The following is a 115,343-nucleotide window of genomic DNA, read 5'->3' as shown; positions in this document are numbered from 1 at the left end:
CACGCGGCGCGGCTGCTCGGGCAGCGCCCGGGCCAGCGACTCCTGCTCGTCGGGCGCGGGCCCGCGGTCCACCGCGAGCATCGGCGCGCGCTCGGGCGCACCGGGCCGCGGCGAGTAGACCAGCCCGATCTCGTAAAGGGCGACATCGTGGAAGCCGCGGCCCACATTGCGCACCAGGGTCTTGAGCATCCCCGGCAGCAGCGTCGTCCGCAGCAGCGGCTCGTCCTCGCTGAGCGGGTTGGACAGCCGCAGCGCGCTGCGGCGGTGGTCCTCGGCATCGATCTGCAGGCCGTCGAGGTCGCGCTCACCCATGAACGGGTAGCTCAGCACCTCGGCGAAGCCGGTGGCGGCCAGCCGCCGGCCGACCGAGCGCCGCAGCCGCTGGCTCGGCGTCAGCCCCCGCCCCGCCGGCGCGCGCGGCGGGATGGAGGGGATGCCGTCGTAGCCCTCGATGCGGATGACCTCTTCGGCGAGGTCGTTGGGGTCGGTCAGGTCGGGCCGCCACGTCGGCGGGGTGACGCGCAGCTCGGCCTCGCCGCCCGCCTCCTGCTCGACCGTGCAACCGACCCGCTCCAACGCGGCGACGACGCGCCCTCGCCCGTAGGCGACCCCGGCGACGCGGTCGGGACGGTCGGCGGCGATCACGATCGGCCGCGGCTCGACAGCCGCCTCGTCGGCGATGTGGGTGTATCCCTCGTCGATCGTCCCCCCGCCCAACTCGGCCAGCAGGCGCACCGCGCGCGTGGCGGCGGCCGGCTGCAGCGCCGAGTCGACGCCGCGCTCGAAGCGGCGGGAGGACTCGGAGGAGAGCTGGTGACGGCGCGAGGCGCGGGCGATGTGGGTCTCGGCGAAGTGCGCGGCCTCGACCAGCACGTCGGTCGAGGAGAGGCCGATCTCGGTGGTGGCCCCGCCCATCACCCCGGCCAGGTTGATCGGGCCGGACTCGTCGGTGATGAGGATGTCGTCGGGGTCGAGGGCGCGCGTGACGTGGTCGAGGGTCTCCAGCTTCTCGCCCGAGCGCGCCAGGCGCACCTCGATGGGGCCGCTCAGCGTGGCGCGGTCCCAGGCGTGCAGCGGTTGACCCACCTCCAGCATCACGTAGTTGGTCACGTCCACCGCCAAGGAGATGGAGCGCACGCCCGCGAGCGCGAGGCGATGCTTCATCCACATCGGGGTGGGTGCCTCGGGGTCGAACCCGGTGACGCCGTGCAGCACGTAGCGCGAGCAGATCGCCGGATCGGCGACGGAGGCCGGGTATCCCTTGCCCGGGGCGCCGGCCGCCTGAACGTCGGCCGGGTCGCGGAAGGGGGTTCCGTAGGCGGTGGCCGCCTCGCGGGCCACGCCGCGGATCGACAGCGCGTAGCCGCGGTCGGGCGTCACGGCGATGTCGAGCACGTCCTCGCGCAGGCCCAGCAGCCCGTAGGCGTCGTCGCCGGGCTCGGCGCCGCCGGCGGGCAGCACGATGATGCCGGTGTGGTCCTCCCACAGGTTCAGCTCCGACGCCGAGCAGATCATGCCCTCGGAGACCTTGCCGTAGGTCTTGCGGGCGCTGATGGCGAAACCGCCGGGAAGCTCGGCTCCGGGCAGGGCGGCCACGACGAGGTCGCCCTCGCTGAAGTTGCGGGCGCCGCAGACGATGTTCTGCGGCTCGCCGCTGCCGTTGGCGGTACCGACGTCGACCCGGCAGTAGCGGATGGGCTTCTTGAAACCCGTCAGCTCCTCGACGTCCAGCACCCGCCCCACGACGATCGGGCCGGTGATGTCGGCGCCGACGCGGTCGACGGTCTCGACCTCCAGACCCAGGCCGATGAGCTTCTCGGCCAGCTCCCGGCCGGTGGTGCCTTCCGGCAGGTCGGTGTACTCGGTGAGCCAGGAAACGGGGACGCGCATCAGATCTCCATCCCGAATGCCGAGGTGAACCGCACGTCGCCCTCGACCATGTCTCGCATGTCCTCCACTCCGCGGGCGAACATCAGGGTCCGTTCCACGCCCAGGCCGAAGGCCCAGCCGCTGTAGCGGTCGGTGTCCACACCCGCCGCCGTCAGCACCCGCGGGTTGACCACGCCGCAGCCGCCGACCTCGATCCAGCCCTCCGAGGAGCAGGTGCGGCAGGGGTTGGCGGGGTCGCCCACCGAGGCGCCCCGGCACACGAAGCACTCCATGTCGACCTCGGCGGAGGGCTCGGTGAAGGGGAAGTAGGAGGGCCGGAAGCGCGTGGCCAGCCCGCTGCCGAACATGCCGTGGACGAACTCGTCGATGGCGCCCTTCAGGTGGCCCATGGTGATGCCCTCGTCCACGACCAGCCCTTCGAGCTGGTGGAAGACGGGGGTGTGGGTGGCGTCCAGTTCGTCGGTGCGGAAGGTCTTGCCGGGCGCGACGACGTAGACCGGCAGGTCGCGCTCCAGCAGCGCGCGCACCTGCACCGGCGAGGTGTGGGTGCGCAGCACCAGGCCGGACTCCCCGCCGGAGGGCGACTCCACGAAGAAGGTGTCCTGCATCGTGCGGGCGGGGTGGTCGGGCAGGAAGTTGAGCGCGTCGAAGTTGTACCACTCCGCCTCGACCTCGGGGCCTTCGACGACCTCGAAGCCCATGCCGACGAAGATGTCGGCCATGCGCTCGGCGACGGTGGTCACCGGGTGCCGCCCGCCCTGGGGCAGCCGACCGGTGGGCAGCGTGACGTCGACGGCCTCCTCGACGAGGACGCGGGCGTCGCGCTCCTCCTCCAGTTCGGCCTGGCGCTGCTTGAGCGCCTCGCCGACCTCGCGGCGGGCGCCGCCCACCCGCTTGCCGGCGTCGGCGCGGGCCGACGGCGGCAGCGCGCCGATCTCGCGGTTGGCCAGGGCCAGCGGCGAGCGGTCGCCGGCGTGGGCCAGGCGCACCTGCTTGAGCTCCTCGAGCGTGCTCGCCGCCGCGATGGCCGCGAGGGCCTCGTGGCGCATCCGGGCGACCTCGTCAGGATGCAGAGGGGTCACTTCGACCGGATCGTACTGATTGTTGGGTGCAGACATGGATGTTCGCCTCGCCGCCCGCGCCCGCGTGGGCGGGGCGGCCGTCACGGCCCAGCGCTGTGCGTGGGCTCAAGCCGACAGGGACCTGGGAAGAAACCGCCCGCCGCGGCCGCTCCCGGATGCGCTCACGCGAACTCGGGGGCGCCGGCGGGCACGGTAAATCGGAACTCGGCGCCGCCGCTGGGGGCACGCCCGACCGTGATCTCGCCGCCGTGGGCCTCGATCAGCCCTTTGACTATGAACAGTCCCAGGCCGGTGCCGCCGCGGCGCCGGGTGCGCCAGAACCGCCGGAAGACACGCGGAACGGCGTCGGGCGCGATGCCCTTGCCTTCGTCGCGTACCGACACAACGGCCCCATCCTCGTACGGCTCGATCACAATGGTGACAGTACCAGCGCCGTGCCGTACCCCGTTTTCCAGCAGGTTGGCCATGATCTGGCCGATCTTGTCGGCGTCCAGCCAGAGCTCGGGCAGCGGGCCGCGGACGTCCAGGCGGAAGCGGCCGGCGGGCTCTCCCGCGGCCACCCGGCCGGCGATGAGCGTGCGCGCCAGCTCGGGGAGGTCGACGACCTGCTTGCGGATCTCCACGCGGCCCGACTCGATGCGCGAGACGCTTAGCAGCTCGGTGATCAGCCGTGTGACGCGGTCGGCGTCGGCGTTGACCGTCTCGAGCATGAACATCTTCTGCTTGTCGGTGAGCCGGTCCCATTTGCCGAGCAGAGTCGCGGTGAAGCCCTTGACGCTGGTCAGCGGCGACCGCAGTTCGTGGGCGACGGTGGAGACCAGGTCGGCGCGGCTGCGTTCGCCGCGGGCGCGGTGTGAGGCGTCGCGCAGGGTGATGACCAGCTGGGTCAGCTCGCGGCTGGAGGCGTCGCGAACATAGCGCGCGGCCACGAGGATCTCGCGGCCGTCGGCGAGGAACAGCGCGCGCTCGGGCTGGCGTGTGCGGGTGCGCAGGCCGCCGTAGGGGTCGCTGCACTTCCACCAGTCGCGGCCGTCGGCGTCGTGCAGCGGCAGCACGTCGCGGAAGTCGTAGCCCAACGCGGCTTCGGGCGCCATGCGGGCGAGCCGCTGGGCCATGCGGTTGAACGTGACGATGCGGCCCTCGTGATCGGCGACGACGAGGCCGTCGGGGAGGTCCTCGGCCGAAAGCAGGGGTACCGTGCGTACCGGCTCCGCGGCGCTGTGCTCCCCTGGTTGGTCGCCGACCACGACCGCCTCCCCACGCCCTGATATGACTGCCCCGCCGGGGATCATTACCCGCAGTCCTCGCCGGTTACGCTCCGGGGCTCCCGCTCCGAGGGCCGTGGAGCGGTCCCGCCGCGCTGCGCCGGCGACCCGTAGATGAGGGCTTGAGCGTATCGGCAACACCGGGGATGCGGGCAACCCGCAGAACGGGGAAAACCTGGGCATAGGCCGGGAAGAGCGACCCCGGGGACGTCTCACCAGGGACCTTGGGCCCTGTGGGCGGCGCTACCCGCGTCGCGGGTCGCTACTCCCCTGCCGCATAGCTGCGGCCCGCGCCCGAGGCACCGGCTTTGCCGCGCTGCTGGCGCGCGGTGGTGTACAGGCACACGGCGGCGGCAGTGGCGAGATTGAGGCTTTCGGCGCCGCCGTAAATGGGCACGGCGACAGCGCCGTCGGTCAGGGCGACGGTCTCCTCGGGCAGGCCCCAGGCCTCGTTTCCGAAGACCCAGCCCACCGGTCCGTCGAGTTCGCCGAGGTCGGCGGCGGCGTGCAGATCGTGGTTCCCCCCGCCGTCGGCCGCGAAGACGCGTGCGCCGGCGCCGCGCAGATGGCGCACCGCCTCGGCGACGGGGACGCCGACGACGACGGGCAGGTGGAACAGGCTCCCCGCCGACGCGCGCACGCACTTGCCGTTGTAGGGGTCGACCGAGGCGTCGGTGAAGACCACCGCGTCGGCGCCGGCGGCGTCGGCGGTACGCACCACGGTGCCGGCGTTGCCGGGATCGCGCACGTGGGAGAGGACGGCCACCAGCCGAGCGGGGCCGATGCCGCTCAACTCGACGTCGACGAAGTCGCACACGGCCAGCAGCCCTTGCGGGGTGACCGTCTGCGCCAGCTCGGTCATCACCTCGAGGGTGACCCGGTGGACGGCGGCGCCGTGCGCGTCGGCCGCCTCGATCAGGTCGGCGTGGCGCTGTGCGGCCTCGGCGGTGGCGAACAGTTCGTGCACCCGCCCGGGTGCGGCGAGCGCCTCGCGTACCGCCTGCGGCCCTTCGGCCAGAAACCGGCGCTCACGCCGCCGGAAAGCGCGTTTGGCGAGCCGACGAGCCCCCTTGATGCGGGGGGACCTGGCGCTTGTGAACTCGTGGCTCGCCATCGCGTCGTGCTGTCTGTCGGGGCGCTCAGGCCGCGGACTGCTGCTGCGTGGGCAGCGCGTTCTTCGCGGTCTCGACGAGGGAGACGAAGGCCGCCTCGTCGTTGACGGCCATCTCGGCGAGCATCCGGCGGTCGACGTCGATGCCGGCGAGCTTGAGGCCCTGCATGAACCGGTTGTAGGTCAGGCCGTTGGCGCGGGCGCCGGCGTTGATGCGCTGGATCCACAGCTTGCGGAACTGCCCCTTGCGATCCCTACGGTCCCGGTAGGAGTAGGTCATCGAGTGGAGCCACTGCTCCTTGGCCTTGCGGTACAGCCGCGAACGCTGACCTTCGTAGCCCTTGGCGCTCTCGAGGATTTCCCGGCGCTTCTTCTTGGCGTTGAGAGCCCGCTTCACGCGTGCCACTGTGACTCCCTTATGGGTTGGCGTCGGCATCCGCCGCGATCCCGATCAGCTCGGGCGCGCGGCGCCCTAAGCCGGAGGGATCCGGCCGGACGGATCGGACGGAATGGAACTCAGCCTCTAGCCGAGCAGCTTCTTCATGTTCTTGGCATCGGGGCGGGCGAGCTCGACCTCGCCGCTGAGACGGCGGGTGCGCTTGCTCGACTTGTGCTCCAGCAGGTGGTTCTTGTTCGCACGGCGGCGCATGACCTTGCCCGAGCCGGTCACACGGAAGCGCTTGCTGGCTCCACTGTGGGATTTGTTCTTCGGCATAGTCGCCGTCGTCTCCTACTCAGTTCTCAATCCAGTGCCGCCGGTCCTCCCGGCGGCACGACTGGTCTGCGCACAGCACATCGGCATACTGCGGCGCACCTCCGCCTCCCCCGTGGGGCGGGCGGCGGTACACCGCGCTGCATCAACGTCCTAGGGCGCTGCGCGCCCGGCCTGATCCGCCGGCGCTCAGGTCCCCTGGCCGGCCTGCTCCTGCTGAGGCTGCTCGCGCCGCGACTTCCCGCCGCTGCCGCGAGCCTCGGCCTTGTTCTCGGAGCGACGCTTGTGCGGTCCGAGCACCATGACCATATTGCGGCCGTCCTGCTTGGGCTGCGACTCGACCGCCCCGAGGTCCGAGACGTCCTCGGCCAACCGCCCCAGCAGCCGGCGCCCCAGCTCGGGCCGGGACTGCTCGCGGCCGCGGAACATGATCGTCACCTTGACCTTGTCCCCGCCTTTGAGGAACCGCACGACGTGACCCTTCTTGGTCTCGTAGTCGTGCGGGTCGATCTTCGGGCGGAGCTTGATCTCCTTGATGATCGTGTTCGACTGGTTCTTGCGCGACTCGCGCGCCTTGACCGCGGACTCGTACTTGTACTTGCCGTAGTCCATCAGCTTCGCGACCGGCGGGCGTGCCGTGGGCGCGACCTCGACGAGGTCGAGCTGGGCCTCTTCGGCGAGACGCAGCGCGTCCTGCACAGGCACGATACCGACCTGTTCGCCGTTGGGACCGACGAGTCGAACCTCGGCCACCCTGATGCGGTCATTGATGCGGGGCTGCTCAGCGCTGATGGGACCCCTCCCTAGCATTGTCGAAAATCTTGTGGGGGGTCACCCGGGCCCTGAACGGAACCGAAAAGCGAAAACCCCGCCGGCGGTGTGCAAGCGGGGTGATCCACCGAGACGCGCCGCTTGCGACGAGGCGGTCATTCCGCCCCTGCGACGCGCCGCCACCGAAACCGGTGGCGCCGAACAGCGCACCGTGTGCGCCGCCGACCGGAACCCGGACGGGGATTACCCCGGCGGGTGGGAGGATCCGCCTCCGCTTACGCGTGTCCGATGCGTGATGCACCGGATCAGGTCAGGCCACCATACTACCAGCAGTCGGTCTGCGTTCCGCCATCAAGCGCCGGGTGACACCTGCAGTCTGAATAATCCAACATCGGGGCGTGGGGGGCTATTCCCTCCCGTCACCCCCCACCACCCAAACGGAGACGCTCCGCGCCACACCACACCCCGTCCGTCACCCCCCACCACCCAAACGGAGACGCTCCGCGCCACACCACACCCCATCCGCCCAGGGGGAGGGCCGCGCCGCGCGTCACGCGGCGCGGCGGTCCAGCTCAGCGAGGCCGGCGGCGCGCATCGCCTCCACCGGTGCAGGTCGGAGGCCGGTCATCAGCTCCACCTGGCGCGCCGCCTGATGCAGCAGCATCACGAAGCCGCTGACGACGGTGCGCCCGGCCGCATGGGAAGCCGCCGCCAACGCGGTCGGCCACGGGGTGTAAACCGCGTCGAACACGGCCGCACCGCAGTCGGCGACCGCGTCGGCGTAGGCGTCCGCGGCGCCGCCGGGCAGTGTCGAGATCACCACGTCGGCGTCGAGGAAGCCGCCGATCCGAGCCAGCGGCGCGGTCGTGACACGCATCCCCATGCGCTCGGCCGCGGCCACCACCCCCGCTGCGCGCGCGGGCTCGCGTGCCAGGACGGCGATCCCGCCGTCCTGGACGGCACCCAGCCCGCGCAGCGCGGCCACAGCGGAGGCCGCTGTGGCACCGCCGCCCAGCACCGTCGCCGAGGAGACGCGCTGCACCCCGGCCTCACGCAGTGCGGCGGCGATGCCGTGGACGTCGGTGTTGAACGCCCGGCGCCGCCCGCCGCCGAAGACGAGGGTGTTGGCGCCGCCGACCTCGCGGGCGACGGGCTCGGCCTCGTCCGCGAGCCGCAGCGCCTCGCGCTTGAGCGGCATGGTCAGGCTCAGCCCCGCCCAGCCGTCGTCGCAGCCCTTGACGAAGCCGGCCAGTCCTTCTTCGGCGCACTCGAAGCGCCCGTAGGACCACTCCCCCGCCAGTCCGAGCGCGGAGTAGGCGGCGGTGTGCAGCACCGGGGACAGCGAGTGGCCCACTGGCGACCCCAGCACCGCCGCCCGCATCACGCGTCCCCCCGGTTCCGCTCGAACTCCTGTTTGAGCTGCACGAACTCGTCGTAGGTCTCGGCGAACTTCGTGACCCCGTTCTCCGGGTCCGTGGCCACGAAGAACCGCCAGTCGCCCTCGGCCGGATCCAGCGAGGCCTCGATGGCGTCGCGGCCGGGGCTGACGATGGGCCCGGCGGGCAGGCCCTTGCGGCCGTAGGTGGCGTACTCGCTGCCGCTTTCCTTGCACCTTTCGACCTGGGCGCTGGTCAGAGCGATCCCGTACTCGTCGAGCACGTAGAAGCAGGTGCTGTCCATTCCCAACTCCATGCCCGCTTGCAGCCGGTTGTAGACGACGCGGGCGACCTTGGGCATGTCCTCGGCCGACCCGGACTCCGCCTGGACCACGGCCGCCACCGCCATGGCCTCGTTGGGTGTCAGGTTGAGCTCCTCGGCCCGCTTCTGCAGCGACACGTCCTCGGCCACCTCGTGGTACCGGTCGACCATGCGCTTGAGCAGCGCGACCGCGCCCGCGTCGGGCGGCATGTCGTAGGTGTCCGGGAAGAGGTACCCCTCGGCGCCCTGCTCGGCGTAGTCGGGCAGCCCCAGCTTCTCGCCGTCTTCCAGGGCGGCGCGCAGGTTCTTCATGGGGATGCCGGTCTTTTCGGAGAGCAGCGTGAGCATCTCCTCGGAGCGCAGGCCCTCCTTGAAGGTGATGTGCGCCTGAACGCGGGCGGAGGGGTCCATGAGCATGGCCACGGCTGCCTCGCCGCTCATCCGCTCGTGCATCCGGTACGTACCGGGGGCGAGGCTGCCGCCATCGGCATAGAGCGCGTTGAGGAACGCCCGAGGGCTGGCGACGACTCCCTTGTCGGCCAGCTTCTGGGCGACGGCGCTGCCGCTGGAGCCCTCGGCGACGATGACCTCGACGTTGCCGCTGCCCTGGCCGTCGTAGTCGGGCGGGAACACGTAGATGCGGCCGAGGTAGCCGCCCCCGGTCAGTAGGGCGACCAGCGCCAGGCAGATCAGCACGATCGGGAGCCTTCTGCGGCGCGTGCGCTTCTTCGCGGGCCGCGCTTGGCGGCCCCGTCCGCGGCCGCCGGGGTCTCCGCGCCGGCGAGAGCGTTCCTCGGCCGGTCCGCTGTCGTCGTCCTCGGTGCCGTCCTCGTTGTGGAAGGCGTACCCGGGGGCGTCGCTCTCCGGCTCCGCGGCGGGGGCGCGCCGGTTCCGCCGCCGACCACGCCCCGTGTCGGCCGGGGCCGGGCGGGAGCGGCGCCGGGGGGCGCCCTCGGGTTCCGCCTGCTCCCACGGCTCCGCGGCAGGCGGGCCGTAGCGCTCCCCCGTGTCCTCGACGTCGTCGGAGCGGTCGTGCTCTTGGCGCCGCGAGCGCCGACGCCGCGGCGCGGGCTCCTGCTCGTCTTCGGGCGTGCGGGGCGGCACCGCGCCGAACGCGCCGGTGTCGGCGGCGTCTCCACGACGGCGCCTGCGGCCCCCGCGGGGCTCCTCCCCGCTGTGCGGCTCGGTCTCGGGGACGTCCGCCGCCGCGAAGCCGCCCGACTCGGGTCCGCGGCGCCTGTCGTCGGCCCCGCCGAGCGCGGGGCCCTGTTCGGGGACGGTGGGAAACGCGCCGGTATCGCCGGAGCGCCTGCGCCTGCCGCCGCGCGGCTCGTCCCCGGTGTCCTCACCGCGCGAGCGCTTGCGCCGCACCGGTACGGCGTCGAAGTCCAGCGCTCGCGGCTGCACGGGCCGGAAGTCGTCGTCCCCGTCGGCGGGATCGCTCCGGCTCCAGGCCAGATGGTCCTCGGCGTCCTCCTCGGAGCGGGCCCTACGGCGGTGGGCGCGCTGACCGGAGGACTCGGAGGACGCCTGGGGCTGCGGCCCGGTGGCCGGACCGGGCTCGGCTGCGTCCGAGCCGCGGTGCCGGCGCCCGCGGGGCCGGGCGGCCGGGCCGCCGTCCCAGGGGGGAGGCCCCTGCTCGCCGCCGGAGTCGTAGGAGCCCGGGGCCTCGGCTCGGCGCCAGGGGTCGGTCAGCGGGTCGCCGCTCCGTCCGTCCTGCGCCGCGCGCCACGGATCCGTTCTCGGGTCGGCGTAGGGGTCGGTGTAGTGGTTCGCGCCGGAGGAGCGGCGGGGGCGGGCGCCGCCACCGTCGTCGAGGGGGTCGGGGTCGGAAGCGCGGCGCCGCCCACGCCGCCCGTTGTCCCCGCCGTCGTAGGGATTGCGGTCGCTCATGCGCCGCTCCCGACGGTCTCGCCGGGCGGGCGACCGCTCTGGCGCTCGGCGTCCAGGGCGCTCTGCAGGAGCACGACGGCAGCGGCCTGGTCGACGACCGAGCGCCGTGCCTTGCCGCCGCGGGCGCCGCGCCGACCGTAGGAGGCACCGGAGCGCAGCTGCTCCTCAGCGGTGATCGTGGTCATCCGTTCGTCGACCAGACGCACCGGCACGGGCGCCAGCCTGCGCGCCAGCGTCTCGGCGAAGGACCGCGCCCGGCGCGCCGCGGGCCCCGCCTCGCCCGAGAGCGAAGCGGGGTAGCCGACGACGATCTCGCGGGCCTCGTGTTCGAGTACGAGTTCGGCGATCCGGTCGAGATCGCCGTCACCGCGGCGGACGGTCTCCACGGGCGTGGCGAGCATGCCGCTGGGATCGCTCAGCGCGATCCCGATCCTGGTGCTACCGGGATCCACCGCGATTCGAACGCCGCGCCTCAAGAATCGGACTCCCCCGTACGGAGGCAAGGCAGTACGCGCGACAGCACGCCGGGGGGTTCGCTGGTCAACTCGAGGTGTCCTTTCTGCCCGTGGGGGCGGGTCAGGAGGTCTGGGCGACGCGCTGCTCGACGGCGCTCAGTGCGCTGTCGACGGCCGAGGCGTCGGTCCCGCCCCCCTGAGCCAAGTCGGGCTTGCCGCCGCCTCCGCCGCCGAGGGCGCGGGCCGCCAGGCCGACCAGGTCTCCGGCCTTGAGTCCGCCGGCCTGGCCCTGCTTGTTGACCGCCACGACGACGACGGGGCGGTCCTCGGGCACCGCTGCGACGGCGACCACGACGGGGTCGTCGTCGCCCAGGCGCTGGCGCACGTCGGCGGCCAGCCGACGCAGGTCGTCGGCGGTGGTGCCGTCAGGTGCCCGGTGGGTGGCCAGCAGCGCCGACCCGTGCCGGCGGGCGTTCTGAGCCACCTCCCCGGCGGCTTGCAGCACCTGGGCGGCGCGCATCCTCTCGATCTCCTTCTCGGCGCCGCGAAGCCGCGACACGAGGGAGTCGATGCGCTCGGGAAGCTCCTCGCGCGGGGTCTTGAGCTGTTCGGAGAGCTGGCCGACCAGCAGTGACTCGCGCGAGAGCCGCCGGAAGGCGTCGATGCCCACGGCAGCCTCGACGCGGCGCACGCCCGAGCCGACCGAGGACTCCCCCAGCAGCTTGACGACGCCGAGCTGGCCGGTGGCGGCGACATGGGTGCCGCCGCACAGCTCGCGCGAGTAGTCGCTCATCTCGACGACGCGGACCCGGTCCCCGTACTTCTCGCCGAACATCGCCAACGCGCCCATCGACAGCGCCTCGTCCATGGACGTGGTGAAGTCGCGCACCTGGATGTCGCCGGAGAGGACGGTGTTGACCTCGTCCTCGATCTCGGAGAGTTCCGAGGTGGCCAGGGGGTTGCTCGCGGTGAAGTCGAAGCGCAGCCGACCGGGCTGGTTCTCCGAGCCGGCCTGTCCGGTGGAGGGGCCCAGCGCGTTGCGCAGCGCGGAGTGGATGAGGTGGGTGGCCGAGTGCGAGCGGGAGACCGAGGCGCGGCGGTCGGAGTCGATGACGGCTTCGATCCGGTCGTCCAGGGCGATGGTGCCCTCGCGCACGGTGCCGCGGTGCACGAACAGGCCGGGGACCGGCTTCTGCACGTCCTCGACGTCGACGGTGCCGCGGCCGGGGGCGGAGACGGTGCCCTTGTCGGCGAGCTGGCCACCGCTTTCGGCGTAGAAGGGGGTGCGGTCCAGCACCAGTTCGACCTGGTCGCCCGCTGAGGCGGCGCCGACCGACTCCCCTCCGACGACCAGGCCCAGCACGCGCGACTCGGTCCCGTGGTCGGTGTAGCCGAGGAAGTCGGTGGAGCCGGCGCTCTCCAGCAGCCGGCCGTAGACGCTGACGTCGGCGTTGCCGAGCTTCTTGGCCTTGGCGTCGCGCTTGGCGGTCTCGCGCTGCTCGGCCATGAGCGTGCGGAAGGTGTCCTCGTCGACGCCTAGGCCCTGCTCGGCGGCCATCTCCAGCGTGAGGTCGATGGGGAAGCCGTAGGTGTCGTGCAGCTGGAACGCGTCGGCGCCGGAGATCCGGTCGGCCCCGGTGCTGCGGGTGCGCTCGGCGGCGCGGCCGAACAGCGCGGTGCCCGAGCGCAGGGTGTCGGAGAAGTTCTTCTCCTCGGTCTCGATGACCTCGTGGATGCGGTCGGCGTCGTGGCGCAGTTCGGGGTAGATGCCCTGCATGGCCCCGATGGTGGTCTCGGTGAGCCCGTGCAGGTAGGAGGCGTCGGTCCCGGAAAGCAACCGCAGATTGCGGATGGACCGGCGCAGGACGCGGCGCAGCACGTAGCCGGCCTTCTCGTTGCCGGGCCGGACGCCGTCGGAGACGAGCATGGTCGCGCTGCGCACGTGGTCGGCGACCACCCGCAGCATGACGTCGGAGCGCTCGTCGTCGCCGTAGGCCACGCCGGTGCGCTCGGAGGCGTCGCGCAGGATGCGCCCGAGGGTGTCGGTCTCGTAGATGTTGTCGACGCCTTGCAGCAGGGTCGCCAGGCGCTCCAGGCCCATGCCGGTGTCGATGTTCTTGCGGGGCAGGTCGCCGAGGATCGGGAAGTCCTTCTTGGCGCCGCCTTCGCCCCGCTCGTACTGCATGAAGACGAGGTTCCACACCTCGACGTAGCGGTCCTCGTCGGCGGCCGGGCCGCCCTCGGCGCCGTACTCGGGGCCGCGGTCGTAGAAGATCTCGGAGCAGGGGCCGCAGGGGCCGGGGACCCCCATGGACCAGTAGTTCTCCTCGACGCCGAAGCGCTGGATGCGCTCGGCGGGGACCCCGACCTTCTCGCGCCAGATGGTCTCGGCCTCGTCGTCGTCGAGGTAGACGGTCACCCACAGCCGCTCGGGGTCGACGCCGTAGCCGCCCTGGGCGACCGGGGAGGTCAGCAGCTCCCACGCCAGCGGGATGGCCCTCTCCTTGAAGTAGTCGCCGAAGGAGAAGTTGCCGAGCATCTGGAAGAACGTCGCGTGCCGCGAGGTCTTGCCGACCTCCTCGATGTCGATGGTGCGGATGCACTTCTGCACGCTGGCGGCACGGTCGTAGGGGGCTGTGCGCTCGCCCAGGAAGTACGGTTTGAACGGCACCATGCCGGCCGCGACGAACAGCAGGGTGGGGTCGTCGGCGACCAGGCTGGCCGACGGCGCCACGGTGTGTCCGTTCTTCTCGAAGAATGAGAGGAAGCGGCTGGCGATCTCTGCCGTCTCCATCAGCGGCCGTCCTTCATGTCGGGGGCGTCGATAGCGCCGCGGGGTCGGGTGACTCGGCCCGGAGTGTGGACGGGCAGGGCGGGGCGCTCGCCGCCGCCGTCGTAGCGGCCCTGCAGTTCGGCCTCGCGCTGCCGCATCGCGTCGTGGATGTCCTCGTTGAACTCGCGGAGGACGGCGCGGTAATCGGCGACCTGGTCCTCGACGCGGCCGGCGATTCCCGCCGGGCTCCACGCACGGGCCGTGCGGTTGAGCTTGTGAACAACATACCCGCCGAGCGCGGCACCTGCGACAAGATAAGCCAGTCGGCGGATCATCGGCGCTCCTTCCTGCGGCGGTTGCGCACCAGGGCCAGAGCACGGCGCTGGCCGAGCACCTTGCGCACGCCGTAGGAGAACGACGCCGCCTTGACCAGCGGACCCGCCACCGCCGAACGCGTCAGCGCGGTGACGGTCGAGACGTCCTCGGTCGCTGTCGCGACGTTGGCGGTGATCTCCTCGACCCGGTCGAGGGAGGCTCCGGTGCGCTCGACCGTGGTCGCGACGTCGTCGAGCATGGGCCGGGTGCGCTCGCCGAACTCCGCGACGACCTTCGTGGTCTCCGACAGCAGCCTGGTGAGCTTGACGAGGGCCACGCACATGAACGCGACCAGCACCGTCCAGACCACCGCCGCGATGAGCGCTGCTACGTCTCCTGCGGTCAGCATGCGGGCTCCGTTGGCGAATCGAGGTGGCGGCATCTCCATCGGCGGCATTCAGGGGGCTCGCCCGATCCGTCCACGGTGGAAGAGGCCTCATCGGCACCACCGGTCGGGACGGGGCCGACGGAATGCGGAGATCCGAATACGGCCGACCCTACCGTGTCCGGAAACGATACGCCCGTGTGAGGCCGGTGTGTGGCGCCCGGCACTTCGCGGCCGGTGTCCGCCGATCCGACGTCGACGAAAATCCTGAGATGTCGCAGAATCATGGCATCGAATTTTCGCCATGCGATCTGCTGGCGCAGTTGGCACAACCCCCCGTGCAGACAGGATGCCCATGAGCCGCCCCGCCGAGCGCGAGATCTCTGTTCTGGTACCGCCGCACCTCGCCCCGCTGGCCCCCGGAGACCCGGGGTCGGTCGGGCCCTATGTGCTCATCGGCCGCCTCGGCGCCGGCGGGACCGGCACCGTCTTCGCCGCGGTCGATCCGGCCGACGCGAGCGCAGAGCTCGTCGTGGTCAAGGTGGTGCACCCGTGGCCGGTCGAGGAGCCGGAGAACCGCGAGCGCCTGCGGGCCCGGCTCGAAGCGCTGGCCGGAGTGGACGGGCGCTGCTACGTGCCGCCGACGGCCTTCGACGCCGCGGCCGAGCACCCGTGGCTGGCCATGCCCTACGTCGCGGGCCTGCCGCTGGACGGCTTCGTGCGCGAGCACGGGCCGCTGGGGCGGGGCCGGCTCATCGCGCTCGTGGCGACGCTGGGCGAAGCCCTGTCGGCCCTGCACAGCCACGATGTGCCGCACGGAGACCTCACGCCCGACAACGTGCTGCTGAGCAGCCGCGGCCCGCGTCTGCTGGACTGCGCCCTGCCGGGCGACGGAGAGCTGCTGCGCCGCACCGCGACACCGTGGACGGCACCGGAGCGGCTGGAGGGCGGCGAGCCCTCGGCTGCGGCCGACGTCTTCTCGTGGGCGGCGATCGCGGTGTTCGCCGCCAGCGGCCGGCCGCCGATCGACGACGAGGGCGCTCCGGCCTCGGTGACCCCGTGGCTGCAGGGAGTGCCGGGCGAGATGCGCCCGATCGTGCGCCGCGCGCTCTCCGAGGACCCCCGCGACCGGCCCACGGTGCGCGAGGTGCTGGGCGCCACGATCGCGGCCTGGGAGGCCATCAGCGGCTCGGACGCCCCGCAGGTGCAGGGCACCGCCGTCACACAGGTGCTCTCGCGCGAGTGGCGGGGCATCGTGGAGCCGGACCGGTTGCCGCGGCTCGTGCGGCTGGGCACGAACCGGCGCCGCGGAGCCGGGCGGGCCGTGCTGGTCGCCGGCGGGTCGGTGGTGGCGCTTGCGCTGATCGGCGGCGGAGGCTACGCCGCCTATGCGGCGCTGAACGGGGGCGGCACCGAGCAGGCGGCTCCCCCGCCCGCGCCGTCGCCCTCGGCCTCGTCCGATGCCCGGCAGGGGCCGCCGATCGTGCGGTTCGACCCGGCCGATCAGGAGAACCCGGCCGAGGGGCCGTGGGTGTACACACGGGTGGAGCGCCGCCCGTCGGCGCCGGAGACCCCCGCGGCCACCCTCGCGCCCGACGCCTGGAGCGAGCAGTGGCAGCCGGTGGGAGAGGACGCCGTCCAGGAGGCGGTCATCACCGAGGACACCGAGGTGCTCTGCGCCCGGTTCTGCGTACCGGGCCCGGGCTACGTCGAGGACGACCGCGGCACGTTCCCGATGAACGGCCGGGAGTTCATCGACTACCTCGCGTGGGGGCAGCCGGTGATCGCGGAGGTGGAGTTCGCGGAGGAGGGCGGCGACGGGCCGCGTGAGATCTCCCGCATCGTCGAGGTCTATCCGACGCCGCCGGACTAGTCAGCCGCCTCGGCACGGTCGCTCGAAGGCCCCCGGGAACCGCCCAGGCCATCACCCCGGAAGGCTGCGGCCCCGGGGGGCGGCCGTGGCGCGGAAGGACCTCCCACCCCCTGGGGCGAGCGTGGCACGGAGAGGCTTCCCACTCCTCGGGTGGCGGTCGGCGATGTGCTCTCAGCGGTCGGCGGGCGGCGCGTCCTGGCTTCCGCCGGACTCTCCGCGCAGCACGCCCTTGATGCGCTGCAGGACCTCGCCGAAGCGGCGCTCGGTGCCGTGGGTGGTGGGGACGTAGTACTCGCGGCCCACCAGGGCGTCCGGAGCGTACTGCTGGGCGACCACCCCGCCGGGGTGGTCGTGGGCGTAGGCGTAGCCCGAGCCGTGCCCGAGCTCGCGGGCGCCCTTGTAGTGGGCGTCACGCAGGTGGGAGGGCACCGGTCCGGCGCGGCCCTGGCGCACGTCGGACATCGCGGCGTCGATGGCCGAGATCACGGCATTGGACTTGGGCGCCAGGGCGATGTGCACGACGGCCTGAGCGAGGTTGATGCGCGCCTCGGGCAGGCCGATGAACTCCACCGCCTGGGCCGCGGCGACCGCGGCCTGCAGCGCGGTGGGGTCGGCCATGCCCACGTCCTCACTGGCGTGTACGACGATGCGGCGGGCGATGAAGCGGGGGTCCTCCCCCGCTTCGATCATCCGGGCCAGGTAGTGCAGCGCGGCGTCGGGGTCGCTGCCGCGCATGCTCTTGACGAAGGCGCTGATGACGTCGTAGTGCTGATCGCCGGTGCGGTCGTAGCTCACCGCCTGGCGGTCCACGGCGCGCTCGACGTCGGCGACGGTGATCTCGGTGCGCTCGCCGGCCACCAGGGCGGCGGCCTCCAGGTAGGTCAGAGAGCGGCGGGCGTCGCCGCCGGCGAGGCGGATCAGCTGCTCGGCGGCGTCCTCGGCGAGGGTGTGGCGGCCGCCGAGGCCGCGTTCGTCGCGCAGTCCGGCGTCGACGACGCCGCGGATGTCGTCGTCGGTGAGGCTGTCCAGCGTCAGCAGCAGTGAGCGCGACAGCAGCGGACTGATCACGGAGAAGAAGGGGTTCTCGGTGGTGGCGCCGATGAAGCTGACCCAGCGGTTCTCCACGGCGGGCAGCAGGGCGTCCTGCTGGGTCTTGCTGAAGCGGTGGACCTCGTCGACGAACAGCAGCGTGCGGGTGCCGCGCATGCCCATCTGGCGGCGGGCGTCCTCGATGACCGCGCGGACGTCCTTGACTCCGGCGCTGACCGCCGACAGCTCCACGAAGCGGCGCCGGGTGACGCGGCTGACCACGGTGGCCAGGGTGGTCTTGCCGGTGCCGGGCGGGCCCCACAGGAACAGCGACATGGGCGCGTCGTCCTCGACCAGGCGGCGCAGCGGGCTGCCCTCGCCCAGCAGGTGCTGCTGGCCCACGACCTCGTCGAGGGTGCGCGGGCGCATGCGCACGGCAAGCGGTTCCTGGCCGCGCTGGGCTTCGGCGCCGGCGTCGTCGAACAGTGTTTCGGACACGCATCCAGCCTAAGCGAGCGTGTCGGGGTGCCGCACAGAGAGCGCGGGGGCGGCGCTCAGTCGGATCCGTTCATGCGGACGATGAGTAGGGCGATGTCGTCGCCGCGTCCGGCCGGGGTGAGGCCGATGAGCGAGGAGGCGGCCGCCTCGACGTGGGTCGCCAGTCCGCGCAGGTCCTCTCCGACGGTGCGCAGTCCTTCGTCCATGGGCATCTGCGCGCTCTCCACGAGTCCGTCGGAGCACATCAGCAGCGTGTCGCCGACGCGCAGCCGGCGCGTGGTCACCGGGTACTTGCTGTCGCCGTCGACCCCTACCGGCGGCCCGGTTTCGGGCTCCCACAGGTCGTAGGAGTCGGGGGTGGCGATGACGGCGGGCGGCTGCCCGGCCCAGGCGGCCTGCATCTCGCCGCTGTCGAGGTCGACCACGAGGTAGCCGCAGGTGGCGAAGACGATCTCGCCGGTCTCGGTGAGCAGGCGGTTGGTCTCGGCCACCACCGCGCCGGGGTCGACCTGGTTGCTGGCGTATGCGCGGAAGGCCACGCGGATCTGGCCCATCGCCGCCGCGGCCTCGACCCCGTGGCCCTGGACGTCGCCCACGACGAGGCCGACGCGGCGCCCGGGCAGGCGGATGACGTCGTAGAAGTCGCCGCAGACCCGCCAGCCGGCGCGGGAGGGCAGGTAGCGCACGGCGATGCTCAGCTCGGCGAACCTGGCGATCTGGGGAGGCAGCATGCGGCGCTGGATGGCGTCGGCGAGCTGCAGCTCCTCCTGCTGGCGGCGCACCCGCTGCAGCGCCTGTCCCGCCAGCCCGGCGAGGGTGAGCATGAGCGCGCGCTCGTCGGGGGTGGCGTGGTGCGGCTCGCCCCAGGCGACCTGCCAGACGCCCAGCGTTACCCGGCGATCGCCGAAGATGGGGATGGTCGCCCAGGATTGGGCGGTGGTGCGGTGCAGGAACTCCGAGACTCCGGGGAAGCGCTCGACGATCTCGGCGCGGCTCTCGAAGAAGCGGGGCTGGCGGTCCTGGATGACCGCGCCGATGGGGTGGGCGACGTCGGAGGCGGCATCGTCGTCGAGCAGGCCCATGGGGCCCGGGGACTCCTCCGGCGGGGCGGGCGAGGAGCGCAGGCTGCCCTCCTCGACGAGCATGACGGAGGCGCCGACGCCGCCGAAGATGGGCGCGAACTCCTCGGTGAGCAGGCCGGTGACCTCTTCGACGGTGGTCGCGGAGACGAGCTTGGCGGCGAGGTCGGTGACCTGGCGGCCCTGAGCGGCCTCGATGCGGCGGCGGTCGGCCAGGCGGCGGATGAGCTGGACGTGCTCGGTGACGTCGTCGATTATCCCCACGAGCCGGGGGTGGTCGCCGCCGACGTAGCGCGCGCGGGCGTGCAGCGACCGCTCGTCGCCGAAGTGGTCGAACATGCGGAAGCGCTGCTCGTAGTCGCGGCCCTGCTGGGAGGCCTCGATGGCGTCGCGGACGCGGGCGATGTCGTCGCGGTGGACGCGGGCGAGGACGTCGTCGAGCCCGCGGGCGCCTCCTGCCAGCAGCCGGCCCAGAGGCGAGGGGCCGAACAGTTCGTGCAGCCGTCCGGTGCGCAGGTCCAGGGTCCACAGCGCGGTGTCGGCGTTCTCGGTGCGCAACTCGCTGATGACGCGGAGGGTCTCCTCCTCGCGCAGCGGTTCGCGGAACACCACGACGACGCCGGCGGGTTCGCTCTCGGCGCCGGTGCCGGGCAGGGCTTGGGCCTCGGCGACGACGCGGTGCGGTGCACCGCCGTACTCCGCGGTGACGAGGGCGCGGTGGTGCACCGGCGCGCCGCCGAGGGCGGCCCGGTGCAGCTCCCAGGCCGAGTCCGCGTCGGCGTCGGCGAGCACCTCGGGCCAGTAACGGCCGACCACGTCTTCCTGCGACCGCCCCGTGTACTCGGTGAACGCGCGGTTGGCCAGGGTGACACAGGCCGCGCCGTCGGCCACGACCATGGCCACGGGGGCCGCGCCGAAGGCGGTGCCGGCCCGGTGGCCCTGTTCGCCTCCGGACGCCGCCGAGGCACCGGCGAAGCCCTCAGTAGAGCCGGTTGCACCGTTCACGAATAGATCATCCCTATATCGTTACAGACGTCCTTTTCGCGCAATCGCGCGCTCCTCCCGGGGACATCCGATTCGGCTCAGTCTAGCCAGATCACCGCCCGTCCGTGCAGGTGGAGGATGCCTGACCCAGACCCCTGCCGGGGCTCTTTCACCCTCTTGGGTTCCGGCACACCATTCGACACACAAGAACACGAAAAGCATCCTGAATAACAGGAAAAACCCCGAAACGCGCGGCCCCACCACACGGCAATCGCGGAATCGTTACACACGCGTGACCACCACCGCATATCTGCGCAAAGTCCGCGTAGAGCCTGAGCCACACATCCGCCGCCGCTCGGAGCCGCGGGCCCGCGGAAAAAGTCCGGCCTAAAATTCAGTCATGCGTGAACCAATGATCGTCACGGGCTCCGCCCTCAGGGACGCGCTCATCCTCCGCACCTGGACTTGCCGCCTCTGCTCCTACAGCAATCCCGACAGCGAAGACATCTGCTGCCAACGCTGCGGCGCAGCGAAGAAGTAGCCGCAACCGCATGCGCCGGCGAGCGCGTTCCCGACGTCCGTCCTGCCACCGGGCTCGTCCGTGCCGGCCTCCTCGACGCGGACCCCCGCCGGTGCGGCGAACGACGTGCTCGGCGTCCACCGCACCGCGTGCCGGGCTCCGACCGCGCGGGATCAGCCCTCGTCGGCCTCGGGCACGTAGTCGATGCCCGCCTCGGTGCGCTGGTCGGGGGTGATCTCGGTGGGGGCGCCGGTGAGCGGGTCGCCTCCGGAGGCGGTCTTGGGGAACGCGATCACGTCGCGAATGGACTCCGAGGCGGTCAGGTGCGCGATGATCCGGTCCCAGCCGAAGGCGATGCCCCCGTGCGGCGGAGGCCCGTACTGGAAGGCGTCCAGCAGGAACCCGAACTTCGACTCCGCGGCCTCCTTGGTGATGCCGATGGTGTCGAAGACACGCTGCTGCATCTCACCGCGGTGGATACGGACCGATCCGCCGCCGATCTCACTGCCGTTGCAGACCATGTCGTAGGCGTAGGCCAGGGCGTTGGCCGGGTCCTGCTCGAAGGAGTCGGCCCACTCGGGCTTGGGTGCTGTGAAGGGATGGTGCGCAGGGGTCCAGCCGCCGGATCCGTCCTCTTCGAACATGGGCGCGTCCACGACCCACAGCAACGACCACTTCGTCGTGTCGATGAGGTCCAGCCGGGTGCCGATCTCCAAGCGGGCGGCGCCGAGAAGCTCCTGCGACGCCCGCCGCGGACCGGCGGCGAAGAACACGGCGTCACCGGGGCGCGCGCCGGCCGCCTCGGCGAGTCCCGCGCGTTCGGCCTCGGAGATGTTCTTGGCGACCGGCCCGCCCAGCGACCCGTCCTCTTGGACGAGTACGTAGGCGAGGCCCTTGGCGCCGCGCGACTTGGCCCAGTCCTGCCAGGAGTCCAGCTCCTTGCGGGTCTGCGAGGCTCCCCCGGGCATGACCACCGCGCCGACGTAGGGCGCTTGGAACACCCGGAACGGGGTGTCGGCGAAGAACCCGGTCAGCTCCGTCAACTCCTGGCCGAAGCGCAGGTCGGGCTTGTCGGAACCGAAGCGGGCCATCGCCTCGAAGAACGGCATGCGCGGCAGCGGCGTGGAGATCTCGTATCCCAGGACGTCCCGCCACAGGCGCGCCACGAGGTCCTCGGCCACGGCGATGACGTCGTCCTGGTCGACGAAGCTCATCTCCAGGTCGATCTGTGTGAACTCGGGCTGCCGGTCGGCCCGGAAGTCCTCGTCCCGGAAGCACCGGGCGATCTGGTAATAGCGCTCCAGCCCTCCGACCATCAGGAGTTGCTTGAACAGCTGGGGCGACTGCGGCAGCGCGTACCAGTGGCCGGGCTGCAGGCGTACCGGGACCAGGAAGTCGCGCGCGCCCTCGGGCGTGGACCGGGTGAGGTAGGGCGTCTCCACGTTGAGGAATCCGTGGTCGCGCATCACGTCGTGCACGACGTAGCCCGCCTGGGACCGCACCCGCAGCGCCGAGGCCGTCTCCGGCCGGCGCATGTCGAGGTAGCGGTAGCGCAGGCGCGTCTCCTCCGCGACGTCCTGGGAGCCGTCGAGCGGGAACGGCAGCGGGGCCGACTCGCTGAGGACCTCGATCTCGTCGGCGACGACCTCGACGCCGCCGGTGGGGATCTCGGGGTTCTCGTTGCCCTCGGGCCGAACGCGGACCGTGCCGGTCACCTTGATGCAGTATTCGGCGCGCAGGTCGTGGGCCAGATCGTCCTCTCGGACGACGACCTGGACGACACCCGAGGCTTCGCGAAGGTCGAGGAAGACGACGCCGCCGTGGTCGCGGCGGCGGGCGACCCACCCGGCCAGGACGACGGTCGCGTCAGCATGCTCGGCGCGCAGGGCGCCGGCGTCATGCGTGCGGATCAACGGAGTTCTCCTTCGGTGTCTTTCGTACCTGCTCATCTTGCCCGACCTGCGCGCGTGTGCGGTCCCGTGCCGGGGACCGCCTGCGCCCGCCGCCGTGGGCGGGTACCTCGGGCCGCGGTGGTCGGGTGGGGCAGGCGGGGCTGTGGTCGGCGCGGCCGCCGTCGTCCGGCCCTGGTGTGCGGGGCCGCTGACCCCGCGCGCCGCGTCGGGCCCTCGGTGCGGCGCGCGTCGGTTCCGGAGCGGGTCAGCGCCCCGGGATATCCGCGAGGAAGGGATTGGTCGCGCGCTCGCGGCCGACGGTGGTCTGCGGGCCGTGGCCGGGGCGGACGTCGGTGCCGTCGGGCCAGTCGCGGCAGACGCGCTCCAGGCTGCGCAGGATCTCGCCGTGGTCGCCGCCGGGGAAGTCGGTGCGGCCGATGGAGCCCGCGAAGAGCAGGTCGCCGGTGAACAGCACCGGGTCGCCGCCGTCGCCGGCCAGGCCGTAGCACACCGATCCGGGGGTGTGTCCGGGCACGTGCTCCACGGTCAGCTCCAACCCGGCCAGCTCGAGGGATTCGCCGCCGGCGAGCTCGCGCACGTCGGCGGGCTCCTCCAGAGCCGCCTCGCCCAGCAGCGCCGACAGCTGGACCGCCAGGGCGGGATCGAGCCCCTTGGCGGGGTCGCTCAGCAGCGGCCGGTCGGCGCCGTGCACGTAGACGCCGATGCCGTGTTCCCGTGCGATGTCGGCAGCCGACCAGACGTGGTCGAAGTGGCCGTGGGTGAGCAGCACCGCCGCGGGCTCCAGCCCATGCTCGTCCAGGCGGGCGGAGAGCTGCTCGCCGGCGTCCTGCCCGGGGTCGACGATCACGCACTCCGCCGCCCGATCGGCCGCAGCCACCAGGTAGCAGTTCGCAGCGAGCGGCCCGGCGGGGAAAGCGGAGATGAACACGGTGAGCGCTGACTTCCTCTCGAACTCTGTCGGACTCGGGGCGGCACTGCCGAGCGGGAGCGGATGCGGCCGCCGACCGCGCCCGCAGTCCGAGCCTACCGAGGCGCGGACGGGGCGGCGACCGGGTTGTACGGGACCGCGGCGCGCGTGCCGTTCACGTGCACATCACCATTCGATCACCGCCGTACTCACGACTCTTTGCCAAACGCCCCGACAGTGTCATATTGGTCGCGTCGTACGCGTCCGGTGCGTCCGGACGGCATGCCTCGATACGGCTTGCGCCGTTGATGTGCGACGACGCTGACAGGAGGCGGACGGTATCCGGTGAGGTGTGCGGATATCGTGCTTAGTCACGGCGGTTCACACCGGCTCCTGTTGGAGCCCGCCGCCGGACCACCCGGACCTGGCCCGCGGGCCAGGCTCATGACTATGGAGGACACGGTGACCACGGACCCCTGGGGCCGCGTTGACGACGACGGCACGGTCTACGTCCGCACGAGCGAAGGCGAGCGCGTCGTCGGATCGTGGCAGGCGGGCGCGCCCGAGGAGGCCCTCGCGTTCTTCCGCCGCAAGTACGACGCCCTGGTGACCGAGGTCGATCTGCTGGAGAAGCGGCTGCGCACCACGGACCTGTCCGCGTCGCAAGCACTGGCGAGCGTGGAGAAGCTGCGCACCGCAGTGCGCGACGCCAACGCCGTGGGCGATCTCGATGCGCTTTCCCAGCGCCTGGACGTTCTGACCGAACAGGCCGAGAAGCGCAGGGTCGAGCAGAAGCAGGCCCAGGAGCAGGCGCGCACCGAGGCCCGCGAGGTCAAGGAGCGCATCGTCGCCGAGGCCGAGCGCGTCGCCGCCGAAACCACGCACTGGAAGTCCGGCGGCGAGCGGATGCGCGAGCTGATCGACGAGTGGAAAGCGGCTCCGCGCACCGACCGGCCGACCGAGCAGGCGCTGTGGAAGCGGATGTCGGCGGCGCGCAACTCCTTCTCCAAGCGCCGCAAGGCCTACTTCGCCGGACTGGACCAGCAGCGCGAGCAGGTGCGCCAGGAGAAGGAGCGCCTCGTCGCCGAGGCCGAGTCGCTTGCCGACTCCACCGACTGGGGCGCCACCGCGGCCCGTTACCGCGACCTGATGCAGCAGTGGAAGGGCAGCGGCCGCGCCGACCGCACCAGCGAAGACAAGCTGTGGTCGCGGTTCAAGGCCGCCCAGGACCGGTTCTTCCAGGCCCGCAACGCGGTTTTCGCCGAGCGCGACGCCGAGCTTCGGGGCAACGCCGAGGCCAAGGAGCGCCTGCTGGAGGACGCTCGCACCGAATTGTCGGAGATCACCGATCCGCGTGCGGCCCGTGCCCGGCTGCGCGACTTCCAGGAGGCGTGGGAGGAGGCGGGCCCGCTGCCGCGCGATCAGCGCGACCGGCTGGAGGGCGCCTTCCGCAAGCTCGAGGACGAGGTGCGCCGGGCCGAGGACCACGAGTGGCAGCGCACCAACCCCGAGGCTCGGGCGCGGGCCGAGGCCACCGCCGACCGGCTGCGCAACTCGATCTCCCAGCTGGAGAACGACCTCGAGAACGCCAAGCAGCGCGGCAACGACCGCAAGGTCCGCGAGGCCGAGGAGGCGCTGACCGCCCGCCGGTCCTGGCTGGAGGAGGCCGAGAGGGCGCTCGACGAGATGAGCTGAGCGGACGCCGGCCCCGGGGCACGGCCCTGCGAGGCCGCCGGGAAGGGCCGGCGTCCGTAGGCGTCAGCCCTTTTTCGCGACCGTGAGCACGATCGCGGAGTCCTCCAGCGCCTCCAGGGAGTGGCTCTTCTCCGGCACGACGAGCAGGTCGTTGGCTCGGCCCTCCCAGCTGTCGCCACCGGCGTCCAGACGGACCCGGCCGCGCAGGACCAGAACGGTCGCCTCGCCGGGATTGGGGTGTTCGGAGAGGCCGTTGCCCCGGATGAGGGCGATGAGGGTCTGACGGAGGGTGTGCTCGTGGCCCCCGAAGAAGGTCTCGGAGCTGCGTCCGGCCGAGGCGGCCGCCGCCGTCTCCAGGTGTTTGCGGGCCAAGGCGTCCAGCGACAACTTGTTCATACCGGCAGTCTGACCGCTGCGCGGCGGCTCACACGCCGCGAAACGCCGCGCTATCGGCCGCGGCGGCCCGCCCGGCGCTGAGCACGGGAATCAGCTCTTCATGCGGTAGACGTCGTAGACGCCGTCGACCCCCCGCACGGCCTTGAGGACGTGGCCGAGGTGCGTGGGGTCGGCCATCTCGAAGGTGAACCTGCTCAGCGCGACCCGGTCGCGGCTGGTCTGCACGGTCGCCGAGAGGATGTTGACGTGCTGGTCGGAGAGCACACGGGTGATGTCCGACAGCAGCCGCGAGCGGTCCAGCGCCTCGACCTGCAAGGCCACCAGGAACATGGAGTCCTCGGTCGGCTGCCAGTCCACCTCGACCATGCGCTCGCGGTCCAGGGCGCGGGTGTTGACGCAGTCGCTGCGGTGTACCGAGACCCCGTTGCCGCGCGTGACGAACCCGATGATGTCGTCGCCGGGCACCGGCGTACAGCATTTGGACAACCGCACCCACACGTCGGAGTCGCCTTCGACGACCACGCCGGGGTTGCCGGCCGGCCGCGGCCGCGGCCGGGGCCGCGTGGGCAGGGAGGACTCGGCGATGTCCTCCTCGGCGCTGTCGATGCCCCCCAGGGAGTCGACGAGCTTCTGCACGACGTTCTGCGATCCGATCCGGCCCTCGCCGACTGCGGCGTACAGCGAGTCGACGTCGCCGTAGCGCAGGTCGCGTGCCAGGGCGATCAGGGCTTCGCCGCTGAACAGCCGCTTTATCGGCAGCTCCTGCTTGCGCATGACCCGCGCGATGGCGTCCTTGCCCTGCTCGATGGCCTGCTCGCGACGCTCCTTGGTGAACCACTGGCGGATCTTGCTGCGCGCGCGGGCGCTCTTGACGAACTGCAGCCAGTCGCGGCTGGGCCCGGCGTCGCTCGCCTTGGAGGTGAGGATCTCCACGGTCTCGCCGTTGTGCAGCTCGCTCTCCAAGGAGACGAGCCGACCGTTGACCCGGGCGCCCACGGTGCGGTGGCCGACCTCGGTGTGCACCGCGTAGGCGAAGTCGATGGGGGTGGCCCCTTGCGGCAGGGCGATGGCGTCGCCCTGCGGGGTGAATACGAAAACCTCCTGCACCGACAGGTCGAAGCGCAGCGACTCCAGGAACTCGCCGGGGTCCTTGGTCTCCTGCTGCCAGTCGACGAGCTGGCGCAGCCAGGCCATGTCGGCGGTGCCCTTGGACTTGCCGCTGTCCTTGGCGGCCGGCCGCTCCTCCTTGTACTTCCAGTGCGCGGCGATCCCGTACTCGGCCCGCCGGTGCATCGCGCGGGTGCGGATCTGCAGCTCCACCGGGTTGCCCGACGGTCCTATCACCGTGGTGTGCAGCGACTGGTACATGTTGAACTTGGGCATCGCGATGTAGTCCTTGAACCGTCCGGGGACGGGGTTCCACCGCGCGTGGATGGTGCCCAGGGCCGCGTAGCAGTCGCGGACGCTGTCGACGAGCACCCGCACGGCCACGAGGTCGTAGATCTCGTCGAAGCCGCAGTTGCGGGCGATCATCTTCTGATAGATCGAGTAGTAGTGCTTGGGCCTGCCGCGCACCGTCGCCTTGATCTTGGCTTCGCGCAGGTCGGCCGAAACCGCCTCGATGACGTCCTGCAGGTAGACGTCGCGGCGCGGAGCCCGCTCGGAGACCAGCCGGGCGATCTCGTCGAACCGCTTGGGATACAGCGTGGCGAAGGCGAGGTCCTCAAGCTCCCACTTGATGGTGTTCATACCCAGCCGGTGGGCCAGCGGCGCGAAGATCTCAAGAGTCTCGCGGGCCTTCTTCTCTCGTTTGGCCTCGGGCAGGTAGCGCAGCGTGCGCATGTTGTGCAGCCGGTCGCACAGCTTGATGACCAGCACCTTGATGTCGCGGGACATCGCCACGACCATCTTGCGCACGGTCTCGGCCTCGGTGGCCTCGCCGTACTTGACCTTGTCGAGCTTGGTGACACCGTCGACGAGCTCGGCGATCTCGTCGCCGAAGTCCTTGCGCAACTGGTCGAGGGGATAGCTGGTGTCCTCGACGGTGTCGTGCAGCAGCGCCGCGGCGAGCGTGGGTTCCTGCATGCCCAGTTCGGCGAGGATGGTGGCCACCGCAAGAGGGTGGGTGATGTAGGGGTCGCCGCTCTTGCGCTTCTGATCGCGGTGGTAGTACGCCGCGACGTCGTAGGCACGCTCGATGAGCCGGACGTCGACCTTCGGGTGGGTCGCCCGGACGGTCTTGATGAGTGGTTCGAGGACCGGGTTCATGGATACCCCCCGCTGTGCACCGAGTCGTGCGAGTCTGCGCCGTACCCGCACACCGGACGACGGGTTGGAGCGGGCCGGGGTCGGATCCCGGTCGCCGGCTCCGCTGTCTGGACCGGGTTTTTCGGACGGGGCGCCGGAATCGACGGGCTCGGCGGCGTGTGCCGCGGGCGCCGCGGGGGTATGCGCGCTCCCGGAACGGTCCTGCCCGCTCGGGGAGTCCCCGCGCAGCGCGGCAGCCGCCTCGGCCGATACCGCTTCGCCTGCCATGGACATCCCTCCCGCGGGTTTTCCCGGGGGCCGGGTCCGCTCCGCCTCGCTGCGGGAGGGTGACCGGGCCGCGGCGGTGGTCGCCGCCGCTCGGCCCGCCGGGTCGACGTCTGCGTCGTGAACGTCAGGTGTCACCTGTACCAACGCGTCGCCGCAGCCCTGTTATGCCCGCGAGTCTACTGCCGGACGGCAGCGATGTTCGCATGTCAGCGGATCCGGGGCCCAGCGCCCGGGCTCAGGCCGCTAGAGAACGGCCAATGCGTGCGGCTCCACGTCGGTCAGTTTCCGCCGGCCCTGGAGGAACCCCAGCTCGACCAGGACCGAGAATCCCACGACCGTACCACCCGCTTTGTCCACCAGCTCCACCGCGGCCCGAGCTGTGCCGCCGGTGGCGAGGACGTCGTCGACGATCAGGACGCGGCTTCCCGGGCTGACGGCGTCGGCGTGCATCTCGACGGTCTCCGAGCCGTACTCCAGATCGTAGGACGCCCGGTGGGTCTCGCGCGGGAGTTTCCCGGCTTTGCGTACCGGCACGAAGCCGGCACCCAGCTCCAGCGCGACCGGGGCGGCGAGGATGAAGCCGCGCGCCTCCAGCCCGAGCACGACGTCGACCGAGTCCTGGGCGTAGCGGCCGGCGATCCCCTCGACCACGGCCCGCAGGGAGGCGGGGTCGGCCAGCAGCGGGGTGATGTCCTTGAAGACGACTCCCTCCTTGGGGAAGTCGGGGACGTCACGCAGGCCGGAGGTGATCAGGGCGCTCAGGTCGGCGGGGGCGCCGGAGTCAGCGGGCATGGCGGAGGGGATCTCCTCGTCTCGGTGGAGCGGGCGCAGGGCCGGGGGCGGGGATGCGGCGGCGCGCCCGGCGGCCTGGGCCGCCGGGGCGGAGGCGTTCGGGCTCGCCGACCGGGCGCGGGCACGCGAAACGGGACCCGCGGCGGGGTCCGGGCTGTCGCGCTGATTCCTAGCGCGAGCCGTCGTTCTTGTCGTCGTTGCCCGGGAAGTCGGGGCGGTCCTCGACCGGGGTGTCGTCGCTCACGCCGTCACTGGGCTTGACGACGTCGCCGACGCCCGCCTTGAGCATGCGGATCCGCGTACCCGGGGAGATCTCCAGCTCGATCTCGTTGTCGCGAATCTCCACGACGGTGGCGAAAAAGCCTGCCTTGGTCAGCACCTCGACGCCGGGCTGCAGTTCGCTCTGCATCTTGGTCTCCTGCTGCTTGCGCTTCTGCTGCGGGCGCAGAATCAGCAGCCAGAAGACCAGTGCGATGAGGACGAACGGCAGGATCATCCCGAGGAGCCCACCGGTGTCCTGGGCGCCCTCGGCCAAAATTGTCTGGGCCAGCACGGGGTGTCCTTCCATAGATTGTTCCGACCTTCGCGGCCGCGCCGCCGCTACGGTCGCGGGGCCGCGTTCGCGGCACCACGCCGCCGCAGGTCAACGCGCGGGCGGCGCCGCGTGTTCCCCTCGGCCGCGATCCGTGTCCATCGTTGCCGATTCGCAAGGTCCACGCCACAGTTTACCCACCGGCCCGCCGGTCGGGCCGCGCACCCGCGGCGGTGTCGCAGCCTCAGGCCGCGCCCTCGGCCCCGGGAACCTCGGCGGCGCGCGGAGCGGCGGCACTGTCGGCGGCCGCCGCGGCTCCGAACGCGGCGTCGGCAGGAGGCGTGATTCCCAGGTGCCCCCAGGCGTCGGGGGTGGCCACGCGCCCCCGCGGAGTGCGGGCGATGAAGCCGGAGCGGACCAGGAACGGCTCGGCGACCACTTCGACGGTCTCGGGCTCCTCCCCCACCGCCACGGCCAGAGTCGACAGCCCTACGGGGCCGCCGCGGAACTTCCCGCACAGGGCCTCGAGCACGCCGCGGTCCAGCCGGTCCAGCCCGTGGTGGTCGACTTCGAACAGGGTCAGCGCGGCGCAGGCGGTCTCGCGGGTGAGGTGGCCGTCGCCGTGGACCTCGGCGTAGTCGCGGACCCGCCGCAGCAGCCGGTTGGCGATGCGTGGGGTGCCGCGTGAACGACCGGCGATCTCGGCGGCGGCGTCGCCGTCGACCTCGACGCCCAGCAGGCCGGCCGAGCGGTGCAGGATCCGCTCCAGGTCGACGGCCTCGTAGAAGTCCATGTGCGCGGTGAAGCCGAAGCGGTCGCGCAGCGGGGCGGGCAGCAGCCCTGAACGCGTGGTGGCGCCGACCAGGGTGAAGGGGGCGATGTCCAACGGGATGGCGGTCGCGCCGGGGCCCTTGCCGACCATCACGTCGACGCGGAAGTCCTCCATGGCGACGTAGAGCATCTCCTCGGCGGGGCGCGCCATGCGATGGATCTCGTCGAGGAACAGCACCTCGCCTTCGTGCAGGGTGGACAGCACGGCAGCGAGGTCCCCGGAGCGCTCGATGGCGGGCCCGGAGCTGATGCGCAGCGGCGCGCCCAACTCGGCCGCGATGATCATGGCCAGGGTGGTCTTGCCCAGGCCGGGCCCGCCGGAGAGCAGCACATGGTCGGGAGCGCGTCCGCGCCGCTGGGCGCCCCGCAGGACCAGCGACAGCTGCTGGCGGACCCGCTCCTGACCTACGAAGTCGTCCAGGCTGCGCGGGCGCAGCGCTCCCTCCAGGGCGCGCTCGTCGGAGTCGGCGTCAGCCGAGACGGCCTCACGCTCGTAGTCACTCATCGTGTGTGCTCCTAAGACCTGCTGAGCCTGCGCAATGCGCTGCGCAGCAGCACGGCCACGTCGGGGGCGTCGGCGGCCTCGGGTGCTACGGCGTCGGCCGCGGCTTCGGCGTCCTTGGCCGACCATCCCAGGTTGACCAGGCCCGAGACCACCTGCGGCCGCCACGGCGACTCGGCGCCGGGTGCGGCGCCGTGCTCGGTGAGGGCGGGGTCGGCGGCCGGGGGCGGGCCGAGCTTGTCGCGCAGTTCCAGGGCGATGCGCTGGGCGCCCTTGGGCCCGATTCCGGGTACGCGGGTCAGAGCGGCGGTGTCCTCGGAGGCGACGGCCGCCCGCAGCGCATCGGGGGTGTGCACCGCCAGAATGCCCAGTGCCAGGCGCGGCCCCACGCCGCTCGCCTGCTGGAGGCGCTCGAAGACCGTGCGTTCGTCGTCGTCGGCGAATCCGTAAAGGGTCAGCGAGTCTTCGCGGACCACCAGCGAGGTGGCGACCGTGGCCTGCTCGCCCACCCGCAGGCCCGCCAGGGTCGTCGGTGTGCAGTGCACGGTCATACCGACGCCGCCGACCTCGATCACGGCGGACCCTCCCGTGCGGGCGGCCACCCGGCCGCTGAGGAACGCGATCACGGCGGGGTCACCTTCCCTGGGGGTCGGGGGTCCGGCGGGAGCGGCGCGCCAGTTCGACCTTGCGGGCGAGGTCCTGCTGGGCCTGGGCGATGCGGTCCTGGGCACCGCCGCGCCAGATATGGCAGATGGCCAGTGCGACGGCGTCGGCGGCGTCGGCCGGCTTGGGCGCGGCCTGCAGCCCGAGCAGCCGGGCGACCATGGTCTGCACCTGGGCCTTGTCGGCACGGCCGCTGCCGGTGATGGCGGCCTTGGCCTCGCTGGGGGTGTGCAGCGCGACGGGAAGTCCGCGGCGGGCGGCGCACGTGATCGCGATGGCGCTGGCCTGGGCCGTGCCCATGACGGTGCTCACGTTGTGCTGGGCGAAGACGCGCTCGACGGCGACGGCGGCGGGCTCGTACTCGTCGAGCCACGCCTCGATGCCGCGTTCGATGCCCAGGAGCCGCTCGGGCAGGGCTGCGTCGGCGCCGGTGCGCACGACCCCGGCGCCGGCCAGGGTGAGGGACCGCCCGATCGCCCCGTCGACCAGTCCCACCCCGCACCGGGTCAGCCCCGGATCGACCCCCATGACTCGCACGCCGCTCCCCTCCGGCCCTTCTCGAACGTCCGTTCGCAGAGCCTACCGCGCGGGGGAGCCGCCGCGCGTGGGGGACACGGCGCCCCGCCGGGCCGCCGGTCGCTCACATGCCGTTGCGGGAGCGGATCGCGGTGAGGTCTTCGCTGATGCGGAACAGCACGATCAGCACCTCCAGGCCCACGCGGGTGAGCAGCACCCCGACGGCTCCCCCGACCAGGGCCCCCAGCAGGGTCAGCAGCCCGGTCAGCGGGCTGACGGCCATCAGGCTGAAGGAGCTGACCACACCGCTGAGGGTGAAGATGCCGATCAGCACGAGCCACAGGATGAACAGCACCGTGATGAGCTGGGTGGTGACGAAACCGCGGAACTGGAAGTCGAACAGCGCCGCGAAGAACCCGGGGCCGGCCGCGGGCGGCGGGGCCGCCGGTCCGGGCCCGGGCGCGCCGCCGCCGGGACCGCCCGCGCCGCCGTAGGGCGGCTGGGGCGGCTGCTGCCAACCCTGCTGCGGGCCGGAGACGCCGGGTTGGCCGGGATAGCCGGACTGGGGAGGCTGACCGCCATAGCCCGCGGGGTTGGAGTAGCCGGACGGGTCCTGCCCGGGCTGCCCGCTGTAGTCGGGCCGACCGGGCTCGTAGGGGTTCTCGCCAGGGGGATTCATGGGAGTCCTCGCTCACGCGTCTCGGCGGACTGCTTCGGCGAGTGGAAACCCTACCGCGCGCAGTCACGCAGCGCGTCGGGAGCGCACGGATCCCCGGCTCGCGCCGTAGGAAACGCCGCACGCCCCGCTCCGGAACCGGAGTGCGGGGCGTGCGGCGAAGGTGTGCGCGAAGCGCGCGTGCCGACGTGCCGCTAGCCGATCTTGGCCATGACGTCGTCGGGGATGTCGGCGTTGGTGTACACGTTCTGCACGTCGTCGGAGTCCTCCAGGGCGTCGACGACGCGCATGACCTTCTTGGCGTCGTTCTCGTCCACCTGGACCTCGACGCTGGGCAGGAAGGACACTTCGGCCGAGTCGTACTCGATGCCGGCCTCCTGCAGGGCCGTGCGGACGTTGACGATCTCGTTGGGCTCGCTGACGATCTCGAAGGACTCGCCCAGGTCGTTGACGTCTTCGCCGCCGGCTTCGACCACCGCGAGGGTGACCTCGTCCTCGCTGGCGCTGTCCTTGGAAACGATCACGACGCCCTTGCGCGTGAACAGGTAGGACACCGATCCGGCGTCGCCCATCGAGCCGCCGTTGCGGGTGACCGCCATACGCACCTCGGAGGTGGCGCGGTTGCGGTTGTCGGTGAGGCACTCCACGAGCAGCGCGACTCCGCCGGGGGCATAGCCCTCGTACCAGACGGTCTGCCACTCGGCGCCGCCGGCTTCCTCACCGGAGCCGCGCTTGCGGGCACGCTCGATGTTGTCCAGCGGAACCGAGCTCTTCTTGGCTTTCTGGATGGCGTCGTACAGGGTCGGATTGCCATCCGGGTCCCCGCCGCCCGTACGGGCGGCCACCTCGACGTTCTTCACCAGCTTGGCGAAGAGCTTGCCGCGCTTGGCATCGATGGCGGCTTTCTTGTGCTTGGTGGTGGCCCACTTGGAGTGGCCGCTCATGCCTGTCCTTTCACCATGTCAACAAAGAGCCGGTGTATCCGCGGGTCACCGGTGAGTTCGGGATGGAAAGAGGTAGCCAGCAGGCCGCCCTGTCGCACCGCGACGATCCTACCGGCCCGCTCACCGTAGGGGGTCTGGCCGAGAACACGCACGCGCTCGCCCACGGACTCGACCCAGGGCGCGCGGATGAAGACCGCCTCGAAGGGGGCGCCGTCGACGCCTTCGATGTCGATGCCCGCCTCGAAGGACTCGCTCTGGCGGCCGAAGGCGTTGCGCCGCACCGTCATGTCGAGGCCGCCGACGGTCTCCTGGTCCGCGGCGCCGTCGAGGATGCGGTCGGCGAGCAGGATCATGCCCGCGCAGGTGCCGTAGGCGGGCATGCCCTCGCCGATGTGCTTGCGCAGCGGCTCAAGGAGGTCGTAGCGCACGGCGAGCTTGGACATCGTGGTGGACTCCCCGCCGGGCAGGATCAGCCCGTCGACCCGGTCGAGGTCCTCGGGGCGGAGGACCGGTTCGGCCGGGACGCCGAGGTCGCCGAGCACACGCAGGTGCTCGGCGGTGTCGCCCTGCAGGGCGAGAACGCCGACGGTGGGTGTCGCGGTCACGGGCTCCCTCTCGCTTCGGTGACTTCGGTGCCGGTATGGACGCCGACGTACCGGTGCGCCGACGCGGTCGGGGCCGCACCGACCTCCACGCGGCGGCGCTACCAGCCGCGTCCGGCGTAGCGCTCGGACTCCTCCAGGTCGTCCACGTTGATGCCGACCATGGCGTCGCCCAGGCCGCGCGAGACCTTGGCGATGACCTCGGGATCGCGGTAGTGCAGGGTCGCCTGGACGATGGCGTCGGCGCGCTTGGCCGGGTCGCCGGACTTGAAGATGCCCGAACCCACGAAGACGCTCTCGGCGCCGAGCTGGCGCATCAGCGCGGCGTCGGCCGGGCTGGCCACACCGCCGGCGGAGAACAGCGGCACCGGGAGCTTGCCGAGGCGGGCGACCTCCTTGACGACCTCGTAGGGCGCCTGGATCTCCTTGGCGGCGCCGAACAGCTCGGCCTCGTCGAGGGTGCCCAGCCGGGCGATCTCGGTGCGGATGGCGCGCATGTGGCGGGTGGCCTCGACGACGTTGCCGGTGCCGGCCTCGCCCTTGGAGCGGATCATGGCCGCGCCCTCGGCGATGCGGCGCAGTGCCTCGCCGATGCTGGTGGCGCCGCAGACGAACGGGACGGTGAACGCCCACTTGTCGATGTGGTGGGCCTCGTCGGCGGGAGTGAGCACCTCGGACTCGTCGACGAAGTCGACGCCGAGGGACTCCAGCACCTGCGCCTCGACGAAGTGGCCGATGCGGGCCTTGGCCATGACGGGGATGGAGACGGCCTCGATGATGCCGTCGATCATGTCGGGGTCGGACATGCGGGCCACACCGCCGTGCTGGCGGATGTCGGCGGGAACACGCTCCAGGGCCATGACCGCTACGGCCCCGGCGTCCTCGGCGATGCGGGCCTGCTCAGGGGTGACCACGTCCATGATCACGCCGTTCTTGAGCTGCTCTGCCATCCCGCGCTTGACGCGGGTGGTGCCGACGGCGCTGCCGGCGGTGTCGACGGTGTTGGTCACGGTGGCGGACTCCCAAAAGGTCGGGCGGACCGGGGTGCGGGGCCCGGTGCGCGTCGGATGGTCAACATGGCACGTCAGCGGCGTGCGGCCGGTGCTGTCCCGGGTTCCATGGTAGTTCACCGGTTCGTCCGGCTCTGTGGGGACAACATCACGTGCCCGCCCGCTGTTCCAGGCACGCGGCCGACGCGGGGCCCGGGCCCCTACACCGGCGGCTTCTCACATGGGGGCCGTGGCGGGCGGTTCGTCGTCCATCTCGAAGAACTCCGGCATGGGAGCGCTGCCGGCCAGGCGCAGCAGCCGCACCAGCCGGCTGGACCGGGCTTCCCGGATGCCGGCCACGGCGTTGTTGTAGAAGCGCCGGGCCAGCATCACCCGCTTGGCGGAGGCCTCGACATCGGCGACGACGTCTTCGGTCGCGCCCTCGGGCACGGTCATCTCCTCGGCGAAACCGGGCTCGCTCAGCACCGCGCGCAGGGCCCGCGAGAGGTTGCTCTCGGCCAGTTCGCGCGCCGCGCGCCCCTCGCCGTGGGCGCGGCGCGCGCGGGCGGCGGCGTCGCCCAGCAGCACCGCCGAGGCCGGCTCCAGCGCCGGGGAGGAGGCAAGCTCCAGGACCACGGCCCCGCGCCGCAGCAGGGCGGCGTCCAGTGCCGCATAGGCGGTCTCGACGCGTGTGTGCAGCCGGTCGAGCCGCCCCGCCCGCCAGGACACGTAGGCCGACAGCAGCACCACCGCCGCGACGGCCAGAGCCAGGGTGGAGATCCATTCGGACATCGGCGGCTACCTGCGTTCCCGGTACGTCATACGGGTTCCTGGCGTCCGGCGGTCACCGGTCCCTGCCTGCGCTCCAGCGGCAGGACCGTCTCGTAGACGCGCACGACGTCGGCGGCCACCGTGCGCCAGTCGTAGGCGCGTACCGCCGCGCGGGCGGCGTGCGAGAGCGCCTCGCGGCGCTCACCGGAGTCGAGCAGCTCGGCGGCGCCGCGCGCCAGGTCGGCCGGGTCGCCGGTGGTGAACAGGTGCCCGGCCTCGCCCTCGCGCAGCACGTGCGAGAAGGCGGGAATGTCGCTGGCCAGGATCGGAGCGCCTGCCGACATCGCCTCGGCGAGCACGATCCCGAAGCTCTCCCCGCCGAGGTTGGGGGCGCAGAACACGTCTACCGAGTGGTAGGCGCGCACCTTGTCGACCTCGTCGACCCGGCCCAGGCACACGACCCGGTCGCGCAGCTCGGGCGCGACCCGCTCGCGGACCTCGGCGGTGTCGCCGGGGCCGGCGATCAGCAGCCGCAGTCCGGTGCGCTCGCGGCCGAGGATGTCGAAGGCGTCAAGCAGCACGCCCAAGCCCTTGCGGGACTCGTCGAGGCGGCCCAGGAAACCGATGGCGCCGCCCTCGCCGGGCCACCCGTCGAGGGGGCGGGCCTCGGTGTAGCGGTCCACCGCGACCCCGTTGGGCACGAGCACGGCGTCGCCGCCCAGGTGCTCCACGAGCGTCTTGCGCGCGGCGTCGGAGACGGCGATGCGGCCGTTGATCTTCTCCAGCGCGGGCTGGAGCGCACCCGCCGAGGCCGCCAGAGCACGCGAGCGGGGCGTGGAGGCGTGGAAGGTGGCCACGATCGGGCCCTCGGCCACCCAGCAGGCAAGCAGGGACAGGCTGGGTGCGGCGGGTTCGTGCACGTGGAGCACGTCGAAGGCGCCTTCGCGGATCCAGCGGCGCACCCGCCCGGCTGCCCGGAACCCGAAGGACAGCCGCGCGACCGACCCGTTGTAGGGCACGGGCACGGCGCGCCCGGCGGAGACCAGGTAGGGGGGAAGCTCGGTCTCGGAGTCACAGGGCGCGAGGACCGACACTTCGTGGCCCAGGTGCAGCAGCGCTTCGGCCAGGTCGCCGACGTGCTGCTGCACGCCGCCGGGGACCTCCCAGGTATAGGGGCAGACCAGCCCGATCCTCATCGCCTTGTTCGCTTCCGGATCGCGGTGCGGCCGCGCCGCGGTGCGGGGGCCGTCGGCGCGGCTGGGGACGCCCTTACGCTACCGTCGCGGTCGCCTTGATCGCCGGAGTCCAGATCGGCGGCGAAGACGCGCTGGAGCATGTGCCAGTCCTGAGGGTGTCGGGTGATGGCGCCTTCGAAGACCCGCGCCAGCTGCGCGGTCATGGCCTGCACCCGCTCGGGCCGCCCTGCGTTCGCGGGCACCGGGATCTCCTCGCGGATGTCCACGCGCATGCGTCCGTCCTCGTACCACATCGCCACGGGAATCAGCGCGGCGCCGGTGCGTTCGGCCAGTGCCGCGGGTCCGGCGGGCATGCGCGCCGACTCGCCGAAGAACGCGACCTCCACCCCGGAAGCGGTGAGGTCGCGGTCGGCGAGCAGGCAGACGAGGCGGCCCTGCCGAAGCCGGCGGGCGAGCACCCCCGCGCTGTGGGCGGGACCGCCGGTCAGCGGCAGCACCTCCATGCCCAGCCCTTCCCGGAAGGCGACGAAGCGCTCGAACAGCGGCTCGGGTTTCAGCCGCTCGGCCACGGTGGTCAGCGGGATGCCGTAGCGGGTGACCCATGCGCCGGCGAGGTCCCAGTTGCCCATGTGCGGCAGCGCCGCTACGACACCGCGCCCGGAGGCGAGGACGCCCTGCAGGTACTCGATGCCGGTGCAGTCCACGCGCGCCCGCAGGTCCTCGTCGCTGTAGGCCTCCAGCATGAACATCTCGTAGAAGTAGCGCAGGTACGAGCGCATCCCGGCCCGCGAGAGGGCGCGGATGCCGTCGTCGCCGACCTCGGGCCCGGCGACGCGGCGCAGGTTGGCCTCCAGCCGCCGCACGCCCGCGCCGCGGCGCAGCCATGCGGCGTCGGCGACCGCGCGGAAGGCGGCGCGCCCGGCGCGTTCGGGGACGCGCCGCAGCAGCGACCAGCCCAGGGTGTACAGCGCCGTCGTGGCGCGCTCGGACATGCCCGCTCCCCTTTCTAGACGGCGCCGGTGTCGCCGGCGGTGCGGCGCGGACGGGTGAGCCGGTTGCGTGTCTCGATCAGCCGCTGCACGACGGTGATCCCGCTGAGGGCGGCCAGGACCCACAGGCCGACGGGCAGCACGTAGGGGACGTCGAGTCCGCCCAGGCCCACGGCCACCAGCAGGATCACCAGCCGCTCGGAGCGCTCGGCGATACCGACGTCGCAGTTGGCGCCCAGGCCTTCGGCGCGGGCCTTGATGTAGGAGATCCCGAACCCGCTGACGAGGCAGAACAGGCTGACACAGCCCAGTACGGGATCGCCTCCTCCGCCGAAGAACCACAGCACCAGGCTGCTGAGGATGGCCGCGTCGGAGAGGCGGTCCAGCGTGGAGTCGAGGAAGGCGCCCCACCGGGTGGTGCTGTCGGAGGCGCGGGCCACGGCGCCGTCGAGCATGTCCAGCAGCACGAAGGCGGTGATCACCACCGAGCCGACGAAGAGCTCGCCGCGGGGATAGAAGGCCAGGGAAGCGGCGACGACGCCGAGGGCACCGACGAGGGTGACCATGCTCGGGGTGACGCCGAGCCTGGCCAGAAGCCGACCGAGGGGCAGCAGCACTCGGCTGAATACGGGACGCAGATATCTCAGCATGATCTCTCAGGATCGTATTGCGCAGGCGAGGGGGCGGCCATGCGGCGCTCCGGCGTACGCGGGCGGGACGGGGGGCGGTCGCGGAGCCCACCCGTCACCCGGTACGGCCCGGACGTCACCCGCCACCACCCTCACCGGAGGCGCTTCTCGCCGCACCGTCACCGACACGTCGGCCGTCACCGATCTCGCACGCCGGTGCCCCTCCGGGCATCAGGTGCCGGTTGCGCGACACCCAGTGGTAGGCGGCACCGCCCAGAGCGCGCAGGGGCGCGCGGCGCAGCAGCCAGCCGACCAGCGGCCACAGCGGGCGCCGACTGGCCAGCATGAGCACGGCGATCGCGTCGATACCGCCCCACAGCCGCTTCCCGGGAGCGTCCAGCAGCAGGACCTCCTCCTGGGCGCGTGCGCGCGCGGCCGGGGACAGATCGCTCGTCTGCCAGGGCACGGCGCACAGGCGCGGTTCGACGAAGCGGCGGGCCAGCCGGACGCTGCTGGTGCAGAAACCGCAATCGCCGTCGAATACCAGCACGGGTGCGGGGTGCTGCGTGGCGATGGGACTCACCTCTTCCGCGGCTGTCACTCCTCGGGCCAGGCCTGGACGAGGGCCTCGCGGGCCTGCTCGAGGAGTTCGGGCAGGACCTTGGTGCGGCCGATGACGGGCATGAAGTTGGTGTCGCCCTCCCAGCGGGGAACGATGTGCTGATGCAGATGGGCGGCGATCCCGGCGCCGGCGGGCTCGCCGAGGTTCATACCGACGTTGAACCCCTGCGGTCCGTAGGCGCGGCGCAGCGCGGTGATCCCGGCCTGGGTCAGGGCGGCGACCTCCGCGGCCTCGGCACCGTCGAGCGCGGTGTAGTCGGCGACGTGCCGGTAGGGGCAGATCAGCAGGTGCCCGCTGTTGTAGGGGTAGAGGTTGAGCACCGCGTATCCGGTCTTGCCACGGGCGACCACGAGCCCTTCCGCGTCGGGCAGGCCGGGGGCGCGGCAGAAGGGGCAACCGTCGCCGGAAGCGCGGCCGGTGGGCTTGTTCTCGCCCTTGATGTAGGCCATGCGGTGCGGCGTCCACAGGCGTTCGAAGCCGTCGGGGTCACCGAAGGAGGCGTCCCGTTCGGCCTCGCTCATCGTGTGCTCACCCCCACCGCGTCTCGATCCCGCCCCGGCGGCGCGGATCGGTCCGCGGCGCCGTGCTGCTACCAGGATAGGCTGCCCGGCGCCGCGGGTCCGAACCCCCGGCCGCCCGGCGGATCAGTCCGCCTTCTCGGCGGCCGGCCCGGAGTCCTGGCTTTCGGCGCCCTCCTCGGAGTAGCGGCTGCTCAGCTTCACCGGGGCGCCCCGGGCGCGCCGGCGCAGCAGGTTGAGGGTCTCCACGAACAGCGAGAAGCCCATCGCGGCGTAGATGTAGCCCTTGGGCACGTGGAAGCCCAGTCCGTCGGCGACCAGGGTCATGCCGATGAGCAGCAGGAAGGCCAGGGCCAGCATCTTGACCGTGGGGTGGTCGTTGACGAACCGGCTCAGCGGTCCGGCGAGTACGAGCATGACGATCACGGCGATCACCACGGCGGCGACCATCACCCAGATCCCGTCGGGACCGATCATGCCGATCGCCGTGATCACCGAGTCCAGGGAGAAGACGAGGTCCAGGGCGACGATCTGCAGCAGCACCGCGCCCATCGCGGCGCGCACCTTCGATCCGGCGTGGTCCTCCTCGCCTTCGAGGCTCTCGTGGATCTCGTAGGTGGCCTTGGCGATGAGGAAGAGCCCGCCGACGAGCAGGATGAGGGCCTGACCGCTGAACTCGAACTCGCCGATCGCGAACAGCGGGGTTGTGAGCCGCATGATCAGCGTGATGGAACCGAGCAGTGCCAAGCGCCCGACCAGGGCCAGAGCGATCCCGATCTGGCGCGCGCGGTGGCGCTGGTGCTCGGGCAGCTTGTTCGCCAGGATCGAGATGAAGACGAGGTTGTCGATGCCGAGGACGATCTCCAGCGCTGTCAGCGTGAAGAATCCGACGATCAGGTCCGTGGTCATGGCGAGGTCGTACTCCGGTATCAGCGGTCGGGGGACGTGGGGGGCGTGAGGATTCTAGGCCATCGCGCTGTGTGGCCTCGCTAAAATCCACCGGAGCGCGGCGGCGTCATCAGGCCGATCACACGCCCAGCAGGGTGCGCAGGTGGCGCGGCGCCGGCGAACCGTGAGCCAGGACGCTGTCGTGCAGCTCGCGGCGCGAGGCGCCGGGCCGGGCCGCGGCCAGGTCGCGCACGATCGAGGAGACCTCCTGGTGGCCGACGTAGTAGGTCGACAGCTGGGCGCTGCTGAGCTGGGCGCGCCGCCACTTGCCGGCGGCCTCGCCCTCCTCCTGGTGACCGCGTTCGACCAGCAGGGTCATGGCTTCGGACTCGGTCATGCCGTGGGCGTGGACGCGCACGTCGAGGATGGCGTTGATGATCATGCGCAGCCGCGTCTTGAGTTGCACGAGCCGCTGCCGCCGGTTCCGGTCGGGATCCTCGCTCCACCCGGACTCCTGCAGGGCCTCCTCGGCGTAGACCGCCCACCCTTCGATGAAGGTCCCGCTGTACAGGGCCCGGCGCAGCCGGGTGCCGCCGGAGTAGCGCGCCGCGTGGGAGAGCTGCAGGGCGTGGCCGGGGACGCCTTCGTGCACCATCAGCTCGCGCAGCATGTCGGCGTTGTACTCGCGGTAGAACGATTCGCGGCGCTGGGCCGACCAGTCGTCGGGCGGCGGCGCGACGGCGATGAGGGTGGGCCGCTCGGGCCGGGGCGAGAGCGGCCCGGGAGGGTCGCAGTAGGCCACGGCCATGCCGCGGCGGGATTCGGGCATGGGGATGACGCGCACCGGGTGCTCGGGCAGCGTGGCGAAGCCGAGTTCGCTGACGCGGCCGGTCAGGTGCTCCAGGGCCTGCTCGCAGGTGGGCCGCACGGTGTCTTCGGTGGTGGCGGCTTCGGCCGCGATGCGGTCCAGTACCTCGCGCACCTGGCCGGGGCGCGGCGGAGCGCCGTCGAATTCGGAGGCGGCCTCGGCGATGGCCTCCTCGGTGGCCAGCAGGTCGCTTTCGGCGCGGGTCAGCAGGGCGTCCTGGGACAGCTCGGAGTCCAGCGTGTACCACAGCCGTGCGGCGTGGTCGCGCGCGCCCAGCCGGGGGGCGCCGTCGGCGGTCTCGACCCGGGAACGCAGCCAGGAGATGTGCTCGCGCAACGCTTCAGCCGCGGTCTCACGCGCGCGCTCGGCGCCGGCGCCAAGGGACGGCGCCTGCTCGACGAGGCGGTCGATCCCGCTGCCGAGCAGGCCGAGGACGCCTTCGGCGCGTCCGATCGCGGTCTCCACGTGCACGCGCGGCATGCCGGGTCCGCCTTCGAGGCGGTCGCGCGCGGTGGCCAGGAACCCGGGGACGGCGTCGCAGCGTGCCGCGATGGCGCTCAGCCGCTCCTCGGCGGGCAGGTCCTCCCCGGCGACGAGGCCGTAGATCGCGTCGCCGGGCAGGTGGACCAGCGGGTCCCAGGTCTGCGGGCGCAGTTCGGTGAGCTGCCACAGATCGGCTGAGACACGGTTGCGCAGCATCTCCAGGTCGACCCGGTCGGCCGGGGGCAGCAGCAGGTCGTCGATCTCGTCGAGGGCGCCCAAGGCGTCGGAGAGCACACCGGCGCGGCCCGCGTCGGCGTCGGCGGAATGGTCGGTGAGCCGGTCGGAGAAGCGGTGGTCGCCGAGTTCGTCGGCCCATTCGGGGGCGTCTTCGAGCAAGGCGTCGAGGACGCGCTCGCCCACGGAGTGGAAGCGGTCCGTCATCGCGTTGGCGCCGGGTTCGGGCTGGTCGCGGGAAGGCTCGGAAGTCATCGCCTGCTATCTTGCCCCGTCACCGCGCGCGGCGCACCCCGTTCGGCGCCCCGCATCCGCCGCAGGGCCGTCGCCGCGGCCGGAAACGAGTGGAGGGATCCCATGCAGTTCACCCGTATCGTCGACCTGAGCCGCCCGATCGGCCCGCAGACCCAGGCGTTCCCCGGCGACATGCAGCCGCACCTGGAGCGTTCGTCCACCGTGGCCGAGCAGGGGTACAACTCCACCGGGGTGCACATGAGCTCGCACAGCGGCACCCACGCCGACGCTCCCTACCACTTCCTGGACGACGGGCCGCGGCTGGAGGAGCTGCCCCTTGAGCGGTTCACGGGTCCTGCGGTGGTGGTGGAGGCGACCGGCCGCCCCGACCGCTCCGCGATCACCGCGGCGGATGTGCGACCCTGGGCGGACCGCTTCGTACCGGGGGCGGCGGTGCTGGTGCGCACCGGTTGGGACGAGCACTACGGGACGCAGCGCTACTTCGACCATCCCTACCTCGACGCGAGCGCCGCCCGGCTGATCGCCGACGCGGGGGTGCGCTGCGTGGGTGTGGACGCGCCCAGCCCCGACTCGACGCCGCACGGCCCGCATCCCGAGGGCGACTGGGATGCGCACACGGTTCTACTGGGGGTGGGCGCCACGATCGTGGAGAACCTCTGCGGGCTGGGGCGCATCGACTTCGCCGACCCGCTGTTCATCGCGCTGCCGATCCGTCTCAGCAGCGGCGACGGCGCGCCGGTACGAGCCGTGGCCGCGCAGCTGGGCTGAGGGCCGGCACCGCCGACCCGCTGATGCTCCTACGACTGTGCCGCCCCCGGCCGCGTCCGCTCCGCGCGGGCGGCCGGGGGTGCACTACCGCCAGGAACCCTGCCCTCCGGTCGACGTGGGCTGGCCGGCTCCACCGGGGTCGCCGACCGTTATGGCGTGCTCCACCAGTGTGATCAGCGTCGACTTGGTGGAGGAGCGGTCGCGCGCGTCGACCTGGACGATGGGGATCTCCGGGCTGAGCGTGAGCGCGTCGCGCACCTCTTGGGCTGCGTGCGGGTAGTAGCCGTCGAATCCGTTGACCGCGACGACGAAGGGCAGCCGGGCCTCTTCGAAGTAGTCGATGGCCGGGAAGCAGTCGGCCAGGCGGCGGGTGTCGACCAGCACCACGGCACCGATCGCACCCTTGACCAGGTCGTCCCACATGAACCAGAAGCGGTGCTGGCCCGGGGTGCCGAACAGGTAGAGGATGAGGTCGGAGTCGAGGGAGACCCGGCCGAAGTCCATGGCCACCGTGGTGCTTTGCTTGTCCGGCGTCTTGGCGAGGTCGTCGACCCCGACGCTGGCGCTGGTCATGACGGCCTCTGTGGTCAGCGGCACGATCTCGGAGACGGAGCCGACGAAGGTCGTCTTGCCTACACCGAAGCCTCCGGCGACGACGATCTTGACCGACGTCATCGCACTCGCCGCGGCACCGCCCTCGTCGGCCGCGCTAGAGCTTGCGAAGTCCACTGAGCACCCTTTCAAGAAGGTTGGCGTTGGGCCGACTGTCGGTGTTGTTCGACGACATGATCTGCAGCAGTCCCTGTTCGGACATGTCCGCGACGAGGACCTGCGCCACTCCGAGAGGTAGGCGCAGCAGAGCCGAGACCTCGGCCACGGAGCGCCACTCGCGGCACAGGTCGCTGATGGCCTGGCACTCGGGGGTGAGGGTCCCCGATTCGGCACGCGCGGTCTCCGTAGAGGAGATCAGTGTCTCCAGCGGCAGCTGGGACTTGGGTTTGGTGCGTCCCTTGGTAACAGCGTAGGGGCGGACCAGTGAACTGGGGGAACTGTTGGCTGCCGCCTGCTGGTCGGCGTTGTTCTGGGTTGGTCGTGGAACATCCGCGCCGCCCGGGCCCGCCGCCGGCGGCCTGGAGGCGCCGGCGGCCTGCTGTCCGAACCACGAGGCGCTCCCGGCATCTCGACTGTGAGGTGCCACCACTTCCTCCTGTCGGTGGTGGTTCAGTGGATTCCCGAGGTACGCGCCGCCGGAGTCAGCGCACGCCCCGCCCGCTCGACGAGCAGGGTCATTTCATAGGCGACCAAGCCGAGGTCGCACTCGGCCGCCGCGAGCACAGCCAGGCAGGAGCCGTCGCTGATCGACATGATCAGCAGCAGCCCCCGCTCCATCTCCACGACGGTCTGCGCGACGGCGCCGCCTTCGAAGACCCGCGACGCCCCCTGGGTGAGGCTGGACAGCCCTGAAGCGATGGCGGCCAGCTGATCGGCCCGGTCCGCGGGGAAGCCGGTGGAGGAGGCGAGTGGGAGCCCGTCCGATGAGACGACGATCGCGTGAGCGACATCCGGCACACGATTTGCGAAGTCAGTGATCAGCCAGTTGAGCTCGTTCACCGGTTGATTCATCTGCTCTCCTGTCCGTATCGGCCGGGGGATCGACCTCGGCCTGAGGGCCTAGCGTCGGCCGAAGAGGCTCCCGTAGAGACCTTAATCGGTTGCTTGCTGCTGATCATCACGAGAGGTGCGGATGATACTAATCCATCGCTGTTCCGTGATATGTCGGGACTCCGACCCGGTGGTCCTCCGCGGCGGGTCGGAGCGCGCCTGACCGTGCCCGCGTAAAGCACTAGTTCTCCTCGTCGTTTCCGCCGATCTGGCTGCGGCCCTCCCGGACCCCGCGCTGAAAGCCCGAGAAGCGGTTGCGCACTCGGTCGGCGGAGCGGGGCGGGACCTGCTTGACGTTGTCCGGCTCGGGAGCCGTTCCGGGCACAAGGTTTGCCTTAGGAACGCGTTTTGGCAAGCCCGAAGTCGTCAGACCGCCCGCCATGGGCTCGGCGGCGGTGCGCGCCGCCTCCCAACCGCGGTCGGCCTCCGACCTCCAGTCGTCCTCGGTGCCGTAGGGCTGCGGAGCAGCGGAGGCGGGGCTGTCGTAAGGCTGGCGAGCGCCCGGTGCGCCCTGGTCCTGCTGCATGTGCTGATCACCCTGTTGCCCCGAGGAGCCGTTGGCGCCTGCCGTCTCGGCACCGTACCGCGGGGCCTGGGCGGCCGGGGAGCCCTGGTAGGGCTGTTCGGAACGACCGCGGTCGTACTCGGCACCGGCTGCCGAGTCGGCGCCGAAGCGCGGCAGCGGCCCTGTCTCGGGCTCGGTCGCGGGTCCGCCGCTGCGGCGGCGGAACCAGTTGGACTCGATGGCGTCGAAGATCGGCAGGGTCTCCGAGCCGCTCTCGGGCGAGGGCGGGACGACGGTGTCCTGCCCAGCGCCGCCGCCGTAGCGCCGCGAGAGGTAGGCGGCGGAGCCGGATCCCTCGCGGTTCTCGGGCTCGTTCCATTCCTGGCGGCCCGCCTCGGTACGGGCGGGCTGCTGGCGGGCGTCCTCGGGACGCCCCACCTGCTGGGGCTGTCCGTTGGCCCCGTTGGCCCAGCCGTTCTCGGCCGGGCCCGACTGCGACGCCCAGGGGTTCGCCGCTTCGGCGGCCTGAGCGAAGGACTGGGTGGGCGCTTCCTCGTGGTGCTGCTGGCCCGGGCGCTGCTCGCGCCAGCGCCGGGAGTCCCAGGCGTCCCACTGCGGTGCGCCGGCCTGCGGCTCGGCAGGCTGCCGAGGCGGTTCCGCGCGCGGCGGCTCCACCGGCCGGGGCGGCTCCGCGCGCGGGGGCTCCACCGGCTGGGGCGGCTCGGCGGGCGGCTGCGGCGGCCGGCTCTGCTCCGGCTGCGGCGGCCGGCTCTGCTCCGGCTGCTCGGGCGGGAGGTTCCAGCCGCTGCCCTGCCACAGGTCCTCACCGCTGGGCGGGTGCTCGTCGGAGGCGAATCCGGCGGCGCGGTTGATGCCCGGTTCGCGCTTGGGAAGCTGGGGTTCGCCTGCGTCGCGCCGCTCGCCCCAGATGGAGGGCTCGGGCGGAGCCGGGTTGGCCGCGAAGGCCGCCGCCGCCTCGGCGTAGGTGTCGGGAGTGCCGGGCGCGCCCGAGGCGTCCAGGGCGGCCTGGGGCTCCACCGGCGTGATCAGCAGGTCGGGCGGCAGGACCGCCGAGGCGGTGATGCCGCCGTTGTGCGCCTCGTCGAGCTGGACCCGGATGCCGTGCCGGGCCGCCAGGCGGCTGACCACGAACAGGCCCATGCGGCGCGAGACGCCGACGTCGATGACCGGCGGCTCGGCGAGCCGCTCGTTGACCGCGCGGATCTCTTCGGGCGGCATGCCGATACCGCTGTCGGTGACCTCCACGCGCACGCCGCCGTCCTCCATGACCTGGGCGGTGACAGCCACCGGGGAGTCGTGGGAGGAGAAGGAGGTGGCGTTCTCGACAAGCTCGGCCACCAAGTGGATGACGTCGTTGACGGGGCGGCCCAGCACCGAGATGTGCGAGGGGGCGCGCACGTTGATGCGCTCGTACTCCTCGACCTCGGAGACCGCGCCGCGCAGCACGTCGACCAGCGGTACCGGCTGCGCCCACTTGCGGGTGTTGTCCTGGCCGGAGAGGACCAGCAGGTTCTCGTTGTTGCGCCGCATGCGCGTGGCCAGGTGGTCCAGTTGGAAGAGGTCGCCGAGCCGCTCGTCGTCCTGCTCGCCCTGCTCCAGGCCGTCGATCAGGCGCAGCTGGCGTTCGACCAGGGTCTGGCTGCGCCGGGAGAGGTTGACGAACATCGCGTTGACGTTGCTGCGCAGCGCCGCCTCGTCGGAGGCCAGGTGCAGCGCCACGCGGTGGACCTCGTCGAAGGACCGGGCGACCTCGCCGATCTCGTCGCGGGATCTGACCTCGATCGGGCTGACCTCCACCTCGCCGGCGGCGGCGCTGGACTCCTGCATCCGCGAGATCGCGCCGGGCAGGTCCTCCTCGGCGATGCGCAGCGCACCCTCGCGCAGGGCGCGCAGCGGGCGCACCAGGGAGCGCACCACCAGCGAGGTCAGGGTGAAGACGGAGATGAGCACGGCCAGAACCAGGACCGACTCGACGATCGCCCGGTTCAGCGCGTCCGTGCGCAGCGAGGCGGCCTGGGACCGCACCGAGGTGGCCAGGTTCGACTCGATCTCGTTGACCTTGTCCAGGACGCTGCCGACGACCTCCTGGTACTCCGCCGGAGTGTCGCCCGGCGTCAGACCGGACAGATCCTGGCCGTCCCTGGCACGCATGACGATGCGCAGCCGGGTGGTGGACATCTGGCTGACCTCTGCGCCGACGAAGGTCTCCTCGTACATCTGGCGCTGGTCGGTGGTGGCGCTGTTGCGGAAGTTGTCGCGCTCGTTCTCGAACGTCGCCCGGCTGTCCTCGATCTCGGAGCGGATGCCCTCGGACATGGAGCCGCGCAGCAGCGAGTGCACCATCAGCGCGCCCTCGTAGGACAGCTCCGCGCGTGCGTTGGCCACACCCGTCAGCGCGCGCACGCTCTCACGCAGCTCCGTGTCGCTCGTGCTTTCGGCGATGGTCTGGTTGAAGTCGGCGAGCGAGTCGAGTACCTGCGTGTACTTGGTGACCATCGGCAGGACGGTCAGGCGGGTGCCCTGCACCTCGTCGCGTACCCGGTCGAGGTTGCCGAGGCTTGCCTGCATGCTTTGCAGCCGGGTCGCCATCAGCTGGGTGCCGGGGTCGCCCAGGCTGTCGATGAGGCTCTGCACCCGCTGCTCGGCCTGGCGGCTCTCCTTGATCTGGTCCTGGAGGGCGGCCAGCGACTCCTCGGAGCGCTCGTCGTAGTTGGGATCGTCGGCGATGTAGGCGGAGGCCTGCAGCCGTTCGCGGCCCAGTTCGGTCGAAAGGTCGACGACGGCTTCGCCCAGCGCCGCGGCCTCCTCGATCCGGTCGTGGGTGACCGTGTTGACGGCGCTCTCCGAAATCCGCAGGCCGCCCAGCACGAGGGCGACCGCGGTAGGGATCACGATGAGTGCGATCAACCGGGGGCGCACGCGCCATTCGCGCGGTGCCAACCAGCGCCGCCTGCCCTCCGCCGGCGCGGCCGCGCGGTCGGCTTGCGGTTCGCCCCGAGCGGCGCCGCCTCCGTCATCTGTCGCTCGTGTCGACACGGACCCTCGCAACCTTTCGTGTTCACCGCCTCAACCGCCGGATTCCTGTTCCCTGCGAGCGATACCGGATCCGAATGAGGCCGATGGAGCCTGAGTGATTCCGGATGAGTCCCGATCGGGCCTGCCGCACGGAGCGGTCAGTGCGGAATAGAGTGGGGTTCCGCACCCGGGCGCACCCTCAGGGGGAATGAAGAGGCGTTGTGCACCATAAACCAAAAAACAGCGCACGTGAGGTTGATAGCGTACCAATCCGCTCAGATGCCACACCTCACCTCAGCGCCCGCACCCGGGGGAGGCGCATGCACCGGCGCCTGCGAAACCGCCCTTACCTGGCGCGACCGGGCCTGCCTGCACCAGTGAGACACCGGGTATCGGACCTCCGAAACTACTCGAATAACTTTTTGGAAACACCCCCGACGTTCCGTGAAACTTCCGCCGCGTCGTGTCATCGTTCCCGGTGAGCGCCGCGATTCCGGGAGGGTCTCCGTGCAGTCGGGACACTGGCACCTGCCCAACCCCCGTCGCCGCGGCCCCGCCGATTCGGCCCGGCCGGCGACGGGTCGAGGACGGCCCTGGGCCCTGGGCGGCCGCCCGCTCCGCGACCGCGGACCCGCTCGCGCCGCGGGGGTGCTCTGCCTGGTGCTGTGTGCCGCGCCGGGAGCCGCCGCGGCACCGGGTCCCGGCGGTATCGGCGAGAGCCGGCGCCAGGAGGCCGCGCATGAGGAGACCCTCGCCGAACTGGCCACGCGGTTGTCCGAGATCCGCACGCGCCTGGACGGGCTCTACGAGCGCGCCGACGAGCGGATCGCCGAGTACACCGAGGCCGCCGAGCGGCTGAAGGAGGCCGAGCAGGCGAGCGAGTCGGCCGATCTGGCGGCCGAACGGGCCGGCGAGCGCGCCGAGGATGCGCGCGAGCAGGCCGCCGACTACGCGGCGGCCGCCTCCATGGGGGCCGATCTCAGCCCCGCACTGGCCTGGAGCTCGCCCCGCGGCCCTCAGGAGGCGCTGGACCGCCGTTCGGACCTGGCGCTGCTCGGGCACCGGCGCGGCAACGCGGTCGATACCGCCGACGCCGCGCTGAGCGCGGCCGACACGCTCAGCGGGCGGGCGGAGGAGGCCGAGGAGGTGCGCCGCGACGCCGCCGAGGAGGCCGCCGAGGCCGAGGAGGAGGCCGTGGAGGCCGTCGCCGAGCAGGAGGACGCCCTCGCCGGCATCACATCCGAGCAGTCGCGCGTGCAGTCGAAGCTGGAGCAGGCGCGCGACGACACCGGGCGGTTGGAGCGGGAGCGCGAACAGGCCCTGGAGCAGGCCCGGGCCGCAGCCGGCGACGGCGCCGATGCGCACGGCGGAACGGACGGCGCAGCGGCGGCCGCAGGCGGCGGCACGGGCTCCTCCGGCACACAGGAGGACGGGACCGGGGCCTGCACCGCCTCCGGCGCCGTTGGGCATCCCAACGGGCGCATCCCGGCCTCGGCGCTGTGTGCCCTGCCCCAACCCGGCGAGAGGCTGCGCGCCGACGCGGCGGCGGCCTTCATCGAGCTCGACGGCGCCTTCCGCGAACGCTTCGGGCGCCCGGCGTGTGTGACGGACTCCTACCGGCCCTTCTCCGACCAGGTCCGGCTCTTTCGGGAGCAGGCCGCCGGCACGGCGGCGAGCCCGGGAACCAGCGCCCACGGCCGCGGTACGGCGGTTGACCTGTGCGGCGGAGTCAGCCGGCACGGGTCGGCGGAGTACGCGTGGATGGCGGCCAACGCTCCCGCCTACGGATGGCGCAATCCCCCGTGGGCGCAGGACGGGTTCGAGCCCTGGCACTGGGAGTACACGGGATGAGGGCCCGGGGGTCCGAGCGGGGGTGCGCGGCCGGTCAGGCGCCCGCGCCCACGCGGACCTCGAACTCGCCCAGGGTGCCGCCGTCGATGTAGAGTTCCTCGCCGCGCTCCAGGGGGCGGGTCTGTGCGGGCAGCGCCGCTGCGGCGAAGCCGTCGCGGGCGCCGTCGGCCCACTCCAGGCTTCCGTCCACCTCGGCGCGGGCGACGCGGCTGTCCTCCACGGACGCCTCCACGGCCAGCCGCGATCCGTCGAACTCGTCGTGGGTGACGATGGCAGGCCCCAGGATCAGCGACACCGCGCCGCCCTCGGGGGTGCGCCACAGGACGGCGGGGGTGTATCCGGCGTGTCTGCCCTGGCCGCCGAAAAGTGCCAGCACGCCGACCGTCGCCGTCAGTGCCGTCTCGCCCGCCGGGAGCACGACGCCGTCGTCGGTTCCGCGCACCAGGCCGGGGTCAAGGCCCGTCCACTCGCCGCCGACACGGGCGGGTACCGGCCGCTGCGGGCGCACCGGCGCGCACAGCCGGGTCTCGAATTCCACGATGATCTCGACAGGGGAGGCCAGCGCCTTGTGGAAGGCGTCGGCGAGGGTGTCCCGGCTCTGTTCCAGAAGTTCGGGGAGGCTCTGCTCACCCGGGTAGCCGAAGACGCAGCCGTCGTCGACGACGCCTGAGCGCTCCTCTCCCCCGCTCGGTGAAAGGTAGGTGACCCACCGCATCGAATGCTCCCCTCCCGGCAGACCGCTGGACCTTTCAGCCCTTTTCCTCCCGGCCTCACGCTATCCGGGGCACGGGGGTATCCCGTCCATGCCGACGGCCCGGCGCAGGGCAGCTCCGCGGCGCGGCCGCCGATCCGGCGGGCACGGCTGCGCGGGCGCGGCGCGGAGGCTGTCGCCGCCGCTGCCGCGCCCCGTCCCGGTCCTCAGCCCGACTCGCGCACCACCAGGTGGGTGTCGAGCACCTGCTCGCTGAAGTCGGCCTCACCGGGAATCGCGACGTCGGCCAGAATGCGCGCCATCTCCCCGCCCATGCGCTCGGTGGGCTGGTGCACGCTGGTCAGCGGCGGGTCGCTGTGCGAGGCGAAGGAGGAGTTGTCGTAGCCGATGACCGCCACGTCGTCGGGGATGCGCCGCCCCGACTCGCGCAGCACCCGAATCGCCGCCAGAGCCATGGGGTCGGAGGCCACGAACACAGCGTCCACCTCGGGCGCCGCCTCCAGCAGCTCACGTGTCGCGGCCTCGCCGCTCTCGTAGCTGAAGTCGCCGCGCCTGATCCGCTCCTGCGGTGTAGGCAGGCCGCTCGCGCGCATGGCCTTGAGGTAGCCCTCCAACCGGTCCTCGCCGGCGACCATGTCCGGCGGACCGGCCACCGTGGCGATGTTGCGCCTCCCCGTCTCGACGAACCGGCAGGTCGCGGTGCGCGCCCCGCCGACGTTGTCGATGTCCACGTAGTGGATGGGATGACTGGTCTGCCACGACGGCCGGCCGCCGATCACGCACGGGACCCCCGCCTCCGCCAGCCGGTCCGGCAGCGGGTCGTCGGCGTGCAGCGAGACCAGCAGCACGCCGTCGACGTGGTGGGCGGTCAGGTAGTCGCCCAGCCTGCCGTACTCGTCGGCGGAACGCACCGTCGTCAGCAGCAGCTGCAGGTCGCGCTCGTTGAGCGTGGCGCTGACTCCGCGGACGACGTGGGCGAAGAACGGTTGGGCGAACAGCCGGTCGTTGGGCTCGGGCACCACCAGCGCGACGGTGTCCGTGCGCCGGGTGACCAGGGTGCGTGCCGCGTGGTTGGGGACGTAGCCCAGCTCGGAGATGGCGTCGCGCACCGCCTCGCGCGTCGCCGGGCTGACCTGGTCCGACCCGTTGATGACGCGGGAAACGGTGCCGCGCCCGACCCCGGCGCGCATGGCCACCATCTCCAGCGTCGGCCGCCGGCCCTCACTCATCGCAACACCTTCCCCGGTCCCCGCACAGTGCCGGGCGCGTTCACGCCCGTACCAGCATTACATCCGCTACCACCTGGGCAGACCACCCGCACCGACGACTTCGGCGAACCAGCGCCCGCTGTCCTTCACCGTGCGGCGCTGGGTCTCGTAGTCGACGTGCACGACGCCGAAGCGCTTCGAGTAGCCCCACGCCCATTCGAAATTGTCCAACAGGGACCAGACGAAGTAGCCGTGCATGGGGACACCCGCCTTCAGCGCCTCGTGCACGATGCGCAGATGGGCGTCGATGTAGGCCACCCGGTCGGGGTCGCGGACCCGGTCGTCGGGACCGACCTCGTCGTCGTAGGCCGCACCGTTCTCGTGGACGTACAGCGGCACACCCGGGCATTCGGCCGCCAGCCGCACCAGCACCTCGTACAGCCCGCTGGCGTCGATCTCCCAGCCGATGCCGGTGCGCGGCAGGCCCTGGCTGACGAAGACCACGTCGTCGCAGCCGACGAAGGCCCCGCCGTCGCCGCCGCTCTCGATGCGCGCCGGGTCGATGCCCTCGGAGGTGGCCGAGACCCACTCGGGCGTGTAGTAGTTGACGCCCAAGTGGTCCAGCGGCGCCGCGACGAGGTCCAGGTCGCCGTCGCGCACGAAGGAGAAGTCGCTGATCCCGGCGAGGTCCTCGCGGATGTCGGCGGGGTAGCTCCCCTGGAACAGCGGACCGGTGAAGATGCGGTTGCGCACCCCGTCGGCGCGGCGGGCCACCCCCACGTCGGCCGGCGAGGTCGTGTAGGGGCGCACCGTGGTCTGGTTGAGGGTCAGCCCTACACGGCGCTGGGAGCCGCCCTCACGCAGCACCGACGCCGCCAGGCCGTGGCCCAGCAGCAGGTGGTGGGCCGCGGCGAGCGCGGCGGAGGGGTCGCGCCGGCCGGGTGCGTGGACCCCGTCGGCGTAGCCGAGGAAGGCGGCGCACCAGGGTTCGTTGAGCGTGGTCCAGTCGCGGACGCGGTCGCCGAACCTGTCGCGCAGCACCTCGGCGAACTCGGCGAAGCGGTAGGCGGTGTCGCGCTCGGGCCAGCCGCCCTTGTCCTCCAGGGCCTGGGGCAGGTCCCAGTGGTAGAGGGTGGGCCAGGGCGTGATCCCGGCCGCCAGGAGGCGGTCGAGCAGCCGTTCGTAGAAGTCGAGCCCGGCCTGGTTGACGGTGCCGCCGCCTTCGGGCAGGACACGCGGCCAGGCGATGGAGAACCGGTAGGCGCCGATGCCGAGCTCGCTCATGATCCCGACGTCTTCGGCGTAACGCCGGTAGTGGTCGACGGCGGGCTCGCCGGTGTCGCCGTTGAGCACCTTGCCCGGGATCGCCGAGAAGGTGTCCCAGATGCTGGGGCCGCGCCCGTCGGCGGTGGTGGCCCCCTCGATCTGGAACGACGCGGTGGAGGCGCCCCACACGAAGTCCGCGGGGAAGCGGACCGCGGGCTCTGCACCGCTGTCGGTATCGGCCGTCGGATCGGCGACGGTGGACACGTGTGATTGGGTCACGCTTTGATCGCACCTTCCATGATGCGCCCGACCAGTTGGCGGCCGAACACGAAGAAAATGATCAGCAAGGGCAGAGTCGCGAAGGTCGCGCCGGTGAACATCAGAGCGAAGTCGCGCGAGTACGCCGACTCGTTCAGCTGCTGGATGGAGAACTGCACGGTCGGGTTGTCCGGGGTCAGCACCGCCAGCGCCCAGATGAACTCGTTCCAGGTCTGCATGAACGTCAGCAGGCCCAGCACCACCATGGCCGGGCGCAGCGCCGGCAGGACGACGCTCCAGTAGATCCGGAAGGTGGAGCAGCCGTCGATGCGGGCGGCTTCCATCAGGTCGTCGGGGATGGTCTGCAGCACGTACTGGCGCATCAGGAACACGCCGAAGCCGCTGACCATGAACGGAACGATCACCGACTGCAGTTCGCCCCGCCAGTTCAGCCAGTCCATCAGGATCAGCAGCGGCACCAGGCCGATCTGCACGGGCACGGCCATGGTGACGACCACGGCCACAGTGAAGAACCCGCGTCCCTTGAACTGCAGCTTGGCCAGGGCGAACCCGGCCAGCGAGCAGAAGAACACGACCGAGACCGCCACCGAGGTCGAGGCGATGATCGAGTTCATCAGGCCGGTCAGGAAGTTGGCCGAGTTGTTGGCGAAGAGGCGTTCGACGTTGTTGAAGAAGTTGCCGCCGGGCAGCAGTGCGGGCGGGAACTGTGATGCTGCGCTGGTGGTGCGCGTCGCGACGACGATCATCCACCACAGCGGGAAGACCGACAGGACGAAGGTCAACAGCAGCGCGAAGTAGGTCAGCGGCGTGGCCTGGCGCATCCGGCGCAGGCGGGCGCCCGGGCGGCTGCGCTGAGGGCGGCGCCGGTTCTGCGACGCCCGCGGCGGGGTGGGCTCCTTGATGATCGTGGCCGTCATTCCGCCCCCTTGATCCGGCTCGTGAGCCACACGTTGATCAGCCCCATGACCACCACGATCAGGAACAGCACCCAGGAGACCGCGGCGGCGTAGCCGAAGTTCTGGTAGTCGAACGTCTCCTGGAAGACGAGCATCATCACCGTCTGGAACTGGCCCTGGGAGCCGCCGGCGTAGCCGTTGTTGCCGAAGATCGTGGGCTCGGTGAACAGCTGCATCTGGCCGATGGTGGAGATGATGACCGTGAAGATGATCGTCGGCCGCAGCAGCGGGACGGTGATCTGCACGAACTGACGAAGGCGCGAAGCACCGTCGAGATCGGCGGCCTCGTAGACGTCCTTGGGCACCGACTGCATCGCCGCGAGGTAGATGAGCGCGTTGTAGCCGGTCCAGCGCCAGTCGATCATCGTCGCGATCGCGGTCCAGGACCAGTAGCGCTCGGCCTGCCAGGCGACCGGGTCCAGTCCCAGCGCACTGAGCACCTGGTTGATCAGACCGAACTGCTCGCCGCCGAACACCACGCTGAAGACGATCGCCAGCGCGGCGATCGACGTGATGTAGGGCAGGATCAGCGTCATCCGGAAGACGTTGGCCATGCGGATGCGGCGGTTGAGCGTGTCGGCCAGCAGCAGGGCGAGAAGCAGCTGGGGCACGACGGCGATGGCGAAGATCCCCAGCGTGTTGTAGAGGGCGTTCCAGAACTTCTCGTCACCGACGAGGCGGACGTAGTTGTCCAGGCCCGCGAAGCCCTCGTTGCCCCCGATGAGGCTCCAGTCGTGCAGGGAGACCCACACGGTGTAGAGCAGCGGGAAGAGTCCGAACACTCCGAACAGTAGGAAGAACGGGGTGATGAACAGGTAAGGCGAGGTGCGGATGTCGAGCCTGGTCCACATCTGGCTGCGGCGAGCACGCGCCCGGTCCGGGTCGGGGGGCCGGGTACCGGCACCGCCCTCCGACCCCGGCGGGGGTGACGGCGGGGCGCCGTGCTGCAGGGAGGTCACGTCGCACTCCTTTCGAAATGTCCTGAGCGAAGCCAGGGAATGCTGACGCCGGCGGGTCTTGCCAGCGTGAAAGGCGGCCCGGCCTGCGGGTGACGGAGCATGGTCGCCGCATCACCGTCGGAGGGGAGAGGCCGGGCCGCCGGGAGGGAAGGGTCAGCCTTCGCCGGTGGCGCGCTGGGCTTCGTCCAGGACCGTGCTCCAGGCTTCGTCGGGCGAGGCCTGTCCCTGCTCGACCGAGTCCAGGGCGGCGCGGAACGCGTCGTCGATCGCCTGGGTCTCGGGGCCGTAGTAGACGGGCTTCAGCTCCATGGCGGTCGTGCTGTAGATCTCGCCGACCGGCGCGTCGTTGAAGTACGGCCGGGTGAATTCGGTGACGGCCGGGTCCTGCAGGGCCTCAGGGTTGGAAGGCAGCACGTTGGCCTCCTCCCATGCACTGAGCTGGCCCTCCTTGTCGGTCAGGAACTTGGCCAGCTCGATCGCCATCTCCTGGTTCTCGCTCTGGGCGGGGACCCCGAGCCAGGAACCGCCCCAGTTGCCGCCTTCACCGGGGACTTCGGCGACGTTCCACTGGTTGGTGCCCTCGTCGCCGGCGGTGTCCTCGAGCGTGCCGAGCATCCACGCCGGGCACGGCAGGGTGGCGAAGGAGTTGTTCTGGATGCCGGCGTTCCACTCCTCCGACCAGATCGGCAGGCTGGCGGAAAGGCCGGCGTCGGACATCGAGGTGACGGTGTCGTAGGAGTCCCGCGTCGTCTGCTGCTGCTCGATGACCAGCTCGCCCTCGCGGTTCTGGTACGGCGCGCCGCCGTGCTGGGCGAGGACCGCGCGGAAGTAGGGCTGGATCGTGGAGACGAAGGAGGCGCCGGTCTCGGCGTCCATGAACTCCTCGCCCGTGGCGATGAAGTCGTCCCAGGTCTCCCACTGGTCCGCGACCTTCTCCGGGTCGGTGGGCAGGCCCGCGTCCTCGAAGAGCGGCACGTTGTAGCACATGCCCATGGACCCGATGTCGGTCCCCAGGCCGATGAGCTGGCCCTCGGCGGCGTGGCCGCCCTCCCACTTCCAGGACAGGAAGTTGTCTTCCAGCTCGGCCCCGCCGTGGTCGTTCAGGTCCACGAACTGGTCGGGCTGGCCGAGGAACTGGGCGACGATGCCCTCCTCGATGGCGACCACGTCGCCCGCCCCGCTGCCGGCTGCGATGTTCTGCTGCAGCTGGGGCGTGTAGTCCGCCAGGTCGGCGACGTTGCGCTCTTCGACGGTGACGTTGGGGTGCTCCTTCTCGAACTCCTTGATCCGCTCCTCGTAGCCCATCGTTCCGAAGGTGTCGATGACGAGATTGGTCTCGCCGTCTCCGGATTCGCCGCCGCCACCGCATGCGGTGGCGAGGAGGACGGCTCCGCCGCCCACCAATGCGGCGGCCACGCTGGCACCGCGCCTACGCTTGAACATCTGCGACCCCTTACGTCACACGAGGATTGAAACTGACCGCGTCCCCGTACCCCCTTTTGGGAGCGCTCCCATAAGAGAATCGGGTCACACCCCGGTGAGTCAATGCCCGTGCACACCGACGCAACCCAACCGTTACCGGAGCGGCATCTCAGGGGCCTTCCGCCGCCTCTGGGGTCCCCCCGGAAACAGCCCGTACATCCCCCGGAACGGACGTATCCAGGGCGTTTCGCGCGGGCGGGGCGCCGCGCCGCGTCGGGCCCGGCGTCGGCGATCCGCGTGCAGGCCGCCCGCGCGGGCGCGCCGTCCGCGATCATCCGGCGCGGGCTTCCTAGAATCGATGCGCGGTCCAAAAGCGGGCCATCGATTGGCAAACTGGGATGGTTACCCTAGCCTGCGACAAGCTAAACACCTGCTTGTCCGCGGACGCTCGGCGTCCCTCGCCCCTCCGCGCGGAGTCGCCGAGCAATGCCACGCATCCGACCGAGAGCGCACGCCGACCCGGGCGGTAACGCGCCAGCCGAGGAGCGACTCACGTGGAGTCCGAACGACCCGACCGCGCGAACGACTTCGCCGACTTCTGGGCGCCCGATCCCCCGTGCCCTCGCGACCTCGACGACGAACCCGGCCCGCGCCGCCGCCTGCGAGCGGCCGCGGCCCTGACCGCGGCGGCCTTGGCCGCCTGCACGCTGAGCGGCCTGCCGTCCGGCGCCGCGCCGCTGCCGGCCGATCCCAGCCTGTCCGAGCTGCGCGACCGCGCCGACAGTCTGAGCGACGAATACCGCGGCGAGCTCAACGACATGAACGCGGTGATGGAGGAGGCCGAAACCGCCGAGGAGCGCGCGGACAGCACCCGCGAGGAGGTCGACGAAGCCCAGAAGCAGGTGCGCCAGCTCGCGGTGGCCAGCTATACGGGCGGAGGGATCGACCCCGCCCTGGCGATGTTCGTCGAAGACGATCCCCAGGCCATCGTCGACCAGGCCCAGCTGGTGGGACACCTGTCTGCCACCAACCAGGACAAGGTGGACCAGCTGGAGCAGGCCATCGAGCGCGACGAGAAGGCGCAGGAGAACGCCCAGGAGAAGCTGGACAAGGTGGAGAAGGACCTCCAGCAGCTGGAGGACCGCCGCGCCGACGTCCAGGAGATGATCGCCGACTACCCCGTGCAGGAGATGCAGGGGACCTACAACATCACGCCCCGCACCGAGCAGATGCGCGAGCTGATCATCGAGAAGTTCGGCGAGAGCCCGAGCACCGGCGGTGTCGGCTGCTACCGGCCCGACGGCGGCTGGGTCGTGGGCGAGCACCCTAAGGGCCGCGCCTGCGACTTCATGGTCGACGCCAACGGTCAGATGCCTTCACAGGAGGCGAACCAACGCGGTCAGCGGATCGCCGACTGGGCGCAGAAGAACGCCGAGCGCCTGGGGATCATGTACATCATCTACCGCCAGGAGATCTGGGACATCCGCCGGGGCGACGAGGGCTGGCGCCCCATGGAAGACCGCGGCAGCATCACCGAGAACCACTACGACCACGTGCACATCTCGATGTTCTAGGACCGGCCGCGCTCGACGCCGCCGCGGGGATACCGTCTTCCCGCGAGGGATGCACCGCCGCTCGCCGCCGCCCCCACCGCTGCGCCGGCGTGCCGATCCTGCTTTACGCGCATCGGCCGCGAACGGGACTGCGGCCCGCGCCGTCCCGTACCGCCGCGCCGGGTCCGGACCTCAGCCGCCGGTGACGAGGGGGCCGTAGAGAACGGACAGGCAACCGCCGAGCAGCACCAGTACCGAGACGATCGCCAGGACGAACACGGTCCAGGCGAGCGGTCCGTGTGCGCGGCGACGCCGCCCTGAGGGCGGGAGGGAGCCGGCCGGGTCCGACGAGGGCATAGTGCGCCTTCCCGTCCCGGCACCCGCCAGGGCCCGGGACCGTCCGATACCGCAGGGACGAAGCGCTTTCCACGGTAGTGCGGCGGCGGTGCACCCACTCCTACCGCTGTTGCGATCGGGCAACGATCGCCGCCGCGCACGCCGGGACACCGGGGCCGGATCGGCCCCGGACCTCCGGCGCGGCGACCGCGGCGGAGCGCCGGATCTCAGCGGAGTGCCAGGACACGGAAAAGTACGGTCCCGGCACGAAACGGTGACGATCTCCCAGCGGAGCTCTCACCCCTGCCCCGGGCGTGTGCACACTCGGAGGCTAGGATGCGAAACCCCGGCCCCTGGTCCGCGAACCGCTACCCACGGGCACGGTCGGCCGTACTGCGGTCGGGGCCGCGGACGACCCGTGCCATCGGCGCGGTCATCACCGGCCCCCGGAACCGACTCCGGGAGCACGCGCGTCCCCCGACGGCCCGCCCACAGGCGACCGCGGGCGGCCGCACGACGGTGGAACCAGGAGCGCGCCGACGCGCGTCTCAGGCAGCGTTTCGAACTCAGCCGGCGCGAGGGGAGTCATGAGCGAAAACGGGCCCTACACACAGCCTCCGCAGTTCCCGGAGGGCGAGGGCGGATCAGGTGGGCAGCAGCCGCCCTACGGCGGCGGCTACGGACAGCCCGGACCCGACCAGGGGGCGCCCCCTCCCGGCCAGCCCTACGGGAGCGGCCCCTACCAGCCTCCGCAGCAGCCCTACCCCCAGCAGCCGCAGGGCGGGCCCTACGGCGACCCCTACAACGACCCTTCGGGCGGTCAGCCCGGCTACGGTCCCGCCGGCGGTTACGGGCCCCAGCAGCCTCCTCCGCAGTTCCAGCAGCCGGCCGACCAGCAGATGTTCGCCGGCGGCCAGCCGCCCTACGGCCCCGGCGGTCCGGGCGGCCCGGGCGGCCCGGGCGGCCCGATGGGTCCGGGGGGCGGCTACCCGCCGCCCAAGAAGAGCAATGCCGGCCTGTTCGTCGTCATCGGCGGCGGCGCGGTCATCCTGCTCCTGGTGATCGCCGTGTTCGTCGTCCTGCTGCGCAACCCCGGCGAAGAGGCTCCCGAGGCCGGCGGCGGCCCCACCCCCGAGGCCCAGCCCAGCCAGACGCCGCAGCAGGAGCCCAGCGAGGAACCGGGCGGGGAGGAGCAGCAGCAAGGCGGCGGCCCGCCCTACGCCCTGCCCGAGGAGCCGTGCTCGGCGATCTCCCAGGACGTGCTCTCCGAGCACGGCATCCAGGACGGCAGCAAGAACCTCACCGACTCCTCCTCCAACTGCAGCTGGTACATCGAGGGCGAAGGCGAGACCTACGGCAGCCTCTCGCTCGGCTACGAGACCCCCTACGGGGGGTCGGACTCGGTCGAGGGGGCCAAGGAGGACTTCCAGTCCAACGTGGACTACGCCACCGACGAGGACAACAGCTACAACGAGGTCGAGGTCCACAACCAGGAGGACCTCGACCTGGGCGACGAGGCGGTGCTGGTGTTCTCCACCGAGGTGGTGCTGAACACCCAGGATTCGGTGGCGACACTGCTGATCCGCAAGGACAACATGAACGTGGAGCTGCGCTACTCCCTCTCCCCCGGCCTGTCCGCCGACGAGGACACCCCGGCACCGCTGGAGTTCTCCGACGTCGAGGGCATGATGCAGGACCTCGGTGAGGAGTCCCTGACCCCGCTCGGAGGCTGACTCCGGTCGATTCAGGCAGTCACGAGGGGTGCGGCCAGCGGGCCGCACCCCTTTTTTCGACGCCCGCCGCCCTCCGATGCCCACCGCCCTGCCGGGTTCCTCCGCCGGCGACCGCCCGCCGACCGCACCCTCGGAGACGCTCCGCGGCCCTTTCTCCACAGCTGTGATGGCGGCAGGAAAGGGGCCCTATACTGCGGCTTTGCCGTGTTCGGAATGACGCGGACCGTCGCGGTGCCCGGTATGTCATCGTCTGCGATGTTTTCGTTTGCGGGTGTCGCCGCAGCGCATCGCGCCATTCCGAATGGGCCCCGCAGGGCGACACGCACGGAGGATCGTGCGGGCGCCCGCGGGGAGTGCCATCATTGGTGCGGCTGTCGTGATCGCCCGGCGCCTCCCGCCGCGCGGAGTCCCCGGGTGCCCGCAGCAGCCGGACGAGGCGTCGCCGTTCCCCCGCGTGTTCTGCCCCGCCCTGCGGACCCCTCGGCGAATCTTGTGCTGCTGTTGACCACATCATGACGCCCCATGTCGCCTGAGCTGGTCTTGCGCGAATTACCCTCGACCGATGGACCGTGTCCGAATCGATATGCCATTCGCGGAAACCGAGAGGATTCCCAGAGCGACACATTCATCGGGACCCGATTCCAGACTCGTGAAGGACGCTCACCAGTTGAAGCACCAGCCCGTTGGCCAGAACCCGCCACCCTGCTCGCGAGCCAACACGAAACGCGATCGGATGAATGCGCTGAGTGCGTCCGCGATCGCACTGGCGCTCCTGGCGCTCGTCGGCTGCTCGGGCGACGAGGCCGAGCCGACCTCGTCGGGTGCCTCGGCCTCGGCCGAGGCCACACCTGCGAAGGGCGCCGAGGACGAGCTGACCGTCGTCGACACGGCCCACATCCCCGGGCTGCGGGAGCAGACCACCACAGACAGCGCCGAGGGCGGTGTGGACATCGAGCTGTCGTATCCGCGCATCCCGCACGCCGAGCCGTTCGCCGACCGGATCGCCGAACTCGCCGAGCAGGACGGGCGGGACTTCGCGGGGGCGGTGCCGAAGGCCGAGTCCTACTCCGTCGACTGGCAGGTCAGTGCGGCGGGCGGGAACGTCCTCGCGGTGCGCCTCATCCAGCACGAGAAGAGCGGCGACGGCGAGCGCACCGGCTACTCGACCTACTGGTACAACACCGAGTCCGGGCGCACGGCCTACTCCACCGAGCTGCTCGACGGCCAGGGACGACTGGAGAAGCTGGACACCCTGGTCAAGAAACGGCTCAAGGACCGCGACGGCGTCGACACAGCGAGCCTGTACCCCATCGCCGAGCTCTACGACTCCGTCGGGTTCAACCCCGACGGCGACCTGGTGGTGGAGTTCGACGAGGGAGAGATCGCGCCGGCGAAGCGGGGCCGCGTCCACGCCGTCGTGCCCGAGAAGCAGGCCCGTCCGCTGCTGTCCTCTTTCGGCAAGCGCGCGAAGAAGGCGGCCGTGGTGGTCACGCCCGGTTTCGAGATCACCAAGGCCGCGAGTGCGCCCAAGGACAGCGAGGCCGAAGGCAATGTGCCGGGAATGCTCTCCACCGCTCCCGACGACGTCGACTGCCAGGACGCCGACTCCAAGTGCATCGCGCTGACCTTCGACGACGGCCCGGCCGGGCGGACCCCGGAGGTTCTCGACGCGCTGGCCGAGCACCACGCCCGGGCGACGTTCTTCGTCACCGGAGTGCCGGTGCGCGAGCACCCCGAGACCGTGCGCCGCGCGTACGCCGAGGGGCACGAGCTGGCCAACCACACGGTCCACCACCCGGACCTGACTTCGCTGGGACCGGACGACGTCACCGACGAACTGACGACGGTCAACACGCTGGTGCGGCGCGAAACCGGCTACAGCATGGACCTCATGCGCCCGCCTTACGGCGCCACCGACGAAGGCGTCGCCGACGTCACCGAGGAGCTGGACCAGGCCCAGATCCTGTGGAGCATCGACACCAACGACTGGCGCGACCACGACGCGGGGCTCGTCAGCAAGCGCGCCGTCAAGAGCGCAAAGCCCGGATCGATCGTGCTGATGCACGACATCCACGACACGACCGTCGACGCCGTGCCCCGGATTCTGGAGCGGCTCGACGAGAAGGGTTACACGATGGTCACGGTGTCGCAACTGCTCGGCGAGACCAAACCGGGCAAGGAGTACATCGACGGCCACCCCTCGGAGTCCGATCCGTCGCCCACGGCGAGCCCGTCGGGGTGACGCACCGCCGGGGCCTGGGCGTTCTCGGCCCGAGGGCGATGGCTGCCGACGCAGCGGATGAGACCGGGTGCGGGGTGTCCCCAGTGCGGGGCACCCCGCACTCGCGCGTAGGGTGGTGCGCCGTGGCACAGGGAGACCCCGCCGGATATCCGATTACCCGCTCCGGGGCCGCCGAACCGCCCTCGACGCGTCCGGAACCGGCCCGCTCGACACGGCGGGCTCAGGGAACGTGAATACCAAGGGCGGTCGTTCCCGACGACGTGAGCAGCCACCACAGCGTGCCCCGTGGGCGTGAAGGGAAATCCGATGGCCGTTGCGTTGGCCCGCGACTACACCTGGTTGCGGGAAACCCAGCCGGACCTCGCCGAAGCTTTCTGTCTCTCCTACGTCCGAGGACTCAGCAAGACCGCCGCACTGGGCCGTCTCGGTGTGGCCGAGCGCGATCTGCGCTGCCTGCCCATCGCCGAGGCCGTCGAGGCCGCACTCTGCTGCTCGGACGACCGCCCCCCGATGACCGTCCACGCGCTGGCGATAGGCGGCTGGACGGTGATCATCGAGCCGACCGGATGCCGCGCGACCCGGCCGGAGTGCTACCGGGCGCTCTCGGCCGAGACCGAACTGGTGTCGGTGCGCGTGCTGATGGACCACCGCTATGAGTTCCGGTGGGTGATCGACGGCGTCCTGCAGACCTACTTCGACGCCCGCACCCCGCAGGCGCGCCGCGGCACCCGCCCCGAGTCGCTGGAGGCGCACATGAGCGCCGTAGGACTGGGCGGCACCACCGCCGAGTCCGACCCCGGTGCGGCGGTCCTGGCTCTGGCCGACCGGGTGACCGGCGTGCGCATCCGCTCCTCCCACCTGGCCGGCCCGCTGCTGGGCGCCGAACTGGACGCGGTGCCGCCTCTGGCACCGCGCTGACCGCCGGCTCCTGACGCTCCACGACGCGGGGAGCAGGCCGGCGGACGTACGAAGCGGTGTCCCGTTGCCCCGGCGCGAGCCGCTGACCTGATGTGGACACATGCCGCGTCCCGGTTCTGCCGGGCGAGCCGGTGTCCTACGTTTCTTGCGTAGACGTCGGCGCGGCCCGGGACCGGCGGGAGCCGCCCACCGGTCCGGCCGCGGCGCTCCCGGCCACGTGGAAGGAACTTCCGGCGCATGTCCCCATCCTCTGCCGGTGGCCTCGCGAGCCCGCTCCGCGCGCGTCGGCGCATCCTCGGGTGCGGCCGTCTGGCGGCCTGCGCCGCTGCGCTGGCCGCGGCGACCGGCTGCAACGCGCTCGCCCTGCCCGCTCCCCCGCCCACCGCGTTCACGTCCTTCTCCGCCGAGAACGTGCCGGGCCTGACCGAGCGGCCCGCCGGCGGCGGCCACGGCGGGGACGGCTTCACCGTGCAGGGATCGATTCCGGAGATTCCCAACGCCGAACCGCTGACCGAGCGCCTCACCGAGATCGTGGACCGCGAGGCGGCCGACTTCCGCGACGCCTTCGAGGAGGCCGAGCGCCTGGAGGTCGATTGGGAGCTGACCGCCGCGGGCGAGGGGGCGGTCGGCGTGCGCACGATCCGCACCGAGGTCGACCACCGCGGCAGCCACGACGCCTACTCCAGCTACTACTACGACGTCGGTACCGGCCGCACCGCCTACGCCACCGAACTGCTGGCCGGCGACGCCGAGCTGCGCGAGCTGAACGGCCTCGTCGCCGCGGAGCTGGCGGGAACCCCGGCCGACCCCGGCCTGCTGCACCCCGGTTTCCGGCTCTACGACTCCATCGGGTTCAACGCCGACGGAGACCTCGTGGTCGAGTTCGACGCGGGGGACGTGGCGCCGATCGAGGAGGGCCGCGTCGCCGCCGCGGTCGCGGCCGAGGACGCGCGGCCGCTGCTCTCCGGGTTGGGCGAGCGCGTGCTTGCCGCCTCGGACGCGGACCCGCACGCGTTCTCCGTGGACTCCCCGCCCGAGGAGACCCCGCCCCCAGACGCCGAGGTCCCGGGATCGGCTCCGGGCGGCGAGGACCACGCATGCGGCACCGAGACCACCTGCGTCGCGCTGACCTTCGACGACGGTCCCAGCGAGAACACCGGCGAGGTGCTGGATCTGCTGGCGCAGCACGACGCCGAGGCCACGTTCTTCCTGTCGGGCCACGCGATCCGCGAGCGGCCTGCGATGGTCGGGCGGGTGTGGGCCGCAGGCCACGCCGTCGGCGGCCACGGCGAGTCGCACGAACCCTTCCCCGACCTCTCCCGCGGGGAGCTGGAGTCCGAGCTGGACGCCGTGGACGCGCTGATCCGCCGCCGGACCGGAGAACAGGTGGGCATTCTGCGTCCGCCGTTCGGCGAGACCGACGAGACCGTCTCCGACGTCGCGGCCGAGCACGGCCAGGCGCAGATCGTCTGGGACACCGACTCCAAGGACTGGACCGGTATCAGCAGCGAGGAGATCGCCGCCAACGTCGCCTCGTTCACGCCGCCCGGCGGGCTGGTGCTGATGCACGACACCGAGCGCACCACCGCCGAGGCGCTGCCGGAGATCCTCGACCACTACGAGTCGCAGGGCTGGACCCTGGTGACGGTGCCCGACCTGCTCGGCGACGCCGAACCGGGCGGGGTGTACTACAGCAGCGACCCGGTGGCCAACGAGGAGTGCATCCGCCTCGACGGCTGCCCGACGTGAGGCCGCGCGGCGGCGCGTCGCCTGCGCGCGGCGCGGGGGCTCAGCCTTCCGTCGCCGTGCCTGCGGCCACGTCGGCGCCCACCGCCTGGGCGATCGAGCTGTAGCCGGCCGAGCGCACCAGCCTGGCCAGGCCCCGGTGCATCCTGCGCGGCCACAGCGGCCCTCCGTAGACCAGACCGGTGTAGCCCTGGACGAGGGTGGCACCGGCGCGGATGCGCTCCCAGGCGTCCTGTGGCGTGGACACGCCCCCGACGGCGACGAGCAGCAGCCTGTCGCCGGCGCGCGCCCGCAGGCGGCGCAGCACCTCCAGGGAGCGCCGCCGCAGCGGGGCGCCGGAGAGGCCGCCGGCTCCGGCAGCGGCGACCTCCTCCGTCGGGCTGTGCAGACCTTCGCGCGCGACGGTGGTGTTCGTGGCGATCACGCCGTCGAGCTCCAGCTCGACGGCGAGATCGGCGACGGCGTCGACGTCGGCGTCGACGAGGTCGGGAGCGATCTTGACCAGCAGCGGCAGGGCGCTGCGCCCGTCGGCGTCGAGGGCGGCGCGCACCTCGCGCAGCAGCGGCCGGAGCCGCTCCACGGACTGCAGATCGCGCAGGCCGGGGGTGTTGGGCGAGCTGACGTTGACCACGAGGTAGTCGGCGAGGGGAGCCAGCCGCCGGGCGCTTTGCACGTAGTCGGCGACCGCCTCGGCCTCGGGGACGGTCTTGGTCTTGCCGATGTTGACGCCGACCACCGGGCGGTCCCCGCCGCGCCGGGAACGCAAGGCGCGCAGGTGGTCCGCGGCCACGACCGAGCCGTGGTTGTTGAACCCCATGCGGTTGACGATCGCGCAGTCGGCGGTGAGCCGGAACAGCCGCGGCCGGGGGTTGCCCGGCTGCGGGTGGGCGGTGACCGTGCCGACCTCGACGTGGCCGAAGCCCAGAGCGGTCAGTCCGGTGACTCCCTCGGCGTTCTTGTCGAATCCGGCCGCCATCCCCAGCGGGCCGGGCAGGTCGCGGCCCAGTGCCCGCACGGCGAGTTCGGGCTCGCGGGGGGCCAGCGCCGCACGAAGGGCTTCGGCGGCGCCGGGCACCGCGGCGAGCCCGCGCAGCGCGGCGAAGCTCAGCCGGTGGATGGACTCGGCGTCGGTGCGCCGCAGCACTGCGGAGAAGAGGAACTGGTACAGCACTGGCTTTCCGGATTCGTTCGGCGGTGGCGCGCCCGGCGCGGGGCCGGGCGCCGTTCTACGGGCGGTGCCGCTCAGCCGTCGCCGCGCTCGCGGTCGGCGAGGAAGCGCTCCAGCTCGGCGCCGAGCTCCTCGGCCGTGGGCAGTTCGGAGCCGTCCTCGCCGAACATCGGGACGCCCGCCTCGCCGGCGTTCTCGCGCGCCGCCATGAACTCGTCGTACTGCTGCTCCAGGTTGGAGACGACGCGCTGCACCTCCTCGGAGGCCTCGACCTGCTGCTCGATCTCCTCGTCGGTCTGGCGCGCGGTCTCCTCCAACTCGGTGCCGGGCAGTGCCAGCCCGGTGGCGCCGGAGACGAACTCCAGCGCGGCCATCGCCGCTCGGGGGTACTCCGACTGGGCCAGATAGCTGGGCACATGCACGGCGTAGCCGAGCGCGTCGTGTCCGGTCTCGCCGAGCCGGAACTCCAGCAGGGCCGCGGCGCTGGCGGGCACGTTGACGCGGCCGATCCAGGGCGTGTGCCCCGACACCAGCTCGGTACGGGTGGCGTGGGCGGTGGCCGTGGTGGGCCGGGTGTGCGGGACGGCCATCGGGATGCCCTGCACGCCCACGACGAGGGTGACCGAGAACCGCTCGACGAGGTCGCGCACAGCCGCGGCGAACGCCTCCCACTCGTGGTCGGGTTCGAGCCCGTGGAGCAGCAGGAACGCCGTGCCGTCGCTGTCGCGCATCTCATACAGCGACAGCTTGGGCGGGGTGTACTCGGTGTAGGCGTTCTCGACGAAGGTCAGCACGGGCCGGCGGGCGCGGTAGTCCAGCAGCCGGTCGACGTCGAAGGCGGCGATCTCCTCGGCGTCGAACGCGGCGAAGAGCGCGTCGGCGGCCTGGCGACCGACCGTCCCGGCGTCCACGAACCCGTCGAGGACGACCAGCATCACCGTCCCGGCGGCGTTGTCGGCGCCGGAGCGAAGCTGGTAGAGGTCAGCGTGGTCACGCACCTGGCAGGGTCTCCATTCGCACACGAAGATGGCGGGGCGGCTGCGACACGCGACGGTCGCACGCGCGGTCGGATTCACGGTCCAGAATAGTCGAGCGCGACCGGAACGCCCCCAGCGGCGGAGGCGGCCCCTCCGCGCCGGGCGGCGCCGTGCCGGTGATCGTGTGCTCGGCGCCGTTTTCGGCGCCGAGAGTGCTCACGAGTACGCGGCCGCCGGGACCGGGCGCCGGATCACTCCGCCTCACCCGTCCGGGTCAAGCCCTGCACCCGCAGGCTGCGCAGGCGGTTGAGCGCCGCGGCGATCTCGTAGCGCCGCGGCAGCACGTAGTCGCCCGCGTAGCCGCGGCCGAGCGCCGTCACGCCGTCCTCGCCCAGCCGCTCCTCCAGCGCGTCCAGGGCCTCGGCGAGTGTGCGCCGGCTGAGCAGGCCGTCCTCGGCGAGTCGGCGCATGGCCAGGCCTACGCCGATGATCTGGCCGGGGTCGACCAGCTGCGTCAGGCTGCGCACGTCGATGTCGTTCTCGCCGAAGGTGAGCACGTCCATGTCGCGGCGCTTGAGCCGGGACTTGCCGCGCGCGGTGGCGTCGACCGAGCGGGCGTCGATCACGCGATCGGCGGGTGCGGTGAACTCGGCGTCGGTGCGCTCGGAGGCCAGTTCGCGGGCCCGGTCGGTGACGTCGTACGGGCGGTAGCCGTCGAGCATGATGACCTGGTCGGCGACGTCGAAGTAGTCGCCGCTTCCGCCCATCACCAGCACCGTGGAAATCCCGTGGTCGCGCCGCAGCGGGCGGACCAGGTCGACGAACGGCGTCAGCGGCTCGCGGTCGCCGTGCACCAGCCGCTGCATCCGGGCGTCGCGGATCATCAGGTTGGTGGCGGTGGTGTCCTCGTCGATGAGCAGGGTATGCGAGCCCGCCTCCAGCGCCTCGGCGATGTTGGCCGCCTGGGAGGTGGAGCCCGAGGCGTTCTCCGTGGAGAAGTCGGCCGTTTCGGCGCCGGTGGGCAGGTTGCGCACGAACGCGCTGATGTCGGTGCGCGCGACCTGGCGGCCCTCCTCCGCGCGGATCTTGACGGCGTCGGGACGGGAGACCACCAGCTCGCGGCCGTCGCCGGGCACGTGGTCGTAGACGCCGCGCTCCAGAGCGTGCAGCAGTGTGGACTTGCCGTGGAAGCCGCCGCCGACGATGAGGGTGATGCCCTCGGCGATGCCCAGCCCGGTGACCGTGCCGGCGTGGGGCAGGTCGACGCTGACGCGCAGGCTCTCCGGGGACCGGAAGGGCACGGCGCTGCCCTGCATGGGCAGGTCGCTGACGCCGCTGCGGCGCGGCAGCACCGCGCCGTCGGCGACGAAGGCCACCAGTTCCATGCCCTCCAGCTGGTCGCGCAGCGCGCAGGTGTCCTCGACGGTGTCGGCGAAGGCGGTTGCCTCGGCGGCGTCGAGCTCGGGCCAGCGAAGCGCGTCGACCATGGCGGGCAGCCGCTCGCACAGTTCGCTCTCGGCGGTGCGGCCGTCGATGCGGCGGCCGTGGCCGGGCATCTCGATGCCCAGTCTCAGGTGCACCTCGCCGTCGCGGATCTGGCAGGCGGCGCGGTCCAGCACCTCTTGGCCGCCGGCGTCGATGCGCAGCCGGGCGCCCTTGAGCTCGCGGTAGGCCCGGCGCACCAGGTAGTCGGCCGTCGCCCGGCGCCGTACCGGCGCGTGCCAGGCGTCGTCGGGCAGTTCGACGACGTCGGCGGGGATGCGCACGGCGACGCGGGACGGCGGGGCGAAGGGGTCGGACTGCACCCGCTCGACGGTCAGCGTGAAGTCGGGGAAGGTCCAGTCGCCGGTGAGAGACTTGTAGCGGCCGTAGGAGGAGCCGTCCATCCGGCGCAGCTCCTCGGCCAGGCGGGCGTCGTCGCGCCGACCGCTGATCTCGGGCTGCTCGCGGCGGCCGCCCCCGCCTCCGGGACCGCCGCCCCGCTCCGGGCGTCCCCCGCCTTGGCGGCGCTGCTGGCCCCCGTACCGTCCAGGCATCGGTCGCATCCCTCCTGCGTGATCGATCTCGTCCTACTCCGGCGCACCGCTCCCCCGGCGCGGGCCGCAGCCGCGGCCGCCGCAGGTGCCGGCGTGCCCGTTCAGGAGCCCGCTACCCGCCGATCGGTGTGGTGTGCACACCACCGTGTGCCGTCTGCGGCGGCAGGCGGAGCCGCGACGCCGTTCCGCTGCCCGGTTCCCGCACGATCGCCTCGGGGCCCGCCGCGGCCGACGGTCCGGACCCGCCCGGCGCGGCGGCCTCCGGCCGCCCGTCAACCCTAACGTCCAGGTGGCCGGATGCGGCCCTACCGCCGTCCTCAGGGCGGGTGGCGCGGCCAACGGGGATCGGCGGCCGGGGCGGGGCACTGTGCGCAGCGCCGACCGCCACGCTGCCCGGCGCGAGCCGCGGGAGGCGAGGCTGCCTGCGGTCCGCCGTCTCGGACGCACGGGAAGCGCCGCCTTCGCGCGGGGACCTGCCGGGCGGGCGTCTACGGCGGGTGGCACAGCGGTGTTTGTAAGGGGGACGGAGCCGGCAGCCCGGCCGTTGCGGCCAGGAGATCGCCCAGCGCCGACCCCTCGCCGAGCCGGGGCGCGGCCGCCTCGGCCGCCGACGGAATCGAGAACGGCCCGATGCCCTCGGTGTCGCCCTCGCCCGAGTCCACGGAGCCGGCGGGGGGCGATGAAGAGGAGGGCGGGCAGGAGGACGAGATCGTCTTCTCCCCGGAGTTCGCCCGCCGCCGGGTGGGCCGGGGCGCGTTCCCCGGCGGCACGAGCGCGGCTACGACCCGGTCGTCGAGGAAGGCAGTGCGACCGCCTGCCTCACCACCGGCGCCGGCTTCGGCCCGCACAAGGGCGGCGGCTACCGGATCGACGGCGGGCGGCTGGTGGTCGTGCTCTGGGGCGAGGAGGGCGCGACTTCGCGTGGCACGTCTTCCGGCCGGCCCGCCTCTGAGCCGACCGCCCCGCTCAGGTCCCGACCGGCTGCGGCCACCGGTGCCGGACCCGCGGGGCGGACCTCAGGCGGGTCCGCCCAGGGCGGGTTCGTCGAGGATGAACATGGTCTGGGTGCTGCGCACCTCGGGGATCCGCTGCAGGCGCTCCAGGACGAAGGTGCGCAGCGCCGCGGCGTCGGCGACGCGCACCAGCAGCAGGAGATCGACGTCGCCGGAGACCAGCGCGGCGTGGTCGACCTCGGGGATGTCCTTCAAGTAGTCGCGGAACCTCTCCCAGGAATGCTGCTCGATGCGCACCGAGACGTAGGCGGCCAGCCCTTTGCCGTACTTCTCGTAGTCGATGACCGCGGTGAATCCGCGGATGACGCCGTTGGTGCGCAGCCTGTCGAGCCGGGCGTAGGCGTTCGCCCGCGAGATGTGTGCGTGCTCGGCCACCGCGCGGATGGACATGCGGCCGTCGGCGCGCAGCAAGTCGATGATCCGCTGATCGACGTCGTCCACAGCCATGTGTCTCACCTCACACCGGTTCGGTAGCCGCACGCTGAGACGGATCCGTTCGCGCATCCGGCCCCTGCGGCCATCCGTCTACATTACGCGCCGGAATATGGACATTGTGCGGAACCGAACCGCATATTCAGACCATGACGACCAGCGATGCGCCACCTGTTGCGGCTCCCCCACTGCCCTCATTGGAGCCCCTCCGGCTGATCGACGACGAGGGCCGCCGCGCCGCGGATTCGGCGCGGGCAGGCTTCGAACTGCCCGATACCGACACGCTGCGCGCGCTGCTGGGCGCCATGGTCGTCGGCCGCCGGTTCGACGCCCAGGCCGGGGCACTGGCCAAGCAGGGGCGGCTGGCCGTCTACCCCTCCAGCCGCGGCCAGGAGGCCTGCCAGGTCGGCGGGGCGCTCGCGCTCGCCGGGCAGGACTGGCTGTTTCCCACCTACCGCGACTCCGTCGCCCTGATCAGCCGGGGTGTGGACCCGGTCGAGGTACTGACCCTGCTGCGCGGCGACTGGCACTGCGGCTACGACCCCAAGGCCTACCGCTGCGCCCCGCAGTGCACGCCCCTGGCCACCAACGCCTCACACGCGGTCGGGCTGACCTACGCCGCCCGCCGCAAAGGCTCCGACACCGCGGCGCTCGTCCTCATGGGCGACGGCGCGACCAGCGAGGGCGACGCGCACGAGGCCTACAACTTCGCGGCGGTGTGGAACGCGCCGGTCGTCTTCCTGATCCAGAACAACGAATGGGCGATCAGCGTGCCGCTCCACAAGCAGTCCGCGGCCCCGACGCTCGCGCACAAGGCCATCGGCTACGGCATGCGCGGCTACCACGTCGACGGCAACGACGCCGCCGCTGTACACGCGGTGGTCTCGCGCGCACTGGCCGAGGCCCGCTCCGGGGGCGGTCCGGCGCTGATCGAAGCGCGCACGTACAGGGTCGAGCCCCATACCAACTCCGACGACCCCACTCGCTACCGCGACGACGCCGAGGTCGAGCGCTGGCGCCGCCGCGACCCGCTGGCCCGTCTGGAGGCGCTGCTGCGCAGCGAGGGCGATCTCGACGACGCGCGATCGGCGGAGTTCGCGTCCCGGGCGGAGAGCCTGGCCGAGTCGGTGCGCACCCGCCTCGCCCACGAGCCGCACCGATCGACCGACGAACTGTTCGCCCACGTCTACGCCGAACCCACGCCGGCGCTGCGCCGCCAGCGCGCCGGGGTGCGCGAGGCCGCTGCGCGGGCCGAGCGAGGCAGCGAGCCGAACGGAGGCCGGTGATGGCGCACCACACCCTGGGGCGGGCGCTCAACCGGGCGCTGCGCGACGCCATGTCCGCCGACCCCGACGTCGTCGTCTACGGCGAGGACGTCGGACCGCTGGGCGGGGTCTTCCGCGTGACCGACGGCCTGGGCGCCGAGTTCGGCGAGGACCGGTGCTTCGACTCCCCGCTGGCCGAGTCGGGGATCGTGGGTACCGCGGTGGGCATGGCGATGTACGGGCGCCGGCCGGTGGTGGAGATGCAGTTCGACGCCTTCGCCTACCCGGCGTTCCAGCAGGTCGTCTCGCACGTGGCCAAGATGCGCAACCGCACACGCGGACGCGTGGAACTGCCGCTGGTCATCCGCATCCCCTACGGCGGCGGCATCGGCGCCGTCGAGCACCACGGCGACTCCTCTGAGGCCTACTACGCCCACACACCGGGCCTGCGCGTGGTCACGCCGGCCACGGTCGCCGACGGCTACTCCATGCTGCGCGAGGCCGTGGAATCGCCCGACCCGGTGGTCTTCCTCGAACCCAAGCGGCGCTACTGGGCGAGCGAGGACCTCGACCTGCCGGTGCGCACGGCGCCGATGGACCGCGCGGTGGTGCGGCGCCCGGGAGCCGACCTGACCGTCATCGCCTACGGCCCCACCGTCGACACAGCGCTGCTGGCCGCCGAGTCCCTGGCGGAGGAGGGCAGGGAGGCCGAGGTGGTCGACCTGCGCAGCCTCTCCCCGTTCGACGACGAGACCGTCGCCGCGTCGGTGCGCCGGACCGGGCGCGCGCTCGTCGTCCACGAGGCGCACGGGTTCGGCGGATTCGGCGGCGAGGTCGCCGCGCGCGTGAGCGAGCAGTGCTTCCACTACCTGGAGGCGCCGGTGCTGCGGGTATGCGGGCTGGACATCCCCTACCCGCCGCCGCACCTGGAGGAGTTCCATCTGCCGACCGTGGACCGCATCCTGGACGCGGTCGACCGGCTGCAGTGGGAGTCGTCGTGGGTTCCCGGCGCAGACGCGGGGGCCGGGCGGCCGCAGGCGCCCCGCACGGAGGTGAGCGCATGAGCGGCGCGGGCGAGGGCGCCGTGCGCAGTTTCCTGCTGCCCGACCTGGGCGAGGGGCTGACGGACGCCGAGATCGTGCAATGGCTGGTGGCCGTGGGCGACACGGTGGCCGTGGACCAGCCGGTGGCCGAGGTCGAGACCGCCAAGGCCGCGGTGCAGGTGCCCTGTCCCTTCGGCGGGACCGTCACCGAACTGCACGGCGGGCCCGGCGACACCGTGGCGGTGGGGACCCCGCTGGTCAGCGTGCGCACGGCCGAGGAGCCCGGCGACACGACCGGCGAGGGCGGCGGCCGGAGCGCCGCCGGCGGAGAAGGCGTCGGCGGTTCGTCCGCCGCGCCCGCCACCCGTGCCGCGCCGGAGGCGAACGGCTCCGCCACCGGTTCCGGCGCCGTACTGGTGGGGTTCGGCACCCGCCCGGAAGGCCCGTCCCGCCGCCTCCTCCCCTGGCGGGACGCAGAAGAGGAGGTGCCGCGGACAACGGCGTCCGCGGCACCTCCTCCGCCACGGCCCGCACCCGGCGAGCGGGCGCCGGTGATCTCGCCGCTGGTGCGCCGCATCGCGCGCGAGCACGGAATCGACGCCGCCGCGCTCGCCGGCAGCGGCGAAGGCGGCGTGGTGCTGCGGCGCGACGTCGAGGCGGCCGTCGCCGCTGCGGCCCCGGCCGCCCCGCCGCGCGCAGGCGCCGACGCTTCCGGAGCGGCTTGCGAGACCTCTCCCGCAGGTGCGCGGACGCCGGCGGGCGGACCGGACGGGTCGACCGCCGCGGCCGAGCGCGTCGCCCTTTCGGCTCCGCACCGGGAGATGGCCCGCCGGATGACCAGGTCGCGGCGCGAGATCCCCGAGGCCACCGTGTGGGTCGACGCCGACGCCACAGGACTGCTGGAGCTGCGGACGGCGATCAACGAGGCCGACCCCGAGCGGCCGGTGGGCCTGCTGGCGCTCCTGGCCCGCTTCTGCGTCCTCGGGCTGACGCGGTTTCCCGCGCTGAACTCCCGGTTCGATCCCGAGCGCGAGGAGCTGCTCCGTCCGCAGGGCGTCCACCTGGGCTTCGCCGCGCAGACGCCGCGCGGGCTGGTGGTCCCCGTGGTGCACGACGCCCACACGCTGACCGCCCGCGAGCTGGCGGCCGAGGTCTCGGCGCTCACCGAAGGTGCCCGCGCGGGCACCCTGCCCCCCGAGCGGCTCCGGGGCGGGACGTTCACGGTCAACAACTACGGCGTGTTCGGCGTGGACGGGGCGGCGGCGGTGATCAACCACCCCGAGTCGGCGATCGCGGGCGTGGGCCGCATCGCCGAACGCCCCTGGGCACACGACGGGGAACTCGCACTGCGCCCGGTCACCGAACTGACGCTCGCCTTCGATCACCGAGTGTGCGACGGAGCCGAGGCCGGCGCGTTCCTGCGCTTCCTCGCCGACTGCGTAGAACGTCCGGCCGTGCTGCTCGGCGACGTGTAAGCGCCCGCAGACGACACGGCGGCCGCGCCGACGCCCCGGAGAGGCGCAAGCGCGGCCGCTGTCGTGCCGTCGCCGGATCGGCCGGATCGGCCGGGGCGGTTACTCCCGGCCGGTGCCGCCGGAGTCGCGGCGCACGGACCGGCTTGCACGCTCCCAGTAGGAAACGGCGGTCGCACGCACGCTCTGCGCGGTCTCGCGCAGCCCTTCGGCCGACAGCGGGGAGGAGCTGCGGTGGCGGCCCGAGCCGGCGTAGTCGGCAGCGGGCTTGCGCCGGGCGAAGAGGAGGGCGACCAGCAGCGCGGGCACGATGGCCAGGGTGAGCACCCCGGCGGCCAGCGGCAGATCGTTGCCGGCCAGGGAGATGCCGGAGATGTCGTTGGAGGCGGACTCGGCCGTCAGCCCCTTGCCGGAGCCGTCGTCGCCGCCGTCGCCGGAGGCGGCGCCGCTCTGCTGCTGCTCCGTGGAGTCCTCGCCCCCGGAGTCCTGCGCGTCGTTGGCGGTCTTCTCGCCGGAGCCGCCGTCGTCGCCGCTCTCCTCGGAGGAGCCCTCGTCGGAGGAGCCCTCGTCGGAGGAGCCCTCGTCGGAGTCGGACTCCTGCTTCTTCTTCTCGTCTCCGTCGTCCTTGGCGGAGGCGGGGACGGGCTGGACGGCCTTGCCGTCGCACACCTCGGAGCCGCTCATCGGCTGGGGCGCGCCGGCCGTTCCCGCGCCGTCGCCCCACTCGGTGATGTAGTACTCGACGTCGATGTGGCCCTGGCCGCCGCTGACGGTGTAGCTGGAGTCGTTCCAGCTCCCGCCGGTCAGCTCGGCGAAGGTCTTGCCGTCGAGGTCGAGGAGGACGTCGCAGTTCTCCGCGGGGTGTCCGGGGCCGCGGTCACCGATGAAGAACTCGGCCTTCTTGCCGTTGTACTCGACGTAGCCCTCGGTGCCGAGCGGCCAGCTGGGGCTGGCCGCCATGCCCTTCTGCATCGGCTCTCCGGAGGCGGGAGCACCCGTGTCGCCGTTGATGCCGGAACCGTCGTCCCAGAAGTAGGAGGACTTTACCTCGCCGTACTGCACAGGATCAGAACTCATGAAAACGCAACCCATTTCGACAGAGCGGGGCCGAGCGAGGCCGCACAGACGCACGACATTTCCGACTTTTCGGTCACACTGAAACAGGGGTGCCCGAGGAGCGGTGTGTCTGCTGGGGACTCCCGACCGGACGGCCAGGAGCGGCGGGATCGCCGGCCGCCGTCGAAGGACGGCGAACCGGGGCAGGCGCTGGATGCGCGGCCCAGCCCGCAAGAGGTCGGGGGCCTCTTGGCCCGGGGTCATGTCCCGGGGCTCGGCATCGGAGGATGCAGACCTGGATCCTGAAAAGGTAATGACCAGGTCACGAACCGATCACGAGGGACTGTAGTCCACGAAAAAGTCAAATGCCACAAGGGGGAACGCAAAACCCCTGATCACGACCTGCGTCGGGGGTGGTTCACAGGGACGGAACCCCTGAACAGAGCGGGGTTTCAGGACTTTAAACCGAAAAAAATATGGCACCCGTCACAGTTTGCGGGTGCCGGGAGCGCTCGGGGGTGGCAGCGGCGGACGGTGCTTCAGGTCACGGCCTTGGCGGCGGCAAAGCGCGGGTCACGCCACTGCCCGCTGCGCACCACCTCGACCAGCGCCGAGGCCGCGTCGAAGACGTCGGCATAACGCAGGTAAAGCGGCGCGAACCCGAAGCGCAGCACGTCGGGAGCACGGAAGTCGCCCACCACACCGCGTGCGATCAGAGCCTGCACGATCGGGTACCCCTCGGGGTGGCGCAGCGCGACCTGGCTGCCGCGGCGATCGGGCTCGGGGGGCGTCACGAGATCGAGTCCGGCGGAGCGCGTCTGCTCGATGAACAGCTCCGTCAGCGCCACGCTCTTCTCTCGCAGCAGCCGCAGGTCCACGCGCTGCCACAGGTCGAGCGAGGCCTCCAGCGCGGCGGCGGCCACCACCGGCTGCGATCCGCTGAGGAAGCTGCTCGCCCCCTCGGCGGGTGCGTACTCGCCGGAGAAGTCGAAGGGCCGGGCGTGGCCGTGCCATCCGGTCAGCGGCTGGCGGGCGGCGGAGTGGTGGCGCTGGGCGGCGAAGACGAACGCGGGAGCGCCCGGCCCGGCGTTGAGGTACTTGTAGGTGCAGCCCACCGCGAAGTCGACGCCGCAGCCCGCCAGCTCGATCGGCAGCGCGCCGACACTGTGGCACAGGTCCCACACCACCAGCGTCCCGTTGGCGTGGGCCAACCGGGTGATCTCGGCCATGTCGCGCAGGGCGCCCGTGCGGTAGTCCACATGGCTCAGCAGCAGGACCGCCACATCGCCCGCCGCCAGCGCACCGGCCAGGGCCGCGCGGTTGTCGGCGTCGACCCGGCGCTCGACGGCACCCATGATCTCGGCCACGCCCTCGGTGATGTAGAGGTCGGTGGGGAAGTTGCCCTTCTCCCCCAGCACGACGTGCCGCTCGGGGTTCAGCCGCAGCGCCGCCACCAGCGCCTTGAACAGGTTGGCGGAGGTCCCGTCGCCGACGACCACCTCGTGCGGTGCAGCACCCACCAGCGGCGCGAGTTTGGCGCCCAGGGCGCGCGGCTTGTCCCACCACCCGGCGTCGTTCCAGCTGGCGATCAGCCGCTCGCCCCACTCGTGCTCGACCGTGCGCGCGATGCGCCCCGGAGCGGCCGCCGGCAGCGCGCCCAGCGAGTTGCCGTCGAGGTAGATCACGCCCTCGGGCAGCAGGAACTCCCGGCGGAACCCGGCGAGCGGGTCCTCGTCGTCACGCCGGACGCAGTCGGGGCGGGTGATGGGTGTCATGCGGGTGCGGCCTTCCTGAGCTGGACGGGCGGACGGGCTGGCCGATGCGCGGGGTGGGGCGGAGGCGGCAGCCGGTCCGGCGGGGAACCTGCGCGCAGCGCCCCGGTCGGGGCGGTGGCCGACGACGCGAACACGGACACGCGGTGTCGCCGATCGGGGCGGTGGCGGGTGGCACAAGGCATGCATGCCCGCGGCGGGCCGGGGCCTCACACTCCGGTTCGCAGCGACCACAGTTCGGGGAAGACGTCCTGGGCGGCGTTGCGGGCGAGCCAGTCGAGCCCGCTGGATCCGCCGGTGCCGGGTTTGGCGCCCATGGAGCGCTTGACCGCCATCAGGTGCCGGTGCCGCCACCGGGTCACGCGCTCGGCGGTGTCCATGAGGGCCTCGGCAAGCTGCAGCAGGTCGTTGCCGGGGCGCTCGTCGGCGTAGACCTCGGCCCAGGCTCCCTCCACCCGGGGATCGGGCTTGTAGGGGCGGCTCCAGTCGCGCTCGGCGACCTCGTCGGGCACGGCCGTCCCGCGCCGGCGCAGCAGCCGCAGCGCGGCGTCGTAGAGGCCGGGCTCGGCGAGGGTCCGCTCCAACTCGGCGCTTGCCACGGGCAGTCCGCTCTGTGCTCGCGCCATCCCCGCCGACTTGTTGCCCAGCAGGAACTCCAGCTGCCGGTACCCGGCCGACTGCACGCCCGAGGCCACGCCCAGCGAGTCGCGGAACCTGTCGAACTCCGCGGGGGTCAGCGTGGCCAGCATGGCCCAGGACTCCACGAGCACGTCCTGGGGGCCGGTGGCGCGGCGCAGCGCCGCCAGGGCCGATGCGGTGTCGTCGGCCTCCAGCGCGTCCCGGGCCTCTTCCCAGTGGTGGCGGATCAGCCGGAACAGTAGCTCCATCACCTGGGTCGTGATGATGAAGGACAACTCGGCCGACTCGCCGGTACGCGGACGCTGCAGGCTCAGCAGCGTCTCGGTGTGCACGTAGTCGGTATAGGCGGCGGCCTCGTCGGTGCCGAGCACCGGGCAGGTCTGCGGTGCGCCGGCGCTCTCCGCGGCCGCGTCGCCGGGCGCCGAGCGCCCGTGGTCGTAGGACGCGGTCATGGCCATCGTTGCTCACCTCTCTGCTCGCGCGGTGCGCGTCGGTCTACCCCAGCATGAGCCAAGCGGGACCGCGGATTGAATGGCCGGCACTTGCGGATCGGAGGTCCGTGCTTAACGTCCGCAATCGGTGTCGGCTGTAGTGTTTACGAGCGCAAAGGGACTGTTCCAGGCCCGGACTAGGCGGCCGGAAGGGCCGGGGCGCGGCGTGGCGACGAGGCGCTGAGCCACCTGGCATGCCGGGCACGCGGCGCATACGGGAGGGGACGTGTTGGACACCGTCGACCGGCGGATCCTCGAAGAGCTGCAGGAGGACGCCCGGCTGTCCTACAACGAACTGTCGCGGCGGGTGAACCTGTCGGCGCCCGCTGTGGCCGATCGGGTGCGGCGGCTGCAGGACTCCGGCGTGATCACGGGTTACCACGCGCACGTCGATCCCGCCGCCGCCGGGCTGCCGGTGACCGCGCTGGTGCGCATGGAGTGTTTCGGCCCCCGGTGCCTGCTGCGCGACGCGCCGGCCCTGGAGATGACCGAGATCCTGCAGCTCCACCGGGTCACCGGCGACGCCTGCTGCGTGCTGCTGGTGGCGGTGGCCTCGATGGCGCACTTCGAGGAGGTCATCGACCGGCTGGCCGAGCACGGCCGCCCGTCCAGCACCATGGTGCTCTCCAGCACCTACGCCTGGCGGCCTGTGCGGCCGCCGTCGGCTCAGTGGTGACCCGCACCGACGCCGCGGAAGACCGCGGCCCCTCCTGCCCCGGCGGCTCCGGGCCCCGAGGCGGCGATGGGCGGCTCGCCCGCGCGGCCCGGCGCACGCGGGGCCGCGTGCGCCACTGCCTCGGCGACCTGCACGCGGGATAGCGGCGTGCGCTCACCCGCCCTCCAGGCGCCGCACGGTGCGCCGGACCAGCCACGCGCCGCTGAGCGCCGCGACGACCGTTCCCGCGGCCAGACCCGCGGGCCAGGGGACCGTGCCGAATCCGGGAAGCACCGCGGTCGGCCAGAACAGCGGCAGGGGCGCGAGCGCCCACGCGGCCCGGCCGGGCAGCCACCACACCGCGACCGGGGTCAGGGTGAAGACCGCACCGGCGACCTTGACCAGCACCAGAGTCTCGATCTTGGAGGGCGCGAACGCGGTGGCGGCGAGCACGAACAGCGGCGCCTGGAGCGCTGCCAGCGCGACCGCCGCGACCAGCGCGGGAGCCCGCTCGGCGGGAACGCCGGCCGCCAGGCCCGACAGCGGGACGGCCGCCGCCAGCCCGCCCGCCGCCGCGATCGAGGCCACCGCCAGCCTGTAGGCGAGGTAGCGCGGCAGGCCCAGCGGCGAGACCCGGTACAGCAGTTGCGTGCCGTCGTCGGCGTCCTCGACCGTCCGCAGGGCCGCGATCGCGCCGATCATCATCGGCACGTGCAGCACCACCAGCGCCGCCAGCAGCACAGGAGCAAGGGGTGCGGTGTCGAGCCCGTAGCGGTCCGACAGGAAACCGCTCACCGGCGGATACCCCCACCGCAGCGCCAGCGCGAGCAGGACCGGCCCCAGCAGCAGCGCGACGAGCATCGGATCGCGCAGCAGCCCGCGCAGATCGACACGCGCCAGCCCGCCCACGGCTCCGCCGCGCCGCGGCACGGCCGATGCGCCTGTGCCGCCGGGCACCCGACCCGCGGCAGGGGCGTCGGCACGCGCGCGGGCGGTGCCGGTGGTTCGCCCCTCGCCGAGTTCGGGGCGCAGGCTCGACCGGTCGCCCGGCGGCGGGACCGCGGCCGCCGTCTCCGGTCCCGCCGCCCTGCCGGCGAGGACCGCGGCACCCGCGATCCACACGAGCAGGTACAGCACGGCCACGGCCAGCGGCCCGGCCCCGGGTGCCGCCTCGGGCAGCAGCCCGGCGCGGATCAGGTCGGCGCCGCCGGTGGTGGGCACCAGGTACAGCAGCGGATGGTCGAGGGCACCTGATACGTGCACGAGCGGTGCCGCCACCAGCGGGGCGACCAGCGGAAGCCGGGTGAACAGCACTCCCGGCCCGGCCGAACGGCCGCAGGCCGCCAGCACGCCCCCGACAAGCAGCAGCGACAGCAGCACCACACCCAGCAGCACCGGCGGCAGCGCCGACCCTGCGCCCGGGCGCCCGCGCGCGGCCGCGAGGGTCATCGGGACCGCGATCGCCGCCGCGAGGCAGGTGAGCACCCCGAGTTTCGCCCCGACGTACTCGGCAGACCGCAGCGGAGCCGCCGCCAGGATCGCCCGGCCGCCCTCGGCCCGCTCGAAGAGCACCAGCACGACGGCGAAGAGCACGCCGAAGCCGGCGGTGTCGACGATCAGCAGGTGGGCGGCGACCGTGGGTGCCGACGCGGCCGGAACGGCGAGCAGGACCGCGGTCCACAGCACCGCGAGTACCGCCGCGGCGGCGGGCACCCCGTGGCGCAGTTCCACCCGCCACTCCAAGGCCGCACCGGCCGCCGCACGCGCCGCCCACCCGCCGGTCACAGTCGCGCCTCGGTGACGGTGGCGAACACGTCGTCCAGCGACGCCTCACGCGTGTGGACCGTCTCGACCGCGCCCCGGGCGAGCAGCTCGGCCAGTTCGCTGTCGGCTGTCAGCGTGTCCAGCGGTACCTGCCGGACGTCCAGGCGGCCGTCGACGCGGTACTCCACCTGCACTCCCGGGCGCCCGTAGCGCAGTTTGAAGGCGCGCGGGGAGTCCACGGCAGCGATGGATCCGCCCACCACGAAAGCGACGCGGTCGCACAACCGGTCGGCGGTGGTCATGTCGTGGGTGGTCAGGAACACTGTCGTGCCCCGCCGTGCCTGGTCGCGGATCAGCTCGCGCAGCGCGGCGGCGTGCACGGGGTCCTGGCCGGTGGTGGGTTCGTCCAGGAACAGCAGATCGGGACGGTTGACCAGAGCACGGGCCAGGTTGAGCCGCATGCGCATGCCCTTGGAGAACCCCTCGACGCGCCGATCGGCGACCCCGCCCAGGTCGACCGCCTCCAGCAGATCGCGCACGGGCGGCGCCGGGCGGCGGTACAGGCGCGCCACGGCGGCGAGGTTCTCCGCGGCGGTGAGCTTGCCGAAGGCCACGGGCAGCTCGAAGCCGACCCCGATGCGTTCGTAGTAGTCGCCGCCCCAATCCTCCAGCGGCCGCCCGAACGCGGCGGCTCGACCGCTGTAACCGCGCAGCAGGCGGGTGAGGATCCGCTGCACCGTCGACTTGCCCGCGCCGCTGGGCCCCAGGAATCCGAACACCTCGCCGGGGGCGACCGTGAAGGCCATCCCCGCCACGGCGTCGGTCCCGGCCCCGCGGTAGCGCACGCGCAGGTCCTCGACCTCGATCACGGGCGTGCCCGCGTTCTCCATGTCCCTCCGCCTCTCCGCATCCGCGACCGGCCGCCCACCGGTTCCCTGTAGTCAGCTCAGCTCGGCGCGCAGCTGGGCGAAGGCCTCGTCGACGAGTTCGGGCAGGTCGGCGGTGCCGCCTTCGTCGCCCCACGTGGTGATGGCGGTGGTGAGCACGGCCAGGCACGCCGAGGCGACGACGCGCACCCGCATCGGCACCGCAGCTGGGTCGTCGGTGCCGGCCAGCGACCGCTCCAGCAGCGCCTGTGTGCTCTGCATCTGCTCCCAGAGCCGCGAGCGCAGCGCGGGCGCGCTGAGCAGCAGCCGCACCCGCGCCAGCAGCGCGTCCCGGTCGGCCGCGTAGACGGCGGCCAAGCCCTCCGCCATCGCGTTGCGCACCCGTTCGACCAGGTCCTCGGAATCCGGCCGGCTGCGCATCGCCGCCTCGATAAGCGGGTCGTACTCGTCGGCGAGGACGACGTCCTCCTTGGTCGGGAAGTACCGGAAGAAGGTGGTGTGCGAAACCCCCGCGGCCGCGGCGATCCGGGTCACCGTGGTCTCGTCGTAGCCCTGTTCCCCGAACAGCCGCAGCGCCTCGCGCTGGATCCGCTCCCGGGTCCGCGCCTTCTTCCGCTCCCGCCAGTCCTGGCTCACGCTCGCCCTTCGAGAAGGATGTTAGTGGCTAACATGTTAGCGACTAACACCCTTCACCCGCCAGTCGGGCCTCGGCCGGGACGGGCGCCTCAGGTCGCCAAACGGCGCATCAGGCGGGTGCCCAGCGCGAGCGCGACGACGGCGACCGCCACGGCCACCGCGGAGCCGACCAGGACCGAGGGGTCGCTGAAGTCGCCGGCGAACAGCGCCCGCTCGGCGTCGACCACGTGGCTCAGCGGGTTGATGCGCGAGAGGGTGTACAGCCAGGTCGGCGCCAGCTCCATGGGCAGCAGGATGCCGGACAGCAGGATCAGGGGCATGGTCGTGGTCTGCAGGATCGCCGGGAAGAGGAACTCCTGCTTCACCGACATCGCCAGCATGTAGGACAGGGTTCCCAGACCGACGCCCATGATGAGCAGCACCAGCAGGCCCGCGACCGCGCCCGCCGGCGATACCCGCAGACCGAATGCGACGACGATCAGCAGAATGACGGTCGCCTGGCCGAGCAGCACCGCGATGTCGCGCAGGACCCGCCCCAGCAGCAGCGCGACCCGGTTGACGGGGGCGGCCAGCAGGCGCTCGTGCGCGCCGCTGCGCAGCTCGGGCAGCAGACCGAAGCCCGCGAAAGAGGTGCCGAACAGCGCGAGCATCGCCAGCACGCCGGGCACGAACCACTGCAACGGGTTCTCGCCCATGGCGCCGGGCATCCCCGACAGCAGCGGAGCGAAGAGCGCGAGATAGAGGATCGGCTGCAGCGCACTGAACCCCAGGCCCGCGACGGGGCTGTGCAGGGTGGGCCGCAGCTGCCGGAGGCAGATCAGCCAGGTGTCGCGGAGGAGGGACATCGTTCGCGCTCCTTTCGAGCCGTTCGGGCCGGACACGTCGGTCGAGGGCGGGGCCGCGCTCATTCGGCGCTCTCGCGCAGACTGCGCCCGGTCAGGGTGAGGAAGACGTCGTCCAACGAGGGGCGGTGTACCTGCACGGTGCGCAGTTCCAGCCCATGGGCGTCGACGGTGCGCAGAACCTCGGGCAGGACCGCGTCGCCGCGGTCGACGCGCATCCGGACCGTCGCGGCGGAGACGTCGACCGAATGCGTCGCGGGCACGCCCTCGACGGCGGCCGCCGCCGCGCGGGCGTCCTCCTCGGAGCCGGCCTCCAGACTCACCAGGTCCCCGGAGACCTTCCCCTTGAGCTCGTCGGGCGTGCCGTCGGCGATGACCGAGCCGTGGTCGATGACGATCACACGCTCGGCGATGCTGTCGGCCTCGTCCAGGTAGTGGGTGGTGAGCAGGATGGTGGTGCCGTACCTTTCGCGCAGCCGGGTGATGTGCGACCAGAGGTTGGCGCGGCTGTGCGGATCGAGGCCGGTGGAGGGCTCGTCCAGGAACAGCAGTTCCGGTTGATGGATCAGGCCCATGGCGATGTCCAGCCGCCGCTGCTGCCCTCCGGAGATATGGGCGGCCTCGCGCTTGTCCAGCCCTTCCAGGTCGAGATCGGCCATCAGCTCGGCCGCGCGCGAACGCGCCTCGGCCTTGCTCAATCCGTAGAGCCGGCCTTGGCTGACCAACTCGTCGGCGACGTACTGGCCCGTTCCCGCGGCGTGGCCCTGGCCGACGTAGCCGATCCGCCGGCGGACTCCCTTCGGGTCGGCCACGACGTCGCACCCCGCGACGGCGGCACTGCCCGAGGTGGGCAGGAGCAGGGTGGTGAGCATTCGCAGGGTCGTCGACTTCCCCGCCCCGTTGGGGCCCAGGAACGCGACGAGCTCGCCCGCCCCGATGTCCAGGTCGAGACCGCGCACCGCCTCGACGGCGCCGCCCTTGGTCTGGAACGTCCGGGCGAGATCACGGGTGCGGATCACGTTTCCCCCAGGAACTCGGTAGTCAAGTTTGAACACCACTCACCATGCCGCATCGGTCGGACGCGATCAAACGGATTCGTGCGCCGGGGCAGGCAGACCCCCGTCAGCCCTGCGCGGAGGACATCCAGCCGCGCTCGCCGAAGGCCGCGCCGCCCTCGCCGGCCATGGTGTAGGCGCCGTTCTCCAGGCGCTCGATCAGCTCGCGGGTGAAGGAGACCGCCGCATCGCCTGCGACGATCCACGAACGGAACAGCTCCCAGACGTGCTCGGGCTTGGCAGCCGGCACCGCCCCGTCCTCCAGCATCGACCTGAGGCTTCCCTGCTCCCGCTCAAGCCCGGCGAGGCGGAACCGCAGCAGACCGACAGCCCGCTCCCGGGGCTGGCACGTCAGGAAGGTGATGCCGGCGCCGAAGAACTCCGGTTTGGCCGAGGCGTCCGACAGCGCTTTGCTCAGCAGGCGGACGAACTCCTCCTCGCCGCTTTCGGTCAGCTCGAAGAGCGTGCGTTCAGGCCCCTCGCCGCTCTCCTCCACACCGGCGCTGCGCAGCATTCCGCTCTTCAGCAACTGGCGCAGGGCGTGGTAGATCGAGCCCGGCTTGACACTGGCCCATTGCTCGGCGCCCCAACTGAGCAGCTCGCGCCGCACCTGGTAGCCGTGTGCCCGCCCCGAAGCGCGCACCGCCCCCAGAACCAGCAACCGCGTCGCCGACATCGCCACTCCGCCATGCATTCGCCTCGATCTCCTTCGAGGGTAGGGCCGAGCCGCCGATGGCGGGGCGCGAGGGAGCCCCGATGGAACCGCGACACGTCCCGACACCCGATACGGTGCGTGACCATACATAACCTAATGTGACATCGTTCGGTTGTCCGATGTGCGGCGATGGGGAGACGACATGCGCATTCTGGTGACGATCGGCCTCGCGGCGAGCGCGGCGGCGGTGGGCGGGGCCTCCGCGGCGACTGCCGGGGAGATCGATATCACGCCGGCCACCGTCGCCCCCGGCGACTCCGTCACCCTGCGCTCCTCCTGCGAGGGACCGGCCGAGCGGCTGGAGTTCACATCCCGGGCGTTCCAGGGTTCGGCCTCGGCCGAACTGATCGACACCTTCGGCACCGTCCCGGTCGTGGTGGCGCCGGGCACGCAGCCGGGCGTCTACGGCGTCATGGGCGAGTGCGCCGGCGGCGCCTCGAACGAGACGGTCGCGGGCGAGGTCACGGTGGTGCGGGGGCCGCTCACACCCACCCCGTTCGGCGCGCCGCAGACCGGAGGAGGCGGCGCCGCGGCCGACTCCGGCTCGCCGGTGCCCGCCGCCCTGGCCGGCGCCGGACTGCTTGCCGCGGGTGCGGCCGCGGCAGCGAGCCGCCGACTCGCCCGCCGTGCGGGCTGAATCCGCCGCCCGCGGTCTGGCCTGCACTCTGGCCGCGGTGGTACTGCTGGTGGCGGTTCCGGGCGCCGCGCCACCCCTGCGCGCCGCCGGCGCGGACCCGCCGGCCACGCCCACCGGCCCCGATCGGAGCGGCCCGGCGACCGGACCGCGAGGGCCGCAGAACCCGGCGGACGCCGTCGCCGCCCCGGTGCGCATCACCGCCCGCTCCGTCGGCATGGCCGCGCGGATCGTGCCCGTGGGGCTCGACGCCGACGGGACACTTGAGGAGCCGCCGCTGGAGCGGACCGGCGTCGCGGGCTGGTACCGCCTGGGCGCAGCGCCCGGCGAACCCGGCCCGGCGGTGATCGTCGGCCACCGCGATTCCCGCACCGGCCCCTCGGCGTTCCTGCGGGTGGACGAACTGGAGCCGGGCGACAGGGTGCGCATCGGACGCGCAGACGGCTCCTCCGCGCTGTTCCGGGTGCGGCGCAGCGAGCAGGTCGACAAGGAGCGGTTCCCCTCCGCCGCGGTCTACGGCCCCGTGGACCACGCCGCCCTGCGGCTGATCACCTGCGCGGGGCGCTTCGACCCCGGCACCGGGCGCTACGAGCGGAACCTGATCGTCTACGGGAGCCTGGTGCGCGGCTGAGCCCCGGGACCGCCGGCGCTCCTAAGGCCCCATCGAGGCGGGTGCCTCCACGCACGCGCCGCGACGCATCGCCGCACCCCTCAGGACAGCGGGTACTCGCGTGTCCGCAGCAGGGCGCAGCGGCCGCCGACCTCAACGGTGCCGCCGGGACCGGGGCGCACGTCGATGCGTGAGCCCACCCCCTGGTGCACGGTCAGCGCACGGCCGAGCCGCTGACCCAGGCGCAGCGCGGCGGCGCCGGTGGCCTCGTCCTCGCCGATGCCCATCTCGTGCGGGAAGACCCGCACCCTGACGTGTCCGGCCGACTCGTCCTCCCAGGCCCACACGTGGAGGTCGACCCCTGCCTCACCGCCCTTCAGGGCGTCCACCTCGGCCGGGGAGGCCAACTGCCGGGTGTCGAAGACCGGCGCCAGATCGGGATCGGCGCGGATCCACACCCGCTCGCCCTCCGACCACGTGGAGACCGCGCCTGCGGGCGGGTTGAGGACGTCGAGCGGGCGGCCCGAGTCGGCCAGCAGCCACGAGGTGCCCACGAGTGGGTGGCCGGCCAGCGGCAGCTCGACGGCGGGTGTGTGGATGTACAGCCGCCCCCGGTCGGCGTCCTCGACGAAGACGGTCTCGGCGAAGCCGAGGTCGGCGGCGATCCGCTGCCGGACCGTCTCGGCCGTTCCCGACGCGTCGAGGAAGACCCCGAGTTCGTTTCCGCCGGTGTCGCCGTCCCCGAGGAACACGGTGACGACATGCAGTGTGGTGTTGGCGCTCATGGGCGAAACCCTGCCACGTCCGGGTATCGAGGCACGCCCCGGGCTCCGCGCCGTGTCCCTCGCAGTGAGCCCGCCGGCGCCGGGACGGGCGGTCACCCGGCCGTGATGTGAGCAGTCTCATACCCGGTGGGACGAACCGTGCGCGTAGCCACGATCGGCCGTGACACGGCCTTGTACGGAACCGTCTCCGAGCCCTGCGCGCGCGGGAGCGATCGATCCCGTTAAGCATGCATTAACAGGCCCTTGCCAGGCCCCGTGACCCGCGTATTCTCAAGAATCGTGCTTACGCTGTTCCCACCCCGCAGACGGCCGCTGGACCGCCGGAAAGAGGGTTCCGTGCCTCGAGTAACCGGACTCGCGCACATCACCCTGTCTGTGCGCGACCGCGACGCCAGTATCGAGTTCTACCGCACCGTGCTCGGGTTCAAGGAGTTCAAGACCCGCGACGGCAAGCAGTGGCTGCTTACCGAGTGCCGCCATCCCTGTGGCGTCGTGCTGGGCTTCATTCAGCACAAAGACCAGTTCAAGGCCACCTTCGACCACCGGCGTACCGGCATGGACCACGTCGCCTTCCAGGTCGGCAGCCTCGGCGAGCTGGACTACTGGGAGGACCGGCTCACCGAGCTCGACATCGACCACTCGCCGGTCGTGCATTCCGACAACGGCTCCATGATCCAGTTCTCCGACCCGGACGGCATCCAGCTGGAGCTGTTCTGCCCGGCCGAACTGGGCAGCGACGAAGCCTGAGCCGACGCCGCCCGCCGCCACGCGGACCCCGCACTCGGCAGGGGCGCTCCGCGCCACGGACCGACCCGTCACCGACCGGCCGCCCGTGACGGAAGGGCTCCCCGTCCCGCGCCTACTCCGGGGAGACCAGCTCCAGGCGTACTTCCTGAGCCCTGATCTCGTCGGCCGCCGACTGCGGCAGCCGGTCGTCGGTGACGATCAAGTCGAACTCCTCCAGGCGGGCCACCCGGAACGTCCCGAACTTTCCGTACTTCGTACTGTCCACGGTGAGCACGCTCTTGGAGGCCATGCGCAGCAACTGCTGCTTGGCGACCACCTTGGCCTCCGACGGCGTCGTCGAGCCCCGCTCCACGTCCCAGGAACTGCTGGCGACGAACGCGATGTCGACGTTGACCTTGCTCAGGAAGTCGGCGGTGAACTGCCCCACCGAGGAGTGATCGGCGTGGGAGACCACGCCTCCGGTGTGGATCAGCTCGATGTTGGGATACTCCATCAAGTGCCCGACGACGTTGAAGTCGTTGGTGACCACGGTCAGCCCGACCTTCTCCGTGAGCATCGGCACCATCTGCAGCGACGTGGTTCCGGCATCGAGGAAGATGGTGAAGTTGTCGCGCACCAGCTGGCCCGCGGCGCGGGTGATGGCGCGCTTGGCCGGCACCTCCAGCTGGGCCTTGGCCAGGTAGGAGGGCTCGCTCTTCAGCCGGGCCGCCAGGCGCACGCCCCCGGTGACCGACAGCACCTTGCCGTCGTTCTCCAGCGCCTGGATGTCGCGCCGCACCGTCATGTGCGAGACGGACAGCATCGAAGTGAGCTCGTTGATGCTCAGCACGTGCCGCTCCTGCAGGAGCTTGAGGATGTGCTCGCGGCGCTGGTCGGGGATCATCTTTCGCCTTCGGATATCGTCGTCGGAGCGGCGCCGGCCGTGCAGCGGGCGCGCGTGCTTACCACAGAAGTCTCCCAGTCCGCCAGAGTGCGGCGCTGACCACCCCGCAGTGTATGCCGCGGGATTCGAGGGCCGTCGCGCCGCGGGGGTTGCGGGGGCCGCGATCGCCGTTGCGGATGCTTGCATTGTGTTCGCATTGCCGCCGAATCCGCAGGACTCGCCGGACTCGCCCCACGTCGGCGCGCCCGGTTTGGCAATGTGGACACCGACTCCGGCGGACGACCCCCGCCGGTACCACGGGGCCTGGGGGGATGATCGATGACTCTGGCGACCGCATTGCGGGGCGATACATCCCGCTACCGCGAGAACACGCTGCCCGCCATCCGCGCGGCGATCGCGGCGGGGGCCGACGCCCTCGCGGTGGACCTTCGCACCACGGCCGACGGACACGTCGTGGTGGTTCGCGACCGAAGCCTGGAGCAGGACTGGGGGCTGGACCGGGCCGCCGGCAGCGCCGAGCTGGCCGACCTCGCGGTGCTGGGCACCGACGTCGAGCAGCGCATACCCACCTTCATGGAGGTGCTGGCCGAGGCGGGCAGGGGCCCCGCGCCCCGATCGCTGCTGTGCGAGGTGGACTCCGCCGCCACCGCGCTTGCGGCCGATGCCGTGGTCGGCGAGCACGGAATGAGCGATCGGGTCTGCTTCACGGGGTCGCTCGGCACGCTGCGGGACGTGCGCGCGAAGCTGCCCTCGGCGGGGACCGCGCTGCCCTGGCAGCAGTCCGACCTGCCCGGCCCGGAGATCTGGGAGGACCTGCGGCCCGACGCCTTCAACGCCGACTACCGCATACTCACCCGCGAGCTGGTGGAGGAGATCCAGCGCCACGGATACAGCGTCACCGCGTGGACGGTCGACGACTTCCCCGAAATGGTGCGGGTGGCGGGAATGGGCGTGGACTCCATCATCACGTCCAACATCGCAGAGCTCGTTCCTCTCACGCGACACGCGGAGCTCGCGACCGAATCCGCTCAGCAGGAAATCCCCTCCCACCCCCAGGGCCAGGGCGCCGGCCTACATTGAAGCAGAATTGAATTCAGTTCATTTCGCGGCGAGTGCGGCAGGGGAAACCTGCATCATTCCTGACCCCGGGGTAACCGCGGATTCCGGAACGCCCGGTGCCCCGTCGCCCTCCCGCCGCTCGTCGTGGGCACTTCGCGCACGTGTTTTCCGCCCGTTCTCGACGACCGCCGATCGCGACGCGCCACGTCACGGATTCCTCTGAAACATCCGGAGAATGGCGCTATCCTCGAATATGCCGACGGCGGATTCCTCGGCACGCACCTCGACTTCGCCCCCTCCCTCGGGGCCGGCTCTGCAGAGATGATCATGACGGCGGACCTCTCCCAGCTCGACGCCCAGACCCTCGACCGCATTCTGTGCGCGGCAGCGGACGTGTTCGCCCGGCACGGACTGCGCGGCTTGGACACGGCCTCCGTCGTAGCCGAAGTCGCCGCCGCGACGGGTCTCGACCCCGCCGTGCTGCACAGGGATTTCCCCACCCGACTCGACCTCGCCTACACGATCGCGCTCAACAGCGCCCACAAACTGGTGGACGACCAGCTCGCGGACCGACGCCAGGGTCCGCCCGCCGAGCGGATCGAGCGCCTGGTCCGGCGCCACATCGACCACTGCCGACACCATCGCACCGAGGAGGACCTGCGGCGCACCGTCCTGCCGACGCTGCGTGCCGTCGACCCGGCCCGCTATCGGCAGCTCTCCGGCGTGCGCTACACCTACCTTGAACATCTGCGCTCGATCGTGTCCGAGGGCATGGCCCAGGAGCGCTTCCACGTCGACAGCTCCTACACCTCGGCGTCGACGGTGCTGGAGACCTTGGAATCAGTGGTGAACTGGTACGAACCCGACGACGGCCTGTCGGCGGAGGAGCTCGGCGACGTCTACACCGACCTGATCATCCACCACCACCTCGGCGGCCCGCGCCACTGAACCGCGCCGCGCGCCGCCTTTCCGTCAGCCGCGGCGCCCGCCCCGCGCCGCCGCCGTGGACTCGGGGAGCGGAACCGGTTTTCCCGTCAGCGACGCGGCGATGCGGCGGTCGACTCCGGGCAGCCGCGACAGTCGCAGCGCGATCCGCCGGGCCCACAGCATCCAGCCGGAATCGGGCAGGAAGATGCGCGCTCCGCGCCGTCCGACCTCCTGCTTCTCCTCGACCACGGGGCGCCACTCCTCCTCATACCGCCGCAGCGCGGCCTCGACCGTCTCCTCGCCCGCCAGGTGCTCGGCGAGCACATGGGCGCCGGCCACCGCGAGCGATGCTCCCATCCCCGCCAGCAGGGAGACGGCCTGGCAGGAATCGCCCAGCAGGGTGACACGTCCGCGGCTCCACTGGGGCATGCGGACCTGGGAGACCTGGTCGTAGTAGATCTCGTCGGCGGACGGGCAGGCTTCCAGCGCGCGCGGGACCACCCAGCCCAGCGAGCCGTAGATCGTGCGCAGGGCGGTGCGTGCGTCCTCGGGCGGGTTGGGGTCGGGCGTGCGGTGCACCGCGAAGGCCGCCACACGATCGTCGCGCAGTGCGTAGAAGCCCATGAGCCGGTCCCGAGTGTCGGTCAGGCAGAACCCGTCACCGACCTCGGCCTGCACGGAGGCGTCGGTGAAGACGTAGGCGGCGGTGTGGAATCCGAGGTAGCGGATGAAGCGATCCTCCTCGCCGAAGGCCGCCTCGCGCACGTGGGAGTGGATGCCGTCGGCGCCCACGAGGAGCGCGGCCTCCAGTTCGCTGCCGTCGGTCAGCCGCAGCCCGATCCCGTCGGGCCGCTCGTCCCAGTCGGCGACGCTGGTCGAGTACCGCAGGTCGACGCGGTCGGAGACGTGCTCGCGCAGGGCCTGCTCCAAGTCGGGGCGCATGATGCTCAGCAGGCGGCCGCCCACCGCTCGGGCGAACCTGTCGTAGTCGAGCCCGGCGCGCCTGCGGCCCCGAGCGTCGATGTAGCGGGCCTCGTCGACACGGTGGCTGAGCTCGCGCAGCCGCGGCAGCACGCCCATGGCCTCGGCGGCGTCGTAGCCGGGGCCGAAGAAGTCGATCATGTACCCCTGCGGCCGAGGGCCCGGCGCCTTCTCCAGCACGACGACCTCGAATCCGAGGGTGTCGAGGCGCTGGGCGAGGGCGAGCCCCGCGATCCCGGCGCCGCAGACGACGATTCTCATGGCCGATCACCTGTGCCTTCCGTTCCGTCGGTGTGCGCGCCGCCGGCGGGCGCGAGAATGCGGCCCAGTACCGGCGCGATTTCGCAGCCGCGCAGGTCGGGGTTGAGTGCGCGGTGCAGCAGGAGGCCGTCGACCGCTGCGGCCAGCACCGCGGCGGTCGCGTCGGGGGCGGCGACGCCGTGGCCCGCCAGCCATCCGCTCACCCGGTCGCGGAACTCGGCCAGCAGGACGGAGATCTCCGCGCGCAGGGCGCCGTCGCGCGTGGAGGCCAAGTATGCCTCGGTGAACAGCAGCGAAAGCGGGTCCAGTCCGGTGTGCCTGTCGAGTTCGCCGAGCAGGGTGTCCAGGCCCTGCTGCGCCGTGGCGGCCTGCTCGAACACGTCGGGGGTCTGGGCGAGGTAGTCGCGCATCGCCCCGGTGGCGGCCTCGCTCAGCAGCGCCTGGACCGAGGAGAAGTGGTAGTGCACCAGCCCCGGTGTGACGCCGGCCCGGTCGGCCAGCATGCGGGTACTGACCGCGGTCCAGCCGTGCTCGGCGATGAGTTCGCAGGCGGTGTCGAGCAGCCTGCGCCGGACCTCGCGGCCGCGCTGGGCCGTGGTGGGTCGTGCCATGGATCCTCCCCTGCGCCCTGGCGAAGGGCGCGCCTTCCGCGCTTCCGCGCGTCCGGGCATCCGCCGCTCGCTGTGCCCTGTGCCACGGCCGGCCGGATTCTCGGGCGCACGTATTGGTCGATCGTATTGGTCGTTCGCCCAATTTAGCACACGCGCCTTCCCTGACCGTCGCGAGAGCAGGGCGAGCGGGGGCCGGTGCCGGTGCGGCCCGGCGCGGTCAGCAGGAGAGCCGGTAGCCCATCCCCCGCACCGTCTCGATGCGCTCGGGGCCGACCTTTTTGCGCAGGGCGCGGATGTAGACGTCGACGACGTTGGAGCCCGGGTCGTAGTCGTAGCCCCACACGTGGGAGAGGATCTGCTGGCGCGAGAGCACCTGGTCGCGGTGGCGCAGCAGCAACTCCAGCAGCGCGAACTCGCGGGCGGTCAAGTCGACGGTGCCCGATCCCGTGGCCGCCCTGCGGGTGCGCAGGTCGAGGGTGAGCTCGCCGGCGGCGAGCGAGGAGGGTTCGGGGCCGCGCTCGCTGCGGATGCGCAGCCGTACGCGCGCGAGCAGCTCCTCGAAGCGGAACGGCTTGGTCATGTAGTCGTCGGCGCCGTTCTCCAGGCCGCTGACGGTGTCGTCGACGCCGGCGCGCGCGGTCAAGAAGATCACCGGAAGCTGCGCACCGCCGCGGCGCACCCGCTGCAGCACGGCGAACCCGTCCTCGTCGGGCAGGCCGATGTCGAGCACCATGAGGTCGAAGCCGCCGGTGAGAGCGTAGTCGGCGGCCTCGCCGCCGGTGCCCGCAACGGTGACCGCGTACCCGTTGGCGCTGAGCCCTTTGCGCACGAACGACGCGATGCGCTCCTCGTCCTCGGCGATGAGGATCCGGCTCACGGGTGCTCCTTCCTCGTGCCGGCGGGCAGGGCCACCGTGAACACCGCTCCCTGCCCGGGAGCCGAGTCCACGGCGGCGCTGCCGTGATGCGCCTCGGCGATGGCGCGCACGATGGCCAGCCCCAGTCCCGCGTCCGACCTGCCCGCCGAGGCCGAGCCGCGGGAGAAGCGCTCGAAGATCCGCTCGTGCTCCTCTTCGGGGATACCCGGCCCCGAATCGGCGACCCACAGCGTGGCGGAACCGTCGGGCGCCTGCGCCGAACCGATGCGGATCGTGTCGCCGGACCCGGTGTGCCCCACGGCGTTGAAGGCGAGCTGGACCATGGCCTGAGTGATCAGCTGCGGATCCGCCATGACGGCTCCTTCGGCGACGTGCTCCAGGCGCCAGTCGCGGTCACCCAGCGCGCGCACCTTGGCGCCGATGTCACCGGTCAGTTCGGCCAGCCAGACCTCCTGAGGGCGCACGAAGTCGGGGCGCTGCGCCTTGGCGAGCAGCAGCAGGTCCTCGACGATGCGGGCCATGCGGTCCAGTTCGTCGGTGACCAGCCGCACCACCTCGCGCCGCTCCTCGGGATCGTCGCCCATCAGCTCCAGGTGGCCGCGCACGATCGTGATGGGGGTGCGCAGTTCGTGTCCCGCGTCGTCGATGAATCGGCGCTGGGTGGAGAACGCCTGCTCCAGCCGGTCCAGCATGGCGTTGAACTGGTCGGCCAGGGCCGCGATGTCGTCGTTGCCGGTAACCGCGATACGGCGGGTGAGGTCCCCCTCGCCGATCTGGGCGGCGGTCTGGCGCACCAGCCGGACGGGGGTGAGGATGCGCCCGGCCACCCACCACGCGGCCACGCCCGCCAGCACCAGCCCGATGGCGCTGACCAGGACCAGGATGCGCACGGTGCGGTTCACAGCGGCCATCTCGGGGTCGACGAAGTAGCCGATGACGAACCAGCCCTCCGGCCCCGCCGACTCCTGGCGCGGGCCGACGCGGATCTTGGACCAGCGCAGCGGCCCGGCGGGGGTCTGCTCGACGCCGCTGCGCGTGTCCGCCGAGAGGATGCGCGAGCGCAGCCGGTCGTCGGCGGAGACGTCGTAGAGCGGGTCCTCGGCTTGGCGCACCCGCCCGGTTCCGGCACCGGCACCGGGCGCCTCGTCGACGTGGCCGAAGATGATCTCGCTGGGGTCGGGATGCTGGTCGACGATGTGCGCGCGCAACGCGCTGTGCACATCGGCGATCCGCTCCCCGCCGCGGCGGTCGTGGCCTGTGGCGGCGAACCGGTGGAACTCGTCGATCTCCTGGGTCAGGGCCGCGTCGATGCGCTCGTCGACGCCGGTGCGCAGCGCCTGCCAGGTCACCAGGTTGACCAGCGCGAGCACACCGACCATCAGCAGCACCACCCAGACCATGATGCGCAGCCGGGCGGGCATGCTGCGCCGCGGGGCGGGCGGGTGGTCGGCCGGGAGGGGGACCGTGTCCGCGGTGCCGTCAGTCGTCATCGCCGTCCGCGTCGTCATCGTCGTCATCGTCCTCCCCGACGTCGTCGTCATCGTCGTCGGTGACCGGGGCGGGCGGGGCCACGATCTCGCCGGAGGCCGAGGGCGCGGGTGTGGGTCCCGCCCCGGCCGAGGCGCCGGGAGAGGGGGACGCGGGGTCGGGCGACTCACCGATGGTGACGCGCCCCGGCGGCGGGGAGGCGGGGTCGTCGCCGACCGAGGCCCAGGCCAGCGCGAGGCCCAGGAGCAGGGCGATGACGGCGGCCGCGATCACCGCGGTCCGGTACAGCGGTCTCATACCCCTGAGCTTGTCGGACGCGCCCGGAGTCCGCCATGAAACGCCGATGAGAATCCGTTCATCTTCGCAGCGGGAAGCCGGAGAAGCCCCCGAAGGGCGGCTCGGGGTGAAGCGCCCCGTCCGCCCAGCCGGCGGGGCAGGGGCCGGGAGGCGCGCAGCAAAAAAGGGCGCCGCCGCCTCGCGGCGGCGGCGCCCTATCCGGAAGGGCGAGGGTTGATCGGGTGGTGCCCCTCAGGGCGCGTCGGGAATGGAGAACGCCGCCCAGACCACCTTTCCCTGCCCGTCGAGGATGTTCCAGCCCCAGTCGGAGCTGTAGGAGTCGATGAGGCGAAGACCGCGTCCGCCTTCGCCGAAGCCGTCGCCCTCGTCCATCACCGGCGCGGCGCGGCTGGGGTCGAAGACCATGCTGGTGATCTCTCCGTCGCCGCGGACCAGCCCGAACTGGACGGACCACTCCGAGACCATGCCGGACTCCACGGGCGCGGCGTGCCGGCAGGCGTTGGTGACCAACTCGGAGACCACAAGACGCAGATCGCAGGAGAGCGTTTCCAGTCCCCAGTCTTCAAGCACGCCTGCCGCGAAGTCGCGGGCCCGCTTGACCGAGGCGGGGTGGAAGCCCAGACCGCACACCGCGGTGAGCGGGCGGATGAAGTGCTCCCCGATGGGCAGCGGCGCCAGCGAAAGGCCCTGCCATCCCCCCGGAACATCGCCGACGCGCGCCGACGGGACTCTGGCGCTGCCGGACTCCAGGAAGCGGCCACCGGCTTTGAAGTGGGCAGAGTGCGCAGTCATCGCGCTCCTTGCGCTGTCGGGCTCGCGCCGTACGGGTCCACTTGCATCCCTATCTCTCGTCGCTTACAGACGTAAGCACGAATGCATGTGCAAAAGTCAGTCTAGTGAGAAGAACGCCGCCTGTCCCCCCTGCAGTCAGTCGTTATGAAAACTTAAGCGGATCACAGAGATGCCACCACGCCCCGTCCAGCACTTCCGCAACGTCGTAGCAGCGCAGGGCACTCGGGTCACCTGCAACCCCAGTGCGGCCGATCGAAGGAGGGCGCCGTCCGTCCGATTGCGGCCCGGGACTATGAGCCAAAGGTCCCGATTGGCACTAACTGCCCCATATCGCCCTGCTTCCCACACCTTGGCGCTTATCGTCGGAGTTAACGTAGTTTACGAACGCAAGCACCCCTGCAAGAACATATGCACGTGCATCATGTAGTCTGCCGCGCGAGTCGCGGACGATCTTGCCGATGGCGACAGGACCGAAAGAGAGAGCACAGATGCAGAAGACCTACAACGGCATCCCCGCGGGCAGCCTCCGGGGCGCCGTGTGGCGCAAGTCCGAGCTCAGCAACCCCAGCGGCAACTGTGTGGAGGTCGCCCGCCTGCCGGACGGCGCGATCGCGATGCGCAACTCCCGACACCCTGAGGGCCCCGCCCTGATCTACACCCCGGCCGAGATCACGGCCTTCGTCCACGGAGCCAAGCAGGGCGAGTTCGACTACCTGCTCGACTGACGCCTGCGAGCGCAGGCGGCCCGGCGCGGGTGGCCCGCAGCGCAACCGGATCCGGAGAAGGGACGGCACGCGCTCCCCATCGCCCCCGCCCCACATTGACCCCCGCCGCCGTCCTGCGGGGAGGGCCGGGCCGGCCTACTTCACCGCGGCGCCGCTCAACGGCCGGACCGCGCTCGTACGGCGCTTTCCCGCACACCGCTTTCCGCTCCACCGCCTACACGTGTTGCCTACACGTGCGTGCGCGGACGCGCGTCGCAGCTTGGGGTTGTCAGCGCAATCAGCGGCCTTAGCGCATATCCAAGCGGAAATCCGTCGCCACTTCGGAAAACGGCCGCGCAATTCACATAACCCCCTGATCGCCGGGCGACCGCGGTCGGACCCGGCCAGGCCAGGCGGTCCGACGACGTATTGTCGAAACCGTCACCCAACGCGTCCCGACGCGATCACAGCGTGTTCAACTAACAGCGTTCGGTAGTGAGATCGAGGGTATGCGCCGGTCCCGGCAATTGCCGTAACCGCCGGTATTCTGATTCACTAGCTCGGTCAGCTGCTCTCGGAGGGGCAAAATGGAGATAGCGCGACCGGAAGAGGACACTCCTCCTGCGAACGTACTCGCCCAGTCCCGGGGTGGCCCCACGGTGTTGCGCATCCTGCTCGGCACCCAGCTGCGGCGACTCCGCACGGCGAAGGCCATCAGCCGCGAGGACGCCGGATACGAAATCCGCGCGTCCCACGCCAAGATCAGCCGCTTGGAGCTCGGCCAGGTCAGCTTCAAGGAGCGCGACGTGGCCGACCTGCTCACCCTCTACGGCGTGAACGACGCCGACGAGCGCAGCACGCTGCTCTCGCTGGCGCGCCAGGCCAACAACCCCGGCTGGTGGCACAAGTACAGCGACGTGCTGCCGAGCTGGTTCGAGGTCTACGTCGGCCTTGAGGAAGCCGCCTCGATCATCCGTACCTACGAGCTCCAGTTCATACCCGGCCTGCTGCAGGCCGAGGAGTACGCCCGCGCGGTGATCATGCTCGGGCACGGCAACGCTCCTGTCGACGAGATCGACCGGCGGGTGCACCTGCGCATGACCCGCCAGCAGCGCCTGACCGGCCCGAACCCGCCGCGGCTGTGGGCGGTCGTCGACGAGGCCGCGCTTCGCCGGCCGCTGGGCGGCACCCACGCCATGCGCGCGCAGCTGGAGCACCTGATCGAGATGGCCACGCTGCCCAACGTCACGCTGCAGATCGTGCCCTTCGCCCGAGGCGGGCACGCCGCGGCGGGCGGGCCCTTCAGCATCCTGCGCTTCACCGGAGCCGATCTGCCCGACGTGGTCTACCTGGAGCAGCTCACCAGCTCGCTCTACTTCGACAAGCCCGAGGAGACCGACCATTACATGGCGGTCATGGACCGGCTCTGCCTGGAGGCCGCACCGGCCTCGGAGACGCCCCGCTACCTGCGCCGCATCCTGGACGAACTCGGCTGAGCCACCGCAGGAAGCGGGGGCGGGCACGTGCCCGCCCCCGCTTCTGTGTCCGGCCGCGCGCAGCGACCGCAGGGTCTTGCCGGCACTCGCCGCCGCGACGCCCCGCCCACCACCGCCGTGCGCCGCCGTGCCGCTTACCAGCGTCTTCACTCCCGTGGTGGGATTGACTTTTAGTTAGTCCAGAGACCAAACTAATCCCACCGCGGTACGCAGCGCCTCCCCGTGCGGCCCCCGCGCTCTGTTCCCCATACCCCCAGATCCCGACGCGCTTGGAGATCCGACGATGCTGGTCGCGGGAGTGGACTCCTCCACCCAGGGCACAAAGATCGTGGTACGCGACGCAGGCACCGGCGCCCTGGTGCGCAGCGCGCAGGCGGCCCACCCTGACGGCACCGAGATCGACCCGCGGTACTGGTGGGACGCACTGCTGCAGGTCGGCGGCGACGGCCTGCTGGACGACGTCGCCGCCATCGGCGTGGGCGCCCAGCAGCACGGCATGGTCGCCGTCGACGGCGATGGCGCGGTCGTGCGCCCCGCTCTGCTGTGGAACGACACCCGTTCGGCAGGCGCCGCCCAGGATCTGATCGACGAGCTCGGCGGTCCCGCGGAATGGGCGCGCGCCGTGGGAAGCGTCCCCGTGGCCAGCCTGACGGTCACCAAGCTGCGCTGGCTGGCCCAGCACGAACCCGAGAACGCCGCCCGCACCGAGCAGGTCATGCTCCCCCACGACTGGCTGACCTGGCGGCTGCGCGGGGAGACCGACCCCGTCACCGACCGCGGCGACGCATCGGGCACCGGCTACTTCGACACCGCCCAGGGCTCCTACCGCCCCGACCTGCTGCGCATGGCCTTCGGCCGCGACCTGGGCGTACCCCGCGTCGCCCGCCCCGCAGAGAACACGGGGCCCGTCCGAGCGCCCGGCATGCCGGAGATCGGCACTGTCGCGCCGGGCACCGGGGACAACATGGCCGCCGCGCTCGGTCTGGAGGCCCGCCCCGGCGACGTCGTCGTGTCCCTGGGAACCTCCGGCACCGCCTTCGCCGTCGCCGACAAACCCGTCGCCGACGCGTCGGGCCTGGTCACCGGATTCGCCGACGCCACCGGCCGGTTCCTGCCGCTGGTGGCCACCCTCAACGCGGCGCGGGTGCTCGACGCCGGTGCGCGGATGCTGGGCGTGGACCTGGAGGAGTTCGGCCGGCTCGCGCTGTCGGCACCGGCGGGAGCCGAAGGGCTGACGCTGCTGCCCTACCTCGACGGCGAGCGCACTCCCAACCTGCCCGAGGCCGCAGGCCGCCTCGACGGCATGACGCGCGCCAACCTGCACCCGGCGGCCGTCGCCCGCGCGTTCGTCGAGGGCATGCTGTGCGGACTGGCCGACGCCGTGGACGCGCTGACCGCCCAGGACGTGCCGGTACACCGCGTGCTGCTGATCGGCGGCGCGGCCCGCTCGGCGGCGGTGCGGTCGATCGCGCCGCAGATCCTGGGCCGGCCCGTGGTCGTGCCCGAGCCGGGCGAGTACGTCGCCGACGGCGCAGCGCGCCAGGCCGCCTGGGCGCTGGCCGGAACCACCGAGCCGCCGGAGTGGGCCGGCCCGGGCAGCGCGGAGGTCTACGAGGCCGATCCGGCGCCCGAGGTCCGTGAGCGTTACGCCCGGGCGCGCAGCGCCCTGACCTGAGCCCCTGCCCGGCACACCTGCCACGGGGATCGGAGCCGGTCCCCAGTCGAAATCGAGCGAGGATCAGCCATGAACGACTACCAGCCCGTCCGCGAAGACAAGTTCACCTTCGGTCTGTGGACGGTGGGGTGGCGCGGCGTCAACACCTTCGGCGAGCCGGTGCGCCCGGTACTGGACTCCGTCGAGGCCGTCCGCCGCCTCTCCGACCTGGGCGCCTACGGTGTCACCTTCCACGACGACGACCTCGTCCCGCCCGGCAGCGACGACGACACCCGCCGGCAGCTCGTCAAGCGGTTCCGCGGCGCGCTGGAGGACACCGGCCTGGCGGTGCCGATGGTCACCACGAACCTGTTCAGCCACCCGGTGTTCCGCGACGGCGGGTTCACGTCCAACAGCCGCGACGTGCGCCGCTACGCCATCCGCAAGGTCCTGCGCAACATCGACCTGGCCGCCGAGATGGGCGCGCAGACCTATGTGTGCTGGAACGGCCAGGACGGCGCCGAGACCGAGGCGGGCAAGAACGACCGCGCTCAGCTCGACCGGCTGCGCGAGGCGTTCAACATCCTCAGCGCCTACGTACGCGAGCAGGGCTACGGGCTGCGCTTCGCACTGGAGCCCAAGCCCAACGAGCCGCGCGGCGACGTGCTGCTGCCCACCGTCGGCCATGCGCTGGCCTTCATCAACGAGCTGGATCACCCCGAGATGGTGGGCGTCAACCCCGAGGTCGGCCACGAGCAGATGGCCGGACTCAACTTCGCCCACGGAGTGGCCCAGGCACTGTGGCACGGCAAGCTCTACCACATCGACCTCAACGGGCAGCGCGGCGTCAAGTACGACCAGGACCTGCGCTTCGGCGCCGGCGACCTGAAGGAGGCGTTCTTCCTGGTCGACCTACTGGAGAACGGCGGCTACACGGGACCGCGGCACTTCGACTTCAAGCCGCCGCGGACCGAGGACATGCAGGGCGTGTGGGCCTCGGCCGAGGGCTGCATGCGCAATTACCTCATCCTGCGGGAGAAGGCCAGGGCCTTCCGTGCCGACCCCGAGGTCAAGGCCGCCATGGAGGCGTCGCGCGTGGGCGAGCTTTCGGTGCCCACGCTCGGTGAGGGCGAGTCGCTGGCCGACCTGCGCGGCGAGCAGCTGGACCTGGAGTCGGTGGGCGAGCGCGGCTACCACTTCGAGCGGCTGGACCAGCTCGCGCTGGACCACCTGATGGGCGTTCGCTGACCCCTGCGCCCCCTCGCCGCCGGCCGGGGCTCCCCCTCCGGCCGGCGGCGGGTGCCCCTCAGACCGCGGTGAGCATCCGGTCCGCCGCCCGGGGAGGCGGCATCCTCGCGGCGCCGACGAACCGCACGCCGCCATACGCGATCGCCGGTTCGATCCGCCCCGGCCCGGCGACCGGGGCGAATCCCGCGGCGGCAGAGGCGGGTGCGCGCCCGGTTCCGGACCGGCGCCGCGAAAGGGCGCCAGACGCCGGGCGGCGGCTTACACCGGGGCCGCCGCCCGGCCTATACCGCGGCGCAGGCGGGTGAAGCTGCGCGGGCGGTCCATGGCCGCCGCGGCGGTGACCGCACCGTCGCGTTCGTAGACCGCCGCGAAGGCGTACTCCTCCAGCGCGCCTTCCACGACGCGCACCTCGTCGCCGGGCGCCGCCCTGCCGGCGAACTGCAGCCGCACCCCGTACTGGTCGGACCAGAAGTAGGGTGCTCGCCGGTACTCCTGGAGCGCGGTACCGGCGAGCAGGTTGGCCGCGGCCACGGCCGGCTGCTGCGCGGCGGCGGTCCAATGCTCGGGCCGCGTGCTCGTGCCGTCGGCGCCGCGCAGCCGCGCAACGTCTCCTACCGCCGCGACGCCGCCGGCCGCGGTCAGCAGGCCGGTGTCGCACACGACCCCGTCGTCCAGCTCCAGTCCCGAGCCCTCCAGCCAGGCGGTGGCGGGCTTGGCGCCGATGCCCATCACCACCACGTCGGCCGGGACCACGGTGCCGTCGGCGAGGTCGACACCGGTCACCCGCCCGATCCCGCGGATGCCGCTGACCGGGACGCCGCGCAGCAGCCGCACCCCGTTGTCGCCGTGCAGGCCCGCCGCCACGCGGGCGACGCGAGGGCCGAGCACGGGCTCCATCGGAGTGTCCAGCGCCTCGACGACGGTGGTTTCCAGGCCCAAGACCGAGCAGGCCGAGGCGATCTCGGCGCCGATGAAGGAGCCGCCGATGACGGCCACGCGCGGCGAGCCCGCGGCGAGGTCCGCGCGCAGCGCGTCGGCGTCGGTAAGGCTGCGCAGCACGTGCACGCCCTCCAAGCCGGCGGTCCCGGGCAGCCGGTTGGGCGCGGCGCCGGTGGCTACGACCACCGCGTCGGCGGTGATCTCGGTGCCGTCGGCGAGTTCGACGGCACGCCGGCGCAGATCCAGGCCGGTAGCGCGCACGCCCAGCCGCCAGTCGATGCCGAGCCGGTCCTCGTCGTCGCCGTCGAGCAGGGCGAGATCGTCGGTCTCGGCCTTGCCCAGCAGGTACTCCTTGGACAGCGGCGGGCGGTCGTACGGCAGGCGGTCCTCGTCGCCGACGACGGTCAGCCTGCCGTCGAACCCCTGCTCGCGCAGTGCACGGGCGGTCTCCACCCCGGCCAGGGACGCTCCGACCACGGCCACCGCCCTCATGCGGCCCCCTCCGTGATGCGCTCGGAGACGGTGGCGTCCACGTATACGCCGCCGTCGTCGTCGACGGTGACCGGATAGGTGCGCACGGGGCGCTTGGCGGGCAGGCACGTGGGCTGCCCGGTGCGCAGGTCGAAAGACGCCTCGTGCAGCGGGCACTCGATGTGGCACCCCTCGAGCCAGCCTTCGGAGAGCGAGGCGTTCTGGTGGGTGCAGGTGTCGTCGACGGCATAGATCTCGCCATCGGCGTTGAACAGCGCGATGGGGTCGTCAGCCATCACCCGCAGCGATTCCCCCTGCGGCAGGTCGTCCAGGTGGCAGGCGTAGATCACGGCGAGCTCCTCCTCTCGGTCCGGTTCGGGTGCGCTGGTTGTGCCGGGCCGGTCCGCGCGGCGCGCAGGCGGCAAGGTGCGGACGGTGGAACCCGCGGCGCGGACGCCGCAGACGCGTGATTCGGCGGGTACTAACGGCTACCGAACGGAAACACCATGTGTCTCCTAATACGCAACGTAATTCTCAGTGTGAAACAGTGTCGACGGCACCGCTAGCCGCGGTCAAGCCCTTGAAAACCCGTACTAGCCAGGAACTTCCATGAAAAATCGATTACCGCGCGGACCCTTGACGCGGGGTATCGGCCGGATCCACCCTGTTGACAATCGCGCAGTCTGATGCACCATGCGCAACCTCCGATCACCCGGCACCGGCGCCCGTCCTGAGGGGGAGCCCATGAGCACCGCCGCCGTCCCGCCTCCCCGCACCCCGCACCCGCGCGTCGTGATCATCGGCGCGGGCATCGTCGGCTGCTCGCTGGCCGACGAGCTCACCAGCCGCGGCTGGCGCGACGTCACCGTCCTGGAGCAGGGGCCGCTCTTCGCCGCCGGCGGGTCCAGCTCGCACGCGCCGGGCCTGGTGTTCGCGACCAACCCGTCCAAGGCGATGACCGCCTTCGCGAACTACACCGTGGCGAAGTTCTCGCGCCTGGACCTCGACGGCCGGTGGTGCTTCCGCTCCGTGGGCGGCCTGGAGGTGGCGGCCACACCGCAGCGCTGGCACGACCTCAAGCGCAAGATCGGGCTGGCGCGCTCCTGGGGTGTGCGCGCCGAACTCGTGGGCCCCGACGAATGCGCGCGCATGTGGCCGATGCTGGACTCCGGCCGCGTCTACGGCGGGCTGTTCACACCCGACGACGGACTGGCCAAAGCGGTGCGCGCCGGCGAGGCCCAGGCCCGCGCCGCCATGGCGCGCGGCGCGGCGTTCCTGGACCACCACACCGTCGTGGACGTCGAGCGCGGCGGCGGCCGCGTGCGAGGGGTGGTCACCGACCGCGGCACCTTTCCCGCCGACATCGTGGTCTCGGCGGCCGGGTTCTGGGGTCCGGCCATCGGGCGCATGGCAGGGGTCGAGGTCCCGCTGCTGCCCATGGCCCACCAGTACGCTTACACCGCTCCGATCGAGGGCGTGGACAATCCGCCGGAGCTGGAGGCACGCCGGCCCCTGCTGCGCCATCAGGACCGCGACCTCTACTTCCGCGAGCACGGCGACCGCATCGGCATCGGCTCCTACGCCCACCGCCCGATTCCCGTGCGCCTGGAGGACGTCGCCGAGCCGGGCGCCGACACCGCGGCGGAGATGCCCTCGATGCTGGAGTTCACCGCCGCCGACTTCGAGCCGAGCTGGCGCGACGGCGTGGAGCTGCTGCCGGCGCTGGCCGACTCCAAGGTCGAGGCGGGCTTCAACGGGGTCTTCTCGTTCACGCCCGACGGCATGCCGCTGCTGGGCGAGTCGCGCCGACTGCCAGGCTTCTGGCTGGCCGAGGCCGTGTGGGTGACCCACTCGGCCGGCGCGGCCAAGGCGGTGGCCGAGTGGATGACCGACGGCCGCACCGCCACCGACGTGCACGAGTGCGACATGCACCGGTTCGAGGACGTCCAGCTCTCCCCCGCCTATGTCACCGACCGCGGCAAGCAGAGCTTCATCGAGGTCTACGACGTCGTCCACCCCATGCAGCCGATGGAGCACCCGCGCCCGCTGCGCACCAGTCCCTTCCACCAGCGCCAGCGCGACCTCGGCGCGTACTTCCTCGAGGGCGGCGGCTGGGAGCGGCCGCACTGGTACGAGGCCAACGCGCCTCTTGTGCGCCCCGAGGACGAGGCGGCGGTGCGCGATCCCTGGGCGGCCCGCTACCACTCCCCCGTCGTGTGCGCCGAGGCCCGCGCCACCCGCGAGGGCGTCGCGCTCTACGACATGACGCCGCTCAAGCGCCTGGAGGTCAGCGGGCCGGGCGCACTGCGGTTCCTGCAGCACATGACGACCAACCAGGTCGACCGCAAGCACGGCACGGTCGCCTACAACCTGCTGCTGGACCCCGGCGGTGGGGTGCGCAGCGACCTGACCGTCGCCCGCCTGAGCGAGGACTCCTTCCAGGTCGCGGTCAGCAGCAACCTCGACGTCGACTGGCTGAGCGCCCACCTGCCCGCCGACGGATCGGTGGTCCTGCGCGAGACCACCGCGGGCACCTGCTGCATCGGCGTGTGGGGCCCGCTCGCCCGCGATCTGGTGCAGCCGCTCAGCCGCGACGACCTCTCCCACGAGGGCTTCGGCTTCTTCAAGGCGCGCCGGATCCACATCGGGCACGTGCCGGTGCTCGCGCTGCGGGTGTCCTACGTCGGCGAGCTCGGATGGGAGCTCTACACCAGTGCCGATGTGGGTCTGCGGCTGTGGGACACCCTGTGGGAGGCCGGGCGCGGCCTGGGCGCGATCGCCGCGGGCCGCGGGGCCTTCAACAGCCTGCGGCTGGAGAAGGGCTACCGGCTCGCCGGCGCCGACATGACCACCGAACACGACCCCTACGAGGCGGGGCTGGGCTTCGCGGTGCGCCTGGACAAGGGCGACTTCGTCGGGCGCGACGCCGCCGCGGCCGCCGCCGAGCGCGAGCCCCGGCGCAAGCTGGGCTGCCTGACCCTCGACGATCCCGCCCGCGTGGTCATGGGGCGCGAGCCCGTGCTGGTCGGCGGCCGACCCGCCGGCTACGTCACCAGCGCCGCCTACAGCACCACGCTCGGCCGCACGATCGCCTACGCCTGGCTGCCCGCCGAGGCGGCCGAGGCCGGCGCCGATGTCGCGGTGGAGTACTTCGGCGAGCCGCTCGCCGCCACCGCGGCCGCCGAACCCCTGGTCGACCCGCAGATGGCCCGCATCCGCCGCTGAGCACCCACCCGAGTCTCCCCGCCCGAGGAGGCACCTCATGGACCGCTCCTACGACGCCGCCGTCATCGGACTCGGCGCGATGGGCAGCTCCACCGCCTACCACCTGGCCGCGCGCGGTCTGCGCGTGCTCGGCCTGGAGCGCTTCGGTCCCGCACACGACCGGGGGGCCAGCCACGGCGGCTCGCGCATCATCCGCCAGGCCTACTTCGAGCACCCCGACTACGTCCCGCTGCTGCTGCGCGCCTACGAACTGTGGGAAGCGCTGGAAGACGACTCCGGTTCCGAGCTGATGACGCTGACCGGCGCTTTGATGCTGGGCCGGCCCGACAGCCGCACCGTCTCGGGCAGCCGCGCCTCGGCCCGGACGTGGGGTCTGCCGCACGAGATGCTGGACGCCGCCGAGATCCGCCGCCGCTTTCCCACACTGCAACCGGATGAGGACCATGTCGGCCTCTACGAGGCGCGCGGCGGGTTCGTCCGACCCGAGGCCGCAGTGGACGCCCACCTCCGCCTGGCCGAGCGGGCAGGCGCCGACCTGCGCTTTTTCGAACCCGCCGCCTCCTGGACCGCCCTGCCGGGCGGCGAGGGCGTGCGGATCACCACCGCTGCGGGGTCCTACACCGCCGACCGGCTGGTCGTGTGCCCGGGCGCCTGGGCGCCTCGGCTGCTGGCGGATCTGGGGGTGGATTTCACGGTCGAGCGCCAGGTGCAGTACTGGTTCGCGCCGCACGGCGGCACGGAGCCGTTCGCGGCCCAGCGCCACCCCGTCTACGTGTGGGAGGACCCCGCCGGTGTGCAGATCTACGGGTTCCCCGCCTACGAAGGGCCGCAGGGCGGGGTCAAGACGGCCTTCTTCCGCCGCGGAACCCCCTGCACACCCGAGACGCTGGACCGCAGGATCCACCCCGAGGAGATCGCGGTGATCGCCGAGCACCTGAGCACGCGGGTGCCCGACCTGCCCGGCCGGTTCCTGCGCGGCGCCGCGTGCATGTACACCACCACCCCCGACGAACACTTCGTCATCTCCGCGCACCCGGAACACCCGCAGGTGACCGTGGCGTGCGGGTTCTCCGGCCACGGGTTCAAGTTCACCCCGGTCGTCGGCGAGATCGCCGCCGACCTGGCGGTCTCGGGGTCCACCGCGTATCCCGTCGACCTGTTCGACCCGCGGCCGCGCCGCACCGCGGAACCCCGCCAGGAGGTGCCCCGTTGACCGCGACCGACCCGCCCCGCACCGCCTCCCCGGCCCCGCCGTCGGAACTGCTGCCCACGCTGCCCGGGCGCTACTACACCGACCCCGCGGTGTTCGCCCGAGAGCAGGAGCGCATCCTGGAGGCCCGGTGGTTCTGCGCGGTGCGCAGCGCCGACCTGGCGCGGCCGGGCGCCTTCCGCACCGCCTCCGTGGGCCGCGAGAGCGTCCTGGTCTGCCGCAACCGCTCCGGCGGCGTCCGCGCGTTTCTCAACGTGTGCCGGCACCGCGGCGCACGGCTGTGCACCGCGGAGGCCGGCGAGGTCCGGCGCTCGCTGCAGTGCCCGTACCACGCCTGGACCTACGACCTGGACGGGCGCCTGACCGCCGCACCCAACATGGCCGACATGCCCGGTGTCGACCGCGGCGAACGCGGACTCCTCGGGGTGCACGTGCGCGAGTGGCTGGGCTACGTGTGGGTGTGCCTGGCCCAGGAGCCGCCGTCCTTCGACGAGACCGTGCGCGCAACCGTGGCGCGGCGGCTCGGCGGCGAGGAGGCGGTGGAGCGCTACGGCGCCGAGGGCCTGGCGCTGGGTCGGCGCATCTCCTACGACGTGGCGGCCAACTGGAAGCTGGTCATCGAGAACTTCATGGAGTGCTACCACTGCGGCACGATCCACCCCGAGCTGACCGACGTGCTACCTGAGTTCGCCGAGGGGTATGCGGCCCAGTACTACGTGGGCCACGGCGCACGGTTCGGCGACGATGTCGCCGGGTTCACCGTCGACGGCACGGCCGGGTTCGCCCGCATCGACGGAGTCGGCGAGGAGCAGGACCGCCGCTACTACGCGGTCACGGTCCCGCCGCAGGTATTCGTGAACCTGGTGCCCGACCACGTGATCGTGCACCGGATGTTCCCGCTGGCGCCCGACAGGACCCTGATCGAGTGCGACTGGCTCTACAGCCCCGAGGTGGTGGACTCCGGCGCCGACCTGTCCCGCTCGGTCGAGCTGTTCGACCGGGTGAACCGCCAGGACTTCGCGGCCTGCGAACGCTGCCAGCCCGCGATGTCCTCCCGCGCCTACCGCGACGGAGGCGTGCTGGTGCCGGTCGAGCACCACATCGCCGAATTCCACTCCTGGGTCGGCGACCTCATCGGCGACCCGCCGGGCTGAAGCACCGGCGCCGCCCTGCCTCAGCCGGCGGCGTCGCCGCGGCGCAGCGCCGGGTCGGCGCGGGCCTCCACCAGCCAGTCCAGCGCCCGCTGGCCGCGCACCACGGTGTTGTGCAGTGCGCCGACGCCGGTGATCTCGATGTCGACCACGTCGCCCTCATGGAGGGTGAAATCCATGTCGGGGACGATGCCGGTGCCGGTGGCCAGCACGGCTCCGTCGGGGAAGGGGTAGCAGTCGAAGAGCCAGGAGACCAGGTCCTCGGGCCTGCGGCGCAGGCCGGACAGGGCGACCTCGCCGGAGAACGCTTCGTCGCCGCCGCGCAGCACGGACATCCGCACCCGGCCCGTGCGCGGGTCGTCGACCTCCCAAGCGGGCCTGACGAAGGCGCCGAGCGCGCAGCCGCCCGCGTAGACCTTGGCCTGAGGCAGGTAGAGGGCGTTCTCGCCCTCGATGGAGCGCGAGCTGACGTCGTCGCAGACCCCGTATCCGACGATCTCGCCGTGGGCGTTGGCGTAGAGCGCCAGTTCGGGTTCGGGCACGTCGAGGTCGGAATCGGCGCGGACGCCGATCGGCTCGCCGTCGGTGACCACCCGCCACGCCACCGACTTGAAGAACAGTTCGGGGCGGGCGGCGTCGTAGACCCGGTCGTAGAGGTCGGCGCTGTCGCTCTCCTCGCCGCGGGCCCGGCGGGAGCGCTCATAGGTCACGCCGCCGGCCCACACTTCGGTACCGCCGTCGACGGGAGGCAGTACGACGACGTCCTCCAGCCGATCGGCGGGCCGCTCGCCGAATGCGGCGTCGGCCAGCTCGCGGATCTCGGACAGCGGCCTGTGCAGTAGGTCGGCCATGCCGTCCACCCCGGGGAGCGCGTGCAGGGCGTCGCGTGCTGTGTCGTAGCGGCCCACCCGTACGCGCCCGTCGGCGCCGGCGTAACGCAGAATCCCGGCCACGTCCCACCTTCCTCTGGCAGCTTTTTCGTGCAAAATGTCGAACATCGTCCGTGATACCGAACTTATCACCGGTGCCGGTGCGGGCATATCCCCCATCAGGGGCGGACTTGACCTGCGTCACATGTGCGGCTTACCGTTTTCAGAATATTGACCAATGTTCGATATATGGAACGCCGCCGTCGGCGCCCAGACCCGCCCCTTCCCGACGGCACGCGAGGGAGAGGAGCCCCCACCCATGAACAGCGCCGACGAGCACGGAGGCGGGAACGGTCCCGACCGCCGCAGCACCCACTGGTTCGGGGCGCGCGGTCGATCGGGAATGCTCTACCGGTCCTGGATGCGCAACCAGGGCTTCAGCGACGAGGTCTTCGACGGCCGCCCGGTCATCGGGATCGCCGTCTCCGGATCGGAACTGGCCCCCTGCAACGCCCACCTCTCCCGCATCGCCGAGTCGGTCAAGCGCGGCGTGTGGCAAGCCGGGGGGTTCCCCCTGGAGTTCCCGGTCATGGCCCTGGGCGAGACGGTACTGCGACCCACCGCCATGCTCTACCGCAACCTGCTGGCCATGGAGGCCGAGGAGCTGATCCGCGCCAACCCGATGGACGGGGTCGTGCTGCTCTCGGGCTGCGACAAGACCACGCCGGGCCTGCTGATGGCCGCAGCCAGCACCGACCTTCCCGCGCTGATGCTCACCGGCGGGCCGATGCTCAACGGCAAGTTCCGCGGCGAGGACATCGGGTCGGGCACCCATGTGTGGAAGTTCGAGGAGGAGGTGCGCGCCGGCAGGATGACCGAGGCCGACTGCTCCTTCGCCGAGTCGTGCATGTCGCGGTCCAACGGGCACTGCATGACCATGGGCACCGCCTCGACGATGGCGTGCATGGCCGAAGCGCTGGGCATGCAGCCGCCCTACGGCTCCACGTGGCCGGCGGTGGACGCCCGGCGCTACGCGGCCGCGCAGCGCTCGGGCCGGCGCATCGTCGAGTTGGTCGAGCACGACGTGCGTCCCTCCTTCATCATGACGCGCGAGGCCTTCGAGAACGCGATCCGGATCAACGCCGCCCTCGGCGGCTCGACCAACGCGGTCATCCACCTGCTGGCCATCGCCGGCCGGCTGGGCGTGGAGCTGAGCCTGGACGACTTCGACGAGCTGGCGCGTGACGTGCCCACGCTGCTGGACCTGATGCCCAGCGGCCGGTTCCTGATGGAGGACTTCTGCTATGCGGGCGGGCTGCCCGCCGTCGTCGCCGAACTGGGCGGACTGCTGCACGGCGACGCCCCCACGGTGGCCGGCGAGCCCCTCGAAGCCGCCGCCCGCACCGCCGAGTGCCACGACCGCGAGGTGATCCGCCCGATCGACGCCCCGCTGCAGCCCGCGGGTACCGGGACCGCGGTACTGCGCGGCAACCTGGCACCCTCCGGCGCGGTGGTCAAGCAGTCGGCGGCCAGTCCGCACCTGCTCGTGCACCGCGGGCGCGCGCGGGTCTTCGAGTCTCCCGAGGAGTACTACGCGGTCGCCGACGACCCCGAGCTGGACGTCGACGCCGACACCGTGCTCGTGCTGCGCAACTGCGGCCCGGCCGGGTACCCGGGCATGCCCGAGGTCAGCAACGTCGCGCTGCCCTCCAAGCTGCTGAACGAGGGCGTCGGCGACATGGTGCGCATCTGCGACGGACGCATGTCGGGGACCGCCTACGGAACGGTGGTGCTGCACACCGCACCCGAGGCGGCGGTGGGCGGCCCGCTGGCGCTGGTGCGCGACGGCGATGAGATCAGCCTGGACGTCCCGGCACGCACGCTGTCTCTGCACGTCGACGACGACGAGCTGGAGCGCCGCCGCGCCGCGTGGACACCGCCCCGCCCGCATTCGGAACGCGGGTGGGTGCGCCTGTACTGTGAGCGCGTCCTGCAGGCCGACCAAGGCGCCGACCTGGACTTCCTCGTCGGATCCAGCGGCCACGAGGTCCCGCGCGAGTCGCACTGATCGCCTGCCGGCCTGATGCGGCCTCACAGCGCGGATGCGTGCCTTCGGCGGGCGGGTCCGCGCCCTGCGGCACCGCCGGCCCGGTGGGCCCGGCGGTGCCGCAGGGCGCGCCTGGCGCACAAAATACCGAATGTCGTTCTATACTTCGGTTAGCAACGGAACCGCGCTCGCGCCCGGGCGGGTCCGCAGCCGGTGGCCTGGGCGCGATCCGCCGCGCTCAGGGAGGACCGCACGCCCATGGCCCGCCGCACCCCCGCCCTCCTGCGTGCTCTGGACATGTTGGAGCTGTTCACCGACGGGCGGGAGTCGGTCAGCGCTCCCGAGGTCGTCGAGGAGCTCGACCTGCCGCGCACCACGGTGCACGAGCTCCTGCACACTCTGCTCGACCGCCAGTACCTCAGCCCCGACCCCGAGGTTCCCGGCCGCTACCGGCTGGGGCTCCAGCTGTTCCGACTGGGCAGCGCCTACGCCGAGGGGTTGGACACCGCGCGCACCGGTCGCCAGATCGCCCGCGAACTGGTGGCGGCATGCAACGAGACGGCGCACGTGGCCGTGCTCGACGACGTGCACATCGTCTACATCGCCAAGGTCGACAGCTCGCACGCGGTGCGGATGGTGTCCAGTCTGGGCGGGCGCATCCCGGCGCACTGCACCGCGCTGGGCAAGGTCCTGCTGGCCGCCCTGCCGGAGCAGGAGCTGCGCGCGCGGTTCGCGCGGACGCCCCCCGAGCCGATGACGCCCCGCAGCATCACCGGAGTCCCCGCACTGCTGGAGGAGCTTGAGCGCGTCGATGAGGCGGGGACGGGGGTGGAGGTCTGTGAGTCCAACCCCGACGTGTGCTGCGTCGCCGCCCCCGTGCGCGACCGCACCGACCAGGTGGTGGCGGCGGTGAGTGTTTCGGTGCCGCTGCACCGCTGGTCCGAGGAGCGCCGCGCGGAGTTGGAAGGGCTGGTCGCCGACGGGGCGCGGCGCTTCACCGCCGCACTGGGCGGTCGCGTCCGCGCCTGAACCTCCCTTGCGCGGTCCCGGGCCGGGCACACGCCGGGCTCCGGCGCGGACGCGTACTGCAGCCCGCGTGCGGCGCCGCCGGCCGGACCGGGAGCGCGGCTGGCAACGGGCCTCCGGCGGGCACCGCCCGAGGGCGCGCCCGCCGGAGCGCACGCTCTCAGAAGGCGGCGACCGACACCGCGTAGAGTCCGCACACCAGCGCGAACGCCATCGTGCCCACGGCGGTGGCCTGGACCGTCCACGTGCGCAGCGTCGTTTTGGTGTCCATCTCCAGAAAGCCGCGCACCAGCCAGAAGCCGGAGTCGTTGACGTGGGACAGCACGATGCCGCCGGCGCACATGGCGAGCACGATCAGCGCCAGCTCGAACTGCGAGTGCCCGCCGGCGGCCTGCACGGCCGGGGCGACAAGACCTGCCGCGGTCGTCGTCGCCACGGTCGCCGATCCCTGAGCCACTCGCATGACCAGTGCGATCAGGAACGCGGCGACCACGAGCGGCAGCCCCATGGTGTCCAATCCGTTGGCCAGCGCGTCGCCGATCCTGCTCTCGGCCATGACCGCGCCGAACATGCCGCCGGCCCCGGTGAGCAGGATGATCGTGCATACCGGCGCAAGCGCGCGATCGATGAGGCGCTCCAGGGACGCGCCGTCGTTGCGGCGCCGCCACCCGAGCAGGTACAGCGCGGCCAGCACGGTGATCAGCAGCGCCGCCGGCGTCTGGCCGAGGGCCTGCAGTGACTGCACCCACAGCGCCTCGGTCTCGACGGCACCGGTCGCGGCGAGTGTCTCCAGACCGGTGTTGACGAAGATCAGCACGACCGGAAGCAGCAGCAGGAACAGCAATACCGGCATCCGCGGAGGTGCGGGCGGCTCCTGGCCCCCGGTGGCTTGGTCGCCGGCCCCGCCGGCGGAGTCCGTGCCCGAGGCTTCCGGCCGACCCCCCGCTCCTCCCAGGAGCGCCGGAACGGGGACATCGTGGCGGGCGCCCAGCCACCGGCCGAGCAGGTAGCCGCTGACGTACCACGTCGGCAGCGCCACCAGCAGACCGGTGAGCACGACGACGCCCATGTCGGCGCCGACCAGCTGGGTGGCCGCGACCGGACCCGGGTGCGGCGGCAGCAGCGCGTGCATGACCAGGAAGGCGCCGGTGGCCGGCAGCGCGTAGAGCAGTACCGATCCGCCCATGCGCCGGGCGACCGAGAAGATGATCGGCAGCACCACCACGAAGGCGGCGTCCAGGAAGATCGGGAAGCCGAAGAGCAGCGACGCGACGCTCAGTGCGAGCGGCGCGCGGCGCTCGCCGAACAGGCGGGTGAGCCCGTCGCAGAGCACCTGGGCGCCGCCGGATACCTCGATGAGCCGGCCGAGGATCGCGCCGAAGCCGATCAGCAGTACGACCTCGCCGAGCGTGGTGCCGAGCCCCTCGATGAGCAGGGGCACGAGCTCGCCCGGCGGCGTTCCGGTGGCCAGCGCTGTCGCGGCGCTGACCAGGATCAGCGCGAGGACGGCGTGCAAGCGCACCTTGATGATGAGGAACAGCAGGGTGCCGATGGAGAGCACGGCTACGGCGAGCAGCCATGCCGTGGGGAGGTTCGCTGGTTCTGCCATGAGTGGGGACCTGTTCGAGGGCTGGTGGCGGAGGGCGTCGGTGCGCGCCTGCATGGACACGGGCGCGGCATCCGGGGGACGCAGGGGCCGGTGCGGCGAACGGGGGCGCCACGGGGGCGGGGCCGGAAACGAGTGGGATCGCGGCACGCTGTCGGCGTCAGGATGTTCTATATTTCGGACGACGTCTGTTATTTCGTCACCCTAGAGTCGCAGTGTGCGCCAGGTCAACCCGGCGAGTGGCGTGCGTCACCGAATGCACCCCTGCCGCAGCCGCCGTTGACCAGCCCACATCCCACTCGTACAGTGCGATGACGATATAGAGAACGAAGTTCGATATTTAGAACCAGGTACCGCGGCCGTAGGCCGCGGGCCCGACCTCCGTGAGGACCCGCGATGCCCGACTCAGCGCCACACCCGGTCGACAGAAGCGCAGCCCTCGAAGCGCTCGGCCTGCCCCGGATCGACACCGAGCCCCCCGCCTCCCCGCTGGCCTTTCCCGACGGGGGCGCCTGGCGCCTGGAGATCCCCAGCGTCGAGGGGCCCACTGCGCTGGATGCGGTGCTTTCCGCCGCCGCGGAATGGGAGGTGCCCCTCCATCGCGTCTCGCAAGGGTCCGGCGTAGGCATGCTGACCGACGGCGAGATCACCGAGATGGTGCGGAGGTGCGCACAGGAAGACGTCGAGTTGTGCCTGTTCGTCCGCCCCGGCGCCGACTGGGACATCGGCGCCGCTCGGGACAGCGCGGCGGGCTCGGTCTCGTCCCGCAGCAGGGGCACCGCTCAGCTGACGGCGGGTGTCGCCGAGGCCGAGCGCGCGGCGTCGCTGGGCGTGCGCAGCCTCCTGGTGGCGGACGAGGGTCTGCTGTGGGTGCTGCACAGCATGCGCGCCCGCCGCGATCTGCCCGCCGACCTGCAACTGAAGGTCTCGGTGATGGCCGGCCCGGTCAATCCGGCGGCCCTGGCCGTCCAGGAGCGCCTGGGCGCCGACACCGTCAACGTCCCCTCCGACCTGACCCTGCACCAGCTGTCCGAACTTCGTGCGGCCGGCCCGGTGACGCTGGACTTCTACGTGGAGGCGCCCGACAACGTCGGCGGCTTCGTGCGCCACCACGAGATCGCCGGCATCATCCGCGCGGCGGCACCGGTCTACGTCAAGTTCGGTCTCCGCAACGCGCCCGGCGTCTACCCTGCGGGCGAACACCTCGGCGATGCCGTGGCCGCCTCGTCCCGCGAGCGCGTCCGCCGCGCGCGCCTCGGCCTGGACATGCTCGCGCGCACACCCGACGCGCCGCCGATGTCCCCGCGCGGCCGACGCGCCCAGCCCGACGGAACCCGCTTCACGCCTCCCGGATTCGCCGAGCGAGGCCATGGCCCGGACTGACACCGCTCCCCGG

At 72.1% G+C, this 115,343-nt stretch carries 101 protein-coding genes (1 of these 101 running past the window's edge); 28 read left to right on the top strand and 73 right to left on the bottom strand.

Annotated features, from left to right (window positions below):
• The 13 genes from pheT to LP52_RS19425 all read right to left on the bottom strand — a co-directional run.
• Positions 1-1,890 carry the 5' portion of a phenylalanine--tRNA ligase subunit beta gene (gene pheT / locus LP52_RS19485; RefSeq protein WP_040275647.1) on the bottom strand. It extends 621 nt beyond the left edge of the window, so 1,890 of the gene's 2,511 nt are visible here — the first part of the coding sequence; the start codon lies at positions 1,888-1,890; the stop codon falls past the left edge of the window.
• Complete coding sequence (gene pheS / locus LP52_RS19480) at positions 1,890-3,008, bottom strand: phenylalanine--tRNA ligase subunit alpha (protein ID WP_040275645.1); 1,119 nt, start codon at positions 3,006-3,008, stop codon at positions 1,890-1,892. The genes pheT and pheS overlap by 1 nt, the downstream gene beginning before the upstream one ends.
• Before the next feature lie 125 nt (positions 3,009-3,133).
• Positions 3,134-4,264, bottom strand: coding sequence for a sensor histidine kinase (locus LP52_RS19475; protein WP_052810044.1), 1,131 nt, complete (start codon positions 4,262-4,264; stop codon positions 3,134-3,136).
• A gap of 235 nt (positions 4,265-4,499) precedes the next feature.
• On the bottom strand, positions 4,500-5,351 hold the full coding sequence (locus LP52_RS19470; RefSeq protein WP_052810043.1) for a TrmH family RNA methyltransferase: 852 nt from the start codon (positions 5,349-5,351) through the stop codon (positions 4,500-4,502).
• Positions 5,352-5,376: 25 nt separating this feature from the next.
• Positions 5,377-5,754, bottom strand: coding sequence for a 50S ribosomal protein L20 (gene rplT, locus LP52_RS19465; RefSeq protein ID WP_040275643.1), 378 nt, complete (start codon positions 5,752-5,754; stop codon positions 5,377-5,379).
• 117 nt (positions 5,755-5,871) lie between these two features.
• Positions 5,872-6,063, bottom strand: coding sequence for a 50S ribosomal protein L35 (gene rpmI / locus LP52_RS19460; protein WP_040275641.1), 192 nt, complete (start codon positions 6,061-6,063; stop codon positions 5,872-5,874).
• A gap of 186 nt (positions 6,064-6,249) precedes the next feature.
• Complete coding sequence (gene infC, locus LP52_RS19455) at positions 6,250-6,813, bottom strand: translation initiation factor IF-3 (protein ID WP_040275640.1); 564 nt, start codon at positions 6,811-6,813, stop codon at positions 6,250-6,252.
• 568 nt (positions 6,814-7,381) lie between these two features.
• Positions 7,382-8,212 (bottom strand): shikimate dehydrogenase, encoded by an 831-nt coding sequence (locus LP52_RS19450; protein ID WP_040275639.1) that lies wholly within the window; start codon positions 8,210-8,212, stop codon positions 7,382-7,384.
• A complete protein-coding gene (gene mltG, locus LP52_RS19445; protein ID WP_040275638.1) occupies positions 8,212-10,422 on the bottom strand; it encodes an endolytic transglycosylase MltG in 2,211 nt (736 codons plus the stop codon). Before mltG ends, LP52_RS19450 begins: the two co-directional genes overlap by 1 nt.
• A complete protein-coding gene (gene ruvX, locus LP52_RS19440) occupies positions 10,419-10,898 on the bottom strand; it encodes a Holliday junction resolvase RuvX (RefSeq protein WP_040275636.1) in 480 nt (159 codons plus the stop codon). Before ruvX ends, mltG begins: the two co-directional genes overlap by 4 nt.
• Positions 10,899-10,998: 100 nt before the next feature.
• Entirely contained in the window at positions 10,999-13,671 is a 2,673-nt protein-coding gene (gene alaS, locus LP52_RS19435) for an alanine--tRNA ligase (protein ID WP_040275634.1), read from the bottom strand.
• On the bottom strand, positions 13,671-13,985 hold the full coding sequence (locus LP52_RS28495) for a hypothetical protein (RefSeq protein ID WP_040275632.1): 315 nt from the start codon (positions 13,983-13,985) through the stop codon (positions 13,671-13,673). Before LP52_RS28495 ends, alaS begins: the two co-directional genes overlap by 1 nt.
• A complete protein-coding gene (locus tag LP52_RS19425) occupies positions 13,982-14,374 on the bottom strand; it encodes a DUF948 domain-containing protein (protein WP_040275630.1) in 393 nt (130 codons plus the stop codon). The genes LP52_RS28495 and LP52_RS19425 overlap by 4 nt, the downstream gene beginning before the upstream one ends.
• 331 nt (positions 14,375-14,705) lie before the next feature.
• On the opposite strand from LP52_RS19425, the gene LP52_RS19420 reads away from it, so the two are divergent.
• The gene (locus tag LP52_RS19420) at positions 14,706-16,223 is read left to right on the top strand and encodes a serine/threonine-protein kinase (protein ID WP_040275629.1); all 1,518 of its coding nucleotides are present in this window, start codon (positions 14,706-14,708) and stop codon (positions 16,221-16,223) included.
• A gap of 171 nt (positions 16,224-16,394) precedes the next feature.
• Here LP52_RS19420 and LP52_RS19415 read toward each other — a convergent pair whose 3' ends face one another.
• The 4 genes from LP52_RS19415 to LP52_RS19395 form a co-directional block, all read right to left on the bottom strand.
• The gene (locus LP52_RS19415; RefSeq protein WP_040275627.1) at positions 16,395-17,750 is read right to left on the bottom strand and encodes a replication-associated recombination protein A; all 1,356 of its coding nucleotides are present in this window, start codon (positions 17,748-17,750) and stop codon (positions 16,395-16,397) included.
• Between the two features lie 56 nt (positions 17,751-17,806).
• On the bottom strand, positions 17,807-19,834 hold the full coding sequence (locus tag LP52_RS19410; protein WP_040275626.1) for a SpoIIE family protein phosphatase: 2,028 nt from the start codon (positions 19,832-19,834) through the stop codon (positions 17,807-17,809).
• Positions 19,835-20,506: 672 nt separating this feature from the next.
• Positions 20,507-22,246, bottom strand: a complete 1,740-nt coding sequence (aspS, locus tag LP52_RS19400) for an aspartate--tRNA ligase (protein ID WP_040275622.1) — start codon at positions 22,244-22,246, stop codon at positions 20,507-20,509.
• 244 nt (positions 22,247-22,490) lie between these two features.
• Complete coding sequence (locus LP52_RS19395; protein WP_040275621.1) at positions 22,491-23,174, bottom strand: MBL fold metallo-hydrolase; 684 nt, start codon at positions 23,172-23,174, stop codon at positions 22,491-22,493.
• A 441-nt stretch (positions 23,175-23,615) separates the two neighbouring features.
• Between LP52_RS19395 and LP52_RS19385 the strand changes: the two genes are divergently transcribed.
• Positions 23,616-24,848: a DUF349 domain-containing protein gene (locus LP52_RS19385; protein ID WP_040275703.1), complete on the top strand. Its 1,233-nt coding sequence runs from the start codon at positions 23,616-23,618 to the stop codon at positions 24,846-24,848.
• Positions 24,849-24,911: 63 nt separating this feature from the next.
• On the opposite strand, the gene LP52_RS19380 is transcribed toward LP52_RS19385, so the two are convergent.
• The 19 genes from LP52_RS19380 to LP52_RS19290 form a co-directional block, all read right to left on the bottom strand.
• Positions 24,912-25,244, bottom strand: a complete 333-nt coding sequence (locus tag LP52_RS19380; RefSeq protein WP_040275619.1) for a cupin domain-containing protein — start codon at positions 25,242-25,244, stop codon at positions 24,912-24,914.
• 90 nt (positions 25,245-25,334) lie between these two features.
• Complete coding sequence (locus LP52_RS19375) at positions 25,335-27,512, bottom strand: RelA/SpoT family protein (protein WP_040275618.1); 2,178 nt, start codon at positions 27,510-27,512, stop codon at positions 25,335-25,337.
• Between the two features lie 510 nt (positions 27,513-28,022).
• Complete coding sequence (locus LP52_RS19370; protein WP_040275617.1) at positions 28,023-28,571, bottom strand: adenine phosphoribosyltransferase; 549 nt, start codon at positions 28,569-28,571, stop codon at positions 28,023-28,025.
• 169 nt (positions 28,572-28,740) lie between these two features.
• Entirely contained in the window at positions 28,741-29,139 is a 399-nt protein-coding gene (gene yajC / locus LP52_RS19365) for a preprotein translocase subunit YajC (RefSeq protein WP_040275615.1), read from the bottom strand.
• Positions 29,140-29,347: 208 nt separating this feature from the next.
• The gene (ruvB, locus tag LP52_RS19360) at positions 29,348-30,439 is read right to left on the bottom strand and encodes a Holliday junction branch migration DNA helicase RuvB (RefSeq protein ID WP_040275614.1); all 1,092 of its coding nucleotides are present in this window, start codon (positions 30,437-30,439) and stop codon (positions 29,348-29,350) included.
• Between the two features lie 11 nt (positions 30,440-30,450).
• Positions 30,451-31,062: a Holliday junction branch migration protein RuvA gene (gene ruvA, locus LP52_RS19355; RefSeq protein ID WP_040275612.1), complete on the bottom strand. Its 612-nt coding sequence runs from the start codon at positions 31,060-31,062 to the stop codon at positions 30,451-30,453.
• A 7-nt stretch (positions 31,063-31,069) separates the two neighbouring features.
• Entirely contained in the window at positions 31,070-31,636 is a 567-nt protein-coding gene (gene ruvC, locus LP52_RS19350; RefSeq protein ID WP_040275611.1) for a crossover junction endodeoxyribonuclease RuvC, read from the bottom strand.
• 103 nt (positions 31,637-31,739) lie between these two features.
• Positions 31,740-32,294, bottom strand: coding sequence for a DUF4282 domain-containing protein (locus LP52_RS19345; RefSeq protein WP_040275609.1), 555 nt, complete (start codon positions 32,292-32,294; stop codon positions 31,740-31,742).
• A gap of 191 nt (positions 32,295-32,485) precedes the next feature.
• A complete protein-coding gene (locus LP52_RS19340) occupies positions 32,486-33,235 on the bottom strand; it encodes a YebC/PmpR family DNA-binding transcriptional regulator (RefSeq protein WP_040275608.1) in 750 nt (249 codons plus the stop codon).
• Positions 33,232-33,840 (bottom strand): pyridoxal 5'-phosphate synthase glutaminase subunit PdxT, encoded by a 609-nt coding sequence (pdxT, locus tag LP52_RS19335; protein ID WP_040275606.1) that lies wholly within the window; start codon positions 33,838-33,840, stop codon positions 33,232-33,234. The genes LP52_RS19340 and pdxT overlap by 4 nt, the downstream gene beginning before the upstream one ends.
• 98 nt (positions 33,841-33,938) lie before the next feature.
• On the bottom strand, positions 33,939-34,847 hold the full coding sequence (pdxS, locus tag LP52_RS19330; RefSeq protein ID WP_040275604.1) for a pyridoxal 5'-phosphate synthase lyase subunit PdxS: 909 nt from the start codon (positions 34,845-34,847) through the stop codon (positions 33,939-33,941).
• A 216-nt stretch (positions 34,848-35,063) separates the two neighbouring features.
• Positions 35,064-35,618: a hypothetical protein gene (locus tag LP52_RS19325; RefSeq protein ID WP_040275602.1), complete on the bottom strand. Its 555-nt coding sequence runs from the start codon at positions 35,616-35,618 to the stop codon at positions 35,064-35,066.
• Between the two features lie 26 nt (positions 35,619-35,644).
• The gene (locus LP52_RS19320; RefSeq protein WP_052810042.1) at positions 35,645-36,793 is read right to left on the bottom strand and encodes a glycosyltransferase family 4 protein; all 1,149 of its coding nucleotides are present in this window, start codon (positions 36,791-36,793) and stop codon (positions 35,645-35,647) included.
• On the bottom strand, positions 36,790-37,785 hold the full coding sequence (locus LP52_RS19315) for a phosphatidylinositol mannoside acyltransferase (RefSeq protein WP_040275600.1): 996 nt from the start codon (positions 37,783-37,785) through the stop codon (positions 36,790-36,792). Before LP52_RS19315 ends, LP52_RS19320 begins: the two co-directional genes overlap by 4 nt.
• Before the next feature lie 14 nt (positions 37,786-37,799).
• On the bottom strand, positions 37,800-38,432 hold the full coding sequence (pgsA, locus tag LP52_RS19310) for a phosphatidylinositol phosphate synthase (protein ID WP_040275599.1): 633 nt from the start codon (positions 38,430-38,432) through the stop codon (positions 37,800-37,802).
• Between the two features lie 115 nt (positions 38,433-38,547).
• Positions 38,548-38,994, bottom strand: coding sequence for a thiol-disulfide oxidoreductase DCC family protein (locus LP52_RS19305; protein ID WP_238580999.1), 447 nt, complete (start codon positions 38,992-38,994; stop codon positions 38,548-38,550).
• Between the two features lie 14 nt (positions 38,995-39,008).
• Positions 39,009-39,554 carry an HIT family protein gene (locus tag LP52_RS19300; protein ID WP_040275597.1) on the bottom strand — a complete coding sequence of 182 codons (546 nt, stop codon included), beginning with the start codon at positions 39,552-39,554 and terminating at the stop codon, positions 39,009-39,011.
• Positions 39,555-39,677: 123 nt separating this feature from the next.
• Positions 39,678-40,460: a TerC family protein gene (locus tag LP52_RS19295; RefSeq protein ID WP_040275595.1), complete on the bottom strand. Its 783-nt coding sequence runs from the start codon at positions 40,458-40,460 to the stop codon at positions 39,678-39,680.
• 118 nt (positions 40,461-40,578) lie between these two features.
• Positions 40,579-42,231, bottom strand: a complete 1,653-nt coding sequence (locus LP52_RS19290) for a DUF885 domain-containing protein (protein ID WP_040275698.1) — start codon at positions 42,229-42,231, stop codon at positions 40,579-40,581.
• Between the two features lie 150 nt (positions 42,232-42,381).
• Here LP52_RS19290 and LP52_RS19285 point away from each other — a divergent pair, with 150 nt between their 5' ends.
• Positions 42,382-43,047, top strand: coding sequence for a cyclase family protein (locus LP52_RS19285; protein ID WP_040275594.1), 666 nt, complete (start codon positions 42,382-42,384; stop codon positions 43,045-43,047).
• Between the two features lie 84 nt (positions 43,048-43,131).
• On the opposite strand, the gene LP52_RS19280 is transcribed toward LP52_RS19285, so the two are convergent.
• From LP52_RS19280 to LP52_RS19265, 4 genes are all read right to left on the bottom strand, one after another.
• Complete coding sequence (locus tag LP52_RS19280; protein ID WP_040275592.1) at positions 43,132-43,722, bottom strand: GTP-binding protein; 591 nt, start codon at positions 43,720-43,722, stop codon at positions 43,132-43,134.
• A gap of 34 nt (positions 43,723-43,756) precedes the next feature.
• Positions 43,757-44,248, bottom strand: coding sequence for a DUF742 domain-containing protein (locus LP52_RS19275; RefSeq protein WP_238580998.1), 492 nt, complete (start codon positions 44,246-44,248; stop codon positions 43,757-43,759).
• Between the two features lie 20 nt (positions 44,249-44,268).
• Positions 44,269-44,670: a roadblock/LC7 domain-containing protein gene (locus LP52_RS19270; protein WP_040275589.1), complete on the bottom strand. Its 402-nt coding sequence runs from the start codon at positions 44,668-44,670 to the stop codon at positions 44,269-44,271.
• 220 nt (positions 44,671-44,890) lie between these two features.
• The gene (locus tag LP52_RS19265; protein WP_238580997.1) at positions 44,891-48,127 is read right to left on the bottom strand and encodes a sensor histidine kinase; all 3,237 of its coding nucleotides are present in this window, start codon (positions 48,125-48,127) and stop codon (positions 44,891-44,893) included.
• Positions 48,128-48,910: 783 nt separating this feature from the next.
• Here LP52_RS19265 and LP52_RS19260 point away from each other — a divergent pair.
• On the top strand, positions 48,911-50,101 hold the full coding sequence (locus LP52_RS19260; protein WP_238580996.1) for a M15 family metallopeptidase: 1,191 nt from the start codon (positions 48,911-48,913) through the stop codon (positions 50,099-50,101).
• A 34-nt stretch (positions 50,102-50,135) separates the two neighbouring features.
• Here the strand turns inward: LP52_RS19260 and LP52_RS19255 are convergent, their stop codons facing one another.
• From LP52_RS19255 to LP52_RS19230, 6 genes are all read right to left on the bottom strand, one after another.
• Complete coding sequence (locus LP52_RS19255; RefSeq protein WP_040275587.1) at positions 50,136-50,816, bottom strand: hypothetical protein; 681 nt, start codon at positions 50,814-50,816, stop codon at positions 50,136-50,138.
• A 203-nt stretch (positions 50,817-51,019) separates the two neighbouring features.
• Positions 51,020-52,042, bottom strand: a complete 1,023-nt coding sequence (locus LP52_RS19250; protein WP_040275586.1) for a LacI family DNA-binding transcriptional regulator — start codon at positions 52,040-52,042, stop codon at positions 51,020-51,022.
• 66 nt (positions 52,043-52,108) lie between these two features.
• On the bottom strand, positions 52,109-53,551 hold the full coding sequence (locus LP52_RS19245; RefSeq protein WP_052810041.1) for a GH1 family beta-glucosidase: 1,443 nt from the start codon (positions 53,549-53,551) through the stop codon (positions 52,109-52,111).
• An 11-nt stretch (positions 53,552-53,562) separates the two neighbouring features.
• Positions 53,563-54,483, bottom strand: a complete 921-nt coding sequence (locus LP52_RS19240; protein ID WP_040275584.1) for a carbohydrate ABC transporter permease — start codon at positions 54,481-54,483, stop codon at positions 53,563-53,565.
• The gene (locus LP52_RS19235; RefSeq protein ID WP_040275693.1) at positions 54,480-55,373 is read right to left on the bottom strand and encodes a carbohydrate ABC transporter permease; all 894 of its coding nucleotides are present in this window, start codon (positions 55,371-55,373) and stop codon (positions 54,480-54,482) included. Before LP52_RS19235 ends, LP52_RS19240 begins: the two co-directional genes overlap by 4 nt.
• Before the next feature lie 261 nt (positions 55,374-55,634).
• Positions 55,635-56,924: an extracellular solute-binding protein gene (locus LP52_RS19230; protein WP_040275583.1), complete on the bottom strand. Its 1,290-nt coding sequence runs from the start codon at positions 56,922-56,924 to the stop codon at positions 55,635-55,637.
• Between the two features lie 533 nt (positions 56,925-57,457).
• Between LP52_RS19230 and LP52_RS19225 the strand changes: the two genes are divergently transcribed.
• On the top strand, positions 57,458-58,477 hold the full coding sequence (locus LP52_RS19225) for a coiled-coil domain-containing protein (protein ID WP_040275581.1): 1,020 nt from the start codon (positions 57,458-57,460) through the stop codon (positions 58,475-58,477).
• A 171-nt stretch (positions 58,478-58,648) separates the two neighbouring features.
• Here LP52_RS19225 and LP52_RS27825 read toward each other — a convergent pair whose 3' ends face one another.
• Positions 58,649-58,813: a hypothetical protein gene (locus tag LP52_RS27825; protein WP_169775389.1), complete on the bottom strand. Its 165-nt coding sequence runs from the start codon at positions 58,811-58,813 to the stop codon at positions 58,649-58,651.
• 566 nt (positions 58,814-59,379) lie between these two features.
• Here LP52_RS27825 and LP52_RS28780 point away from each other — a divergent pair.
• From LP52_RS28780 to LP52_RS19205, 4 genes are all read left to right on the top strand, one after another.
• Entirely contained in the window at positions 59,380-60,525 is a 1,146-nt protein-coding gene (locus tag LP52_RS28780; protein ID WP_274518826.1) for a DUF3558 domain-containing protein, read from the top strand.
• Positions 60,526-61,258: 733 nt separating this feature from the next.
• Entirely contained in the window at positions 61,259-62,767 is a 1,509-nt protein-coding gene (locus LP52_RS19215; protein ID WP_052810040.1) for a polysaccharide deacetylase family protein, read from the top strand.
• Between the two features lie 306 nt (positions 62,768-63,073).
• Positions 63,074-63,685 (top strand): DUF6461 domain-containing protein, encoded by a 612-nt coding sequence (locus LP52_RS19210; protein ID WP_040275580.1) that lies wholly within the window; start codon positions 63,074-63,076, stop codon positions 63,683-63,685.
• A 237-nt stretch (positions 63,686-63,922) separates the two neighbouring features.
• On the top strand, positions 63,923-65,434 hold the full coding sequence (locus LP52_RS19205; protein ID WP_052810039.1) for a polysaccharide deacetylase family protein: 1,512 nt from the start codon (positions 63,923-63,925) through the stop codon (positions 65,432-65,434).
• A 40-nt stretch (positions 65,435-65,474) separates the two neighbouring features.
• Here LP52_RS19205 and LP52_RS19200 read toward each other — a convergent pair whose 3' ends face one another.
• From LP52_RS19200 to LP52_RS19185, 5 genes are all read right to left on the bottom strand, one after another.
• Entirely contained in the window at positions 65,475-66,602 is a 1,128-nt protein-coding gene (locus LP52_RS19200; protein ID WP_040275578.1) for a quinone-dependent dihydroorotate dehydrogenase, read from the bottom strand.
• A gap of 71 nt (positions 66,603-66,673) precedes the next feature.
• Positions 66,674-67,597 carry a PAC2 family protein gene (locus LP52_RS19195; protein ID WP_040275576.1) on the bottom strand — a complete coding sequence of 308 codons (924 nt, stop codon included), beginning with the start codon at positions 67,595-67,597 and terminating at the stop codon, positions 66,674-66,676.
• A 230-nt stretch (positions 67,598-67,827) separates the two neighbouring features.
• The gene (locus tag LP52_RS19190; protein WP_040275574.1) at positions 67,828-69,612 is read right to left on the bottom strand and encodes an ABC-ATPase domain-containing protein; all 1,785 of its coding nucleotides are present in this window, start codon (positions 69,610-69,612) and stop codon (positions 67,828-67,830) included.
• 488 nt (positions 69,613-70,100) lie between these two features.
• Complete coding sequence (locus LP52_RS27440) at positions 70,101-70,274, bottom strand: hypothetical protein (RefSeq protein WP_157036402.1); 174 nt, start codon at positions 70,272-70,274, stop codon at positions 70,101-70,103.
• Between the two features lie 354 nt (positions 70,275-70,628).
• A complete protein-coding gene (locus tag LP52_RS19185; protein ID WP_040275573.1) occupies positions 70,629-71,072 on the bottom strand; it encodes an Lrp/AsnC family transcriptional regulator in 444 nt (147 codons plus the stop codon).
• Between the two features lie 134 nt (positions 71,073-71,206).
• On the opposite strand from LP52_RS19185, the gene LP52_RS19180 reads away from it, so the two are divergent.
• Genes LP52_RS19180 through LP52_RS19170 form a run of 3 tightly spaced genes read left to right on the top strand, consistent with a single transcriptional unit; the run spans position 71,207 to position 74,840 of the window.
• Positions 71,207-72,343: a thiamine pyrophosphate-dependent enzyme gene (locus LP52_RS19180; RefSeq protein ID WP_040275572.1), complete on the top strand. Its 1,137-nt coding sequence runs from the start codon at positions 71,207-71,209 to the stop codon at positions 72,341-72,343.
• Positions 72,343-73,386, top strand: a complete 1,044-nt coding sequence (locus tag LP52_RS19175; protein WP_040275568.1) for an alpha-ketoacid dehydrogenase subunit beta — start codon at positions 72,343-72,345, stop codon at positions 73,384-73,386. Before LP52_RS19180 ends, LP52_RS19175 begins: the two co-directional genes overlap by 1 nt.
• Complete coding sequence (locus tag LP52_RS19170) at positions 73,383-74,840, top strand: dihydrolipoamide acetyltransferase family protein (protein WP_084723341.1); 1,458 nt, start codon at positions 73,383-73,385, stop codon at positions 74,838-74,840. The genes LP52_RS19175 and LP52_RS19170 overlap by 4 nt, the downstream gene beginning before the upstream one ends.
• 99 nt (positions 74,841-74,939) lie before the next feature.
• Here LP52_RS19170 and LP52_RS27955 read toward each other — a convergent pair whose 3' ends face one another.
• The 3 genes from LP52_RS27955 to LP52_RS19155 form a co-directional block, all read right to left on the bottom strand.
• A complete protein-coding gene (locus tag LP52_RS27955; protein WP_193790013.1) occupies positions 74,940-75,914 on the bottom strand; it encodes a hypothetical protein in 975 nt (324 codons plus the stop codon).
• A 518-nt stretch (positions 75,915-76,432) separates the two neighbouring features.
• Entirely contained in the window at positions 76,433-77,668 is a 1,236-nt protein-coding gene (gene kynU, locus LP52_RS19160; protein WP_040275565.1) for a kynureninase, read from the bottom strand.
• 206 nt (positions 77,669-77,874) lie between these two features.
• Positions 77,875-78,762 carry a tryptophan 2,3-dioxygenase gene (locus LP52_RS19155; RefSeq protein WP_084723340.1) on the bottom strand — a complete coding sequence of 296 codons (888 nt, stop codon included), beginning with the start codon at positions 78,760-78,762 and terminating at the stop codon, positions 77,875-77,877.
• Between the two features lie 262 nt (positions 78,763-79,024).
• Between LP52_RS19155 and LP52_RS19150 the strand changes: the two genes are divergently transcribed.
• Positions 79,025-79,471: an Lrp/AsnC family transcriptional regulator gene (locus LP52_RS19150; RefSeq protein ID WP_040275685.1), complete on the top strand. Its 447-nt coding sequence runs from the start codon at positions 79,025-79,027 to the stop codon at positions 79,469-79,471.
• A gap of 153 nt (positions 79,472-79,624) precedes the next feature.
• Here the strand turns inward: LP52_RS19150 and LP52_RS19145 are convergent, their stop codons facing one another.
• From LP52_RS19145 to LP52_RS19120, 6 genes are all read right to left on the bottom strand, one after another.
• Positions 79,625-81,235, bottom strand: coding sequence for a fluoroquinolone export ABC transporter permease subunit (locus LP52_RS19145; protein WP_052810038.1), 1,611 nt, complete (start codon positions 81,233-81,235; stop codon positions 79,625-79,627).
• Complete coding sequence (locus LP52_RS19140) at positions 81,232-82,104, bottom strand: ABC transporter ATP-binding protein (protein WP_040275563.1); 873 nt, start codon at positions 82,102-82,104, stop codon at positions 81,232-81,234. Before LP52_RS19140 ends, LP52_RS19145 begins: the two co-directional genes overlap by 4 nt.
• A gap of 51 nt (positions 82,105-82,155) precedes the next feature.
• On the bottom strand, positions 82,156-82,737 hold the full coding sequence (locus LP52_RS19135; RefSeq protein WP_040275562.1) for a TetR family transcriptional regulator: 582 nt from the start codon (positions 82,735-82,737) through the stop codon (positions 82,156-82,158).
• Between the two features lie 89 nt (positions 82,738-82,826).
• Complete coding sequence (locus LP52_RS19130; RefSeq protein ID WP_238580994.1) at positions 82,827-83,582, bottom strand: ABC transporter permease; 756 nt, start codon at positions 83,580-83,582, stop codon at positions 82,827-82,829.
• 59 nt (positions 83,583-83,641) lie between these two features.
• Positions 83,642-84,598 carry a daunorubicin resistance protein DrrA family ABC transporter ATP-binding protein gene (locus LP52_RS19125; protein WP_040275560.1) on the bottom strand — a complete coding sequence of 319 codons (957 nt, stop codon included), beginning with the start codon at positions 84,596-84,598 and terminating at the stop codon, positions 83,642-83,644.
• 103 nt (positions 84,599-84,701) lie between these two features.
• Positions 84,702-85,328, bottom strand: a complete 627-nt coding sequence (locus LP52_RS19120) for a PadR family transcriptional regulator (protein WP_238580993.1) — start codon at positions 85,326-85,328, stop codon at positions 84,702-84,704.
• Between the two features lie 163 nt (positions 85,329-85,491).
• Between LP52_RS19120 and LP52_RS19115 the strand changes: the two genes are divergently transcribed.
• Positions 85,492-85,986 carry a hypothetical protein gene (locus LP52_RS19115; RefSeq protein WP_238580992.1) on the top strand — a complete coding sequence of 165 codons (495 nt, stop codon included), beginning with the start codon at positions 85,492-85,494 and terminating at the stop codon, positions 85,984-85,986.
• Positions 85,976-86,614: a class F sortase gene (locus tag LP52_RS19110; RefSeq protein WP_040275680.1), complete on the top strand. Its 639-nt coding sequence runs from the start codon at positions 85,976-85,978 to the stop codon at positions 86,612-86,614. The genes LP52_RS19115 and LP52_RS19110 overlap by 11 nt, the downstream gene beginning before the upstream one ends.
• Positions 86,615-86,694: 80 nt before the next feature.
• On the opposite strand, the gene LP52_RS19105 is transcribed toward LP52_RS19110, so the two are convergent.
• The gene (locus LP52_RS19105; RefSeq protein ID WP_040275558.1) at positions 86,695-87,378 is read right to left on the bottom strand and encodes a PhzF family phenazine biosynthesis protein; all 684 of its coding nucleotides are present in this window, start codon (positions 87,376-87,378) and stop codon (positions 86,695-86,697) included.
• 336 nt (positions 87,379-87,714) lie between these two features.
• Between LP52_RS19105 and LP52_RS19100 the strand changes: the two genes are divergently transcribed.
• Positions 87,715-88,125 carry a VOC family protein gene (locus LP52_RS19100; RefSeq protein WP_040275557.1) on the top strand — a complete coding sequence of 137 codons (411 nt, stop codon included), beginning with the start codon at positions 87,715-87,717 and terminating at the stop codon, positions 88,123-88,125.
• A 112-nt stretch (positions 88,126-88,237) separates the two neighbouring features.
• Here LP52_RS19100 and LP52_RS19095 read toward each other — a convergent pair whose 3' ends face one another.
• Entirely contained in the window at positions 88,238-89,008 is a 771-nt protein-coding gene (locus LP52_RS19095; RefSeq protein ID WP_040275556.1) for a DeoR/GlpR family DNA-binding transcription regulator, read from the bottom strand.
• Between the two features lie 318 nt (positions 89,009-89,326).
• On the opposite strand from LP52_RS19095, the gene LP52_RS19090 reads away from it, so the two are divergent.
• Together LP52_RS19090 and LP52_RS19085 are read left to right on the top strand one after the other, a co-directional pair.
• Positions 89,327-90,088, top strand: a complete 762-nt coding sequence (locus LP52_RS19090) for a glycerophosphodiester phosphodiesterase (RefSeq protein WP_052810036.1) — start codon at positions 89,327-89,329, stop codon at positions 90,086-90,088.
• Positions 90,089-90,388: 300 nt separating this feature from the next.
• Positions 90,389-91,015 (top strand): TetR/AcrR family transcriptional regulator, encoded by a 627-nt coding sequence (locus LP52_RS19085; RefSeq protein WP_052810035.1) that lies wholly within the window; start codon positions 90,389-90,391, stop codon positions 91,013-91,015.
• Between the two features lie 24 nt (positions 91,016-91,039).
• Here LP52_RS19085 and LP52_RS19080 read toward each other — a convergent pair whose 3' ends face one another.
• The 6 genes from LP52_RS19080 to LP52_RS19055 all read right to left on the bottom strand — a co-directional run bounded on the left by LP52_RS19080 (position 91,040) and on the right by LP52_RS19055 (position 96,301).
• Complete coding sequence (locus tag LP52_RS19080; protein WP_040275554.1) at positions 91,040-92,236, bottom strand: FAD-dependent monooxygenase; 1,197 nt, start codon at positions 92,234-92,236, stop codon at positions 91,040-91,042.
• Positions 92,233-92,847, bottom strand: a complete 615-nt coding sequence (locus LP52_RS19075) for a TetR/AcrR family transcriptional regulator (protein WP_052810034.1) — start codon at positions 92,845-92,847, stop codon at positions 92,233-92,235. Before LP52_RS19075 ends, LP52_RS19080 begins: the two co-directional genes overlap by 4 nt.
• Positions 92,848-93,064: 217 nt before the next feature.
• Positions 93,065-93,724: a response regulator transcription factor gene (locus LP52_RS19070; RefSeq protein ID WP_040275553.1), complete on the bottom strand. Its 660-nt coding sequence runs from the start codon at positions 93,722-93,724 to the stop codon at positions 93,065-93,067.
• Positions 93,721-95,232 carry a sensor histidine kinase gene (locus LP52_RS19065; RefSeq protein WP_394298216.1) on the bottom strand — a complete coding sequence of 504 codons (1,512 nt, stop codon included), beginning with the start codon at positions 95,230-95,232 and terminating at the stop codon, positions 93,721-93,723. Before LP52_RS19065 ends, LP52_RS19070 begins: the two co-directional genes overlap by 4 nt.
• Complete coding sequence (locus tag LP52_RS27435) at positions 95,204-95,509, bottom strand: hypothetical protein (RefSeq protein ID WP_040275552.1); 306 nt, start codon at positions 95,507-95,509, stop codon at positions 95,204-95,206. The genes LP52_RS19065 and LP52_RS27435 overlap by 29 nt, the downstream gene beginning before the upstream one ends.
• 231 nt (positions 95,510-95,740) lie before the next feature.
• The gene (locus LP52_RS19055) at positions 95,741-96,301 is read right to left on the bottom strand and encodes an ATP-binding protein (RefSeq protein WP_040275550.1); all 561 of its coding nucleotides are present in this window, start codon (positions 96,299-96,301) and stop codon (positions 95,741-95,743) included.
• 488 nt (positions 96,302-96,789) lie between these two features.
• On the opposite strand from LP52_RS19055, the gene LP52_RS19050 reads away from it, so the two are divergent.
• The 4 genes from LP52_RS19050 (at position 96,790) to xylA (ending at position 101,403) form a co-directional block, all read left to right on the top strand.
• Positions 96,790-97,026, top strand: a complete 237-nt coding sequence (locus tag LP52_RS19050) for a DUF397 domain-containing protein (RefSeq protein ID WP_040275548.1) — start codon at positions 96,790-96,792, stop codon at positions 97,024-97,026.
• 566 nt (positions 97,027-97,592) lie between these two features.
• A complete protein-coding gene (locus LP52_RS19045) occupies positions 97,593-98,501 on the top strand; it encodes a helix-turn-helix domain-containing protein (protein WP_040275546.1) in 909 nt (302 codons plus the stop codon).
• Between the two features lie 283 nt (positions 98,502-98,784).
• The gene (xylB, locus tag LP52_RS19040; protein WP_040275545.1) at positions 98,785-100,176 is read left to right on the top strand and encodes a xylulokinase; all 1,392 of its coding nucleotides are present in this window, start codon (positions 98,785-98,787) and stop codon (positions 100,174-100,176) included.
• A gap of 69 nt (positions 100,177-100,245) precedes the next feature.
• Positions 100,246-101,403, top strand: a complete 1,158-nt coding sequence (gene xylA / locus LP52_RS19035) for a xylose isomerase (RefSeq protein ID WP_040275543.1) — start codon at positions 100,246-100,248, stop codon at positions 101,401-101,403.
• Between the two features lie 258 nt (positions 101,404-101,661).
• On the opposite strand, the gene LP52_RS19030 is transcribed toward xylA, so the two are convergent.
• Together LP52_RS19030 and LP52_RS19025 are read right to left on the bottom strand one after the other, a co-directional pair.
• Positions 101,662-102,834: an NAD(P)/FAD-dependent oxidoreductase gene (locus LP52_RS19030; protein ID WP_040275541.1), complete on the bottom strand. Its 1,173-nt coding sequence runs from the start codon at positions 102,832-102,834 to the stop codon at positions 101,662-101,664.
• Positions 102,831-103,163 carry a bifunctional 3-phenylpropionate/cinnamic acid dioxygenase ferredoxin subunit gene (locus LP52_RS19025; protein ID WP_040275539.1) on the bottom strand — a complete coding sequence of 111 codons (333 nt, stop codon included), beginning with the start codon at positions 103,161-103,163 and terminating at the stop codon, positions 102,831-102,833. The genes LP52_RS19030 and LP52_RS19025 overlap by 4 nt, the downstream gene beginning before the upstream one ends.
• 394 nt (positions 103,164-103,557) lie before the next feature.
• Between LP52_RS19025 and LP52_RS19020 the strand changes: the two genes are divergently transcribed.
• The 3 genes from LP52_RS19020 to LP52_RS19010 are packed head-to-tail and all read left to right on the top strand — an operon-like array spanning position 103,558 to position 108,402.
• Positions 103,558-106,038, top strand: coding sequence for a GcvT family protein (locus LP52_RS19020; protein ID WP_040275538.1), 2,481 nt, complete (start codon positions 103,558-103,560; stop codon positions 106,036-106,038).
• Between the two features lie 37 nt (positions 106,039-106,075).
• Positions 106,076-107,251 carry an N-methyl-L-tryptophan oxidase gene (gene solA, locus LP52_RS19015; RefSeq protein ID WP_040275536.1) on the top strand — a complete coding sequence of 392 codons (1,176 nt, stop codon included), beginning with the start codon at positions 106,076-106,078 and terminating at the stop codon, positions 107,249-107,251.
• Positions 107,248-108,402 carry an aromatic ring-hydroxylating oxygenase subunit alpha gene (locus tag LP52_RS19010; protein WP_040275534.1) on the top strand — a complete coding sequence of 385 codons (1,155 nt, stop codon included), beginning with the start codon at positions 107,248-107,250 and terminating at the stop codon, positions 108,400-108,402. The genes solA and LP52_RS19010 overlap by 4 nt, the downstream gene beginning before the upstream one ends.
• 20 nt (positions 108,403-108,422) lie before the next feature.
• Here the strand turns inward: LP52_RS19010 and LP52_RS19005 are convergent, their stop codons facing one another.
• Positions 108,423-109,352 (bottom strand): fumarylacetoacetate hydrolase family protein, encoded by a 930-nt coding sequence (locus LP52_RS19005; RefSeq protein WP_040275533.1) that lies wholly within the window; start codon positions 109,350-109,352, stop codon positions 108,423-108,425.
• Between the two features lie 154 nt (positions 109,353-109,506).
• On the opposite strand from LP52_RS19005, the gene LP52_RS19000 reads away from it, so the two are divergent.
• Positions 109,507-111,336, top strand: a complete 1,830-nt coding sequence (locus LP52_RS19000) for an IlvD/Edd family dehydratase (protein ID WP_238580991.1) — start codon at positions 109,507-109,509, stop codon at positions 111,334-111,336.
• A 237-nt stretch (positions 111,337-111,573) separates the two neighbouring features.
• Positions 111,574-112,344 carry an IclR family transcriptional regulator gene (locus tag LP52_RS18995; RefSeq protein WP_040275529.1) on the top strand — a complete coding sequence of 257 codons (771 nt, stop codon included), beginning with the start codon at positions 111,574-111,576 and terminating at the stop codon, positions 112,342-112,344.
• 157 nt (positions 112,345-112,501) lie between these two features.
• Here the strand turns inward: LP52_RS18995 and LP52_RS18990 are convergent, their stop codons facing one another.
• A complete protein-coding gene (locus LP52_RS18990) occupies positions 112,502-113,950 on the bottom strand; it encodes a GntP family permease (protein ID WP_040275673.1) in 1,449 nt (482 codons plus the stop codon).
• 393 nt (positions 113,951-114,343) lie between these two features.
• Here LP52_RS18990 and LP52_RS18985 point away from each other — a divergent pair, with 393 nt between their 5' ends.
• Positions 114,344-115,330: a U32 family peptidase gene (locus LP52_RS18985; RefSeq protein ID WP_052810033.1), complete on the top strand. Its 987-nt coding sequence runs from the start codon at positions 114,344-114,346 to the stop codon at positions 115,328-115,330.
• Positions 115,331-115,343: the final 13 nt, after the last annotated feature.

Origin of the sequence: Streptomonospora alba, assembly GCF_000826685.1 — a bacterium.
Lineage (GTDB): Bacteria > Actinomycetota > Actinomycetes > Streptosporangiales > Streptosporangiaceae > Streptomonospora > Streptomonospora alba.
Note: the sequence above shows the minus strand (reverse complement) of the source record. Positions and strands in the feature narration are given on the sequence as shown.

Bases quoted from the DNA above. Each gene is read 5' to 3' on its own strand.
- pheS (WP_040275645.1), bottom strand. From the start codon at position 3,008: ATGTCTGCACCCAACAATCAGTACGATCCGGTCGAAGTGACCCCTCTG.
- LP52_RS19475 (WP_052810044.1), bottom strand. From the start codon at position 4,264: ATGATCCCCGGCGGGGCAGTCATATCAGGGCGTGGGGAGGCGGTCGTG.
- LP52_RS19470 (WP_052810043.1), bottom strand. From the start codon at position 5,351: ATGGCGAGCCACGAGTTCACAAGCGCCAGGTCCCCCCGCATCAAGGGG.
- rpmI (WP_040275641.1), bottom strand. From the start codon at position 6,063: ATGCCGAAGAACAAATCCCACAGTGGAGCCAGCAAGCGCTTCCGTGTG.
- LP52_RS19450 (WP_040275639.1), bottom strand. From the start codon at position 8,212: ATGCGGGCGGCGGTGCTGGGGTCGCCAGTGGGCCACTCGCTGTCCCCG.
- mltG (WP_040275638.1), bottom strand. From the start codon at position 10,422: ATGAGCGACCGCAATCCCTACGACGGCGGGGACAACGGGCGGCGTGGG.
- alaS (WP_040275634.1), bottom strand. From the start codon at position 13,671: ATGGAGACGGCAGAGATCGCCAGCCGCTTCCTCTCATTCTTCGAGAAG.
- LP52_RS28495 (WP_040275632.1), bottom strand. From the start codon at position 13,985: ATGATCCGCCGACTGGCTTATCTTGTCGCAGGTGCCGCGCTCGGCGGG.
- LP52_RS19425 (WP_040275630.1), bottom strand. From the start codon at position 14,374: ATGCTGACCGCAGGAGACGTAGCAGCGCTCATCGCGGCGGTGGTCTGG.
- LP52_RS19420 (WP_040275629.1), top strand. From the start codon at position 14,706: ATGAGCCGCCCCGCCGAGCGCGAGATCTCTGTTCTGGTACCGCCGCAC.
- LP52_RS19380 (WP_040275619.1), bottom strand. From the start codon at position 25,244: ATGAACAAGTTGTCGCTGGACGCCTTGGCCCGCAAACACCTGGAGACG.
- LP52_RS19375 (WP_040275618.1), bottom strand. From the start codon at position 27,512: ATGAACCCGGTCCTCGAACCACTCATCAAGACCGTCCGGGCGACCCAC.
- LP52_RS19370 (WP_040275617.1), bottom strand. From the start codon at position 28,571: ATGCCCGCTGACTCCGGCGCCCCCGCCGACCTGAGCGCCCTGATCACC.
- yajC (WP_040275615.1), bottom strand. From the start codon at position 29,139: ATGGAAGGACACCCCGTGCTGGCCCAGACAATTTTGGCCGAGGGCGCC.
- ruvB (WP_040275614.1), bottom strand. From the start codon at position 30,439: ATGAGTGACTACGAGCGTGAGGCCGTCTCGGCTGACGCCGACTCCGAC.
- LP52_RS19345 (WP_040275609.1), bottom strand. From the start codon at position 32,294: ATGAATCCCCCTGGCGAGAACCCCTACGAGCCCGGTCGGCCCGACTAC.
- LP52_RS19340 (WP_040275608.1), bottom strand. From the start codon at position 33,235: ATGAGCGGCCACTCCAAGTGGGCCACCACCAAGCACAAGAAAGCCGCC.
- LP52_RS19325 (WP_040275602.1), bottom strand. From the start codon at position 35,618: ATGTCCGAATGGATCTCCACCCTGGCTCTGGCCGTCGCGGCGGTGGTG.
- LP52_RS19320 (WP_052810042.1), bottom strand. From the start codon at position 36,793: ATGAGGATCGGGCTGGTCTGCCCCTATACCTGGGAGGTCCCCGGCGGC.
- LP52_RS19315 (WP_040275600.1), bottom strand. From the start codon at position 37,785: ATGTCCGAGCGCGCCACGACGGCGCTGTACACCCTGGGCTGGTCGCTG.
- pgsA (WP_040275599.1), bottom strand. From the start codon at position 38,432: ATGCTGAGATATCTGCGTCCCGTATTCAGCCGAGTGCTGCTGCCCCTC.
- LP52_RS19300 (WP_040275597.1), bottom strand. From the start codon at position 39,554: ATGAGCGAGGCCGAACGGGACGCCTCCTTCGGTGACCCCGACGGCTTC.
- LP52_RS19295 (WP_040275595.1), bottom strand. From the start codon at position 40,460: ATGACCACGGACCTGATCGTCGGATTCTTCACGCTGACAGCGCTGGAG.
- LP52_RS19290 (WP_040275698.1), bottom strand. From the start codon at position 42,231: ATGACGGACCGCTTCCACTCCGTGGGCGAGCGCGTCCTCGACGCCTTG.
- LP52_RS19285 (WP_040275594.1), top strand. From the start codon at position 42,382: ATGCAGTTCACCCGTATCGTCGACCTGAGCCGCCCGATCGGCCCGCAG.
- LP52_RS19280 (WP_040275592.1), bottom strand. From the start codon at position 43,722: ATGACGTCGGTCAAGATCGTCGTCGCCGGAGGCTTCGGTGTAGGCAAG.
- LP52_RS19270 (WP_040275589.1), bottom strand. From the start codon at position 44,670: ATGAATCAACCGGTGAACGAGCTCAACTGGCTGATCACTGACTTCGCA.
- LP52_RS19255 (WP_040275587.1), bottom strand. From the start codon at position 50,816: ATGCGGTGGGTCACCTACCTTTCACCGAGCGGGGGAGAGGAGCGCTCA.
- LP52_RS19250 (WP_040275586.1), bottom strand. From the start codon at position 52,042: ATGAGTGAGGGCCGGCGGCCGACGCTGGAGATGGTGGCCATGCGCGCC.
- LP52_RS19240 (WP_040275584.1), bottom strand. From the start codon at position 54,483: ATGACGGCCACGATCATCAAGGAGCCCACCCCGCCGCGGGCGTCGCAG.
- LP52_RS19235 (WP_040275693.1), bottom strand. From the start codon at position 55,373: ATGTGGACCAGGCTCGACATCCGCACCTCGCCTTACCTGTTCATCACC.
- LP52_RS19230 (WP_040275583.1), bottom strand. From the start codon at position 56,924: ATGTTCAAGCGTAGGCGCGGTGCCAGCGTGGCCGCCGCATTGGTGGGC.
- LP52_RS27825 (WP_169775389.1), bottom strand. From the start codon at position 58,813: ATGCCCTCGTCGGACCCGGCCGGCTCCCTCCCGCCCTCAGGGCGGCGT.
- LP52_RS28780 (WP_274518826.1), top strand. From the start codon at position 59,380: ATGAGCGAAAACGGGCCCTACACACAGCCTCCGCAGTTCCCGGAGGGC.
- LP52_RS19215 (WP_052810040.1), top strand. From the start codon at position 61,259: ATGAATGCGCTGAGTGCGTCCGCGATCGCACTGGCGCTCCTGGCGCTC.
- LP52_RS19210 (WP_040275580.1), top strand. From the start codon at position 63,074: ATGGCCGTTGCGTTGGCCCGCGACTACACCTGGTTGCGGGAAACCCAG.
- LP52_RS19205 (WP_052810039.1), top strand. From the start codon at position 63,923: ATGTCCCCATCCTCTGCCGGTGGCCTCGCGAGCCCGCTCCGCGCGCGT.
- LP52_RS19190 (WP_040275574.1), bottom strand. From the start codon at position 69,612: ATGCCTGGACGGTACGGGGGCCAGCAGCGCCGCCAAGGCGGGGGACGC.
- LP52_RS19185 (WP_040275573.1), bottom strand. From the start codon at position 71,072: ATGGCTGTGGACGACGTCGATCAGCGGATCATCGACTTGCTGCGCGCC.
- LP52_RS19180 (WP_040275572.1), top strand. From the start codon at position 71,207: ATGACGACCAGCGATGCGCCACCTGTTGCGGCTCCCCCACTGCCCTCA.
- LP52_RS19175 (WP_040275568.1), top strand. From the start codon at position 72,343: ATGGCGCACCACACCCTGGGGCGGGCGCTCAACCGGGCGCTGCGCGAC.
- LP52_RS19170 (WP_084723341.1), top strand. From the start codon at position 73,383: ATGAGCGGCGCGGGCGAGGGCGCCGTGCGCAGTTTCCTGCTGCCCGAC.
- LP52_RS27955 (WP_193790013.1), bottom strand. From the start codon at position 75,914: ATGAGTTCTGATCCTGTGCAGTACGGCGAGGTAAAGTCCTCCTACTTC.
- kynU (WP_040275565.1), bottom strand. From the start codon at position 77,668: ATGACACCCATCACCCGCCCCGACTGCGTCCGGCGTGACGACGAGGAC.
- LP52_RS19155 (WP_084723340.1), bottom strand. From the start codon at position 78,762: ATGGCCATGACCGCGTCCTACGACCACGGGCGCTCGGCGCCCGGCGAC.
- LP52_RS19140 (WP_040275563.1), bottom strand. From the start codon at position 82,104: ATGGAGAACGCGGGCACGCCCGTGATCGAGGTCGAGGACCTGCGCGTG.
- LP52_RS19130 (WP_238580994.1), bottom strand. From the start codon at position 83,582: ATGTCCCTCCTCCGCGACACCTGGCTGATCTGCCTCCGGCAGCTGCGG.
- LP52_RS19120 (WP_238580993.1), bottom strand. From the start codon at position 85,328: ATGCATGGCGGAGTGGCGATGTCGGCGACGCGGTTGCTGGTTCTGGGG.
- LP52_RS19115 (WP_238580992.1), top strand. From the start codon at position 85,492: ATGCGCATTCTGGTGACGATCGGCCTCGCGGCGAGCGCGGCGGCGGTG.
- LP52_RS19105 (WP_040275558.1), bottom strand. From the start codon at position 87,378: ATGAGCGCCAACACCACACTGCATGTCGTCACCGTGTTCCTCGGGGAC.
- LP52_RS19095 (WP_040275556.1), bottom strand. From the start codon at position 89,008: ATGATCCCCGACCAGCGCCGCGAGCACATCCTCAAGCTCCTGCAGGAG.
- LP52_RS19090 (WP_052810036.1), top strand. From the start codon at position 89,327: ATGACTCTGGCGACCGCATTGCGGGGCGATACATCCCGCTACCGCGAG.
- LP52_RS19085 (WP_052810035.1), top strand. From the start codon at position 90,389: ATGATCATGACGGCGGACCTCTCCCAGCTCGACGCCCAGACCCTCGAC.
- LP52_RS19080 (WP_040275554.1), bottom strand. From the start codon at position 92,236: ATGAGAATCGTCGTCTGCGGCGCCGGGATCGCGGGGCTCGCCCTCGCC.
- LP52_RS19075 (WP_052810034.1), bottom strand. From the start codon at position 92,847: ATGGCACGACCCACCACGGCCCAGCGCGGCCGCGAGGTCCGGCGCAGG.
- LP52_RS19065 (WP_394298216.1), bottom strand. From the start codon at position 95,232: ATGACGACGCGGACGGCGATGACGACTGACGGCACCGCGGACACGGTC.
- LP52_RS27435 (WP_040275552.1), bottom strand. From the start codon at position 95,509: ATGAGACCGCTGTACCGGACCGCGGTGATCGCGGCCGCCGTCATCGCC.
- LP52_RS19055 (WP_040275550.1), bottom strand. From the start codon at position 96,301: ATGACTGCGCACTCTGCCCACTTCAAAGCCGGTGGCCGCTTCCTGGAG.
- LP52_RS19050 (WP_040275548.1), top strand. From the start codon at position 96,790: ATGCAGAAGACCTACAACGGCATCCCCGCGGGCAGCCTCCGGGGCGCC.
- LP52_RS19045 (WP_040275546.1), top strand. From the start codon at position 97,593: ATGGAGATAGCGCGACCGGAAGAGGACACTCCTCCTGCGAACGTACTC.
- xylB (WP_040275545.1), top strand. From the start codon at position 98,785: ATGCTGGTCGCGGGAGTGGACTCCTCCACCCAGGGCACAAAGATCGTG.
- xylA (WP_040275543.1), top strand. From the start codon at position 100,246: ATGAACGACTACCAGCCCGTCCGCGAAGACAAGTTCACCTTCGGTCTG.
- LP52_RS19030 (WP_040275541.1), bottom strand. From the start codon at position 102,834: ATGAGGGCGGTGGCCGTGGTCGGAGCGTCCCTGGCCGGGGTGGAGACC.
- LP52_RS19020 (WP_040275538.1), top strand. From the start codon at position 103,558: ATGAGCACCGCCGCCGTCCCGCCTCCCCGCACCCCGCACCCGCGCGTC.
- solA (WP_040275536.1), top strand. From the start codon at position 106,076: ATGGACCGCTCCTACGACGCCGCCGTCATCGGACTCGGCGCGATGGGC.
- LP52_RS19000 (WP_238580991.1), top strand. From the start codon at position 109,507: ATGTTCGATATATGGAACGCCGCCGTCGGCGCCCAGACCCGCCCCTTC.
- LP52_RS18995 (WP_040275529.1), top strand. From the start codon at position 111,574: ATGGCCCGCCGCACCCCCGCCCTCCTGCGTGCTCTGGACATGTTGGAG.
- LP52_RS18990 (WP_040275673.1), bottom strand. From the start codon at position 113,950: ATGGCAGAACCAGCGAACCTCCCCACGGCATGGCTGCTCGCCGTAGCC.
- LP52_RS18985 (WP_052810033.1), top strand. From the start codon at position 114,344: ATGCCCGACTCAGCGCCACACCCGGTCGACAGAAGCGCAGCCCTCGAA.